Here is an 85,574-nt window from a genome sequence, read left to right as displayed (position 1 = left end):
TCCCCCCCCCCCCCCCCCCCTCCCCCCCCCTCCCCCCCCCCCCCCCCCCCCCCCCCCCCCCCCCCCCCCCCGGCGCAACACCCCGGGCCCGGCGGCCGGATCGCCCTGCTGGCCGAGCGGGCGGCGGACGGCGACCGCCGGGTGCGGCGCGCGCTGCGCGGTGCGGGCGCGGCGCTCGGCATCGCGCTGGCCGGTGCCGTGAACCTGCTCGACCCGCGCACGGTAGTGCTCGGGGGCGCGCTCACCCCGCTGGCGCCCTGGCTGCTGCCCGCCCTGGAGCGGGAGTTGGCACTGCGGGTCGCGGACCCGGCGCGCTCCGGTCAGGGCGTGGTGACGGTCTCGCGGCTGGGCTCGGACGGCCCGCTGCTGGGCGCGGCGCACTCCGTGGTGCAGGCGGTCCTCGACGATCCGGCGGGGCTCAGGGAAGCGGCCGCGGTCACAGGAAGCGGTGCATGATGTGCAGCCCGACGTGGCCCTCCGCCGGATGGTGGAACGCCTCGGGTACGGTGCCCATTACCTCGAAGCCGAGTGAACGCCACAGCGCGACCGCCCGGACGTTGGTCTCCACCACGGCGTTGAACCGCATGGCCCGGTAGCCCTCGGCGCGCGCCCACTCCAGGACGTGTTCGCCGAGCGCGCGGCCGACGCCCCGTCCGCCACTCTCGGGCGCCACCATGAAGCTGGCGCCCGCCACATGCGCGCCGGGCCCCATCTGATTGGGGTTCATCTTGGCCGAGCCGAGCACCCGGCCGTCGGCGTCGGTGGCGACGACGGTCCGGCCCGGGGGCGTCAGCATCCAGATGTCGCGGGCCCGGGCCTCGTCCAGGTCGCGCGGATAGGTGTACGTTTCGCCCGCGGCGACGATGCCGTACAGGAAGGGCCAGATCGCGGGCCAGTCCTCGGGGGTGGCGGTCCTGATGAGCATGACGGCCAGCATGGCGGAACGGACCGGCGTACCGCGAACCGGTTTCCGCGGGTACGCCGGGCCCGCCCGCCGAGAACCCCGTGCCGCGTCAGTGAGCGCCGCGCAGGAAGTCCTCCAGACCCGCCAGGTCATCGGTGTTGAGGTAGTCGACACGCGCGGCCAGCAGCTCGCGCCACACGGCGTCACGCTCCGGGCCCGCCAGGTCGGGCGTGGCCCAGAAGCGCACCTTCTGCCGGGCCGCGCGGGCGGCGACGGTGATCTGGTACAGCTTCTCGCGCTCCTCCCGCGGCATCGTTCCGACGCCCTGCCAGGTGAAGGTCTTGGTCCAGTCGGCGCTGATGAGCGGGATGAAGGAGGCGGGCACGCCGGTTCCCATGTCCTCGAGCCGCCCGTCGTAGAAGGCGTGGCGCACCTTCTCGGCCTCCATGGGGGCGCGCGCTCCCCGGTCGCCCGAGATGACGGCGGTCACCGCGCCGCGCCGCACCCGGCCGCCGACGCCGCCGTAGGCGGTGCTGAACATCCGGCTGTAGCGCCGCAGCCGCTTGGCGAGTTCGAGGTAGGTGGCCCCGCCGGGGGTCTTGATGTCGATCAGCAGTTGCAGCGACAGGTCGTAGCCGCGGTAGACCCGGCCGCGGTTCGCCGTGACGCGCTGGAACAGCGGGTCGAGGTAGAGGGATTCCAGGGTGCGGGTGGGGTCGAGGTCGGTCGCGTCGTGGGCGACCAGCAACTGGTCGCCCACCAGCCAGATGTCGGCCTCGACGCTGCCGAAGCCGTGGGACAGGGCGTCGGTGAGCGGGTGCGGGTGCTCGTAGTCGTTGTGCGCGTGGGCTCTGGCCAGCGGCGGCTTGGGCCTGTTGCCCGTCGAGTCCGCGAACGCCGGGGCGGCGGTGCCGCCCGCGAGTGCGGCTCCGAGGGTGACGACAAAGGCGCGGCGTGTACGGCGGACCATGGGGCCTCCCGGCTCTCGTTCCGGCGTGGTGCCGGATGTGCGCGTTCGGACGCCAGTGAGTATCGGGGGCCGCGGTCCCCATGGGCAGGGGCGTGCGAAGAGTTCCGCAGGTGGTCCCCGGCCATTTCCACGCCGTTTTCGCGGTCCCGGCGGCGGGCGGCGAAGTCCGGTGGCGACGGGATCGGTTGAGGGAACGGCTGGGAGAAGGGGCACGCGCCATGACGGGACACAGCGCCATGACGGGACGTGGACAGGGAATCCGGGTCCGGACGGCGGCGGTGGCGCTGGCGTGGGCCGCACTGGTCGGCACGGACGCGGCCGGGGCGACACCGGCGCACGCCGAAGCCCGTGCGCCGCACTTCGGCACAAGCGCCGCAATCGCGCCGGGTGTCGCATACCGGACGTTCACCGTGGCCGCCTCGCACGGCACGGCATACGGCCATCTGCTCTCCATCGATCTACGCGAACCGGGCATCTCGCTCGATCTGTTGACCGCGGGCGCGGTCGCCGCCCGGAAGCCCGTCTCCGGCATGGCCGACGAGCGCGGCGCGGTCGCCGCCGTGAACGGCGACTTCTTCCACATGTCCGAAACCCAGCACCCGGGCGTGCGGGCCACGGGCGCCCCGGTCGGCCCGGCGGTGGCGGACGGGGCGGCGCTCAAGTCGGCAGTGCCGGACGGCCAGCGCTCCGGACCGGCGCTGCCTCCCGGCACCTCCACGGAGGACGTACTCGGCCTGGGCGCGGACCACGTGGCCCGGCTCGGCAGGCTGACGCCGCGGGGCACGGTGGAAGCCCGGAAGGCCACGCTGCCGCTGCGCGGGTTCAACCAGTACGCGGTGGCGGAGGACGGCGTCGGCGCGTACACCTCCGGCTGGGGGACCGTCTCCCGGGCCCGCGCGGCCTGCGGGACGGACACCGACCGGGCGGCGCCCTGCACCAAGGAGACCTACGAAGTGACCGTGCGCCGGGGCGTGGTCGCCCGGGTCGCGGCCGCCCCGGGCGAGGGCGCGATCGCACCGGACACGGTCGTCCTGGTGGGGCGCGAGGCAGGCGCGCGGGGCTTGCGCGCGCTGCGGGTCGGCGACCGGGTGCGCGTCGAACACCGACTGGAGGGCACGGAGCGGACACCGTTCACGTTCGCGGTCGGCGGCTTTCCGATCGTCCGGGACGGCCGCCCGCTCGCCGGGCTGGACCCGGCCACCGCGGCGGTCCGCACCTCGGCGGGCATCGCCGACGGCGGTCACCGGCTGTATCTGCTGGCGCTGGACGGCGGCCCCGCCTACCGCAGGGGACTGACCCTCGGTGAACTCGCGGACGTCATGCGCGACACCGGAGCCGAGGAGGCGGTCGATCTGGACGGTGGTGGCTCGTCCACGCTCGTGACGCGTGAGCCGGACGGCGCACGGACGACGGCGCGCAACCATCCCTCCGGCGGCGCCGAGAGGCCGGTCCCGAATGGGATCGGAGTATTCACCCGGCAGTAATTCCGCAAACCCCTGGTGGGACACTCTTTTGAGTGAATGCACAGCCCAAAATCCGCTGATAGCTTGGCAGTTGCTTCGAGCGGAATATCTCTTCAAGTCCGTACAGGGATGGGTGAGCATTCACGATGACGACGTCCGTTGAATCAGGTTCCGGTATCGGCAATCCGCAGCCGCCCACAAGTCTGGGCACGGAGGCGGCACGGAATCTGGCGACGACGACAAAGTCCGTTCCGCAGATGCAGGGCGTCACCTCGCGGTGGCTGCTGCGCATGCTGCCGTGGGTGCAGGTGCCCGGCGGTTCGTACCGGGTGAACCGCCGGGCGTCGCACACGCTGGGTGACGGGCGGGTGGAGTTCACCACCACCGGGTCGTCGGTGCGGGTCATCCCCGTCGAGCTGCGCGAGCTGCCGCTGTTGCGCGCCTTCGAGGACACCGCGGTGCTCGAAGCGCTGGCGGACCGCTTCACCCAGCGCGAGTTCGCCCCCGGGGAGCTGCTGGTGGAGGCCGGGCGCCCGGCCGACGAGCTGGTCCTGCTCGCCCACGGCAAGGTCGACAAGCTGGCCGAGGGGGCGTTCGACGAGCCCTCGGTGGTCGGCTCGGCAGCCGGGGGCGACCACTTCGGCGAGCGGGAGCTGGCCGCCGTCGAGCCCGGCAGCTGGGGCATCACAGTCAAGGCGGTCACCTCCTGCACGGCGCTGACCCTGTCCCGGCAGGAGTTCGAGGAGCAGTTGGACCGCTCCCGGGAGCTGCGGGCGCATGTGGAGGCGGTGCGCGCGGCGCCGGTTGCCGCGCAGAACGAGCACGGTGAGGCGTCTATCGAGCTGACCTCGGGGCACGCGGGCGAACCGGCGCTGCCGGGGACGTTCGCGGAGTACGAGCTGAAGCCGCGTGAGTACGAGCTGAGCGTGGCCCAGACCATCCTGCGCGTCCACACCCGCGTCGCCGACCTCTACAACGAGCCGATGAACCAGGTCGAGCAGCAGCTCCGGCTGACCATCGAGGCACTGCGCGAGCGCCAGGAACACGAGCTCGTCAACAACCCCGACATCGGCCTGCTGCACAACGCCGACCTCTCCCAGCGCATCCACACCCGCGGCGGCCCGCCCACCCCCGACGACCTCGACGCGCTGCTGGCCACCGTCTGGAAGGACCCGGGGCTGATCCTGGCCCACCCGCGGGCCATCGCGGCGATCGGCCGCGAGCTGAACAGCCGGGGCATCGTCCCGCAGCACGCCGAGGTGAACGGGCACGCGGTACCGGCCTGGCGCGGGGTGCCCATCTTCCCGTGCAACAAGATTCCGGTGAGTCGCAGCGGGGTCAGCTCGATCCTCGCGCTGCGCACCGGGGAGGAGAACCAGGGCGTCATCGGGCTCCACCGGACCGGAATTCCGGACGAATACCAACCGAGCCTTTCCGTCCGGTTCATGGGAATCAACGACCAGGCCATCATCTCGTACCTCGTCAGCGCCTACTATTCCGCGGCCGTCCTCGTCCCGGACGCGCTCGGAATCCTGGAGAACGTGGAAATCGGACTCTGATGGTCCGGCGGCCCCACCACGGGCCGCCCGTATCGCCTCCCGCAACGCCCCCTCCCTCTACCGAAATGGGTGATGAACACAGATGACCACCTCCGTGGAGTCCGGTGAGCAGCCGCTGAGCCTGGGAACGGCCGCCGCCCGGAATCTGGCGACCACGACCAAGTCCGTGCCGCAGATGCAGGCCAAATCCTCCCGGTGGCTGCTGCGCGTGCTGCCCTGGGTCCAGGTGTCGGCCGGTACGTACCGGGTGAACCGGCGGCTCAGCTACACGGTCGGGGACGGACGGATCGAGTTCATCAGCACCGGATCCGAGGTGCGGGTGATTCCGCCGGAGCTGGGTGAGCTGCCGACGCTGCGCGGCTTCGGCGACACCTCGGTGCTGGAGGCGCTGGCGGACGGCTGCGTGCAGCGGGAGTACGCGCCCGGCGATGTGCTGGTCGAGGCGGGGCGCCCGGCCGATCAGGTGTACCTCATCGCCCATGGCAAGGTCCGGCAGATCGCGCCCGGGGCGTACGACGAGGGCACGGCGCTGGGGCTGCTGGCCGACGGGGAGTTCTTCGGCGACTCGGTGCTGACCGGGCCGGAGGGCACCTGGGAGTTCACCGCGCGGGCCGTCACCCGGACCACGGTGCTCACCCTCCCCCGACGGGTCTTCCAGGAGACCGCCGACCGCTCCGAGGCGCTGCGCGGCCATCTCCAGGAGGCGTCCGAGCGGACCGCGCCCCCGCAGAACCGGCGGGGCGAGGCCGATATCGCGGTCACCTCCGGCCATACGGGGGAGCCGACGCTGCCGGGGACGTTCGCCGAGTACGAGCTGAAGCCGCGTGAGTACGAGCTGAGCGTCGCCCAGACCATCCTGCGCGTCCACACCCGCGTCGCCGACCTCTACAACGAGCCGATGAACCAGGTCGAGCAGCAGCTCCGACTGACCATCGAGGCACTGCGCGAGCGCCAGGAACACGAGCTCGTGAACAACAAGGAGTTCGGCCTGCTCCACAACGCCGCCCTCCCCCAGCGCATCCACACCCGCAGCGGCCCGCCCACCCCGGACGATCTGGACGAGCTGCTGGCCCGCCGCCGTAAGACGCAGTATCTGCTGGCGCATCCGCGCACCATCGCCGCCTTCGGGCGAGAGTGCAGCAGCCGGGGGCTGTACCCGCAGGGCGCCGAGGTGGCGGGGGTCGCGGTGCGCGCCTGGCGCGGGGTGCCGCTGCTGCCCTGCAACAAGATTCCGGTGAGCGAGTCCGGCACCAGCTCGATCCTCGCGCTGCGCACCGGGGAGGAGAGCCAGGGCGTCATCGGGCTGCACCAGACGGGCATTCCGGATGAGTACGAGCCCAGTCTGAACGTGCGGTTCATGGGCATCAACGAGCAGGCCGTGACGTCGTATCTGGTGAGCGCCTACTACTCGGCGGCCGTTCTGGTGCCCGACGCCCTGGGCGTTCTGGAGGACGTCGAGATCGGCCGCTGAGCGGTAGCACTAGCGCGACCGCGGGCGCCGGTCAGGGGCGGACGCTGCTGACCACGTCCGCGGTCGCGGACAGGCCCTCGGAGATGGTGGGCGCGATGCTGCTGCTCGCCAGGTAGAAGCCCAGCGTGACGCATACCAGTGCGTGCGAGACGCGCAGCCCGCCGCTGCGCAGGAAGACCACCGCCAGGATCAGCAGGAGCAGGACCACGGAGATCGAAATGGCCATGGGGAGCCTCCTGGGCCGCTTCAGGGGATCGGGATCCGGCCGTCAGTGTGGCCCAGAATCGCCCTGAATCCACTCGAAGCGGGTGCTCCATACGAGTGCCGATCTCCCGTTCGACCTCCGGGTGCCCGCGGTGCTCGGTGAACCCGGCCCGCTGCGGGGCGGATCCACCGAGCACCGACCGGTCAGGGGGTGGGGGCCGGGAGGTCCACCAGGGCGGCGAGTGCCTGGCGGTGGCGGCCCGGGGTGCCGAGCAGCGTCTCGGCGCTCTTGGCCCGCTTGAGGTAGAGGTGCGCCGGGTGCTCCCAGGTCATGCCGATGCCGCCGTGCAGCTGCACGCACTCCTCGGCCGCGTGCACCGCCACCTGCCCGCAGTACGCCTGCGCCACGGCCACCGCTACGGGGATGTCCGGGCTGTCGGCGGCCAGCGCGTCGGCGGCGTGCCGGGCGGTGGCGCGGGCCGAGACCAGCTCCAGCCAGAGCGCCGCCATCCGGTGCTTGAGCGCCTGGAACGACCCGACGGGGCGGCCGAACTGATGGCGCTCCTTGGTGTGCCGGACGGTCTCGGTCAGACACCACTCGGCCACGCCGAGCTGCTCCGAGGCGAGCAGTCCGGCGCCGGTCAGCAGCGCCCGTACGACGGCGTCCTGCGCGCGCTCGGGCCCGGCCAGTCGGCGCGCGGGGGCGCCGGTGAGGGTCACCGCGGCGACGGGCCGGGTGAGGTCGAGCGAGGTCAGGGGCTCCACGGAGACGCTGGTTTCCGTGGTCTCCACGGCGTACAGGCCGTAGCCGTCCGGTCCGTCGGCGGGGACGAGCAGTACGTCGGCGCCCGCCGCGCCCGCGACATGGGTGATCCGGCCGCTGAGCGTCCCGTCGCCGTCCACCCGCACGGTCGCGGCCGGGGCGGTACCGCCGGGCGTGGTGGCCGCGGGGACCGCCAGCGCGCCGACCGTACGGCCTTCGGCGAGGGCGCCGAGCAGCCGCGCGACGGCGGCCTCGCCGGTGTCGCAGGCCAGCACGGCGCCGACCGCGAGGACGGCGCTGGTGAGGTACGGCACGGGCGCGACGGCCCGGCCCAGCTCCTCCATCACGACCGCCGCCTCGCGCGCGGTGGCGCCCTGTCCGCCGAGCTTGTCGGGCACGAGCAGACCGGCCGTGCCCATCTCGGTGCCCAGTGAGCGCCACAGCCCGGGGTCGTGCGCCCGGCCGCTCTCGGCCTCGGAGAGCACGGTGGCGGGCGGGCAGCGGTCGGTGAGCAGCGACCGCACGGCGGCGCGCAGATCGTCCTCGGCCTCGGTGTAGAGCAGGTCCGGGGTGCTCATCGGGGCAGATCCTTCCACGGGAGGTCCTTGTCGGTCCGCGGCTCGGGCGGCAGGCCCAGGACGCGTTCGGCGATGATGTTGAGCAGGACCTCGGAGGTGCCGCCCTCGATGGAGTTGCCCTTGGCGCGCAGGTAGCGGTAACCGGCCTCGCGTCCGGTGAAGTCGACCAGTTCGGGGCGGCGCAGCGTCCAGTCGTCGTAGAGCAGGCCCTCGTCCCCCAGCAGTTCGACGTCCAGGGCGCTGATCTCCTGGTTGAGCCGGGCGAAGGCGAGCTTCATGGCCGAGCCCTCGGGGCCGGGCTGCCCGACGGCGAGTTGCTGGCCCAGCCGCTCGCCCGCGAGCCGGGCGGCCTCGGCGTCCACCCATAGCCGCAGCAGCCGCTGGTGCAGATCGTGGGTGCGCAGGTCGGGGCAGTCGCGCCAGGTCTCGGAGACCAGGCCGATCATGCCGCCCTCGCGGGGGATCCGGCCGCCGCCGATGGCGACGCGCTCGTTCATCAGGGTGGTCTGGGCGACCCGCCAGCCCTCGCCGATCTCGCCGAGGCGGCGGCTGTCGGGGATGCGTACACCGGTCAGGAAGACCTCGTTGAACTCGGCCTCGCCGGTGATCTGGCGCAGGGGCCTGACCTCGACACCGGGGTCGGTCATGTCGCAGACGAAGTAGCTGATGCCGCGGTGTTTGGGCAGGTCGGGGTCGGTGCGGGCGATGAGGATGGCCCAGCGGGCGAGGTGTGCGCTGGACGTCCAGACCTTCTGTCCGTCGACCACCCAGTCGTCGCCGTCGCGCACCGCCCGGGTGGCGAGTGCGGCGAGGTCGGATCCGGCGCCGGGCTCGCTGAAGAGCTGGCACCACACCTCCTCGCCGGTCCACAGCGGGCGCAGCAGCCGCTGCCGCTGCTCCTCGGTGCCGAAGCCGAGGATGGTGGGGGCGGCCATGCCGAGGCCGATGCCGATGCGGCGGGGGTCGTTGTCGGGTGCGTCGGCGGCCTCGAGTTCGGCGTCCACGACGGCCTGGAGCGAGCGGGGGGCGTCGAGGCCGCCCAGCCCCACCGGGTAGTGCACCCAGGCGAGTCCGGCGTCGAAGCGGGCGCGCAGGAAGTCCAGACGGTCGGTGGTGGCCGGTGGGTGGGCGGCGAGGAGCGCGCGGGTGCGGCTCCGCAGTCCGTCGGCGTCCACGGCGGTGGTGTCCTGCGCGGTCTCAGGGGTGCTCATCGGGCGCCTCCCGCGGGCTGTCCGGGGACGACCACGACGCGGCCGGTGGTCACACCGTCGGCGACGCGCTGCACGGCGTCGGCGGCCCCTTCCATCGGCACCCGCTCGCTGACCAGCGGTTTGACGATGCCCTGGGCGGCGAGCTTGGTCAGCTCATCGTGGCAGGCGCGGATCGCGGCGGGGTCGTTGGTGTTGTACAGGCCCCAGTGGAGGCCGAGGATGGCGTAGTTCTTGACCAGGGCGTGGTTGAGGGCGGCCTGCGGGACGACGCCGCTGGCGAAGCCGACCACCACGATCCGGCCCTCGAAGGCGATGCATTTGACGGACTGGGCGAAGGCGTCGCCGCCGACCGGGTCGTAGACGACGTCGGCGCCGCGTCCGCCGGTGGCCTCCTTGACCGCGGCCACGATGTCGTCGCCGCGCCGGTCGAGCACCACGTCGCAGCCCAGTTCGCGGGCGACCCGGGCCTTGTCCTCGCCACCGACGACGCCGATCACCCGTGCCCCGGTCGCCTTGCCGAGCTGGACGGCGGCACTGCCGACGCCGCCCGCGGCGGCGTGCACCAGCAGCGTGTCCCCGGCCCGCAGCCCGGCCCGGCGGTGCAGTCCGAACCAGCCCGTCTGGTAGCCGATGTGCATGGCCGCGGCCTGGGCGTCGTCCAGTGCGTCGGGCGCCGGGAGCACGGTGGCCGCGTCGACGGTCACGTACTCGGCGAAGCCGCCCATGGGGAGCGTGGGGGTGGCCAGGACGCGCGCGCCCACCTGGCCCTGCGCCCCCTCGCCGAGGGCGACGATCTCACCGCACAGCTCGACGCCCGGGGTGAACGGCATGGGCGGCCGCACCTGGTAGTGACCGCGGCACAGCAGGGCGTCCGGGAAGTTGACGTTGACGGCCCGGACCCGCAGGAGCAGTTCCCCGGGCCCGGCCACCGGATCCGGCACGTCGTCGAGGCGCATCACCTCACGCGGCTCGCCATTGTCGTGCACTCGCCATGCCTGCATCCGGTGGCCTCCAAAGGCTTGCGGTAGGGGCGCGGTAACGCGTCGGGGCGCACATACTAACCAGTCGGTACGAGCAGGGGAACCGGCTCGCGCCGAGGCTTCAGCCATCCTGCCTTCCCGCCCGGCGCGCGGTGAACTCTTGTGCAACTCTGGAGGCACCCTTGAGCCCGGGACCTCGACGGACAAGAGTGGGCGCCGACATATCGGTTCGTATCACAGCGATCCGATGGCCGGAACGGGACGGGAGATGACGGCTGTGCCCGACAGCAAAGCGATCGACGAGGCCGAGATGGAGGCCAGACTCCACGGCATCTGTTTCAAGACCGGTCCCCCACGACGGATCGGCGTCGAGCTCGAATGGCTCCTGTACGACCCGCACGACCCCGCACGACCCGTCGAGGCGGCCCGGCTGAACGCCGCGGTCACCGCCCTGCGCGGACTGAGGCTCGCGTCCGCGCTCACCTTCGAACCCGGCGGCCAGGTGGAGCTCAGCTCCCTCCCGGCCGACTCCCTCACCGCGTGTGTGGAGTCCGCCGCCGCCGACCTGGTCCTCGTCCGCGCGCTCCTCGCCGAGCTGGGCCTCGGCATCGCCGGTCATGGACACGACCCCTGGCGCCCGCCGCGCAGGATTCTCACCACACCCCGCTACGACTCCATGGAGACCTATTTCAACCGCCGGGGACCGGCGGGGCGCTCCATGATGTGCAACACCGCGTCCGTGCAGGTCTGCGTGGACGCCGGACAGGAGGAGCCCGGCCCGCTGGGCCTCGGGCGGCGCTGGCGGCTGGCCCATCTGCTGGGCGCCGTGCTGACCGCCGCGTTCGCCAACTCCCCGCTGCGCGAGGGCCGCCCGACCGGCTTCCGCTCCACCCGGCAGGCGCTGTGGGCGGCGATGGACCCCGGGCGCACGCTGGCCCCGCCCGACGGCAAGGATCCGCGCTCCGCCTGGGCCGGATACGTGCTGGACGCGCCCGTGATGGCCATCCGGGACGACGGCACGCGCTGGGCGGTGCCGGACGGCCTCACCTTCCGGCAGTGGGCCCGTACCGGTCTGCCGCGGCCGCCCACTCAGGACGACCTCGACTTCCATGTCTCGACCCTCTTTCCGCCCGTCCGCCCGCGCGGCCACCTCGAACTGCGCATGATCGACGCGCAGAGCGGCGACGACGGGTGGATCGTGCCGCTCGCCGTGACGGTGGCGCTCTTCGACGACCCCGAGGCCGCGGAGACCGTCTACCGCGTGGTGAAGCCGCTCGCCGAGACGGCGGGCGCCCGGCCCGCGCCCTGCAATCCGCTGTGGATGACGGCGACCCGTGACGCCCTGACCGACCCCGAACTGCGCAGCGCCGCCGTGGCCTGCTTCGCCACGGCGCTGGAGGCGCTGCCCCGGATCGGGGCCACCCCCGCCGTCGTATCCGCCGTCGCCGGCTTCGCGGACCGCTATGTCGCCCGCGGCCGGTGTCCGGCCGACGATCTGCTCGCCCCCCTTCCCGGGAAGGAGGAACGGTCATGACCGTTTCCGGCCCCGCACTCGACCCCGAGGCGCTGCGACAGCGCGCCGAAACGGTTCTGCGCACCGCGCGCGACCGTACCCACACCCTCACCACCTGCGTGGACGAAGACGACCTCACCGCCCAGCACTCCCCCCTGATGTCGCCGCTGGTCTGGGACCTGGCGCACATCGGCAACCAGGAGGAGCAGTGGCTGCTGCGCGCCGTCGGCGGACAGGACGCCCTGCGCCCCGAGATCGACTCGGTGTACGACGCGTTCGAGCATCCGCGCGCTTCGCGCCCCTCGCTGCCGCTGCTGGCGCCCGCCGAGGCCCGCGGCTATGTCGCGGACGTACGCGACCGGGTGCTCGACATCCTTGAGCGGAGCGAGCTGCGCGGTGCCCCGCTGGTCGACGCGGCCTTCGCCTTCGGCATGATCGCGCAGCATGAGCAGCAGCACGACGAGACCATGCTCATCACCCATCAGCTGCGCCGCGGCCCGACGGCCCTCACCGCCCCGCCGCCGCCCGACACCTCCGGTGACGTCCTGCCGGAAGAGGTGCTGGTCCCGGGCGGCCCGTTCACCATGGGCACCTCGTCCGAGCCCTGGGCGCTGGACAACGAGCGCCCCGCCCACCACCGGCTGGTGCCGCCCTTCTTCATCGACACCACCCCGGTGACCAACGGCGCGTACGCGCACTTCATCGAAGACGGCGGCTACACCGAGCGGCGCTGGTGGACCGCCGAGGGCTGGGCCCACATCCAGGAGCACGCCCTGCGCGCCCCGCTGTTCTGGCGGCGCGAGGGCGGCCAGTGGCTGCGCCGCCGCTTCGGGGTGACCGAGCCGGTGCCGCCCGCTGAGCCGGTGGTCCATGTGAGCTGGTACGAGGCGGACGCCTACGCCCGCTGGGCCGGGCGACGGCTGCCCAGCGAGGAGGAGTGGGAGAAGGCCGCCCGCCACGACCCGGCAGCCGGCCGCTCCCGGCGCTACCCCTGGGGCGACGAGGATCCCACCCCCGACCACGCCAACCTCGGCCAGCGCCATCTGCGGCCCTCGCCGGCGGGCAGCTATCCGCGGGGCGCCTCGGCGATGGGCGTGCGGCAGCTGATCGGGGACGTGTGGGAGTGGACGTCGAGCGATTTCCTGCCCTACCCGGGGTTCTCCGTCTTCCCGTACCCCGAGTACTCCCAGGTCTTCTTCGGGCCGGGGCACAAGGTGCTGCGCGGCGGCTCCTTCGCGGTGGACGCGGTCGCCTGCCGCGGCACGTTCCGCAACTGGGACCTGCCGGTCCGCCGCCAGATCTTCTCGGGGTTCCGCACCGCCCGCGACGCGTCCCCGGCGGAGGTCTCATGAGCGCGCGCCGACGCGCCGGAACACGGGGGCTCACCGGGGGCGCCGGTGTGTAGGCATCTGGCGTATCTGGGGCCCGAGAAGCCCATCGGCGAGGTCGTCATCGCCCCCGAGCACAGCCTGTTCACGCAGTCCTGGGCGCCGCGGCGGCAGGCGCACGGCACCGTGAACGCCGACGGGTTCGGCGTCGGCTGGTACGCGCCGGGCGACCCGGTGCCCGCGCGCTACCGGCGCGCCGGGCCCATCTGGGGCGACCTGTCGTTCGCCGATCTCGCCCGGGTGGTACGGACCGGGGCGCTGATGGGCGCGGTGCGGGACGCGACCGTGGCGAGCGCCGACGGCGAGGCGGGCGCCTCGCCCTTCGCCTCCGGCGCCTGGCTGTTCAGCCACAACGGGGCCGTCCGCGGCTGGCCGCATTCGCTCGCGGGGCTCGCCGAGTCCCTGCCGTCCGCCGATCTGCTCGGGCTGGAGGCGCGCTGCGACTCGGCGCTCGTGTGGGCACTGACGCTGCACGCGCTGCGGGTGGGCTACGAGCCGGGCGAGGCGCTGGCCCGGACCACCGAGGCGGTGGCCGCCGCCGCACCCGGTTCGCGGCTCAATCTGCTGCTCGTCGACGGGGAGACGATCGCCGCCACGGCCTGGGGCGACACGCTCTGGTACCTGACCGGCCCGGACCGGGCGGTCGTGGTCGCCTCCGAGCCGTACGACGACGATCCGCGGTGGACCGAGGTCCCCGACCGCACGCTGCTCACCGCCACCCGCTCCGACGTACTCCTCACCGCACTCAAGGAGGGTTCCGCGTGAGCCCCTTCAGCGTCACCCGCACCCTGCCCGCCGACGCCACGGCCGCGGCCCTGCGCGCCGATGTCGCCGACGGGCTGACCCGCACCCCCAAACAGCTGCCGCCGAAGTGGTTCTACGACGCGCGGGGCAGCGAACTCTTCGAGGAGATCACCCGGCTGCCCGAGTACTACCCGACGCGCGCGGAGCGGGAGATCCTCATCGCACGCGCGGCGGAGATCGCGGACGCCACCGGTGCCCGGACCCTGATCGAGCTGGGCTCCGGGTCCTCCGAAAAGACCCGCCATCTGATCGAGGCGCTGCCGGATCTGCACGCCTACGTTCCGGTGGATGTGAGCGAAAGCGCTCTGGAGCTGGCCGGGCACGCCCTGCTCGCCGACCATCCGGAGCTGACGGTGCACGCGCTGGTCGCCGACTTCCTCGGCGGGCTCGCGCTGCCCGACGGCCTTCCGGGGCCGCGCCTGCTGGCGTTCCTCGGCGGCACGGTCGGCAATCTGCTGCCGCCCGAGCGGGCGGCGTTCCTGGCCTCGGTGGGCGCCCTGCTGTCGCCGGGAGACGCGCTGCTGCTCGGGACCGACCTGGTCAAGGACGAGGCCACGCTCGTCGCCGCGTACGACGACGCGCAGGGCGTCACCGCGGAGTTCAACAAGAACGTGCTCAGGGTCCTCGACCGCGAACTGGGCGCCGAGGTCGACCCCGCGGACTTCGACCATGTGGCGGTGTGGGATGCCGAGCGGGAATGGATCGAGATGCGGCTGCGCGCCCGCAAGGACCTCACCGTGAAGATCCCCGCGCTGGATCTCGCGGTGTCCTTCGCGGCCGGGGAGGAGGTCCGTACCGAGGTGTCCGCGAAGTTCCGGGAGGAGAAGGTGCGGACCGAACTGGCCACCGCGGGGCTGGAGTCGCGGCGCTGGTGGACCGACGCCGAGGGCCGCTTCGCGCTGTCGCTGGCGGTACGGATGTGACACGTGGGGGTGGTGGGACGCGGAGGCGCGGGGCAGTCACCCTGTGTCCCACTTGAACCACCGACCGAATTCATGTGATGCACATCACACCACCGAGGGAGGGCCGCAGCACAGCGCGCTGTGGCCCTTTTTCGGTGTGAACTCCCTCTTGTTGTGGCCAAATCGGGCCCCTTATGTTTGGCCCGCTTTGGTAGCCCGCCTCACGGGCAGCACCGCACAGGCAGCAGGAGAAGGAGCCGTCCATGCCCTTACGGGGACGCCACCGCCGTTACAAGCCCAACCGCATCTCCCGTGCCTCGCTGAGCGTCACGGCGGGCGGCGCCGGTATCGCACTCCCCCTCGTCGCCGCCGCGGGCGCGAACGCCGCCTCCAGCGAGACCTGGGACAAGGTCGCCCAGTGCGAGTCCACGAACAACTGGGACATCAACAGCGGGAACGGCTTCTACGGCGGGCTGCAGTTCACCCAGAGCACCTGGGAGGCGTACGGGGGCACCGCCTACGCGGCGCGGGCCGATCAGGCCACCAGGGCCCAGCAGATCGCCGTCGCCGAGAAGGTGCTCGACGCCCAGGGGCCGGGGGCGTGGCCGGTGTGCTCGGGGAAGGCCGGTCTGGCGCAGGGCGGCCCCGCGCCGCAGAGCGCACCCCAGAGCGCGCCGAAGGTCGTCAAGGCGGTGGCCAAGGAGCGCGCGAACACCGCCGAGCGGGTGCGGCACAGCAAGCCGACGCCCACCAGCCTGCCGGGCAACGCGACCACGAAATCCGGCCCCTATGTGGTGGTCAACGGCGACACCCTGTCCCGGATCGCCGACGCGCAGGATGTGAACGGCGGCTGGCACGCGCTCTACGAGAGCAACCGCGCGACGGTGGGCGGCGACCCCGATCTGATCTACCCCGGCCAGAAGCTCTCCCTGAGCGGGACCAAGGCCACGCCGGACGCCAAGGCCGAGCCCGCGGCGAAGGCCAAGCCGGAGGCGAAGCCCCAGGCCAAAAACAGAGCCCAGCCCGAGGCGAAGGCCAAGCCCAAGGCCGCACCGCGCCACACCGAGCGGCGTGCGAGCAAGCCCGCCGCGAAGCCCGCCGCCGCCAGCGGCTTCACCGCTCCGGTGAGCGGCGTCAGCCCCACCACCTCCTACCGCGCGTCCGGGTCCAGCTGGTCGAGCGGCCATCACACCGGCATCGACTTCCCGGTGGGCGTCGGCACCTCGGTGAAGGCCGTCGCCACCGGCCAGGTGGTCTCGGCGGGCTGGGCGGACGCGTACGGGTACGAGGTGGTCATCCGGCACCCGGACGGCAAGTACAGCCAGTACGCGCACCTGTCCCAGCTGTCGGTGCGCGCCGGGCAGGGCGTCAACGTCGGTCAGCAGATCGGCCGTTCGGGCTCGACCGGGAACACCACCGGTCCGCATCTGCACTTCGAGGTGCGCACCGGGCCCGCCTATGGTTCGGACATCAATCCGCTGAGCTATCTGCGCGCCCGCGGCATCAGCATCTGAGCCCCATGCGCTGTCGGTGGGGCGTGCCAGACTCCCTGTCATGCACGATCGGCCCGCCCCGCTCGACATCGGTGACGACGATCCGCGCCTGACCTACCGGGGCGCGGTGTCCCTTCAGCGCGGCCCCGGCTGGACGGCTCCCTGGCGGCTGCCGTACGAGGACGCCGCGCTGTACCTCCCCGAGGGCGGGCTCGGGCGGGCCGCGATGCCGTCCGGGGTGCGGGTGGCCCTGCGCACCGACAGCGCCTCGCTCGTCTGCCGCTACCAGGCCGATCCGCCGCCCGAGCTGAACGGCCCCGAGGAGCGGGCCCGGCTCGACGTGGTGTGCGACGGGCGGCGGACGGCCACCGTCGGCCTGGAGACCCACGGCCAGGACGCGGAGGTCCGGATCGACGGGCTGCCGGGGCGCATGACCTCGGTCGAGCTGTGGCTGCCGTACTACCACCGGTTCCGCCTGCGGGGGCTGACCCTGGACGCGGGCCGCGCCGTAGAGCGCGACAGCGCCGGACAGCGGCCGCGCTGGGTCCACTTCGGCAGTTCCATCTCGCAGGGCCGCGGGGCCGCGTCGCCGAGCCGGACGTGGGCCGCCCTGGTGGCGCGCCGCGCCGGATGGGATCTGACCTCGCTGGCCCTCGGGGCGGCCTGCTGTCTCCAGCCGATGACGGCGCGGCTGATGCGGGACCTCCCGGCCGAGCTGCTCACCATCTGCGTCGGCATCAACATCCAGGCGCTCGGCAGCCACAACCGCGATGCGCTCGCCTCGGCGCTCGTCGGTTTCGTGCGCACCGTACGGGAGGGTCATCCGGACACCCCGTTCGGCGTGATGTCCACGATCGTCGCGCCCGAGCGGGAGGAGGCGGCCGGGCCCTCGGGGATGACGATGCGCGAGTGCCGGGCACACATACGGCGGGCCGTGGCGCTGCTGCGCGACCACGGCGACAAGAACCTGCACTACATCCACGGTCCGGAGGTGTTCGGGCCCAGCTGTACGCGGCTGCTGCTGGAGCCGGAGGGGCTGGACCGGCTGCACCCCTCGGCCGACGGTCACCCGGTCTTCGCCTCCCGGTTCATGACGGTGCTGCGGCGCGCCGGATGCGTGCCGTGAGGAACCCGTACCCGGGTGCGTCGGAACGGTGCGTCAGGACGCCCCGTACACCGGCCCCGGCGGCCGGGCATCGGCAAGCAGCTTCGCCGCGGCCTCGCCAGCTTCGGCCGGGGTCCAGCGGGCACCCTTGTCGGCGGTCGGTCCGGGCCGCCAGCCCTCCATGACGGTGATGCGCCCGGCCTCGGCCTCGAAGACCCGCCCGGTGACCCCGGCGCAAGCGGCGGAGCCGAGCCAGACGACGAGCGGCGAGACATTGCCGGGCGCCATCGCGTCGAACGCGCCAGGCTCGTCGGGTGCCGCCATGGTGTCGGCGAACGTCGACTCCGTCATGCGGGTGCGGGCCGCCGGGGCGATGGCGTTGACCTGGATCCCGTAACGGCCCAGCTCGGCCGCGGCCACCAGGGTGAGGCCGACGATCCCGGCCTTGGCGGCCGCGTAGTTGCCCTGGCCGACGCTGCCCAGCAGTCCGGCCCCCGAGCCGGTGTTGACCACCCGCGCCGTGGGCGTCCGGCCCGCCTTCGCCTCGGCGCGCCAGTGTGCGGCGGCGTGCCGGAGGGGCAGGAAGTGTCCCTTGAGGTGGACGCGGATCACGGCGTCCCAGTCGTCCTCGCCGAGGTTGACGAGCATGCGGTCGCGCAGGAATCCGGCGTTGTTGACGAGGGTGTCGAGGCGGCCGTAGGCGTCGAGGGCGGCGGCGACGAGGGAGGCCGCGCCGTCGGCGGTGGCGATGTCACCGGCGTGCGCGACGGCCCGGCCGCCGTGCGCGCGTATCTCCTCGACCACCTCCTGGGCGGGGTCCGGGGACTCCCCGGCGCCGTCAGGTCCCACGCCGAGGTCGTTCACGACGACCCGCGCGCCCTCGGCGGCGAAGGCGAGGGCGTGCGCCCGGCCGAGGCCGCGGCCGGCGCCGGTGACGACGGCGACGCGTCCGGTGCAGATGCCTGTCATCCTGCTCCTCCTCCTGGGGGTGGTACGTCCGCTGGGGCCCGCGCCGCCGCCAGGAACGCCGGGCGCTCTCCGCCGCCGTGGACGGCCAGGCTCGCGCCGGTGATGTACGCCGCGAGGTCCGAGGCGAGGAAGACGCATGCGTCGCCCGCCTCCGCCGGGGCGGCGAGGCGGCCCAGCGGCACCGTGCGGGACACGGCGGCCACGCCGGTCGCGTCGCCGTAGTGCAGATGCGCGAGTTCGGTGCGGACCATGCCGAGCACCAGGGTGTTGACCCGGATCGCGGGGGCCCATTCCACGGCGAGGGTGCGGGCGAGGTTGTCCAGGCCCGCCTTGGCGGCTCCGTAGGCGGCCGTACCGGGCGAGGGGCGGGTGCCGCTGACGCTGCCGATCATCACCATCGATCCGCCGCCCTCTTGCTCGCGCATCACCTCGTAGGCGCCGAGAGCGACCGTCATGGGCGCGATCAGGTTCAGTTCGACGACCCGCGCGGCCCGGCGCGGGCCGGACTCGGCGATCAGCCCGTACGGGCTGCCTCCGGCGTTGTTGACCAGGATGTCCAGGCGGCCGTACGCATGGCGCACCCAGGCGAAGAAGTCGGCGACGCCGGACTCGTCCCGGACGTCCAGCGCCCGGAAGCGGGCCGTGCGCCCGGCGGCCGTGACCGGGCGGTCCGGCGGGCGGCGGGCGCAGACCGCGACCTCGGCACCGGCCGTGAGCAGGGCCCGGGCGATGCCCGTGCCGACGCCGCGGGTGCCGCCGGTGACGACGGCGACGCGGCCGGACAGGTCGATGGAGACAGCCATGGCCCCTTCTCACCCTCCCGCTGTGCGCCGGGCGCTGCTACCTTCACGCCTAACAAACGTTTGGTGGAAAGGTAGCGGATCTGCTCATGAGTGTCTCCACCTCCGTCCCCGAAGCGGGCGTCGCCGTCGTCACCGTGGACTTCCCACCGGTCAATGCCCTTCCCGTGCACGGCTGGTACGAGCTGGCCGACGCGCTGCGCACCGCGGGCGCCGATCCCGGGGTGCGCTGCGTGGTCCTGGCCGCCGAGGGCCGGGGGTTCAACGCGGGGGTGGACATCAAGGAGATGCAGCGCGCCGAGGGACACCAGGCGCTCATCGGCGCCAACCACGGCTGCCACGCGGCGTTCGCGGCCGTCTACGACTGCCCGGTCCCGGTCGTCGCCGCGGTGCACGGCTTCTGTCTCGGTGGCGGCATCGGCCTGGCAGGTAACGCGGACGCGATCGTGGCGGCCGAGGACGCGACGTTCGGGCTGCCGGAGCTGGACCGGGGAGCGCTGGGCGCGGCCACCCATCTGGCCCGCCTCGTCCCGCAGCATCTGATGCGCGCGCTGTACTACACCTCGCGCACCGCGACCGCCGAGGAGCTGCACCGGCACGGCTCGGTGTGGCGGGTGGTGCCGCGCGCCGCGCTGCGGGACGCGGCGCTGGAGCTGGCCCGGGAGATCGCCGCCAAGGACGGTGCGCTGCTGCGGCTCGCCAAGGCGGCCATCAACGGCATCGACCCGGTCGACGTCCACCGCAGCTACCGCTTCGAGCAGGGCTTCACCTTCGAGGCGAATCTCGCGGGGCTCTCCGACAAGCACCGGGACGCGTTCGTATCGGGCGGGTCCGGGGCCGCGTCCGGAGGGGGTGAGCGGCGATGAGCGACAAGCGGATGAGCGTGGCGGAGGCCGTCGGCCGGATCGAGAGCGGCATGACCGTCGGCATCGGCGGCTGGGGCTCGCGGCGCAAGCCAATGGCGCTGGTGCGCGCGCTGCTGCGCTCGGACGTCCGCGACCTGACCGTGGTCTCGTACGGCGGGCCGGACGTCGGGCTGCTGGCCGCCGCCGGGAAGATCCGCAAGCTGGTCACAGCCTTCGCGACGCTCGATTCGATCCCGCTGGAGCCGCACTTCCGGGCGGCGCGCGAGCGCGCGGACTTCGAGCTGGTGGAGCTGGACGAGGCGATGTTCCTGTGGGGGCTGACGGCGGCCGTGCACCGGCTTCCCTTCCTGCCGATCCGGGCGGGCCTCGGGTCGGACGTGATGACGGTCAACCCCGGCCTGCGGACGGTGGTCTCGCCCTACGAGGACGGCGAGGAGCTGGTGGCGGTGCCCGCGCTGCGGCTGGACGTGGCGCTCGTCCACCTCAACCGGGCCGACGCGCAGGGCAACGGCCAGTACCTGGGCCCCGATCCGTACTTCGACGACCTGTTCTGTGAGGCGGCGGAGCAGGCGTACCTCTCCTGCGAACGCGTCGTCGCCGCCCCGGAGTTCCTGGCGGCGGCCGGCCCGCAGTCCCTGCTGGTGGGGCGCCATGCCGTGACCGGCGTGATCGAGACCCCGCACGGCGCGCACTTCACCTCCTGCGCCCCCGACTACGGACGGGACGAGGCGTTCCAGAGCACGTACGCGAAGGCCGCCGCCGACCCAGCGGCCTGGCAGGCGTTCACCCGGCGGTTCCTGGCGGGCGACGAGGACACGTACCAGGCCGCGGTCGCGGCGTACACGAAGGAGGTCGCGGAGCGATGACCGTCACCCGGGCCGAGTACTGCGTACTGGCCTGCGCCGAGGCATGGAGGGGCGACGGGGAGGTGCTGGCCGCCCCGATGGGCCTCATACCGCGGCTCGGCGCCCGGCTGGCGCGGCTCACCTTCGCGCCCGACCTGCTGCTCACCGACGGCGAGGCGCTGCTGATCGGCGCCGACGACGAGACCGTGGAGGGCTGGCTGCCGTACCGCCGCCACCTGGCGATGGTCATGGGCGGCAAGCGCCATGTGATGATGGGCGCGAGCCAGCTCGACGCCCATGGCAACCAGAACATCTCCTGCGTCGGCGACTGGAAGCGGCCCCGGCGGCAGCTGCTGGGCGTGCGCGGAGCGCCCGTCAACACCCTCAACAATCCGACGAGTTACTGGGTGCCCCGGCATTCCCCGCGCGTCTTCGTCGAGCGTGTCGACATGGTGTGCGGCGTCGGCTACGACCGGGCCGCCGCCGCCGGGCCCGCCGCGACCCGCTTCCATCGCATCCCCCGCGTGGTGACCGATCTCGCGGTGCTCGACTTCGACACGCCGGACCGCACCATGCGGGTGCGCTCCCTGCACCCGGGCGTGTCGGCCGAGCGCGTGCGGGAGGCGACCGGCTTCCCGCTCGCCCCCGCCGACGGCGTTCCCGTCACCCGGGAGCCGACCGCCGAGGAGCTGCGGCTGATCCGGGAGGTCATCGATCCGGCGGGGCTGCGCGAGCGGGAGGTACGGCCCTGATGGACGCGGCGCCGATGGACACCGCGCTGACCCGGCTCGTCGGCGTCCGGTATCCGATCGTCCAGACGGGCATGGGGTGGGTGGCGGGCCCCCGGCTGGTCTCGGCTGCCGCCGACGCCGGGGCGCTGGGCATCCTCGCCTCGGCCACGATGTCCCCGGAGCAGCTGCGGTCGGCGGTGCGGGAGGTGGCGTCCCGCACCGGGGCGCCGTTCGGCGTCAATCTGCGGGCCGACGCGGGAGACGCCGCGGAGCGGGTGGGGATCATCATCGAGGAGGGCGTACGGGTGGCGTCCTTCGCGCTGGCGCCGAAGCGGGAGCTGATCTCCCGGCTGAAGGACGCGGGCGTGGTGGTCATCCCGTCCGTGGGCGCCCGGCGGCACGCCGAGAAGGTGGCGGGCTGGGGCGCGGACGCGGTGGTGGTGCAGGGCGGCGAGGGCGGCGGCCACACCGGCGAGGTGGCGACCACGGTGCTGCTCCCCCAGGTCGTGGACGCGGTGGACATCCCGGTGGTGGCCGCGGGCGGCTTCCACGACGGGCGCGGCCTGGTGGCGGCGCTCGCGTACGGGGCGGCCGGGATCGCCATGGGCACCCGCTTCCTGCTGACCTCCGACAGCACCGTCCCGGCCGCAGTGAAGGCCCGCTACCTGGCGGCGGCTGCCCCGGACATCACGGTCACCACGGCGGTGGACGGACTCCCCCACCGGATGCTCCGCAGCGAGCTGGTCGCCTCCCTCGAACGCTCCGGGCGCGCCGCCGCCCTCGTGCGCGCGGTGCGCCACGCCGCGGCCTTCCGGCGGCTGTCCGGGCTGAGCTGGACGCGCATGGTGCGCGACGGCCGGGCGATGCGGGGCGCCAAGGGGCTCTCCTGGAGCCAGGTGCTGCTGGCCGCCAACACCCCGATGCTGCTGAAGGCGTCGATGGTGGACGGCCGCACCGACACCGGCGTGATGGCCTCCGGGCAGGTGGCAGGGGTGATCGACGATCTGCCGTCGTGCGCCGAGCTGGTGGAACGGATCATGGCCGAGGCAGCCGGGGCCCTGGACCGGATGCCCGGCGGCCGTACAGTGGGGTGAAAGCGGCCAGACCAGGACATGGCACTGGAGGAGGTCATGGCCGACCCGAAGGGCTTTCTCACCACCCCACGCCGCCTTCCGCCAAGCCGCCCGGTGGAGGAGCGGGTGCGCGACTGGGACGAGGTGTACGTCCCCGGCGGACTGCTGCCGATCATCACCGCGCAGGCCGACCGCTGTATGGACTGCGGGATCCCGTTCTGCCACGACGGCTGCCCGCTGGGGAATCTCATCCCGGACTGGAACGACCTGGTGTCCCGCGACGACTGGCGGCGGGCGAGCGAGCGGCTGCACGCGACCAACAACTTTCCGGAGTTCACCGGGCGGCTGTGCCCGGCGCCCTGCGAGAGCGCCTGCGTACTGGCGATCAACCAGCCCGCGGTGACCATCAAGAACGTCGAGGTCGCCATCGCCGACCGGGCCTGGGAGAGCGGCTACGCGGTCCCGAAGCCGCCGGAGCGGCTGTCGGGGCGGACCGTGGCCGTGATCGGCTCGGGCCCCGCGGGGCTGGCCGCCGCCCAGCAGCTCACCCGCGCGGGGCACACGGTGGCGGTGTACGAGCGGGACGACCGGGTGGGCGGGCTGCTGCGGTACGGCATCCCCTCGTTCAAGATGGAGAAGCACCATCTGGACCGGCGGCTGTGGCAGATGCGCGCGGAGGGCACCAAGTTCCGTACCGGCGTAGGTGTGGGCACCGATATGGACGCCGCCGAGCTGAGGGCGCGCTACGACGCGCTGGTGATAGCGGTGGGCGCGCGGGCCTGGCGCGAACTGCCGGTGCCGGGCCGGGAGCTGGCCGGAATACATCAGGCGATGGAGTACCTGCCGCTGGCCAACCGGGTCCAGGAGGGCGACTACGAGCGGCCGCCGATCACCGCCGAGGGCAAGCACGTGGTCATCGTCGGCGGCGGGGACACCGGCGCGGACTGTCTGGGCACGGTCCTGCGGCAGGGTGCCGCCTCGGTGACCCAGCTGGACATCCACCCCCGGCCCGGTGACGAGCGGACCGACGGCGAGCCCTGGCCGACGTACCCCAAGATCTACCGGATGTCCGGCGCGCACGAGGAGGCACGGGAGCTGGCGGCCTCCCCGGAGGCGGACGTGGACGCCCGGGTGTTCTCGGCCGCCACCGTCCGCTTCGAGGGGGACGCGCCGGGCCCGGGACGGCCGCACGGCAGGGTCCGGGCGCTGCGCCTCGTCGGGGCCACGCCCGACGGGTCGGAGGGGCGGGCGGAGGTGCCCGGGGACGGACCTGGCGAGCGGGTGCTGCGGGCCGATCTGGTGCTGCTCGCTCTCGGCTTCCGCGGTCCGGAGCGGGACGGCGGGCTGTTGGACCAGCTCGGTCTGGAGCTGGACGCGCGCGGCAACATCGCCCGCGATGCCTCATTCGGAACCGGCCGGGAGGGGATCTTCGTGGCGGGCGACGCGGGCCGCGGGCAGTCGCTGATCGTGTGGGCGATCGCCGAGGGCCGCTCGGCGGCGGCCGCGGTGGACCGCTATCTGGCCGGTGACACCGCCCTCCCGGCCCCAGTCGGCCCGGCGGACCGGCCCATGACGGCCTGAGCCGGGGCGTGCCGGGCCAGGTCGGGCCGGGCCAGGTCGGGCCGGGCCAGGTCGGGCCGGGCCAGGTCGGGCCGGGTCGAGTGAACGTCCGGCCGCCGCTGAGTACTGTGCGACCATGAACTCACCGCTCCTCCCCCTCGCCGACGGGGTACACCTGTGGACCCCCACGCCCAGCGCCGGCTGGGGTCTCGCCAACTGTGGGCTGATCGTGTCCCCCGATGGTGCCGCCGCCTGGATCGACACCCCCTACGACCGGCACATGGCCCAGGACTTCCTGGAGCGCAGCCGGTCGCTGCTGCCCGAGGGAGGCCGGATCGGGCGAGTGATCGTCACCCATGCGAACGGTGACCATCTGTGGGGCGCGGAGGTCGTGCGCGGTGCCGACATCGTGGCCACCCGCGAGGCGCTCGGCCACATCGAGTACGAACCGGCCCCGCAGCAGCTGCACGCCATGGTGCGCGGCAGCGACCCGGAGACGCCGCTCGGGTGGTATCTCCAGGGCCACTTCGGACGGTTCGACTGGGCGGACACCGAGGTCGTGGAGCCCACGACGACCTTCACGGGCGAGCTGGACCTGCGGATCGGGCAGGTGCCGGTGCAGCTGACCGCGCTGCCCGCCGCGCACACCACCGGCGATCTCATCGCGTATCTGCCGCAGCAGAAGGTGGCGTTCACCGGCGATGTCATCTTCGCCTCCAGCCCGCAGGACCCCGGTGACCACGCGGTGCACTGGGCCGGTCCGCTGGACAGTGTGATCGCCGCCTGTGAACGGGTGCTGGACACCGGGGCGCAGACCATCGTCCCCGGCCATGGACCGGTGCTGGACCGGGAGGGCGTCCGCGGCCACATCGGCTATCTGGAGCACATCCGGGACCGGGCACAGCAGTTGCACACGGCCGGGGTCCCCGCCCTGGAGGCGGCCCGCAAGATCATCGCCGAGAACGCCTTCCCGTTGCCGGGGCTGCCCGAGCGCATGGTGATCACGGTGGGCACCGAGTACCGGCATCTGAACGGCGGGGAGGACCGGCCGGACATCGTCGCCATGATCGCCGATGTCGCCCAGGTGGCCTGGGACCTGCGGCAGAGCTGACCGCGCGCGCTCACCCGCCGCGTTGTCGTACCCGGCGGATAACGTTTTCGGTGTGGGCGGCAACAGGCGGCTCGCGGCGAGGGGTTACGCTCCCGTGCAGGTCGGAGCGGAGGGAAGGCAGTGGCACAGGTAGCGGGGGAAAGTCGGCATGCGCCGGGCCGGGGGGTGATCGACCTGGCCGACCGCCGCGCGCTGCTGGCCTGTCGGCCCGACGATCCGGTGGTGGCCGAGGAGGGCCGCAGGCTCAAGGAGGCGGCCCTGCTGGACTTCGGGGTCAAGGACAGCGTGGTGTCCTCGTGGCTGTACGCCAAGTGCCACTACCAGATCCCCACCACGGCGGTGGACACGGCGGCGGTGGTCGCCACGGGGGACGGCACCTGTCTGCTGCTGTACAACCCGGAGTTCTTCGTCGCCATCGGGCCGAGCGGGGTGCGGTTCGTCCTGTTCCACGAGGCGCGGCATCTGATCCACCGCCATCTGTACGTGGACGAGGAGCTGCGCGCCGACCCGGTCTTCGACCTGGCGGCCGAAGTCGCGATCAACCATGTGGCGCTGATCCGGCTGGCGCAGGGCGGGCTGCCGGCCCGTGAGGTGCCGGACGGCGCGGGCGGCACCCGCCGGGAGCCGGTGGGCGTCGATCCGCACGAGGTGCACCGGCAGTACGTGGCCGACCTGCGCGAGCAGGGCTTCGAGCCGCTGTCCTACCGGGACTTCACCGAGACCGACCTGAGGATCTACGGGGAGCTGAAGCGGATGCGCACCCCTCCCGTGCCGCCGGTCCTGTGCGTCCACATGAGCCCCGGCGGGGACGGCGATGGGGGCGGTGCGAAGCACCGGCTGCCGATGGACGCCGAGGCGGTGACCTCGGCCGTGGAGGAGACGCTTGCCGAAGTGATGCGCGGCGCGCTGCGCGGCGAAGGGCTCGCCCGGGACGAGCTGCTGGCCCTCGCGGACCGCACCACCGGCGGCGGCAAGCGGCTGGAGAAGATGTGGGGGCGGATGGGGCTGGGCGCGCTGCGCGGGGAAACGCAGCGGACCCGGCGGGTGGAGTGGTGGCGGCGCTGGCTGTCCGACACCCTCGCCTCCAAGCTGCGCGAGGGCGAGCGGCTGATCTACCCGAAGAAGCAGGGAGCGGTGCTGCTGGCGCTCGGGCACGACCCGATGCTGGCGCGGCGGGGCGCGGAGCGCACCAAGGTCGTGGTCATCGCGCTGGACACCTCGGGGTCGATGCCCCAGCCGGTGATCGACTGGATCACCTCGCTGGTGGGCCGCTCCGAGGGAGTCGAGAGCCACTGGCTGAGCTTCGACGGCGCGCTGATGCCGTTCGTCCCCGGCGAGCGGGTGCGCGGCGGCGGGGGCACCGACTTCCAGCAGGTCGTGGACTATGTGGAGGGGCGGCGGGCGGTGGACGGGCGGCGGTTCGAGGAGCGCGCCGACGCGGTGATCATGGTCACCGACGGCCACGCCCCCAAGGTGACCCCGGCCCGGCCCGACCAGTGGATCTGGCTGATCACGGACAGCGGTGACGACTGGCCGGAGCGGCACGACCCGCCGATGGCCTGCCACCGGGTGGTCACCGGCGACAGCTGAGCCGAGGAACCGGCTCCGCCGAGGGGCGGAGTGCGGACACGCAAGGACGAACGACATGGAACAACGGGGGATTCAGTCACCGTGAGCAGTGTGGACACGACGGCGCCGACCGCGGAGGAACGGCAGGCCACCGCCACCGGGCCCGAGCCGCCCCGCCGGACCGGGGCCCGGCTGGAGCAGTTCATCAGCGCCATGATCGCGATGGGGCAGACCGGCCAGGTCTTCGGCGAGCACGGGATCGGCAAGACATCGACATTTCTGTCCTACATCCCGCGGGCCCATCCGGGCACCCAGGTGATCCTGGTCCCGGCGGCCAACCTCACCCCCGACGACCTGCTGGTGAACGCGCCGGTGCGGGACGACCGCACCGGGGAGCTCGTGCTCACCCAGCTGATCATGCGTCAGCTCACCCCGGGTGTGCCCTTCGTGCTGCTCATCGACGACTCGCTGCAGGCCGGGGAGACCATCCAGTCCCAGCTGATGCAGATCGCCTGCAACTGGACGCTGGGCGAACACGATCTGCGCGCGCTCGGCTGTATCGGGGTCTTCCTCGCGGACAACGAGTCGCTGGCCGAGACCAGCGCCCGGCGCAGCGATCTGGCCGTCCTGGACCGCATGGTCACCCTGCGGATCACGGCCAATGACACCGCCTGGCGGTCCACGCTGGCCGAGCGGTACGAGGGCTGGGACCTGACCGGGGTGTTCCAGATCTGGGCCGGGCTCACCCCGTATCTGCGTTCGCTGCTCTCCCCGCGCACCCTCCAGCACGTCATGGACTGCGCCCGCGCCGGGTTTCCGCTGTCCTGGGGGCTGCCGCTGGTGGGCGGGGTGCGGCTGCGGCTGCGCGACCGCAAGGCCGACGGCACGCCCGGACCGGACCGCACCACCGAGCTTCTCGACGCCGTCGCCGGGGCCCTGGGTGTCGCCAACCCCGCCACCGTCCCCGACCCGGTGCGCAGCATTCTGCGCACCGCGGTCCGGGAGAACTGGGCGGTGCTGCTCCAGGGTCCGCCCGGCTGCGGCAAGACGGAGATCACCAAGGCGGTGGTCCGCGAGGAGAGCGGAACCGATCCGGTGTACTTCTCGCTGCCGGTGACCAACGTGGAGGATCTGTGCGTGCCGATCCCCACTCCGGACGGCACGCTGGACACCCTGTTCAGCCGCGCGCTCGTGGGACCGGACCCCAAGGTGATCGTCTGGGACGAGTACAACCGCCCCAAGGACAAGGCCACTTTCGCCAAGCTGATGGAGATCACCCAGGAGTGGTCGCTGGCGGGGCGGCCGATCCCGGGGCTTCGTGCCCAGGTCGCGCTTCAGAACCCGCCGTACCATCTCGGCCGCAAGCTGCTGGTCAGCAGCAACAACGTGGCCCAGGCCAGCCGTTTCACGGTGAGCTACGAGGTGAGCCCGCAGGACATCCCGGCCAACGAGTGGCTGATCGCCACCTATGGCGAGGTGGCCGAGACGGTTCTGGAGTGGTGGAAGAACGACATCGACGACGAGGGCCGGGACTGGATCACCAAGCGCACCCTGGAGCGGCTGATCAAGCTGCACCACGCCGGGCAGCCGCTGGAGACGGGGCTGATCTATCTGGGTGAGGGCGAGTACGCCCCGGTTCCGCTGTCCAGACTGGAGGCGCGGCTCGCCGAGGCCGCCGAGCACCGGGTGATCGGCCTGCGGGAGATAGCACGCGACGTCGACCGCTGGGAGGCGCGGCTGGTGGCCGCGTCCGAAACGTCGGGCGAGGGGACCAATGACACCGATCTGGTGCACCAGGTGCTCGCCAACGCCGAGGTGTCCCAGCTCAAGCGGAACGCCGAGGTGGTCGCCCGGCTGCTGCGCCATATGCCGCCCAAGCTGCGCGCCGCCCACATGGTGGGCCAGTCGCCGGAGCGGCAGCGGTTCTGGATCGGCGCGCTGGCCCGGATGACGCAGCTGTCCGGATGACGGAGCTGTCCGGCGCCGGATGAGCCCCGGCGCCACCACCGCATCCTCCCCTCCCTCTCCCCTCCCCCTCCCCGCTTCCGCGGCGGGACCGAACGACGAACGGAGCGCACCCCGCGTGGTGACCTACGAACGGGACGCCCTGGTGTCCGCCGCCTTCCATCTGGCCGGGCCCGCCCTCACCTCGGCGCTGATGCCCCGGCTCCGGCAGGAGACCCTGGCCGTGCTCCGGTCCCGGGAGCGGCTGCCCGCGCATCTGCTGGACGAGGTGTTCGCCTCCGGCGACCGGGAGCTGCTGGAGGCCCTGGCCGGGGCGCGGGTCGGTGCCGAGCGGCAGGCCGTCATGTTCCGGCTCGCCGGGCTGGCCGACCCCGGCCTGGCCCGGGCGCTCTACAACGAGCCGCTGGCCGGCCCCTGGCGGCAGGACCTGCGGCGCGCGGTGCTCGGCGCCGCGGCCGCGCATCCGGCCGACCCCGGCTGGCGCGCCCCGGGCGGCCTGGTGGACTTCCTGCTCTCCGCCAACAGGTCGTACGACCTGCTCCCGGCGCTGGAAGCACCCTTCCCCGAGGTGGTGCGGCATGTGGTCGAGCAGATCGGCAACTCGCTGGACATACCGCAGCAGCTGACCGCCTGCCGCGCGACGCTCACCCACGGCGGGGTGGCCGAGCTGGCCGCCCTGGCCGAACTGCCCGCTCTGCACCCGGCGGTGGCGGACATGGTGCGCCTGGCGGAGACGGTGCAGGACCCGGCCGCCATCGTGGAGATGGCCGTGGAAAGGGCCGCCCAAGCGGCTGCCGAGGTCAAGGCCGAGGCCCGGGAGGCCGAGGAGACCGCAGCGGCACCGACCGGCGATGAGCTGGTGCGGCGGCTCCGGAGGGTCGTCTACGCGAGGGACATCTTCTCGCTGGGCGCCGTGGACTGGGAGCTGCTCCTAGCCGCGCACAAGCAGGAGCCCTTCCATGGGACCGCGCTCACCATGCTGGCATCCCGCCCGGACTGCCATGAGGAGCTGGTGCTGGCCGCGTTCCAGAGGACCTCGCATCGTCTGCCGGACACCTCCCCACTGCCCTGGCGCCTGCTCACCGACGTCGACTGGAAGGACGGCTACCACCACGACCGGCTGGCGCACCTGCTGCGGCGCGGCATCCGGGAAGGCGCGTACCCGGTGGACCGCGTCCTGGCCGAGGTGCGGCCCGCCTCCCGGGTCCTGGCCTCGCTGCCGTACGGCAAGGAGCCGCTCGGCCCGGTGCTGGCCGGGCTGCTGGAGACGCTGGGCGACGACTTCGCGGCGTGGCGCGCGCTGTATTCGCTGCTCCCCCGGTTCACCGGGTCGAGCGCGGAGCTGTTCGCCGCCGCGGTAGAGCAGAAGGCCAAGCACCGCGGCAAGAGCTGGCCGAGGCCGCTGGCGGCCGAGTATCCGGTGAAGCGTCCGGAGGGTCTCCGCGCGGTATTCCCCCGGCTGCTCATGGAGGCCACCGAGGAGGTGCGGAGGGCGCTGGCACCGCATCTGGACCGGCGGTGCATCCAGCATCTGCTGGTCTTCCACCAGCCGTCGCCCGCCCTGCGCGACCTGTTCGTCAGCCTCCACGGACCGTCGGTGCTGGCCTGTATCGCCTCCGACTGGGAGCTGCCCGCGGACAAGATCGAGGAACTGCTGGCCCTCGACGAGCCGGAGATCAACACCAAGCTGTATGTGTACACGCCGCTCACCGACGAGCAGCGCCGGGGCATCCTCGCGGGCCGCCGGTCCGGCTCCGTACCGGGGGCGGACGGGGTGCCGGACGCGGAGCCGCTGCCGATCACCGATGAGCTGATCGAGAGCATCCGGCTCAGCGGGCGTCGGCACTGGGTGCTGCCGATCCGCGACGCGGGGGATCCGCGGCTGGCCCGCGTCCTGCTCGGCAAGATCAAGCTGCACACGCTCGCCGGGCAGCTGCATCTGCTGGTCCGCGTGTGGGAGCGGCACGGGCCCGAGGAAGTGCGCGGGCTGCTGGAGGAGACCGAGTTCCCCGAGCGCGTCAGCCTCAAGCATCCACTGCCGAAGGCGACCCATGAGATCGTCCGGGGCGCGCTGGAGGCGGCGGACGGTCTGGCCGTGCTGCGCGCGGAGCTGGGCCGCTCCCGGGGGCCCGCGGGCCAGGTGGCGTTCCTGCGCGCCCAGGGCGGCAGCCGCGACCTCGTCCCACCGGCCCTGGAGCGGCTGGCCGAGGAGACCGGCCCGGGGCTGCCCTGGGCGGAGCTGGCCCGGGAGCACGAGCGCGATCCGCTCCCCGACGCCCTGCTGGTGGTGCTCGCCGAGGCGGACGACTGCCCGGAGGAGTTGCGCGCCGAGAGCGGTGTGGCGGAGCTGCGGCTCGATCACGACGCGTATCCGCACAAGTCCGCCGGGCCGCGGCCGAGCCCCCTGGACCTGGTGCGCCGCCACCCCCTGCCGCCACCGCACCACATCCGGAACGCCTGGCTGGACAAGGCGGCCGACCTCGGCACGCTGACCCCGCTGGACGTGCTGCACGAGGCGAGGCCCGCCGGGGGCGCGGCCGCGTATCTGACGTACCGCCACTACCGCTCGCGGGAGGGCGGGCCGGACACGGCGGCGCTCGCGGCGGTCCGCGAGGCCCTGGAGCTGGCCACCGCCCATCTCGGCGAGGATCCGGAGGCGTGGGCGCTGGCGCTGCGGCTGCTGCCCGACTTCACCGGCACCCTCCCCGAGCTGCTGACCACGGCGGCCGCCATCGTCAGTTGAGGGCCGACGGCAGATCCTGTTCGGCCCAGATGATCTTCCCTTCGCTGGTGTAGCGGGTGCCCCAGCGCTGGACCATCTGGGCGACCAGGAACAGGCCCCGGCCGCCCTCGTCGGTGATGGCGGCGCGGCGCAGATGCGGCGAGGTGCTGCTGCCGTCGGCGACCTCGCAGATCAGCGTGCGGTTGCGCAGCAGCCGCAGGCGGATCGGGCCGTCGGCGTGCCGGATGGCGTTGCCGAGGAGTTCGCTGACCACCAGTTCGGTGGTGAAGACCGCCTCGTCCAGGTTCCAGTCGGCCAGCGTGCGGGCCACGGCGGCGCGCATTCCGGCGACCACGGCGGGGTCCGGGGGCAGGTCCCAGTAGGCGACGTGCCGCTCGTCCAGGGCGGTGGTACGGGCGACGAGCAGAACCACGTCGTCGGTGGGGCGCGGGGGCAGCAGGGCGCGCATCACGGCGTCGCAGGTGCGCCCCGGGTCGGGGTCGGAGGAGGCGAGGGCCTCGCGCAGCAGGTCGAGCCCGGTGTCGATGTCCCGTTCGCGGTCCTGGACGAGTCCGTTGGTGTAGAGGACCAGCCGACTACCCGCGGACAGCGGAATGGCGGAGACCTCGAAGAGCCGCCCGCCGAGGCCCAGCGGCGGCCCGGCGGGCAGGTCCGGGATGGTCACGGTGCCGCCCGGGTCGACCACGGCGGGCGGCGGGTGTCCGGCCCGCGCCAGAGTGCAGCGCTGCGCGACGGGATCGTAGACGGCGTACAGACAGCTGGCCCCGACCGCGCCGATGCCGCCGTTCCTGGCGGACTCCTCCTGGTCGAGCTGGGCCACCACGTCGTCCAGCTGGGTGAGCAGTTCATCGGGCGGCAGGTCGACCACGGAGAAGTTGTGGACCGCGGTGCGCAACCGGCCCATGGTGGCGGCGGCGTGTAGTCCGTGGCCGACGACGTCGCCGACGACGAGGGCGACCCGGGCGCCCGACAGCGGGATGATGTCGAACCAGTCGCCGCCCACTCCGGCGTGGGCGGGCAGATAGCGGTAGGCGGCTTCGACGGCCTGCTGTTCGGGCCGCCCGCGGGGCAGCAGGCTCTGCTGCAGGGCCAGTGCGGTGGCGTGTTCGCGTGCGTACCTCCGGGCGTTGTCGATGGCGACGGCCGCCTGGCCGACGAGTTCGTCGGCGAAGGACCGGTCCTCGTCGTCGAAGGGGGCGGCACCCTCCAGGCGCCGGAACTCGGCCTGCCCCAGCAGCACCCCGCGGGCGCTGAGCGGGACGGCCAGCAGGGTGTGGCCGGAGGGCGGGCGGAACCGCTCCTCCCGTACGGCGCTGACCGCGACCCGGCGCATCCGGGACCGCGCGTCGACCGGTTCCTCGCCGCGCAGCACGGACTCCAGCAGGTCGACGGTGGCGATGTCGGCGAAACGCGGGACCGCGACGTCGGCCAGTTCCTCGGCGGTGCGCGTCATGTCGAGCGAGGTGCCCACGCCGACGCTCGCGCCGTACAGCAGTTCCAGGCGCGCCCAGGCCGCGTCGGCCTTGTCGGTCAGCGCCTGGAGTTCGGTGGTGTCGCGCAGGGTGGCGACGCTGCCCCAGTGCTGCCCGCGGCCCGAGGTGGGGCGCTGGTTGACGGCCAGCCGCCGGTCCCCGACCTGGATGACCTCGTCGGTGACGGCCCGGCCGGAGGCGAGCAGTCCGGCGGTCTCCGGGGCCAGCCCGACCTCGGTGATCCGCCCGCCGCGCACCTCCGGCTCCAGTCCGAGCAGCCGCCGGGCCTCGTCGTTCACGAGCACCAGCCGCCCCTGGCCGTCGAGGATGAGCACGCCTTCCGGGACGGCGCGCAGCACGGCGTCGTGGTGTTCGTACATTCTGGTGATCTCGGCGGGGTCCAGCCGGTGGGTCTGGCGCCGCAGCCGCCTGCCGACCAGCGCCGCGCCACCCGCGCCGAGGACGAGGGCCAGCGCCGTGGAGCCGAAGAGCATCGGCAGCTGACGGCCCACCGAGGCGGCCACGTCGGGGAGAGCGACCCCGGCGTTGACGATGCCGATGACCCGGCCCCCGGCACCGGTGACCGGGACCGCCGCGCGGATCGACGGCGCGGTCAGGGCGGCGGCGGAAACCTTGTCCGTGAAGGGTCTGCCGACCGTGGCCGGATAGAGGGGGAGGTCGGCGTGGGTGCCGATGAGCTTCGGGTCGGGGTGGGTGTAGCGGATGCCCCGGGGGCTGGTCACCACGATGTAGTCGACGCCGGACTCGCGCCGGATCCTGGTCGCATAGGGCTGGAGGAGCGCGGAGGGCTTGCGGGTCTCCAGCGCCCGCCGGACGCCGGGGGCGGCCGCGAAGGTCTCCGCGACGGCGAGGGCGCGCCCCCGGGCCTGGGCCTCATGGCCGCTGCGGGCCTGAAGGGCCAGCGCGGCCCCGGTGGCGAGCACCAGCAGCGTCACGATCACCAGCATCAGGGCGCACACCTGCCCGGCGACGCTGCGCAAGCCCAGGGCAGAACGCACCTTCACAGGCTTTTTCTAACATACGAACATACGTCACACCTGGTGGCGGTTCGGGGGTCTCGGATGTCGTGGAGGCCGTCTTCCCGCCATTGGAGGGACGTTGGGCCGTGACCCCCCAACCAACGGGAACTGTGCACGTTAGGCCGGGTACAACCGGCTACTCGCCCCCTAAGGAGTTCCCATGCGTATCCGGACGGCCCTCTCCACGCTCGCCCTCGCCGCCGCCTCCCTCGCAGTCGGCGCCGCCGGTGCCGCCGCGGATGACGTCCCCGACGTCAACGTCACGAACACCAGCAACATGGCCTTCCCCGGCGTGTGCGCCAACAACCAGTTCTCCTTCGTGGCCGTCCCCGTCAATCTCCTGGGCGGTGCGGACTCCAGCTCGTGCCGGACCCCCTGATCGCTCACAGGTCGGCCATCTGACCGCGGCGGGGCCGTGTCCGTGGTGCGCCTTGCCGGTCAGGCGGTCTGGCTTCGCAGGGCTTCGACCTCGGCGTCCAGCGCCGCTTCGCGGGCGACGATCTCGCCGACCGACGTGAGCGCCTCGTCGGCGCGGTGCGGCGGAATGACGATGACGCCGTCCCCGTCGGCAGCGATGATGTCGCCGGGGTTCACCACGACGCCGCCGATGGCGACCGGTTCGCCGATCGTGCCCGGTCCGTTCTTGAACGGACCGGCGGGAGTGAGTCCGCGGGCGAAGACCGGGATGCCGAGCTCTTCGATGATCGCGGCGTCGCGGACGTATCCGTCGATGATCGCGCCCGCGGCGCCGTACGCGGCGAACCGCTGGGCGAGGTTGTCGCCGACGATGGCGCGTCCGTCGTAGCCGAAGGCGTTGATGACGAGGATGTCACCGGGACGGATGTGCTCGAGCGCCGCGATCACGGCCTTGTTGTCGCCCGCGACGGTGAGGACCGGAAGTGCCGTGCCGACGGCCTTGGCCCCGTTCCAGATGGGGGCGATACCTCCGTCGACGATGTTCAGCCGGTCGAGGCCGTCGCCGAGGTTGGCCACGGAGTGCGTGCGGAACTGATCGAGCACATGCCCGTCGACGCGTTCCCACGCGGTGTTGACGCGCACGTTGTCCTGAGTCATCGCAGGCTCCTTCGGGTGGTGGGGGCCATGGGTTCCATCCCGCCCCTGCAGAAAATGCGAAAGATTTCGCGTTTCGCGTGAGCCAGTCTGCATCGATCCATGCCGCGAGACAAGAGGCGACGTGCCGGGCAGGGCACCGCCCCGCATGTCACAGCCCCGACGCATGATCACTTCGGGGTGACACGGAGGCTCGGGAACGCGATCGGAGCGGAAGGTTAACGTCGGGGCAACGCGAACCCTTGACCGTCTTCAGAATGCGAATCTATTCTCATTCGAGATTCACGTCGCAACTTTGCTGCCGGCGCTGCTCTGCGGCCCCCGTACCGCGGCGCCTCCTCCCGGCCCCCACTCGGGCGCGCAACGACGCCGAGCCCCCAGCCCCCCAGCCCCTGGACGGGCGGATTCCTGAACAGCACCGAAGCCACCCAGCCACCCCGGCTCAGGACGCCGTTCCGGAGTCCGCGACACCGAAAGTGAACGCGAATGACAACGTCAGACCGGCTTGACAGAACATCGGATCGTCACGGAGCAGCGTCGGAACAGTCCGGCGGGACCGCGGTCGACGTCGCCTCCACCAACGACAAGGTCGTCCGCAAGGCCACCGTCGCCGGTGCGATCGGCTCCTTCGTCGAGTGGTACGACTACGGCATCTATGGCCTGCTCGTCACCTATCTCGCGATCAACATCATGGGCGAGGCCGACGCCGGAAATCTCTTCCTCACCAACGTCGGGTTCCTGGTCAGCTTCATCGCCCGCCCGTTCGGCAGCGTCATCTGCGGATACCTCGGGGACAAGATCGGGCGGAAGAGCCTCCTGGCCACCCTCCTGGTGCTGATCTCCGCCGCGACCGCGGGCATCGGCCTCATACCGTCCTCCACCGTCATAGGTGTCGCCGCACCCGTCCTGCTGGTCCTCCTCCGGGTGCTCCAGGGCTTCTCGGCGGGCGGGGAGGTGGCCGGTGCCATGTCCTTCGTCGGCGAGTACGCCCCGGACTCACGCCGCAACTACATGATGAGCTTCATCGCCGTCGGCTCGTTCATCGCCCTGATGTTCGGCAGCGCCTTCTCCGCCATCCTCATCACGACGCTCGGCGAGGACACCATGACCTCCTGGGCCTGGCGGGTGCCGTTCCTCCTCGCCGTCCCGCTCGGCTACGTCGGCTTCTACATCCGCCGCCGGCTGGAGGAGACCCCGCACTTCAAGGCGCTGCGCGAGCAGAACACCGTAGCGCGCAACCCGCTGAGGGAGGCCCTGACCTCCCCGCGGCATCTCAAGGCGATCGCGCTCACGATCTTCCTCCCCGCGCTCAACGGCCCCGGCTACTACCTGCTGTTCGTCTACATGCCCACCTACTTGAAGACCTCGCTCGGCGAGCACAACTTCTCGATGCTGCAGGCACTCACGGTCACGGCGTTCAGCCTGGTCGCCATCGCGATCTGCATCCCGCTCATGGCCCGTCTCTCGGACCGGATCGGCCGCAAGCCCGTCCTCGCCTTCTCCGCCGTCGCGATGGCCCTGGTCTCGTACCCGATGTTCCGGCTCATCACCACGGGAGAGTTCGGGCTGGCCTGCATCGGCACCATCGTTCTCGCGATCGCCTTCTCGGGCCACGCCGCCGTCGTCCACACCGTCCTCGCCGAGATGTTCCCGACCACCGTGCGCTACTCCGCTTACAGCATCGGATTCAGCATCTCCACGATCATCTTCGGAGGCAGTGCCCCGCTCCTGATGACCGAGCTGATCGAGTCGACCGGCTCCAACCTGATCCCGGCTTTCGCCTCCATCATCACCGCCCTGATCACCCTGGTCACCATCGCTTTCGTGCGGGAGACCAAGGGTCAGCCCCTCGCATCCAGCTGAAACACCCCGGGAGACACCATGGGAATCAACTCCGTAGCCGTCGTGGCCGACCTCGGTGAGAGCTTCGGCAACTACACGATCGGCGACGACAACGCTCTGCTCGGCCTCGTCACCTCGTCGAACATCGCGTGCGGCTTCCACGCCGGTGACCCGCGCATCATGGACCGGACCGTCGCCGACTGCGTCGAGCGCGGCATCGAGCTCGGTGCCCACCCCGGATACCCCGACCTCGTCGGCTTCGGCCGCCGGCTCATCGAGGCGACCGAGGAAGAGATCCGCACCGACGTCCTCTACCAGCTCGGCGCACTCGACGCCTTCGCGCGGGTGCACGGTGGCACGATCAGCCATGTGGCCCCGCACGGCCGGATGGGCTCGATCGCGCAGACCGATGCCAAGCACGCGCGGGCCATCACCGACGCGATCGCCGCGTACAACACCGACTACGTCGTCATCTGTCAGCGCGGTCTGCTCGCCGAGGAATCGCGCAAGCGCGGACTCGAGGTCGGGTACGTGTTCCTGGCCGACCGGGGGTACGGCGACGACGGCATGCCCGTCCCCCGCTCCCACGAAGGCGGCCTGATCCACGACCCCGAGCTCATCGGCCGGCGCTCGGTCCAGGTCGTGCAGGAGGGCACCGTACGCTCGGTCGACGGCAACGTGGTTCCGCTCGGACACGACGCCGACGTCCTGCTCCTGCACGGTGACCACCCCACCGTCCTCCAGAACGGCACCGCGCTGCGGACCGCGCTCGGCGCGGCGGACATCCGCGTCGCCGGACTGCGGGACGTCCTGGCGGAGAAGGCGGAGGTCGCGCTCGCCCGCTGAGGGCCGAGCCCATCAGGCGATGACCACAGCACAGTACGGTGCCCTCACCGTCGAGCCCTTCGGGGACTCGGCGGTGATGGTGACCATCCCCCATGCCGACCAGGCCATCCGCACGTCCGGAATCGTCGCCTTCCGCGAACGGTTCCTGGCCCACCGACCCCACGGCGTGCTGGACGTCGTCTCCGGTCTGGAGTCCCTGCTCATCGAGTTCGACCCGCTGACGACCGCGCTCGAGCACGTGGAGTACGCGGCCCGGCTGCTGGCGGGGTGGGCCCCGGCGCCGTCGGACGGTCCGGAGGGCCTGCGGGCGGTCCGGCAGTTCGCCATTCCCGTGGTCTTCGACGACGAGACCGGCCCCGATCTGGCCTCCGTCGCCGACGACATGGGCCTGGCCCCCGCCGAGGTCGTCGAGGCGATCGCGGAGTCCAGCTTCACGATCTCCCTCCTCGGCGCGGCGATGGCCCCGATGATGGACGGGCTCAAGGTGCCCAGGCCGGTGCGCAGGCTCGCCGAGCCCCGGACCGATGTCGCCCCCGGAGCGATCATGATCGCCGGTACCCACGCGATCATCCAGCCGTTCCCCGGCCCGACCGGCTGGCGCGTGGTCGGGCGCACCCCGCGCACCATCGTCGACATCTCCCGACCGGACCCCGTCTCGTTCGGCACCGGCGACCTCGTACGGTTCGTCCCCGTCACCCGGGACGAGGCCGCGGTCCTGGGGGCCGGTTTCCTGTTGCCGGTGGGGGAATCCGTATGAAGACCGTGGCGCTCGAGATCACCGGCACCGGATGGATCACGACGTTCCAGGACCTCGGCCGTCGCGACACGGAGCGGCGCGGCGTCCCCACCGGCGGCGCGGCCGACCAGCACTCGGCGGCCGTCGCCAACCTCCTCGTGGGCAACCCCCGCGGGGCGACCCTGATCGAGAACCTCGGCGGCGAACTCGCGCTCGTGCCCGACGCCGACGTCCTGCTCGCCGTGACCGGTGCCGCCGCCCGGGTCACCGTGGGCGGCGGGCCCGTCGAGAGCTGGTCCCCGCTGGTGGTACCGGCGGGCCACGAGGTACGGGTACACGGGGACGTGAGCCGAGGGACCCGTACCTATCTGGCCGTGAACGGCGCGCTGACCGCGGAGACCCTGTTGGGCAGCGCCGCCCCGGACGCCCGCATGGGGTTCGGGCAGGCCGTCGTCCGCGGCTCGTGCGTCCTCCTGGACACGGAATTCCGGGGGTTCGGCCGTCGGCTGTTCGGAGCACCGCTGTTCCGGCTTCCCGTTCCGGTCCCGCGCTTCGACGCCGGGCCCTGGGACATCGATGTCGTCCCGACTCGGGGGATCGACACGATCGCCGGTATTCGTGAGGTGATCGAGGAGGCGACGTACGTCGTCACCAACCGCTCCAACCACGTCGGGCTGCGGCTCGACGGGCCGGTGCGCCACCCGGACACCGACACCGAGATCGTGTCGCACGGGGTGCCCGTCGGCGCACTGCAGATCCCGCACGCGGACGAGCTGATCGTGCTCGGTCGCTACCGGAGCCTGACCGCCGGCTACCCGATCGTCGGTGTCGCCTCGCGGGTGTCCCTGCCCTTGCTCGGGCAGGCCGGTCCGGGGCGGGAGCTGCGGTTCCGCTGGACCGACCGCGAGAGCTCGCTGCGCCGCTTCGCGCGGCGCGAGGCGGAGGTGCGCGCACTGGAACACGCGGCCACGGAGGCATTCGGTGCTCTCGGCTTTACGGCATCCTTGCCCCGTTCTAACTGAGAATGTATTCTCACTTGAAAAATCAATCTCATGTCAGTCATGGAGGAGGAACGGTGGCGACGTCGGCCGGAAGGACCGCGCTCATCACGGGAGCGGGCAGCGGGATGGGACTCGAGACCGCACGGCTGCTGGCCCGGGACGGCGCTTCCGTCGTGCTCATCGGCCGCAGGCAGGCGGCACTCGACGACGTCGCGGCCACGATCCGCGCCGAGGGCGGGACCGCCCTCGCCATCGCCGCGGACATCACCCGAGCGGACGACGTCACCCGAGTTCTCGACCGGGTCCGCTCCGAACTCGGACCGGTCGACGTCCTCGTCAACAACGCGGGCAGCGCATCATCGGTGCTCAACCCGCAATGGCTCCCGCACGACGAGTGGCGCCAGGTCCTCGACGTGAACCTCACGGCGGTCTTCCAGCTCACCCAGGCCGTGCTGCCCGACATGCTCGGCCGCGGCACCGGGACCATCGTCACCGTCTCCTCGCTCGCGGCCGTCAACCCCAACCTGCTCGGCGGCGCCGCCTACGGCGCGGCCAAGGCCGGGGTCCGCAACTTCATGACGTTCCTGCACAACACCTTCCGCAACCAGGGGCTGCGGGCGATCACCGTGCTGCCCGGCGAGGCGGACACCCCCATCCTCGACAACCGCGCCCGGCCCCCGGCGCCGGAGGAACGCGCCGGCATGGTGCAGCCCGAGGACGTGGCCGAGGCCATCCGCCTCGCCGTCGCCCTCCCCCAGCGCGTCGTCCTCCAGGAGATCGTCGTCGCCCCCACCCGCCAGCGCGACACCTCCGCCGACCTAGAGATCAGCCGTTGGGCGGGCGCACCCGCCGACGCCGCACCGCAGGACTGACCAACCCGCCCCCAGGAGGAGCGCATGCCGCCCACCATCACCACGCAGCCGACCCTGTTCGCCACCGCGGAGGCCGTCGCCCGGATCGCCGCCGCCTCCCGCCGCACACAGCAACCGCAGTCGAAGGGCGACCTGGTCTCCCTGGCCATGGGCGAACCCGACTTCGACACACCCCAGTCGGTGACCGAGGCGGCCCACGCCTCGCTGCGCGCCGGACGCACCCACTACGCACCGCTGCTCGGCGAACCCGCCTTGCGTGAAGCGCTCGCCGAAAAGCTCACCGGCATCGCCGGGGCACCGGTCTCCGCCTCCGACATCCTGATCACCCAGGGCGGCACCGCCGGGCTCGCCGCCTCGATCCTCGGCATCGTCGACCCCGGCGACAAGGTGGTCATCCCCGACCCCACCTACTCCCTCTACGCGGACCTGGTCAGCATGGCCGGAGGCACGGTCGTACCCGTCCCGCTCGCGCCGGATCTGCACTGGGACCTCGACCGGCTCGCCGACGCCCTCACCGACGCCAAGCTCTTCGTCTTCTGCAACCCCGGCAACCCGACCGGAATCGTGCACAGCCGCGACGAACTCGACGCGCTCGCCGAGTTGCTCGACGGCACCTCCACGATCGTCATCTCCGACGAGGCATACTCCGACCTCGACTACACCGGCAGGCCCTTCACCTCGACGATCTCGATCGACGGCCTGCGCGACCGCACCGTCTACTGCCAGACCTTCTCCAAGAGTTACGCGATGACCGGCTGGCGCGTCGGCTACCTCTGGGGACCGGCGCAGCTCATCCAGGCGTCCGCCCGCATTCACCACACCTTCAACGGCTCCGCGAACACCGTCGTCCAGGACGCCGCCCTCGCCGCGGTCCAGAGCTGCGACGAAGACATCGCCCGCATGCGCGCCGCGTACGAGCGGCGCGGCGAGATCATGCGCACAGAACTGGCCGCGATCCCCGGCCTCACCCTCAGCGCTCCGGAGGGAGCCTTCTACCAGTTCCCGCGCTACGACCTCGACTTGCCCTCCGTGGAGGTCGTAGCGGCGCTGCGCACGCACGGCGTCGCCGTCCGGCCCGGAAGCGAGTTCGGAGCCCGGGGCGAGGGGCACCTCCGGCTGTCGTACGCCGCCGGCCCGCAGGCCATCACCGAGGGCGTCCGCCGACTCGCCCACGGCCTCGCGGCTCTTCGATGAACGCCGTCTCGCAGGCAACGGGGCATCGGCCCATGCGCAGTGACACCGAACGCAACCGCAGGTACCTCATCAGGGCTGCCGCGCGGCTGTTCGAGAACTCGCCGACGCCGGTCAGCCTGGCCGAGATCGCCAAGCACGCCGAGGTGTCCACCGCGACGGCCTACCGGCACTTCTCCTCCGTCGAGGAGATCCTGCACGCCTTCCGCGCCGAAGTGGGCTCCGAGCTTAGTGACTTCAGCGCACAGCAGCCCACGTGGGGCATGGCGAGACTCGAGGCGGTATCGCGCTGCTGGGTGTCCCTCGTCCTGGAGCACGGCGGCGCGATGGCGCAGATGCGTTCGCACCGCGGCTACCTCGAGCGGCTGCGGGAAGGGACCGGCTACCTCGCCCCGCAGGCCGAGGCGCTCGCCGAGCCACTGCGGCAGACCACCGAGGAACTCGGCCTCGGCGACCTCGGGGACGAAGCCCTGTACCTGTGGAACGCGTTGTTCGACCCACGCGACATCCTCGACCTCATCAAGAGCGGACGCACCGAGCAGGAGGCCGCCACCCGTCTGGTGGCCGCCCTGCGCGGCGCCCTGACCGGCTGGTCCACAACGCAGCCGCGATCGGCTGAGTGAGCGACGCCCCTCAGTCCGCGTCGGTCGCGGGCGGCGCCGTGGTGCCCCGTACTTCGAGGGTCGGCGGTGAGAGGACGGTCTCCGCCGGACGCGCCGGATCCTCGATCCGGTCCAGGAGGTGTTGCGCGGCACGGCGGCCGACGTCATGGCTGGCGTTGTCCACCGTGGTCAGCCACAGGTGCCGCAGGCGTGAGAGGTAGGTGTTGTCGTATCCGATGAGGGAGAGGTCGCGCGGGACCCGCAGACCCGACTCCTCGGCTGCCGAGAGGGCGCCGACGCAGGCGATGTCGTTGAAGGCGAAAACCGCGCTCGGCCGCGGTGTGGAGCCGAGCAGTCGGACCATGGCCCGGTAGCCGCCTTCTTCGGTCAGGTCGCCCTGCTCGACGAGCGCCGTGCCGGCGAGGCCGTGCTCGCGCATGACCGTCTCGAAGCTGCGGCGGCGCAGCTCGCCGACGACGCCCTGACCGGCGATGTGGGCGATGCGGCGGTGGCCGAGTCCGATGAGGTGCTCGGTGGCCAGGCGCGCCCCGTGCTCGTCGTCGTTGGCCACGACGTCGACGCGGGGCAGCACCGGTTCGCGGGCGCCCGCCACCACGGTGGGGATATGGGTGGCCGCGGCGCGCAGCACGTTCGAGGGGGGCAGGGTGCCCACGGCTATCAGCCCGTCGACCCGCAGTTCGGTGAAGGTGCGGGTGAGGTCCTCGCCGAGCCGACGGTTGAGGTGGCCGTCGGCGAGCAGCATGTGCAGGCCGCTGTCGTGGAGGCGGGAGTTCATGCCGTCCAGCAGCTCCACGAACCAGGGGTTGCGCATGTCGTTCAGCAGCACGCCGACCGAGCGGGTGCGGCGCTCGCTCAGACTGCGCGCGGCGGCGTTGGGCCGGTAGCCGAGATCCTCGACGGCGGCCAGCACGGCCTGCCGCTTCTCGGGGCTCACCTGCTCGGAGCCGCGCAGCACCAGGGAGACCAGCGATTTCGACACGCCGACCCGTTCGGCCACGTCACGGATCGTCGGAGGTCTCATGGATGGACCGTTCCACAGGCCGGTGGCGGGTGTCAAAGGCATTGACACGAGGGAGGACGGGACTCAGGGTGTGGTGGAGCAAGAATGGAACGGTCCAATGAAGGGCAGTCATGGCAAGCACGCTCGGCGTCGCCGTCGTGGGATTCGGCTGGATGGGCCGGGTGCACACCCAGGCATACACCCGTGTCCCGCACCACTTCCCGCACGTGGGCGCGCGCCCACAGCTGATCTCCGTGGCGGAGGCGGTGCCCGGCCGGGCCGAGGAGGCCGCGGCGCAGTTCGGGTTCGCCTCGGCCACCCGCGACTGGCGCGAGGTCGCGAAGGACCCGCGGGTGCAGGCCGTCAGCATCACCGCGCCGAACTTCCTGCACCGCGAGATCGGCGTCGCGATGGCCGAGGCCGGTAAGCACATCTGGATCGAGAAGCCGGTCGGCCTGACCACGGACGACGCCCGCGCGGTGGCCGACGCCGTCGCCGCGGCCGGTGTACAGGGGGCGGTGGGCTTCAACTACCGCAACGCACCCGCCGTCGAAGCGGCCCGCGAACTCATCGCCTCCGGTGAACTGGGCACGGTCACCCACGCCCGCGTCCGTCTCTTCAGCGACTACGCGGCCCACCCGGACGGCGCGCTCACCTGGCGGTACGAGCGGGCGCGCGGGGGCAGCGGAGTGCTGGGCGACCTGGCCTCGCACGGCGTGGACCTGGCCCGGTTCCTGGTGGGCGACATCGCCGCCCTGACCGCCGACACCGCGGTCTTCGTTCCCGAGCGGGCCCGCCCGACCGGTGCCACCGCCGGTCACACCCTGGCCACCGGCGGCGAACTCGGCCCGGTCGAGAACGAGGACTACGTCAACTGTCTGCTGCGCTTCGCCTCCGGTGCGCGCGGTGTGCTGGAAGCCAGCCGGGTCTCGGTCGGCGAGCAGAACAACTACGGCTTCGAGGTGCACGGCACCAAGGGCGCGGTGTTCTGGGACTTCCGCCGGATGAACGAGCTGGGCGTGAGCCGCGGCACTACCTACCAGGACCAGCCGGTCAGCACGGTGCACGTCGGCCCCGGCGCCGGTGAATACGCCGCCTTCCAGCCGGGCGCGGCGACCAGCATGGGCTACGACGACCTCAAGGTGATCGAGGCGTACCGCTTTCTGCGCTCGATCGCCGAGGGCAGGCCGTACGGGGCCACCCTGGACGACGCCGTGCACAGCGCGGCCGTACTGGACGCCATGACGCTGTCCGTCGACAGCGGAGCGTGGGTGAACCTGGCATGAGCGGCGTACGCATCGGCGTGATCGGCGCGGGCAACATGGGCGCCGACCACGCCGCCACGCTCCACCACCATGTCTCCGGCGCCGAGGTCACGCTGGTCGCGGACATCGACAAGGAACGCGCGGCCTCCGTCGCGGGCACCATGCCCGGCGCCCGGGCCACCGACGATGCCTACGCGGTGATCGACGACCCGGAGGTCGACGCGGTCGTCATCGCCTCGCACGACACCACCCACGCCGACCTGTCCCTCGCCGCGGTACGGACCGGGAAGCCGGTGCTGTGCGAGAAGCCGCTCGCCCCCACGCTCGAGGAGTGCGTGCGGGTCGTCCGGGAGGAGCGGCGGGCCGGAGGGGGACTGATCTCGCTCGGGTTCATGCGCCGCTTCGACCCCGCCTACACGGAACTCAAGTCCGCCGTCTCCGCCGGGGACTGCGGCAGCCCGCTGCTCGTGCGCTGCGTCAGCCGGGGCGTGTCCTCCGCCCCCGGCTGCACCGATGAGCTGAGCATCACCGGGTCCGCCATCCACGAATTCGACACCGTGCCGTGGCTGCTCGACTCGCCCGTCACCGAGGTCAACTGGCATGCGCCACGCTCCACGGCGGCGGTGTCCGGCTTGCGGGACCCTCAGCTGATCCTGCTGCGCACGGCCGACGGCGCCCTCACCACCGTCGAGGTCTTCCTCAACGCCCGCTACGGCTACGACATCCGCTGCGAGGTGGTGGGCGAACACGGCACCGTCGCCCTCACCCATCCGGCCCGGATCGTGGCGGACTCGGCCCGGGCCCGGTCCAGCGGCTACCCCGCCGACTGGCGGCCCCGGTTCGCGGACGCCTACCGGCTCGAACTCCAGGCCTGGACCGATGCCGTGCGTTCGGGAGCCTCGTCGCCGATGGCCACGGCCCATGACGGGCTGGTGGCATCCGCGGTGGCCGAGGCCGTCATCGCGTCCATGGAGGACGGTGGCAGGACCGTACCCGTGCAGGTCCCGGAGGTCTGACCGATGCCTGCCACTCCCACCGCCCTGCCTCTCGCCCTGCCCGTCGCCCGCACTCCGGACCCGATGGAGGCCCCCGCCCTGCGCTGGGGCGTCATGGGCACCGGCTGGATCGCGGAGCGTTTCGTCCAGTCCGTCCGGAGCCACACCCGCCAGCGGTTCACAGCCGTGGCCTCCCGCGATGCCGCCCGCGCCGGGGACTTCGCGGGCCGCCACGGCATTCCCGGGTCGTACGGCTCGTACGAGGACCTCGCCGCCGCGCCCGACGTCGACGTCGTGTACATCGCCACCGAGCACACCGCCCATCTCGCCTGTGCCCGGATCGCGCTGGAGGGCGGCAAGCACATCCTCGTGGAGAAGCCGCTCGGGCTGGACGCCGCCCAGGCGGCCGAGATCGCCGAACTCGCCGCCGGGCGGAACCTGTTCTGCGCCGAGGCACTGTGGACGTTCTTCCTGCCCAAGTTCGACATCATCCGCCAGATCCTCGGCTCCGGTGCCCTCGGCGAGATCCACACCGTGCTGGCGGACATCGGCGAGCACTTCACCTCCGAACACCGCATCCTGCGCCCCGAACTGGCGGGCGGCCCGTTGCTGGACCTCGGCACCTACCCCGTCTCCCTGGCCACCTGGGCCCTGGGCGCACCGGCCGAGACACTGGCCTCGGGCCAGCCCCACCCCACGGGCGTGAACGGCCAGACGGCGGCGATCCTCCGGGGCCCGAACGGCAGTCAGGCCGTCCTGCACACCACGTTGTTCAGCGACACCCCCACCACCGCCACCCTCGCCGGCACCCGGGCCACCCTCAGCCTGCCCGGCCCCTTCTACCAGCCCGGCGACCTCGTCCTCACCCCCTCGGGCAGCGGCACACCGCTGACGTACACCGAACCGCGAAGCGCCCACGACGCCCTGTACTTCGAGGCCGCCGAGGTGGCCCGGTGCATCTCCGCGGGCCTGCGGGAGACCCCGTTGCGGTCTCTGGAGGATTCCGTCGTCACGCTCCGGGCGATGGATGAGATCCGCAGGCTGTGTGGCATCACCTTTCCCGCACCGCCCCCGTAGCGGGTCTGTCTGCGCAGGTCAGCGCCGCGCGCGGGGTGCCTCGGCCACGGTCGTACCGTCGACAAGCACGCACGGGAGCAGGACCCGCGTCTTCGGGCCGGGCGGCACGTCGCCGCGCAGCATCGAGACCAGGGTGCGCACCGCACGGGCGCCCATCTCACGACGGGGGATCCGGAAGGTGGCCCAGTCCACCTCGGGATTCGTCCGCAGCGGCCAGGTCGACGTCTGCGTGGGATCTGTGTCGCCCAGCACGCCGATCGACAGAGCGTCCGGCACGCGGAGCCCGGAGTCCGCGCACAGCGCGCGCAAGGCGGCCGCCATCTCCGTGGTCTCCACCAGGGCCGCGGTCACCTCGTCGGAACGCAACCGGTCGAAGACCGAGGACGGGTCGGCGTCGGTGAGAGCAAGCGGCGTCTTGCGGTGCCGTCGGCACGCGCGCAGGTATCCGGCACGCCGGTCGGCCGTCGACTCGCTCTCCTCTCGATAACCGACGAGCGCCACTCGGCGATGGCCGAGCGACCACAGACGCTCGTACAGAGCCGCCGTGGCCGCGGCGTAGTCGGCACCGACATAGCTCACCGGCCCGGCGGACGACTCGCGCCGGCCGATGAACACGAACGGGAACCGTTCGGCGACCAGGCGGTCCAGCTCGTCGCGATCGGTGTGCCGGCCGAGCAGGATGCAACCGTCCGCAATGCCGAGCCGGTTCGAACCCTGCTCGTAGACCTTGCGCCGGCCCTGTCGGCGGCCCGGACTGGTGAACAGCAGCAGATCGAACCCCTGCGCCTCGGACTCCTCTTCGATACCGCCGAGGAACGGACCGTAGAAGTCGGCCGTGCCGGAGGGGAAGACGGCCTCGTAGGTGAACACGCCGAGGATCCGGTTCGACTTGCCGCGCAGGCGCCGCCCCATGATGTCCACGGTGTAACCGGTCTGACGCAGCGCTTCCTCGACGCGCTTTCGGGTTTCCGGCGCGACCCGCGCCCCGTCGGAGTCGTTGAGAACGAGGGAGACCATCGCCTGCGAGACACCGGCGAGCCTGGCCACCTCGGCCTGGGTAACCCGCTTCCCGCGCTGCGTCACATGCCGCATCGTAGCGGGCCGAGCGCCACGGGGCACCGTGCGTGCTAATACGTATTACCGCTTGACTTCCGCGCGGCGCGGAGCCACGATCCCTCACGCCGCCGGGTCCCGCCCTCCTGGGCCCTGCGCCCGGCTGCCGTCCTCCGCCTACTGTGAGGGTCCTCCCATGTCCGCTGACCGCACATCGGGTGGCATCACCCACCGCTCCACTCTGCCGGCCAGCGCCGCGACGGCCCTCGGCTGCGGGGCGGGCGCAATACACCATCCCAGGCGGCGCGCTCCCGTGAAGAGGGCGTCAGGAATGAGAGGGGAAGGGAGTCTCCATGCGTAAAAGGGTAGTGGCAGCAGTGATCGGATTACTCGCCGCAAGTTACTCGGTGACCTTTGGCTCCGCCCATGCGGCATCATCCGCGCATGAAGCGGAGAACGCGACCATCTTCCACGGCACAGTGGACTCAAACCACTTAGGATTCACCGGAACAGGCTTCGTCAACACCGCCAACGAGGTCGGCGCCTACATCGAATTCACCGTCAACTCACCGGCCGCGGGTGACGCCGCGCTGTCCCTGCGCTACGCGAACGGGACGACGGCAGGACGCGAAGCCGACGTCAGCGTCAACAGTGCGGTGGTGTCCAGACCGGACTTCGGTCCGACCGCGGACTGGAACACCTGGGCCGTCGCCAGAATACCCGTGACCCTGCGGGCGGGAACCAACCTGATCCGCGTGGCCAGTACGACGACAGACGGTCTGCCCAATCTCGATTCGCTCACCGCCTCCGACAAACAGAGCACGGACTGGTCGAACGCGGTGGTCGACTCCACCATGCGCAGGTACACCTCCTCGAGCATCGGCGGCTGGAGTTACCCGGTAGCTCTCTACATGATGGGTCAGTACCAACTCGCACAGCGCACGACGGACCCCGCGCGCCGGGCTGCCCTGATCGCGTACATCAAGGCATGGGCCGACCGGTTCGTCGATGCCTCGGGACACGTCAACAACAGCTTCAACAGCCTGGACAGCATGATGCCCGGCCAGGTGATGATCGCGCTGTACCGCGAGACCGGCCAAGTGAAGTACGGCCTGGCCGCCAAACAGATCCACGACCGTCTTCTTCCCGGCGCCGGATATCCGACCACGAGCGACGGCGGGTTCTGGCACGCCAATAACGCCGACCGGGCCGACCAGCTGTGGTCCGACGGCACGTTCATGGCCGGCCCCTTCATGGCGCAGTACGGCAAGTACATCGGAGACAGCACCCGGTCGTTCGACATCGCGACCAAACAGCTGGTGGTCTACGCGAACCATCTGCAGCAGCCGAACGGCCTGATGAAACACGCCTACGACGCGTCCAAAGCGGCGTCATGGGCGGACCCGGACACCGGACTCGCACCGGAGTACTGGTGCCGCGCAATCGGCTGGTACGGCATCGCCGCCACGGAGATCCTCGACCTGATTCCGTCCGATCACCCGCGCCGGACTCAGTTGACAAAGATCGTACGCAACCTGGTCCGCGGCATGGCCACCTACCAGGATCCGGCAAGCGGACGGTGGTTCCAAATCGTGGACAAAGGCAGCAGCGCCGGGAACTGGACCGAAACGTCATGCTCGGCGATGTTCACGCAGACAATCGATACCGCGATCAAACGTGGATACGTCTCACGCGACGCCTACCAGCCAGCAGTGAACGCGGGAAAACGTGGCGAACTGGACCGGATCTCGCTGCACGGCGACGGCCTGACCTATCTGACGTCCATTTCCGTCGGGACCAACGTCGGAGATTACGCGTACTACATCAACCGGCCTCAGGCCACGAACGACCTCCACGGACTGGGGGCATTCCTCTACTTCTACGAGGAAACGCAGCACTGACGTGCCCATTTGACCAACCGGCAGGCGGGTGAGCATCGGAGGCCACAGCGGTCTCGTCCTCGAGCAACGGACGGGCCGCTGTGGCCGACTTCGGTTCGAGCAGGGGAGGCACCGAGCGTCCCCGCATGGCCCGGCGGGCGCGGAGCGCTCAGCGCACCGTCAGGCGCCGCAGGCGGGACACCGCCGCGGGCGCCGACGCGTCGACTTCTAGGCTGACGTAGCGGGCCGTCTCGGAAGCGGTCAGCCTTCGCACGCGCCCCGGGCCGGTGAGGGTCCTGGCATCCCGGTAGGTGATGCCGTCCATGCTGAAACCGGCCTTCGCGTCCGGCACCGTGTCCGCCGTCCACTCGGTCTCCACCAGGCGGACCGGGCGGGCCGCGCCGAGGTCCACGACCATGCGGCCGCGCGTGCCCGGCTGCCACGCCGTGTGGGCGTCGCCGTCCACCGCCGCCGCGGGGTCGGACATGCCCTCCGGCAGCGGGCTCGTGGGGAAGACGGTCCTGCCGAGGGCCAAGTCGTCGTGCGGGTGGGCGGCCGCGCCGTCCAGGACGACGGTGATCGTCCGGTCCGCTCTGACGACGGCGACCTGGCTGCGCCCCTGGGCCCGGACGCGCAGGGTGCAGGAGGCCCCGGACAGGCGCACGGTCGCCCCGTCGACGACCTGGACCTGTAAGCCCGACGGCAGGCTTCGGCTCGTGAGGGGGCTGAGCATGAAGCGCGGGGGCAGTACGACCGCCGTGGCGGCGGGCAGCGCGGCCTCGAAGAGCGTGCCGTCGGCGGTCAGCCGCTGCGTGCCCTCGAAGACCGCCGTGTCCGTACCGGTCCGCGGGATCGTGATCCGCGTCCTGACGGACTCGCCGGAGAGGTTGAACAGAGTCAGGTGCCCGTCCGTCAGCGTCGTGCGCACCTCGGTGGCCTCCGCCGTGGGTGCGGTCCCCCGGGCGATCGCGCGCAGCTTCCCGGCCGACGTGCCGGGGAAGCCCTCGACGAGGAGCGGTGCCGCCGGGCCGTCGCCGAGGACGATCTTGTCGTCGTAGACGCCGATCGGGTTCCGGCCGTCACGCACCACGAGCCCGGCGCGTCCCTCGACATCGAGCCAGCCGCCGCGGCTGCTCACCGCCGGGCTCGGCCCGGTCGCCAGGTTCCTCCAGTTCCGGCCGTCCGTCGAACCCTGGATGCGGTAGGCGCGGCCGGCCGCCGATTCCCAGCGCAGGGTGGCCCGGTCGATCCGGCGTTCGGCGCCGAGGTCGACGGCCAGCCAGCTGTCGGCGCGCGGACGGTCGGCCCTCGACACCGCCCAGCGGGTAGCCGCGTCGCCGTCGACCGCGAGCGGCGCGCCCTTCCCGGCGTCGGCCGAGGAGGCGGTGGCGGCCCCGCCGCGCGCGAGGTCCGCGCCCTGGGCGCCGTCGCGCACCTCGAAGGCGTACAGGGAGTACCCGTAGGCCGGGTCGGGCCGCACGCCGAGCACGCGGACGTGGCGCACCGTCGTGGGTGTGAAACCGAGGTCGTCGACCCGTCCGGCGGGGGTGCCGGTGGAGGTGTCGCGGGCGCGGACGGTCGCCTCGCCCTCCTCGAAGCGGTAGGTGCGCGTACCGTCGAGCCCCGGCATGCCGGGCATCGTCAGGTTGTACACGTCGAGGTGGCCCTCCGCGTCGGCGGTGCCGCCGCTCGCGTAGACGATCGAGCCCGTCGGGAGCGTCACGAACCCGGCCCAGCCCCCGTCGAGGCGCAGGAGCGTCGCGCTGCCGTCGAAGCCGTCGCGCAGGGACTCGTATACGCGCACGGTACGGGCCTGGACCTTCGCGGCGGTGGCGGGCAGGAACATCGGGGTCGCGCCGCTGAGCCGGAACAGCCAGTCGTCGTGCCCCGGCTGCCAGGCGAACTTCACGAACCCCGGCTTCGTCACGGCACCGGCCCACGCGGTTGGCGACTGGTGCGACACCAGTCCGGGGCCGGTCCCGAAGTCCGTGACACCGGAGGCCCGCGCGAACAGTTCCTCGCGCGACAGCGCCTCGACGGGCCGCCCGGACTCCGCCGCCCACACGTGCAGCAGGTAGCTGATCGCGATCTCGGCGCGTGCCTCCGGCTCGTACTTCGGTTCCCCCGAGAACTTCGCCATCCGGTGCTCGGGCGGGTACTGCTGGTACGCCTCCAGCCGCGACGCCAGCTCCTGCTCCGCGCGCGCCGCGGACCGGTCGCGCATCACCTGGGAGAGGAAGGCAAGCGGGATGACGTCCCTGCCATAGAGGTGCTCGCGGTCGTTGACCATCGGCATCAGTGGTTCACCCGCGTCGCTCATGACGCCCAGCAGTGTGCGCCACAGCGGCTGGGCGTTCGGCTGCCGTGCGAGGACCTGCGGGAGGGGGCGTCCGGCGGCCAGGAAGTGCGCGGCGTTGCGGCCGGAGGTGCGCCACAGCTCCTCTTGGTAGTGCGGGCCGAAGGAGCCGTGGTTCTCGACGATGAAGGTGTCGTACAGGTTGCGGGCGGTGTTCTCGGAGACGGCGGCGCCATCCACGCGGGCGGGGTTGGCGAGGTCGGCGGGCGGCAGCCCCGCCTCGTTGCGCGACCAGATGCCGTACCACGTGGCCCAGTCGGCGGCGCGGGGGTCGTCGTGGGCCCACGCGAGTGCCGGTGCGAGTGTCTGCGCGTACAGGCCCATCTCTTCCAGCTTGGTGTCGCCGATGTAGCCGCCGCTCAGGCCATTCGGCGTCCAGTCGCCCGAGGCGGGGTCGTCGCCACTGCCCAACGCCACGGTGTAGGCGGCCTGTTCACGGACGATGGTCTCGACGTTCTTCCGCGTCGCGGTGTCGAGGTCCTTCCACAGCAGCCGGGCGGCGAGGACGAAGTACGACTGGAAGGTGGTGTCGAAGAAGAGCGTGCGGCCCCACTCGTCGCCGCCGGTGAGCCGGTTCGACGCGGCGAAGTGACGGATGGTGGCGAGCGTGCGCAGCTCGAGGGTCTCCCGGTCGATGCCCGCGCGCGCCGCGTCGTAGGTGCCGTGGGTGAGCAGGACCGCGTTGCCGAGGACCACGGCGAACCCGAAGTCCTTGGCCCGGTAGTGGCCCTGGGCCTCGTCCCACTGCGTCTCGGACCACCGGGTGTGGTCCAGGAGCACCCGCAGGTAGGTGGCCGCGACGGCGTCGGGCGGCGTGTCCGCGCGGCCGTGCGCCGCGTGGGCGCTCGCGGCTCCGGTGAGCGGAGACGGAGCGGCCAACGCGCCCGTGAGACCGGCGAGGTGCAGGAAGCGGCGGCGGCCGAGGGGCAGGAATCGGTGCGACACTGAGCGACACCTCGAAGACTGGACAACGTTGTCAGAGGAAGGGCGCCGCACATTCTTCGGTGATCCCGGTCCGCGCGTCAACGGGTGTGGCGTCAGCCGTTCACCGGGCATCTCCCAGTCGGTCCCGCGAGTCGTCCAGAACAGTCGCCCAGCGCCCCCACGGTGCGGGCGTGGTCTGCTCGGTGCGGGCCGCCGGTGAATCCACTCTGTGCCGATCGTTGGATCGGAACCGATCCAGCCCTGGCGGCGCTGCCACCAGCCGATCGCATGGCGCGCGATGGACAGTTCGCGGCTGATGGTGTCGGCGTCCGTCTCGTCCGCCCGGGCAGTCGCCAATCCGGCCTGCACCTCCGGCAGCGCGCCGCGTCGGGGGACGTCCTCAGGCGCCGGAGCCGGGCGCTCCCTCGCGGATCGCCCGCGGCGAGGCGCCGAGTTCGCGGCGGCAGGCCTTGTTGAACGCCTGGAGATCCGCGATCCCCACCGACGCCGCGATCGTCGCGATCGTCAGCGTCGTCTCGCGCAGCAGGTGCCTGGCCCGCTCCATGCGGCGGTGCCGGATGTAGGCCACCACCGTGTCCCCGGTCTCGGCCCGGAAGAGCCGGGTGAGGTGGTTGTGCGAGACGCCCACCCCGCGCGCCACGTCCGGCACGGTGAGCGGCTCGGCGAGACGCGACTCGACGTACGCGATCGCGGCGGCGACGGCGGGGTGCCCGCCGCCCGTGCCGGTGGGGACGGACAGCTGCGCCACACGCCACAGCACTGACCACACCTCGGCGACCGCGTGCGCCGGGGCCCTGGGGACGGCCACGATGGCCTGGAGCAGGAGGCTGGAGAGCAGGGCCGTCTGGGCCCCCGCGTTCTGCACCACCGGCACCGAACGGGCCGCCCCGCGGTCGGGTAGCCGCAGGTGGGCGTACAGATGCTCGGAGCGCCCGCGATAGCGGTAGCGCACCAGGACACCGGGCGGGACGAGGCTGACGTAACCGGGCCGCACGGTGTACGCGACGCCGTCGACCGTGAGCTCGGCGGTGTAGCGGTAGAGGTGCAGCTGCCACAGGTCGGGCAGGCGGAAGACGTCACGGGGGCGCCGCGTGCCGTGGACACCGACGCCGAGCCCCTCGATGTGCGGGGGCGAGTCGAGCCGGACCGGGACCCGCTGCGGCTGGGACGTGGGAGCTGCTCCCGTCATGCCGGTCATGGTGAAAAATTACCAGTAGTGGTGAACAAGGCCCACGCGTCCGGGGGTGGCCGCGTTCTAGCGTCGTGGAGACGCACCACGAGTAACCACCCGCTCCCGCTCTCCCGACCGGAGGAGAACATGGCTGCCCGACCCGCTCGCGAACAGCTCCTGACCTCGGCGCGCATGGCCCGCTTCGTGGCCCACGGCTTTCTGCGCCTCGACTCCGTCGTCCCCGACTCCCTCAACGACCAAGCCCTCGGTGTGCTCGCCGCAGGCGTGCCGACCGTCCCCTACGGCACTCCGGTCGCCGAGGCGTTCCCCAAGGGCTCCTTCGCGCGCAGCCTGCTCGACATCCCGGCCGTGGCCGGTGCGCTCTCCAGCCTGGTGGGCCCGGACCCCACCATCGACCACCACGCCGTGCACATCCGGCAGCCCCAGGAGGGCCGGGCCCAGCCGCTGCACGGCGACGCCATCATCGATGTCCGACCGGACGCCTTCGACGTCCAGCTGATGTACTACCCGCGCGAGGTGACGCTGGAGGCCGGCGGGACCCTGATCGTGCCGGGCAGCCATCTGCGGCGCATCAACGAGAGCGACACCGGCCGGTACCAGAACCTGCTCGGCCAGCAGCGGATGGTGTGTCCGGCGGGCACGGTGCTGATCCTGCACCACGGCATCTGGCACGGCGGCCGGCGCAACGACAGCGGTGTCCCGCGCTACATGTTCAAGATCCGCTTCAATCCGACCGTCCCGCAGGTCCGCCTGTGGAACACCGACGACCTCGGCGCCCCGGCGGTGGCCGAGGAGCTGCGGACCCGGTTCCCGTGGTACGAGCAGGCGACCGGGCGGCTGGAGCTGCACAACCGCATCAGGCTGTGGCGGGCGCTGACCGGGGACCCGTCCTTCGATCTGGACCACTGGGTGACCCGGGTGACCAACCGGCCCGGCAGGGCCACCGCCGACGCCTGAGCGCCGCCCCGCCCGCCGCCCTCGGCTCCGCCCCCTCCCCCGCCGTCGCCTCACCCCCAGGAGCTGTCCACCGTGACCACACAGCCCACGACCGCCGAGCCCGCCCTCACCAGCACCGTCCGGCAGCAGGTGCTCGTCCTCTACCTGAACAACTCCTCCCTCGACAGCGGCGTCATCGGCTGGGCGCGCTACGACGGCACGGGCGCCACGTCCCCCACCGCCGGGGACGGGGACGAGCCGCCGTACGCCACCGGCGTGACGGCACTGCTCGACGGCTGGCGGCTGTTCCAGGCGTCGCAGCTCATCCCGCCCTACCCTGGCCACGAGTACGACGTGTCCTTCCTCAAGCACGAGTTCCTGTTCGAGAAGCTCGTCAACACAGCCACGGCCACCGGCCCCGCGTGACGGCCCGGCGAGGGCCCCGGGCGCACCGCCGTGCTCCCGGGGTCGCCGAGCTCCCTGAGCCGGAGCCACTGCCCCTCGCCTAGTAGTTCCCGCAGACCTGAGCGGCGGGCCCGCAGCTGCGGAATCAACTGGTGCCCCACACAACGCCGGTGTCGGCGTTGACGGTGACTTTCGGGTGCCAGGCCATCGTCAGCGACCTGTTGGACGGGAACCGAAGCGGCAGCCAGACGTACGTGGAGTCGTTGTGCTTGCCACCCCAGTGCTGCGCCCATCGGTCGCCGAGGTAAAGGTACGAGGTCGTGCGGCTGCCCTGTACGGGGAGAATGTGCGTGACCTGCGAGTTGTAGGCAGTGCTGTCCCCGAGGTTCGCCATGCTGCTCCAGGGGCCTGCCATGCTGGTCGCGGTCGCGTACTTCTGCTGGTTCGGATTCCAGCCGGTGGTTCCCGAGGTCACGAGGAAGTAGACCCCGTTGCGCTCGAAGATCGACTGCGCTTCCGGCCTGACGTTGTGCACAAGGCTACGGCCCCTCCGGGACAAGCGCGCGGCCGACGGCCCGTGAGTCCCTTGGCTCAGAGGGCGGTATGCGGGGCGAGGAGGCTGGTGCCGCACCAGTTCTGCCGCTGGAGGTGGTCGAGCACGGCTGCCTCCGCCGAACCTGGGTGGCGGCGTATACCGACGATGACGGGTTCGGTCAGGGAAGGCAGGAACGGGCGGGCTAGCTGTTCGAAGCTTTCGGGCACGGCCGATGCCGGAACCACGGTGACGCCCAGGCCCTGGGCTGCCAGTCGCACGGCGGTGGAGATCTGTGACGCTCGGGCCACCGTGGGCGGGCTGATGCCCGCGTCGGCGAGCAGGCTGGCGAGGTATTCGTCGAGCAGGCTGGCGCGGCGGAAGCGCACCCATCCCTGCGTCGCGAGGTCTGCCATGCGCAGGGCCCTGTCGCTGGCGAGGAGCGGGTGCCCCTCGGGCAGGACGGCGACGTAGGTCTCCTCGCCCAGGGGGTGGATGTCGAATGTGCAGCCGGTGGGGATGCGGTGGACGAGGACCATGTCGAGCGTTCCCTGGCGGGCCAGCCGTTCCATATCCGCTGGGTCGGGCTCCTCGTGGAGAATGACCTGGAGTTTCGGGTGGCGGTGGCGGAGCCGGCCCAGTGCCAGAGGGAGCTGTCGTGCTCCCAGGCCCATGTGGACGGCGATGATGAGTTCACCGGCCAGTTCCCCGGAGGCGGCACGGGCAGCCAGGACGGCTCTGCGGGACGCGGTGGTCGCGATCTGTGCCTCGGCGAGGAAGGCGCGTCCGGCCATAGTCACTGTGACTCCACCCGGTGTCCGGGTGAACAGCTGCACACCGAGGTGTGTCCGGTGGATCGCCGCCGCCGAAAGCGGTGGCCATCAGGGCGGGAGCGCCGGAGCGTCGGTCGTGGTCAACTACGCCTCCAGTGCCGCCGGCGCCGAGCGGGTGGTGCAGGACATCCAGGCACGAGGGGGGACCGCGATCGCCGTGCAGGGCGACGTGTCGGTGCCCGCGGATGTTGAGCGCCTCTTCGCCAGGACCGTAGACACGTACGGCCGGTGCGACATCCTCGTCAACAATGCCGGCGTCTATCACGCACAGCCGCTGGAGACCGTCACGCAGCAGGAGATCGACCGTCAGCTTTCCGTCAACGTGACCGGACCGATCCGTACGATCCAGGAAGCCCTTAAGTACTTCGGGTCCGACGGCGGGTCGGTCATCAACATCGGATCGCTGGACAGCGCCCGCGCGGTGCCGGGGATGTCGGTGTACGCCGCGACGAAGGGCGCCGTCGATGCCTTGACGCGAGTCCTGGCCGCCGAGCTCGGCCCTCGCGGAATCCGAGTGAACACCCTGGCCCCTGGCGGTGTGGAGACGGAAGGTATCCACGCGGCCGGCTTCATCGGCAGTGACGCCGCGACGGACATGATCGGGCACACCCCCCTGGGCCGTATCGGTCAGCCCAAGGATCTGGCACGGGCGGCGGTCTTCTTCGCCTCCGACGACGCCGCATGGGTCACCGGAGAGCGCCTCACCGCCTCTGGCGGCCTGCGAACCTGACACACCCCGACAACGCCGGAGTCTGCAGACCCGCTCCGCGGGAGGGGCAGTTTCCAGGTGCAGCCCGAGGTGGCCACGAAGATGAAGGCGGCCAGCACCTCGCGGTGTCCCCCGCCGACGACGCCCTCCACCCTGCGGACGAACCGGCGCCGGCGGCACCACCCGCTGGAACAACGTCCACAGGTCTTCCGGCGCCATCCGCTCGACAAGCTATGCAGCGGAGACAGCGGAGGCGGTACGTCGCCAGGCCCATGCGGCCCGGGCCCGGCTCAACTGAAGCCCCTAGCCCCTCGGAGAACCGAGGGGAGATCTTTTCGGTATGTCCCGACAACTGGGCCGGCCGCCCCTCCGTGGGCAGCGCGGCGGTCCACGCCACCGCGTGCCAGAGGCCCCCGCTCGACGGCGCCGCCGCGTGGCCGCGAAGCAGGCCGGGGTCCGGAACCGCTGAGGCCGCAGCCGCCGGGGCGGCTGCGGCCCGGGGTGGGACTACGCGGGGCTGGTTACGAGGGACCGGCCGTCACCGGGTTGAGGTAGAAGTAGTACTTGCGGGCGTCCTCCGGGTGCTTGTCTCCCCGGCCGATCCAGTGTCCGAGGGCCGGCGCCCGGTCCACGACGGAGGCGTCGAAGCCGGTGGCCTCGTTGGTGAGCACGTGCATGTTGGGAAGGCGCGGGTCAGGGGAGGACAGGCTGAAGTTCTGGCTGGCGCCGAGGTCCGGGAGGCCCGGAGGGTGCTGGAAGGGGGCGGCAGTCCTAGAGGACGTAGCGATCGCCGGGCCGTCCCAACGGGCCGTGTTCGACGTCGAGGCACTTGGGCTTGCCGGCAGGTGACGTCATGGTGACGATCCGGTACGTCTTCTTCTTGCCGTCCTGGGAGATACCGGACGGCTCGAACACCCAGTCCTCGTCCTGGTTCGAGGACACCGGTTCGGTGCTCGCAGGGGTGCCGTCGCGTGACTCGGCGCCCCAGACGCCCAGATCTTCGCCGTTGCCGACATTGTGGACCGCTACTCCGCGTTCCCCGGCGGCCCGCAGCGTGCCGAACTCGACAGGCCAGTGGTCGCTGGCCACGTTCGGCCCGACGCCCGCCTGCCACCGGTCGGTGGACACGTTGGACACGCCGTAGTCCAGCTCGCGGCCGTTTCGATGGGTCGCCCGACCGCTGTTGTAGATGCGGCTTCCGTTCGGTATGTCCGGCAACAGCCGCCGGGGCTCACGGTTGAAGTCGCCCAGCACCATCCAGTCGATGCGGGCGATCCGTGCAGTGTCCTCGCCTCGGCGACGGAGCGCGGGCGCGTCCGCACCGCCGGGGACGTACGGGTCGCGGCGCCCGCCGGAGGCGTGAGCCGAGGCGAACATCATGTCGCGGCTGGTGTCGACCACCGCCAGCATCGACCGGTAGTGGGAGGTGATCTCGAAATACATGTCCGACTGAAAAGACGTGATCATACCGAGGGTCCGTGAAGGCTGCCGAAGGACGTAGCGGTAGCGCTGGCGGTCTCCCCTCTGCCAGGTGTAACGCTCGACGTTCCCCTGCACCCGTGGTTGCTGTCCCTGCACCTCCGCGGGCAGAGCCTGCGGCAGCTCCTGAAGCGCGACCACGTGGTGCGGCCCACCCAGATCCCACGCTCTGTTCCAGTTGTCCCGGCTGTAATGCATGTTCCACGTGGCGGGCGACAACTCGTCCGCGGGCGGCGATGCCGCGTGAGCCTTTCCGGGCCAGGCGACGAGAGCCCCGGACAGCAGCCTGCCATGCCGAAGCTGGTGCAGTACTCGCCGACATGAGGGTCTGCTACGGCCACACCGGCGACGTCGAGGAGTTCGGCCACGCGCCGGTAAACGACGTACAGCTCCTCGTACTTCACCGAGCCGAGGCCGTTGAGGAGGGCGACAACGCGGGCGCCGCGCGGTCCGTCCGGCAGCGGCACTTCTTCGTCGGCCAGCAGCCGCTCCACCAGGAGTTGGGCAAGGCCGTCTGCAGTGGGCATGTCCACTTCAGCGATACCGGGCTCGCCGCAGGCCCGGAACGTGGCCGCCGACTTGGACATACGCATGACCTCCTGCGATTCGTGCTCCGTGACCACGACAACACCTACCGGCAATCCTTCGACGCCGTCTTGTAAGCCAATGGCATAGACGAGCTCAATAGCCGCCGCGAGCACTAGGATGAGCCCGACAGACAGCGACCGTCCGGCCGCCTCTGTCGCCCAGCCGCGGCCTCGTCGCGGACGGGACAGGCCCTGGAAACCACCCCAGCGTCGTGGTCAATTCGACAGCACCGTCAGGGGCGATTCGCCCGCCCTCAGCCGAGCGAGAAGCGCGGGCTCCGCGCGGTCCGAGGCGAGTGCGCAGGCGAGCACATCGGCGGCGATCTGCGGGCTGACCACCAGTACACCGTTGTCATCGGCCAGGACGAAGTCACCGGGGCGGACGGCGGCGCCGCCGCAGGACACTGTCCGGCCCACTCCCCCGTCCCTCCGTCCGAGCCTCTTGGTAGTGAGCAGGCTGGTGCCCCGGGCGAACACCGGCAGCCGCATCTCACGCAGCTCCCGCAGATCGGTGACGACTCCGTCGACCACGATGCCCGCCGCACCCGCGGTCCGCGCGGCACAGCCGGTGACGGCGCCGATCGGAGCGTGGGTGGCGTTCTGCCCGGTGTCGACCACCAGCACGTCCCCGGGGCCCAGCAGGTCCAGTGCCTCGGCCATCGGGGTGGCGTCCGGTGGCACGATCCTTACGGTCACCGCCCGGCCGACGATCTTCACGTCCGGCACGAGGGCACGGATCCGCGGATCGACGAACCCCTCTTCGAGAAAGTGGCCGAGGGTCGGGAAGCCGACCTCCTGGAGGTTCCGTGTCAATGGGTCGTCGGGGGCCGAGGTCCGTGTGCGCCCGCTCGTTGTCATCACGCTCTCCTGCCTACGGGGTTGATTCCGAGGGACACATCGCGACGCAGTCCACTTCGAGTCGCACTCCCCACAGTCCTACGGCGACGGTGGTCCGGGCCGGCACCTGTTCGGGTCCGAAGATCTCGCGGTAGATCTCGTTGAACTCCTCCATGCGGTCTTCCTCGGCCAGGTAGGCGTTGACCTTCACCACCTTGGACAGATCCGATCCGGCCTCCGCGAGCACCGTCGCCAGATTGGTGAACGTCTGCCTCACCTGACCGGCGAAATCCTTCGGCATGTCTCCCCCGGGGACGGCGGGAATCTGTCCCGCGGTGAAGACCAGTCCGTTCGCCACGACGGCCTGCGCATAGGGGCCCACCGGCTTGGGCCCGCCCTGTGCGGCCCGAATGTGCTTCATTCCTGCTCTCTTCCTCCGCGCGGCCATCCGGTCGCGCCGTATCAGATCGTGGTCGGCGCGCTGGGCGCGTCCTGGACCGGTGCGGCCGCGGGGGCGCCGGACGGCTCGTGGATGTCGCTGCGCAGGGTCTCGGCGAGCAGCAGCAGGCAGACCAGCGACACCGCGGCGGAGCCGATCATGAACCATGCGACCGACGACCCCTTCCCGGTCGCGTCCAGCAGCGCGGTGGTCACGGCAGGCGTAGCGGCACTGCCCAGGAGACCCGACAGCATGTAACTCACCGACAGGCCCGAGTAGCGGACCTTGGTCCCGAACAGTTCGGCCAGGAACGTGGCGATGGGCCCGTAGTTGGCGGCGAACGCCGTCATGAGCAGCAGATAGCCCAGCAGCACCAGGCCGAAGTGCTTGGTGTCCATCAGCCAGAACATGGGGAAGGCGACAACCGCTTCGCCGACGATGCCGCCGATGATCACCGGCTTGCGTCCGAAACGGTCGGACAGCGCACCGAACGCGGGGATGAGCCCAATCGCGGCCACGCAGGAAAGCAGGGCGACCGTGAGCATCGTGCTGCGGGGCTGTCCCAGGGTGTCCGTACCGTAGGTCAGGCCGAACGCGACGAGGATGTTGAACGCCACCCCCGTGGACATCGTGGCGACTCCGCCGAGGACGACCTGCCGCCCGTACCTGCGGAACACCTCGGCCAGTGGCAGCCGCACCTGCGTGTCCTTCTGTTTGACCTCCTGGAACGCGGGAGTCTCCGTGGTCCGCGACCGGATGACCAGCCCGACCAGGACCAGCAGACAGCTGGCCAGGAAGGGAATCCGCCAGCCCCAGGACAGCAGGTCCTTCTCCGGGAGCAGGGCGACGAGCAGGAACGCCGAGTTGGCCATCAGCGTGCCGATCGGCACACCGGTCTGCACCCAGGAACCGAAGAATCCGCGCTTGCCCTTCGGCGCGTGCTCGACGGTCATCAGCACCGCTCCGCCCCACTCGCCGCCCAGGGCGAGTCCCTGGATGACCCGCAAGGTCAGCAGCAGGATCGGGGCCCAGATTCCGACACTCCCGTAGGTGGGCAGCAGCCCGATGGCGAAGGTGGCCGCGCCCATCATCGAGAGCGAGATCAGCAGCATCGACTTCCGCCCGAGCCGGTCTCCGAAGTGGCCGAAGACGGCCGCTCCGATCAGCCGGGCGAGGTAGGCGGAGGCGAACGTGCCGAAGGCCAGCAGCGTTCCGACGAGAGGGGCGAACGTCGGGAAGAAGAGCTTGTTGAACGCGATCGCCGATGCCGTGGCGAAGACGAACAGGTCGTACCACTCGACCGCGGTCCCGATGACACTCGCGACGGCTACTTTTCGGACCGACAGCTCCTGGTCTCGTGTCTGCGTCATGACGTCTCCCTGTGCTATTGAGTCTCGGTGCCGGCCGGGGGACCCAGCGGGCTCTGGTGCGCGGCCATGACGTGTTTGACGCGGGTGTAGTCGTCGAATCCGTAGCGGCCCAGATCGCGGCCGATACCGGACTGCTTGTAACCGCCGTGCGGCATTTCGGCGAGGATGACCTGGTGGCAGTTGAGCCAGACGCAGCCGAAGTCCAGTTCGGCGCTGAGCCGCGTCGCGCGCCCCAGATCGGCGGTCCAGACACTGGAGGCGAGGCCGAAGTCGACGCCATTGGCGAGCTCCACGGCTTCCGTCTCGGTGTCGAACGGCTGCACCGTGACCACCGGCCCGAAAGTCTCCTGCTGGACCACCGCGTCTTCCTGGCGCACACCGGAGATGACGGTGGGCTCGAAGAAGCAGCCCGGGCGGTCGAGCCGCTTGCCGCCGGTCTCGACCACGGCGTGGTCCGGAAGCCCGGCCACGACGGAGCCCACCCTGTCGGCCTGGGCGGCGCTGTTGAGGGGGCCGAAGAAGGCTTCCTCGGACGGGGGCCCGGTACGGGTGGCCCGGGCCGCTTCGACGAGCGCCGCGAGTACCGCGTCGTAGGCGGTGCGTTCGACCAGCACCCGGGTGACGGCGGTGCAGTCCTGGCCCGCGTTGAAGAAGGCCGCGTCGGTGAGGGCGCGGGCTGTGCGCTGCGGGTCGACGTCGGCGAAGACGACAGCCGGGGCCTTGCCGCCCAGCTCCAGATGGACGTTCTTCACCTCCGCGGAGGCCGCGGCCATGACCTCGGAACCGGCGCGGGTCGAGCCGGTGATGGCGACCATGTCGACGCCCGGGTGCCCGGCCAGGGCGCGCCCGGTGTCCCGGTCGCCGCACACGACGTTGACGACGCCGGGAGGGAAGACCCGGGCCGCGAGCTCGCCGAGCAGCACCGTGGACCACGGGGTGGTGTCGGAGGGCTTCAGCACGACCGTGTTGCCCGCCGCGAGGGCCGGTCCGAGCTTCCACACGGCCATCATGAAGGGGTAGTTCCAGGGGGTGACCTGGGCGACCACTCCCACCGGCTCGCGGCGCACGTACGAGGTGTGACCCTCCTCGTACTCGCCCGCCGCCACGCCCTCCAGGACACGGGCGGCCCCGGCGAAGAAGCGCAGCTGGTCGGCGCCCCGGAGGATTTCGAGGGCGCGGGTGGTCTCGCGCGGCTTGCCGGTGGCGCGTACCTCGGCGTCCAGCAGCTGGTCCGCGTGCTCGGCCACGAGATCGGCGAGGCGCAGCAGTGCCTCCTGACGCCGGCTCGGGGTGGAGCGGCGCCACGAGGCGAAGGCCCGCCGGGCGGCCGCGACGGCGGTATCCACGTCGGCGGCGGAAGAGCGCGGTGCGGTGCCGTAGATCTCACCGGTGGCGGGGTCGGTCAGTTCCATGCGCGCGGCCACCATGGCCGGTTCGCCGTCGATGATGTTGTGCAGGGCGAGATCAGACACGCTGGTGCTCCTCACGGAGGGAGTCGACGGTGACACCGGGAGCCAGGAGTCCCTCGGTGACCTTGAGTTCGATCAGTGCCGCGGTGCCGGAGGCCAGCGCCCGCTCCAGGGCCGCCGGGAATTCGTCGTGGGTGGTGACCGTCTCGCCGTGGGCGCCGAAGGCCCGGGCGAGGGCGGCGAAGTCCGGGTTGACCAGGCCGGTACCGCTGACCCGCCCCGGGTAGGTCTGCTCCTGGTGCTGGCGGATCGTGCCGTAGGTCGAGTTGTTGAGGACGAGGACGAGGGGGGCCGCGCCCTCCGCGACGGCGGTGGCCAGCTCCTGGCCGTTCATCAGGAAGCAGCCGTCGCCGGCTATCGAGACCACCTGCCGGCCGGGTTCGGCGATCGCGGCGGCGACAGCGGCGGGGATGCCGTAGCCCATCGAACCGTTGCGCGGGGCGAGTTGGCGCCACCCGTCGCGGTACGTGAGGAAGCGCTGCGCCCAGACGGCGTGGTTGCCGGCGCCGAAGGTGACCACGGTGTCGTGGGGCAGCAGCGCGTCCAGGTGGGCGAATACGGCGCCGAGGTCCAGCGGGTCGTTGTCCGGCACCGGGGTACGGAACTCCAGGTGCGCGGCGCGGTCCTGCTTGGTCAGCGGGCCCCAGGGCACCGCGGTGTCGGGGAGCAGACCGCGTACCGCCTCGCCGAAGGCTTCGGGACCGGCGAGCAGGGCGAGGTCGGCCGGGTAGAGCGGGGCGGGCGGCTGCGGGGCGGGCAGCGCCTGGACCAGGCGCGGGCCGGTCCCGTCGGTGGGGAGCAGGGTGAAGCCGTCGGTGCACACGTCGCCGGGCGCGGTGCCGACGCAGATCAGCAGGTCGGCCCCGCGTACCCGCTCGGCGACGGTGTCGGCCCGTCCGTAGCCCAGCGCTCCGATGTAGCTCTCGCTGTCGTTGTCGACCAGGTCCTGGCAGCGGAAGTCGACGGTGACGGGCAGCGACCATGCCTCGGCCCACTCCCGTACGTCGGCGCGGGCCCGGTCGGTCCAGCGGCTGCCGCCGAGCAGCAGCAGCGGGCGCTCGGCGGCGCCCAGCAGGGCGGCCAGCCGGTCGCGTTCGGCGGCGGAGACCGCGCCGGCGGGCACGGGCAGCGGGGCGGCGTCGGGCACCTGGACGGTGTCGGTGAGCATGTCCTCCGGCAGGCCGAGGACGACCGGCCCGGGGCGCCCGCTGCCCGCCACGGCGAAGGCGCGGGCCACGTGTTCGGGGATGCGGGCGGCGTCCTCGATGGTCTCCACCAGCTTGGCGTTGGTGCCGAAGGTGGCGCGCAGGTCCAGCTCCTGGAATGAGTCGCGGTGGGTGTGGCCTCGCGGTACGAGCCCGATGAAGAGCACGAGCGGGGTGGCGTCCTGGTGTGCGGTGTGCAGGGCGACCAGGGCGTTGGTGGCGCCGGGGCCACGGGTGGTGAAGCACACGCCCGCGCGGCCGGTGAGCTTGCCGTGGGCCTCGGCCATGTAGGCCGCGCCGCCCTCGTGGCGGCAGACGACCATCCGGACGGGGGCGTCGTGCAGGGCGTCGAGCGCGGCGAGGTAGCTCTCGCCGGGGACGCCGTACACGGTGTCGACGCCGTGCCGGACGAGCTGGTCGATCAGGACCTGCCCACCGGTACGGGCGGGGTGCTGCGGTGTCATGCGGTGGCCTTCACAGTTGCGGGATGTTCATCGTGTCCGGGATGGTCCGGTCCGAGGCGGCGGCGCAGCGGCGGTCCGGCGAGGTAGGAGCCGGTGGCCGTGCAGGCCGCGATGAGGATCATGAGCAGCGCCACGCCCCAGGAGGCGCCGTCGGCGAGGCCGGTCAGCCAGGCCGCGGCCAGGGGCACGAGGCCGCCCAGGACACCGGCGAGGTTGTAGGACATGGCGACCGCGCTGTAGCGGACGGTGTCGGGGAACATCCCCGTCACGACGGCGCCGATCGCCGCGTAAGGGATGGAGATGACGGCGACGCCGAGGGAGACGCCGAGCATCACGAGTCCGGTGTGGCGGGTGTCGATGAGCCAGAAGGTGGGGAAGGCCACCAGCACGGAGGCGACTCCCCCGACGGCGCACACCTTCCAGGGGCCGACGCGGTCGGCGAGCCGTCCGGCGATGACGATGACGGCGATCTCGGCGACGGCGGCCAGCAGCGTGGCGTTGATCATCACGGACTTGTCGATGCCGAGCTGTTCGGTGCCGTAGGAGATCACGTAGGTCGTCAGCAGGAAGAAGCCGCCGATGCCGAGGAAGGCGGTGGCCACGCCGATGAGCATGCGCCCCCAGGTTGTGCGGAACGCCTCGATCAGCGGCGCGGGCCGGGGTCCTTCCCGCTCGGCCTCGGCGTGCATGGCGCGGAAGACCGGGGATTCCTCGATGCGCAGCCGCAGATAGAGCGCGAAGGCGAGCAACCCGAAGGCGGCCAGGAACGGGATGCGCCAGCCCCATGAGTAGAACGCGTCGTCGGGCAACATCCCCACCAGGGCGAAGGCGCCGCTGGAGAGCAACGTCCCGACGGGCGAGCCGAGTTGGGGGATGGAGGAGTAGCTGCCGTGCTTCTCCTTCGGGGTGTGCTCCAGCGTGAGCAGCATCGCGCCGCTCCACTCGCCGCCGACCGAGATGCCCTGCAGGAAGCGGAGGGCGGCCAGCAGGGCCGGTGCCCAGACGCCGATCGCGTCGTAGTCGGGGAGCAGCCCGATACAGCCGGTGGACGCACCCATCAGGACGACGGTGATGATGAGCGCCGCCTTGCGTCCGTAGCGGTCACCGATGTGGCCGAAGACGGCGGCGCCGATGGGCCGGGCCAGGAACCCGACCGCGAAGGTGACGAAGGAGGCGATGGTGGCGGTGGTCGGGTCCAGGGAGGGGAAGAAGAGCTTGTTGAAGACGAGGGCGGCGGCGGTGCCGTAGAGGAAGTAGTCGTACCACTCCAGGGCGGTGCCGATGAACGCGGCGGAGAGCAGGCGTTTGATGTCTCCCGCGCTGGGCCGGGGTGGCGCGGTCGGTGTGGTGCTCACGGGTTCTCCATGGGGACGGCGGTAGCCGGTGGCGGCTGGGGGACGGAGGAACCGGCCGTGCGGGCGGGCGGCGGGCGGCCGGTGGCCCTGGTGCGAGGGCGGTGCGGCACGTGCGGGGTTTCCGGGTCAGGCCAGGTGGTGGAGCTGGGCGAGCGGTAGTTCGGTGGCGGCGTCGGTGGTGGTGGGCAGGCCGTCGACGAGGACGGGTGCGGGTTCGCGGGGCACCTCGACGCGCGGGGTCGCGGTGTTGTGGAGCATGTCGGCGCGGGTCAGCCCGCGGGCGCCGCGCACCGCCGCGTAGCGCAAGCCCCCGGGGAGGGCGGCGCGGGCCTTGGTGTCGTCGAGGGCTGCCTGGGCGACGAAGATCCGCGACAGCTGGGACGGTGCGTCACCGAGAGCGCCGAAGTAGGGGCCGTAGGTGCGGGGCTGGGTGAGCCGGGTCGAGCCGGAGCCCGAGCCGCGGTTGCCCCAGGCCACGAAGCCGCCCTTGATGACGAGTTCGGGCTTGGTGCCGAACCAGGCCGGGTGCCACAGCACGAGGTCGGCGAGGCGTCCGGGCTGGGCGGTGCCCACCTCGTGGGCGAGGCCGTGGGCGATCGCCGGATTGAGGGTGATCTTGGCGAGGTAGCGCAGCACCCGCTCGTTCGCGGGGCGCTCCACTCCGCCCTCCCCCGCGCGCAGCGCCTGGACGTGGGCGAGCTGCCAGGTGCGCCGTACGGTCTCGGCGATCCGGCCCATGCCCATCGAGTCCGAGTTGACGATGCTGATGGCGCCGAGGTCGTGCAGCGCGTTCTCGGCGGCGATGGCGTGGCCGCGGATACGGCCGCGGGAGATCTCGACATCGCTGTGGACGTGGTGGTTCTGCCGGTGCACGGTCATCGTCATCGGGAACAGCTCGCCGACGGTGTTCGCCGTGTACGGGATGGTGGGGGTGGTCGAGGACGGCAGGATGTTCGGCTCGGAGAGGATCTCCAGCAGATCGGGGTGTCCGCCGCCGCCCTCCACGTGATAGGCGTGCACGGTGCGGCCGCGGGTGGCGCCGATGGTGTCGCGCAGATAGCCCGATTCGTTCATCGAGTCGGTGTGCAGCGCGACGGGCAGATCGGCGTGTTCGGCGGTGGCCAGGCAGGTGTCGATGATGCGCGGGGTGGCGCCGAAGTCCTCATGGATCTTGAATCCACCGGCTCCGGCGAGCACCGACTCGTCCAGCAGGACGCGGGAGCTGGAGGAGCCACGGCCGAGGAAGGCCACGTTGAGCGGGGTGCCGCGCCAGGAACTCATCAGGGTGTGCAGATTGTGGGCCGGGTTGCAGCCGATGTCCCAGACCCCGCCGAGCCCCATGCCCACCACCGTGGTCACACCGGAGGCGAGCGCGGCGGGCGCGACCTCGGGCGAGGACAGGTGCACATGGCTGTCGACGATTCCGGGGGTGGCGATCAGCCCCTCCCCCGTGACCATCGCGGTGTGCGAGTCGATGGCGAAGTCCACCGGCATCAGATCCGGATTGCCCACTCCGCCGACCGCGACGATCCGGCCGTCCTTGACGCCGATGTCGGTCTTGCGGACGCCCAGGACCGGGTCCATCAGCAGCACACTGGAAACCACCAGGTCCAGGGCCGAGGCCCGGTCGGAACGCGGGGAGGCCAGCAGCCCGTCGCGGACCGTCTTGCCGCAGCCGCCCAGCAGCTCGTCGCCGGGAGTGCCGTCGTCGGCCTCCACCTCGACCCACAGACAGGTGTCGCCCAGCCGGACGCGGTCACCGGTGGTGGGGCCGTAGAGGGCGTTGTACGTACGTCGGTCGATCCGCGTCATGCCGACTCCTCCTGTTCATCTCCGTCGTGGCGGGCGGCCACCAGGTCCACCTCACGTTCGGTCCCCGGCTCGAAGGCCAGGGCAGTTCCCGCCGCGATGTCCAGCCGCATCCCGGCGGCGGCCTCCCGGTCCAGTTCGAGGGCGGAGTTGGCCTCCGCGAGCGGGTAGTGCGAGGAGAGGTAGACGTTGCGGTCGCCGTTGTTGCGGATCGTCAGCCGCAGCCGGGGTCGCCCGGCGTTGATCGCCACCGGCTCGGCGGCCGGACGCACCGCGCCGGGCGCCGGGCCCTCACCGCCACCCGTGATCGGGTTCTCGACCGCGACCAGGGACGTTCCGCTCGGGAACAGCGCTTCGACCTGGACGGTGCCGACGAGAGCAGGCACTCCCTCCAGCACATCGTCCACGGTCAGCAGTGACCGCCCGGCCTCGATCACCTCGTCCAGGCTCGCCCCGTCCCAGGCCGCCTCCAGCACCTCATCGCAGATGAGGGCGATGGCCTCCGGGGCGTTCAGCCGTCGGCCACGCGCACGGCGGCGGCGCGCCATTTCGGCGACGGTGAAGAGCTGGACCCGTTCCAGCTCGCGAGGGGTCAGATGCACTGCCGTGACCTCCTGGACGGTAGACCCCGGCGCGTGTCGCCCGGCGGTTACATCAGAATCCCGGGGCGATGGAATCCAGCCAAGGTTGAAATGCATCCGATACGCTGACCAGAATCGTGCACATGCACAATGCGGCAGTTGCCTTCCCTCCGCCCGACCCACGCATCGCCGAGCTCGCCCGGGAGTGCCTGGACGACCTCGACGGGCTGATCGAGCTGTGGATCGACGTGGTGGGCCCCGTCCGCCGGACCTACGCCGACCGCGTGCCGGACGCGGACTTCCGGGACTCCGCGCGCGACGCGCTGGAGATGCTGCTGCGTACCGCGGCCGAGCTTCCCGTGCCCGAGCACATCGCCGAGGTGTCCGAACGGGTCGGCACCCGGCGTGCCCGGCAGGGGGTACCGCTGGAGTCCCTGCTGAACGCGGCCCGGCTGGACTTCCGGGTGGTGTGGACGGCCCTGGTGCGGCGCGCCGAGGACCGGAACATGACACATCTGGTGGCCTCCGCGTACTACGTCTGGGAGGCGGTCGAGCGCCATGTCACCGGCATCATGACCGCTTACCAGCGCACCGTGCTGGAGATGGGGCGGCGGGCCGAGGACGAGCGCCAGATGTGGTTCGCCCGCCTGATGGACTGCGACGGCCGCAATCCCACCGTGGTGGGCGACACCGCGCTGGCACTCGGCTTCCAGGTCAGCGGGGAATATGTGTGCGCCGCTGCCGCCCCGCAGTATGGCGCCCCCCTGCGCCAGGCCGCGGCGGACCTGCGCACCGCGGGAGTCCCGGTCCAGCAGCAGGCCCTCGATTCGGCGGTGGTCCTCACCGCCCAGCTCGGGCCGCGTACCACCGCCCGCACCATCCTGGGACACCTGGGGGAAACGCCCTGCGGGGTGTCATCCGCCGCCGACCGCCTGGCCGACGTACCGCGCGCGGTCCGGCTGGCCATCACCACGGCGCGCAGCCTTCCCGTGGACGCCCGCGGGCCCAGGTGGCTGCGGGACAGCTGGCTGGACGTCCTGGTCCACCACACCTCGGATCTCGCGCACGACCTCGCCGACGACGTGCTCGGCGGACTCGACCGACCGGACGTCACCGACGCCGAGAAGGAACGGCTGCTGCGCACCGTGCGCGTCCATCTCACCGGGAACGGCGCGATAGCCGACACGGCCGCGGCCGTCTACTGCCACCGCAACACCGTGCAGCACCGCTTCACCCGCTTCTGCGAGCTTACCGGTCACGACGTACGTCGCCCCGAGGACGCGGCCCTCATCGCCCTGGCTCTGCGGGCCAGGGAGCGACGCGACCGGACAGAGGTGACCGGCTGAGCCGAGCGCGCGGCGAAGGCCCCTCCGAGCCACCTGTTCGCCGCCCGGAGAGGTCTTCGTCATGACACGGCCCAGACGGTCCACCGCCGGGGTCAGGGGTTCAGGAGGTCAGGGGAGCCGTATCGGCTTGAGCTCCTCGAAACGGTCCCCCGGCCCGGGGTTGTCGGCGCGGGTCTTGCCGCCGAGCTGGCTCATCACTCCCCATACGGCGTTAAGGCCGGTGGTGACGGCACCCTCGGCCCAGCCGCCCGTCCACGAGACGTCGTCGCCGCACAGGTAGATCCCGCGGTGCGCCGGGTCGAACCCGTCCTGCATGAAGTGGGTGTACAGGCGTTCCTGATACCGGTAGTGGCCGGGCAGGTTGTCACTGAAGGCGCCCATGAAATGAGGGTCGTCCTCCCAGGACACGGTGATGGGGTCACCGACGATGTGTGAGGCGATGTCGACGTCCGGGTAGATCTGCTTCAGCGAGTGCAGCATCAGACGGACGCGTTCGTCCCCGTCGAGGGTCAGCCACTTGAGGGCGTCGTCGTTCCACGTGTAGGACAGGCAGATAAGGGCCGGCTGGTCGGGGCCGTTGTCCAGCAGGTAGGTCCCGCGGGTCAGCCGGTCCGTGAGCGTGGTGCTCAGCACGTGCCGACCGGTCTCGGGGTCGACGTCCTTCCAGAACGGACGGTCCACCACCACGAAGGTCTTCGATGCCTGCATATAGTGGCTGCGCTCGATCGCGGTCCACAGCTGCTGGCTGAACAGCGATTCGTCGGTGTCGATCCGAGCGGACAGCAGCCAGGACTGGCAGCTGGTGATGACCGCCGGGTAGGTCGTTGCGCTTCCCCACCGGTCCGTCACATCGATGCCCCACGCCGGCTCCGGTGCCCGCCAGATCCGCTTGACCGCGCCGCGCGGGCCCCCCTGGTGCAGTGATGCCAGACTCGTACCGGCGGGCCAGTAGGCGATCTGCTCCGGGGCGTGGTGCCAGAGGAGCTGAGGCAGTCGCTGCGCGCCACCGACGATGCGGTGCTGATCGTCCTCGGCGTTGACGTACACCACGCGCAGGATCTCGAGCATCGAATCGGGGAAGTTGGTATCGAAACCCCCTGTTCCGAACCCGACCAGACCGAAGGCTTCGCGGTACTCGAACGGCAGCGAGGAGAACGCCTTCGACGTGGCGAGGTAATGCGAGAAAGACACGTCGTCGAGGAGCGGGACCAGTTCGTTCCACAGCTTCTTGATCGTGGCGTAGTCGCGGTCCTTGATCGCCTGCTGCATGCCGGAGAAGTGCGCGCGCTCTTCGAGACAGGCATGCCAGGCGTCGGCAACGTCGTGGAAGAACCGCGGGAGGTCGCCCGGAGACTCCGCGTAGTGCTTCTGCCCGGCTATCTCGATCACCGTGCTGTCCGAGGCGGCCGTGAGCGGGTTGGGGAAGGGCCGCGTGTCCAGGCCCAGCAGGTCGACATAATGGTAGAAGGCCCTCCCCGAGCGGGGAAACCTCATCCCGCCGAGGTCCGCCACCGGATGGTCGGTGCCCGCCTTCCGCGCTCCGCGCAGCCGGCCCCCGAGCTCGGCGGCTTCGTAGACCACGGGCTTCAACCCCAGCTTCATCAGCTCGTACGCGGCAACGAGACCGGACAGGCCGGCGCCGATGACGGCGATCTCGGCGCCATGGAATTCAGGCGGAATCACGCCCAGGCCGTCGGTGTGGGCCAGGTACTCGTCGTAGGGAAAGGGGAAGTCGGGGACCAGCATGGTGACCCGGTCGGATGACGTGTTCACGATCTCTTCCTGTAGTGCGTTTCCTGTAGCGAGTCCGCGTCGGCCGGGCGGCCAGGACACGATGTCAGTCGAGCGAGGCGAGGTAATCGGTGGCGCGACGCGCTTCCAGCAGGGTCCGCGGGCTGACGTCGCCGAGCACCAGCTCGGGATCGAATTCCCCGGCCGCGATGCGTCTGCCGTAGGGATCGCTGAGGCAGCTCAACCCCGCGAACCGGGGTCCGGTGTGGTTGGCGTAGGCGATGTAGATCTGGCTTTCCAGCGCCCTCGTGGGGACGACCATGCCCGGGATGAGACGGGTGTCGAAGGGGTCCGCCGCAGCGCCCCGCCGCTGCCTCAGCGGTACCGCGGTCGGGACGCAGAGCAGCTCGGCTCCGGAGCGTGCCACCGCGCGGGTGAACTCGGGGAACTCCACGTCGAAGCACACGCCGAGAGCGATCTTCACTCCGCACACCGGAACCACCCGCGGCCGCAGACGGCCAGGTGTGAAGACGGCTTTCTCCGAGGGGCCGAAGAGGTGCCACTTGTGATACCTCGTCAGCTCCTGTCCGGTGTTATCGAAGAGCGACGCGCTGATGAAGCGTTCCCCCTTGTGGTGGTCCACCGTTGAGGCGACGACGGCCAGACCGGCTGAGCGGGCGATCTCGGCGACCGCGTGCCGGTGTGCCTCGCCGTCGTCGCCGGCGGCGCTCGCGGGGTGATAGCCGCTGATGAAGAGTTCGGGCGTGACCAGCAGCTCCGCCCCCTGTGACCGGGCTCGCTGGGCGGCGTCCTCAAGTGTCACGAGGTTCTGTTGCCGGTTTCCGACGAGGCCGGTGGCCTGCAGGACCGCGACTCGCAGGTGCGGGGCCTGCGGGGTGCCCTCAGCGACCGCCATCGAGTTCTCCCCGGCACAGGCGCCGGACCACGTCGGTGAGCACATCGACCCCAGCACACAGGTCCGCGTCCTCGGTGTACTCGCCCTCGTGGTGGCTGATGCCCTCGCGGCTCGGCACGAACAGCATCACCGTCGGAACGATGTCGTTCATGTTGATCGAGTCATGACCGGCCAGGGTCTGGACGGGCCTGCTCGAGAGCCCGAGGGTATCGGCGCATTCACGAGCGAGGTCCACGCCCGCGGACGTGTAGGGGCGGACGCCCCAGGCATGCGACTCGCTGACCTCGATCGTGACCGCGGCCTCCTGTTCGATCTGCTTGACGCCCTGTTCCAGGAGCTGCTTGGCCTCCGCGAGAACACCCTCGTCGGCAGAGCGCAGATCCATGGTCAGGTCGACCCTTCGGGGCACCACGACCGGGGAGTTCGGCACCACCGTCAGCTGCCCGACGGAGGTGTGCAGCGCACCGCCCGGGAAGCGGTCGGCCAGCTCACGGAGCAGCACCACCAGCCGCGAGGCTCCGAGCAGCGCGTCATGCCGGTCGGCGATGACCGTGGACCCGGTGTGCGCCTGCTCCCCGCGCACGGCAACCGTGAACTTCTCGGCGGCCCAGCACGATTCGACCAGCCCGATCGTCGTGCCGGAGTTCTCCAGCGACCTGCCCTGCTCAATGTGGATCTCGGCGGCCGCGGCGGGCGTCGGCCCGGTCCAGGACCCGGTGTGGCCGATGGCGGAGAGGGCTTCGGCGACCGTCACGCCGTCGGCGTCCTCCGTGGCCAGAGCGGTCGGCGCCGGCAGCTTGTCCGTATAGACCGAGCTGCCCATCATGGACGGGGTGAATCGCGACCCCTCCTCGTTGAACCAGTCCACCACGGCGAGGTTGTACTTCGGCCGGTCGTCTGCGTCGCCTTGCTCCGCCAGCCGCCGTCCGGCGTGCAGCGCGGCGGCCACGCCGTACGCCCCGTCGAACTTGCCCGCGAGGGGCTGGCTGTCGAGGTGGGAGCCGACCACGACGAACGGCGCGCCGGGGTTCCACTCCAGCAGCCCCCAGATGTTGCCGATCACATCGGTGCGCACCGTGAACCCGTACTGGGTGAGGAGCGCGGTGAACCAGGCCCGGGACTGGGCGTCGGCGACGGTCGCGGCCTGCCGGTCCACTCCCCCACCGGAGGTCTGACCGATACGGCTCAGCGACCGCCAGTCGCGCAGGAACTGTTCGGCGCGTTCGGCGCGGGTGTCGTCGGCGGTGCCGGGCTGAATGCGTTGGGGGGTCATCTGGCTTTCTCCTTGGGAGCGGAATGGTGGGGGAAGGTGGTCACTGGTTCGCGGGGGAATCGCCGCGATGACGGTCGGCCGCGAGTGCCAGGACCCGGCCTCGCACGCAGTACCAGCCGACGGCCAGCGCCGGGGCGATGAGGGCGAGCGTTCCGACGGTGAACGTTCCGACGGGGTAGTCGAAGACCATCAGGAGCAGGACTCCGCACAGGAAGAGCAGCGTGAGATAGGAGGTCCACGGGGATGCGGGCATGCGGAACGCCGGCCGGCTCGCGCGGCCCTGACGCGCCAGCCGGTGCAGCTTCAGCTGGCACAGGACGATGGTTCCCCAGGTGCACAGGATGGCGAGCGCCGTCGCGTTGAGCGTGATTTCGAACGCCATCTTCGGGACGACGGCGTTGAGCCCCACCCCGAGGAGCGCCAGCGCGGAGGTGAACAGGACGCCGCCGTAGGGCACTCCGTTGCGGCTCATACGGGTCATGAATCCGGGCGCCGTCCCGTTGTGCGCCATGGACCGGTAGATGCGTCCGGTGGAGTAGAGCCCGGCGTTGAGGCTGGACAGCGCCGCGGTGAGAACCACGAGATTCATCACGCCCCCTACGCCCGGCACTCCCAGGCTCCGGAAGAACGTGACGAACGGGGACTCACCGGCCTTGTACGAGGTGTATGGCAGCAGCAGCGCCAGAAGCGCCGTCGATCCGACGTAGAAGACAGCGATGCGCAGGACGACGGCGTTCACCGCGCGGGGCATCACCTTTTCGGGACGGGCGGTCTCACCGGCGGCGACACCGATCAGTTCGATGCCTGAGTAGGCGAACACAATTCCCTGCATGACGATCACCATGGGCAATATGCCGTGCGGTATGAGGCCCCCGTTGTCAGCGATCAGCGAAAACCCTGCCTCGTGGCCCTGCACCGGGAAACCGGCGCCGAGTACGAAGCCGCCGACGAGAAGGAAGAGAACCAGCGCGACCACTTTGACGAGAGCGAACCAGAACTCCATCTCGCCGAAAAAGCGGACCGACACGAGGTTGGCCCCGGTGACGATCAGCAGGGCGCCCAGCGCGAGCACCCACTGCGGGACACTGCTCAACGCCGACCAGTAGTGGACGTACACGGCCACCGCCGTAATGTCGACGATCGCCGTGAGCGCCCACGAGATCGAATACACCCAGCCGGAGACGAACGCGGCCTTCTCGCCGTAGAATTCGCGGGCATAGGAGACGAAAGATCCCGAAGTCGGACGATGGAGAACCAGCTCACCCAATGCCCTTAGTATCAGGAACGCGAAGAACCCGCAGAACACATAGGCGAGCGCCAACCCCGGGCCGGCGGAGGCCATTCGGCCGCCGGTACCCAAAAACAGTCCGGTACCGATAGCACCTCCGATTCCGATCATCTGAATCTGGCGGTTGGAGAGCAGTTTCTGGTAACCGGATTCTTCTGGGCGGGAGTCAGGTAGATCTGAGGTCGCGAGGCTCGTTTGACTGGTCACGATGTTCCCCTTGGCGACGTGGCTTGAATCTGGCGTTACGGGCCCTCGCCGAGCAGGTTGGCAGTGGCCCGGCCGGCGAGCAATGAGAGATCGCACTGCTGACGGCAGCAAAAATTGGGCGGATGCACATCGGGAAACCGGCGCAGGTGAACGGCCGGGTGCGTTCCGGCGCCGCGCGGGTAAGCTGCGAACCCGCAGGTGACGGCGTTCAGCGGCAGTCAGGTCGCCAGGGTCGACACCTGCCGAAGATCGTGCGGACAGAAGGGAAAGGCGAGTGTGCGCGACAGGCGGTGGGACCTGGGACCATCTGGTCGACCGAGCGAGTGGTCGACTGGACTCGATGGTGGAACGGTTTCTGGCGAAGGTCATGGCGGAGCCCGTCTATACCTCCTCTTCGCTGACCGCCGAGGATTTGAGGTGTCGGAGCGTGCAAACGTTCACGGCCATGCTCGAAAGTCTGCGAACAAGTGGCGATACAACCATTTTGAGGGGACTCTCTGAATCCCTCGGGACTCTACGCGCCCGCCAGGGCATACCGTTGGACAGCCTGCTCCGCGTCATCAGGCTGGATTTCACGATCCTCTGGGAGACCTTGTCCGATCCGACCCTGGAAGCGGATCCGGAGCTGCTGGTGCGAAATGCCGGGCGGGTGTGGGACACCGTGGACACTTTCGTGGCGAACGTCCAAGAGCACTACCTGACCGAGCAAGCCGCTATTCAGCTGGCCAACGCTGACCTTCAGCGCAACTATCTGTCGCAGCTTTTCGCGTCGACCCGGCCGTCCGAAGCCTCTCTGGAACGGATCGCCGGGGCATTGCAGGTCCGCACCTCTGACAACTTCTGCGTGGCGGCCACCTCCAAGGATGACGGGCTTACCGCCCACAGACGCCTGCGGAGCACCCCCTGGCGCGGTGATGCGCTTTTCACCTGCGACATGGGGCATCACACTTTGTTCATCTGGCCGACGGCAACGACCGCCCTGGGTGAGGTACCGCCAGCAGTCAAGGGGTTGTTCGAGGGGATGGCGGTCGCCATCGCTCCTGTATCCAGGGGGCTGGGGAATGTTCGTGAGGCTGCCGCCGCCGCTCGTGAGATCATGACCGATCTCCCGATGGACAGTTCCGGGTTCGCAACTCTGCTGGATCGTTGGAAATCGGTGACGAAACACCAGCTGAGTCAGTCAGGATGCGATCTGGGGCAGCTGGTTTTCCCCTACCTGCAGGCATGCACGGAACTGGAACGAGAAAAGATCCTTAAAACAGTTACGACATACTTGGATACCGGAAGCCTGAGCGACACAGGCCGGTCTCTTCACTGTCACCGAAATACCGTGGTGAACCGGCTCAACGCGTTCGAGAAGTACACGGGACTCAACGTCCAGCGTCCCTACGACGCGGCAGCCGTCATTCTCGCCTTGCCCTGAAGCGAACTGCACGACTCACTGCATATCCATGAGCAATTGTCAAGATCTGTGGACGGGAGCCGCACCGATCCAGCGGTGGTAGTGCCCTTGCCGGAAACCTCATCCGCGCTAGACGCTGTCCCGTGAATGATCTACGGCGCGCGCGTTGACCTGCTTTTTTCTTCGTCACCCGGTGAGGGTGAAGTTGTGCAGGCGGGCGATGCCGAGCATGGCACGGTGGATTCCATCGGCCTTGAGCCGGCAGTCGCGGAGGATCTTCCAGGTCTTCATACGGGCGAAAGCATGCTCGACGCGGGCACGGACTGCGCGGTGTGAGGTGTTGTGTTCCTCTTTCCAAGCCGGGAGTTCAGCCTGGCCGCGCTCACGGCGGTGGGGGATGACAGGGCCGGTGCCCCGGTAGCCGCCGTCCGCGATCACGGTCGTGTGACCGACGGCCTCCTTGGCCCCGGACAGCTCCCACGCCTTGCAGTCGTTGCGGTTGCCCGGCAGCGGGCGGCCGACTGCGACGACGAGCCGGTCGTCAGCGTCGATGACGACCTGGTGGTTGGTGGAGTACCGGTAGTTCTTCGGCTGCTCGGCAACGCTGTGATCACGCGTGGGGACCAGGGTTCCGTCCACGATCAGCACGGTGTCCTCCCCGACGTTTTCCGGCCGACGGAGGCGCTCTATGGCCGGTGACCTGGGATTGAACGTAGCGGACAGGTACGGGACGGCGCTCCCGGCCGGGCCCCGCTCCACTCAATCGAGTGCCATGCACGACCAGTTCATGCCGGCCGCCTCGCGAACCGTCGCGGCCCTGGAAGATAGATCCCGCGTGCAAGCCGCACCCGATGTCGATGTTGCCGTCGTCACCCCTACGCGGCTGCGCCCGGACCGGATCGCGTACCTGCTGGAGCTCTATGCGAGCCTGCGCGAGCAGGAGGTGAGCTGGGAATAGGTGCTGGCCCTCGACGGCGTGTCCGACCAGGGCGTGCCCGAAGTCCTGGGTACGGACGCCCGTGTGAAGGTCGTCGTGCTTCCGCGGCCGGTGGGAGCCGGCGCCGCGCGCAACTTTGCCGTGAACGAGGTGACCGCCGACTGGCTGACCACCTCGGACGACGACGTACTCCCCGCACAGTCGTTGTCCGTGCGCCTCCGCTATGCGCGGAAGCACGAGCTGGGCTGGTGCGCAGGCTGGTCTGCAGACCTTCACCCCGACCACTCGGTCACCACCTGGCGCTGCTCAACTCCGCCCGGATTCCACGCACCTGGTGACGTCTGGCGCCACTGGGCGTCGCCTGACTCGACCATTCCCATCGGGCCGACAACGCTCCGGGCGCGCACCGAGATTGTCCGCGCGAGCGATGGCTATGCCGCCCTACCCCAAGGGGAGGACTACGCCTATCTCGTCGGCGTCACCGGTGCTGCCCGCGGCGCTCTGCTGCCGACTGTGGTCTACCACTACCGCAAGCACGCGGAGCAGATGACGGCCCAGCCGGAGTACCCGGCTATGGAGCGACAGGCCCGCCGGTTCGCCTGGAACCACGGCAAGCACCTGGAGGCGCTGCGAAAGGAGGCGTGCATGTGCAGGTTCCCATCCGCGAGCACTTCCGCGTGATCATGAGCCCCGATCGAGCATTTCCGCCTGATCATGGGCAGCGGTAACGTTCAGTAGCGGCTGGTGCCGCCCTACTAGGGCGTCTGCTTGCTGTCGGCGCCAGCACGGGAGGCAAGCTGGTCAGGACAGAGCGCAAGCTGCTCAGCGCTGCTGCCTGTTGGGTTTCGTGGAAGAGACGGGATGTTCAGCGGGGTGTCGCGCGGTCATGTCGAGCAGCAGCAGGGCGTCGTGGTCGGGGCTGTCGGGTTCGGCGGTGTAGACGCCGATGCGCTGACCCGGGGTGCCTTCGACGTGCAGGGACTGCGAGGTCAAGGTAAGGGTTCCGACCTGCGGGTGCTGGAACGTCTTGTGGGCCGGCTTGCGTCCGGTCACCTCGTAACGCTCCCACAGTCCCGCGAAGTCGGGGCTCTTGAGGAGCAGTTCTCCGACGAGGTTGGTGAGGTCGGGGGCGTCCGGCGCGGTGCCGGCGATGGCGCGCAGGCGGGCGACGCATGCGGTGATCTGCCGGTCCCAGTCGGTGAAGAGGTCGCGGGCGGCGGGGTGGAGGAAGAGGTAGCGGGCGAGGTTGCGGTGCTTGGCCGGCCAGTCCTCCAGTCCCGCGTACAGGGCGAGGCCGCCGGGGTTCCAGGCAAGCATGTCCATGCTGCGGCTGATGACGTACGCGGGGTTCGGGCGCAGGGACTCCAGCAGCAGCTTGAGGTGGGGGCGCACGGTGCGGCTGGGCGCGGGCGGCGGTTCGGTGACGTAGCGGGCGGCGCGGGCGGCGAGCTCGCGCAGGTGCTGGTGCTCCTGGTCGTCCATGTGCAGGGCGCGGGCGAGGGAGTCGAGGACGGCGGGGCTGGGACGGGTCTCCTTGCCGCGCTCCAGGCGCACGTAGTAGTCGATGCTGATCCCGGCCAGGGTGGCCAGCTCCTCGCGGCGTAGCCCTGGGGTGCGGCGGGTGCCGGCGCCAGGAGTCAAGCCGACGTGTTCGGGGCTGGTCTGGGTTCGGCGGGCGCGCAGGTAGCGGCCCAGCTCGGCGCCCTCGCTGTGTGCGCTCGTCGATGCCATGGCTCCAGTCTCACCCTCCGTACGCCTTCCGCGCAGCGGCGAGAGGGGCCCTGTCATTACCCCCGAAGAGCCCGCCCTGCCACACGCGCGCAATCCGGGCGAAGGTGAAGGAGCAAAAGCACCCCGGCCCCGCCCTTGGTCGGGCAGGCGCGACCTGCCCGACCGGGCGAGAGGGAAGAGGGCTGGACACCTGCGACGCGGAAGAAGGGCGAGATGCGGTACATCAAGCTGCGTGACCTGGAGGTTTCCCGGATCGGTCTGGGCGCGATGGGCATGTCCCACGGCTACACAGGCTCCGGCACCGATGACGCGGAGTCGATCCGGACCGTGCACCGGGCGCTGGAGCTGGGCGTCACCCTGATCGACACCGCGGAGATCTACGGCCCCTACACCAACGAGGAGCTGCTCGGGCGGGCGCTGAAGGGCCGCCGGGACAAGGTGGTCCTCGCCACGAAGTTCGGCCTGGTCTCGCACGGCGGCGACGGCGCGTGGAGCCTGGATTCCTCCCCGGCGAATATCCGCACGGCTGTCGAAGGCTCGCTGAAGCGACTCGGCACCGATCACATCGACCTGTACTACCAGCACCGCGTCGACCCGAACACGCCGATCGAGGAGACCGCGGGCGCTGTCGGTGAGCTGATCGCCGAGGGCAAGGTGGGTGGTTTTGGTCTCTCGGAGGCGGGCCCGGACACGATCCGCCACGCGCACGCCGTCCAGCCGGTCACCGCGGTCCAGTCGGAGTATTCGCTGTTCACGCGCGGGATCGAGGAGCGGGTGCTGCCCGTGCTGCGGGAGCTGAACATCGGCCTGGTGCCGTTCTCCCCGCTCGGACGCGGGATGCTGACCGGGACGGTGCGCTCCCCCGACCAGTTCGACGAGGGCGACTTCCGCCGCGACAACCCGCGCTTCACCGGTGAGAACTTCCAGCGCAACCTGGCGCTGGCCGACCAGGTCAAGGCCCTGGCCGACGAGGTCGGTGCGACGCCGGGGCAGGTGGCGCTGGCCTGGCTGCTCGCCCAGGGCGACGACATCGCTCCGATCCCCGGCACCAAGCGCGTGTCCCGGGTGGAGGAGAACGCCGCCGCCGACGCCGTGACCCTCACCGCGCAGCAGATCGAGACGCTGACCGCCCTCCCGCCGGCCTCCGGGGCCACCCACACCGAGGCCCAGGCCCGGATGCTGGAGCGCTGACCCCCACACCCATCGGAGCGCCGCACACCGCACCCCACCCCCCGTTTGGAGTAACACCGTCATGCGTGCAGCTGTGATGTACGGCGCCGGCGACGTCCGCGTCGAAGACCGGCCCGACCCGAAGATCGACCAGTCCACCGACGCCGTCGTGCGCGTCGTCGCCTCCTGCGTGTGCGGCAGCGACCTGTGGCCCTACGCCTCCATGCCCGCCACCGAGACCGGCCGCCCCATGGGGCACGAGTTCCTCGGCGTCATCGAGGACACCGGCGCGGACGTGCGCGGTCTGCAGGCAGGCGACCTAGTCGTCGCCCCGTTCACCTACAGCGACAACACCTGCGACTACTGCGCCAAGGGCCTGCACATCTCCTGCCGCCTCGGCGGCCGGTACGGCTTCGACGGCGTGGACGGAGGCCAGGGCGAAGCCGTCCGCGTCCCGCAGGCGGCCGGCACCCTGGTCAAGCTCCCGGTGGACGCGGACTCCGCGCTGCTGCCGTCCCTGCTGGCCCTGTCCGACGTCATGACCACCGGCCACCACGGCGCCGTCACCGCCGGCGTCGGCCGCGGCGACACGGTCCTCATCGTCGGGGACGGTGCGGTCGGCCTGTGCGCGGTGATCGCCGCCAAGCGGCTCGGCGCCGAGCGGATCGTCCTCGCGGGACGCCATGCGGCCCGTACGGACCTCGGCCGTGAGTTCGGCGCCACGGACGTGGTCGCCGAGCGCGGCGAGGAGGGAATCGCCCGCATCAGGGAGCTGACCGGGGGCGTGGACAAGGTGATCGAGGCCGTCGGCACCCGCCAGACCCTCGACACCGCGCTCGGCGCGGTCCTGGACGGCGGCACCATCAGCCGCCTCGGCGTCCCCCAGTACGAACAGGGTCCGGTCGGGCCAGCCGTCTTCATGCGCAACATCACCCTCACGGGCGGCGCCAGCCCCGCCCGCGCCTACATCGAAGAGCTGCTGCCCGACGTGCAGGAGGGCACCATCGTCCCCGGCCGCGTCTTCGACCAAACCTTCTCCCTCGGCCAGACCCCGGATGCCTACCGGGCCATGGCCGACCGCCAGGTCCTCAAGGCCCTCATCCGCCCCTGACCACAGCCGGCACCCACACAGCGAAGGACATCGCCTGATGAAGACCGTCACCCTGAACAACGGCGTCGAGATGCCGCTGCTCGGCTTCGGCGTCTACCAGATCCCCGCCGAGGACACCGAACGCACCGTGTCCGACGCGCTCGCCGCCGGCTACCGGCTGCTGGACACCGCCGCCGCCTACGGCAACGAGGAAGCCGTCGGTCGCGCCATCAAGGCCAGCGGCATCCCGCGCGAGGAACTGTTCGTCACCACCAAGCTGTGGGTCCAGGACGCCCCCGCCCAGGACAACACCCGCCGCGCCTTCGAGACCTCCCTGACCAAGCTGGACCTGGACCACCTCGACCTGTACCTGATGCACCAGCCCTTCGGCGACGTCTACGGCCAGTGGCGCGCCATGGAAGCCCTGAACCGCGACGGCCTGACCCGCGCGATCGGCGTCGCCAACTTCTACCCCGACCGCCTGATCGACCTGATCGTCAACAACGAGATCACCCCACAGGTCAACCAGATCGAGACCCACCCCTTCTTCCAGCGTGCCGACTACCACGCCCTCATGCGCGAGCACGGCGTGCAGCACCAGTCCTGGGGAGGCTTCGCCGAAGGCAAGAACGACCTGTTCACCAACCCGCTCCTCGCTGGCATCGGCAAGGAGCACGGCAAGTCCGTCGCCCAGATCGTGCTGCGCTGGCTCACCCAGCGCAACGTCATCACCATCCCCAAGTCCGTACGCGCCGAGCGCATGGCCGAGAACTTCGACGTCTTCGACTTCGACCTCACCGACGAGCAGATGGCCCAGATCGCCACCCTCGACACCGGCAGCTCCCTCTTCTTCGACCACCACGACCCCGAGATCGTCACCTGGCTCGCCAAGCGCCGCCTCGACGGCTGATCCGCAGCGCCACGGCCTCAAGGGGTGGGCGGCAGGCCGATCGCCTGCCGCCGCCCCCTGTTCTGGCCGGTCCTACGTCCCCGGGGAGTCGACCTGTGACCCGAACCGACCGTCTGCCCGCGCGGCGTACATTCCTGCGTGCCGCGCTGCTGACCGGAGCCGCCGCTCCCGCAATGACCGCCTGCACATCCAGCCCCGACCGGCAGACGTCCGGCCAGGCCGCAACGTCTTCGGCATCCGAATCCGCCGGCCCACGTCGCGGCAAGATCCTGCTCGCCTACTTCTCCCGGCCGGGCGAGAACTACTACTACGGCGACCGCACCGACCTGAAGACCGGCAACACCGAAGTCCTGGCCCGGAAGATCCACGACCTCGTCGACTGCGACCTCTACCGCATCGAGTCCGCCGACCCCTACCCCCACGACTACGACGCCACCGTCAAGCGCAACGTCCGAGAACAGGACAGCGATGCCCGACCCGCCATTAAGGGCAGCCTGCCCGACCTGACCGGCTACGGCACCATCCTCCTCGCCAGCCCGATCTGGAACGTCCGCGCACCCATGATCATGACCACGTTCACCGACAGACTCGACTTCCGAGGCAAGACCCTCCACCCCGTCACCACCTACGCCATGAGCGGCCTGGGCACCACCGAACGCGACTACACCGCCTCGTGCCCCGATGCCACCATCGCCGCTGGCCTGGCTGTCCAGGGCGAGAAGGTCAAGGACGCCGAGTCCGAAGTACGGGCGTGGCTACAACGCAACGGCCTGCCCCAGAGGTGATCTCAACCAGCCCCTATCCGGCACTCCCGCTCGCCCCGCCGGAAGACCTGCCCTCTCCTCGTCATTGGTCGGACACACGAGAGGCGCAGACCACGGTCGACCTCTACGACCTACGAAGGGATCTCCCCTCGTGTCCCCTCGCCGTGCCCCGACCGGGACTGCTGACGTCAGCCGCCGCAACATAGACGACGATCGCCGGTTATCCAAACCGGCGATCGTCGGGACACTTGAAGCTCCCCTTCAGCCGCGACTCGCAGCGGCCCGACGCTCGCGGCCTTCTGCCGCCCCGCCACAGGAGCCATTCAATTCCACCCCACAGACCCGCGCGTCTTCATGCGCAAGACAGAGCACGTTACGCAGCGCTACCGCCAAGCAAAAGTCGCGGAGGGTTCTGCTCATGATCGGGCGACGAACCCCGCAGCTACGAGTGCTCACCAAAGCGAACGCCCCACCCCAGCGGGCCGCGGATGCTCTCGAAGTTGCGGAATCTACAGTGCACATGCGCGTCAGCCTCGTGAGCGTGCCGGGCGGGCCCGTGCGGACTGCCACGGTGTCAGTCGTGCCGCGCGAGCAAGGAGGGTGGGGCGGTGAGCTGTTCGGCGATCTGCGCTTCGAGTGCGGCGATCCGCTTGCCGGCAAACCGAGCGTTGTCCCGGGCGACGGCGAGCCGCTTGGTGAGGCGATCACGTTCGGTCGTCAGTGCCCTGACCTCGCGTTGCAGGGCGACGTTGGCGGTGGTGATGCGCACGACGTCGGCGTCGGTCCACTCGCCCTGCAGTGCGGCGATCTGGCCAAGGAGTTCGGCGATGCGTTCTCGCTGGTTGATGACCTCCGTGTTGGTGCTCTTGAGGGCCTCCTCGGTGTTAAGTGCGCGCTCTCGCCAGGACGCCTCGACCGCGTCACGCTGGGCTTGATCCGTCTGCGCCCGCGGTCCGCGGGCCTGTAGGGCGGCCTCGGCGACGATGGTGCGGGCCTCGGTGTGTTCGTAGAGAAAGGTGCGCGAGACGTCCGCCTGCCGGGCGACCGCGGCCACGGTGATCGGGCTACCGCTCTTGGCGAGCTGGTCGACGACGTTCTTGATGCGGACGAGGCTGGCTTCGGTCTTCTGGCTGCGTGCCCGCAGGGCGTGGTCGGTGCGGCCTTGCGGCGCCAGTCCAGGGGGTCGGCGCCGGACATCACGAATCCCACCGGGTCGGCGGTGCGGGCGGGCGTGAGCCGGGTGGCCGACGCGCTTGTCGACGGCGGCGCCCACGTCGAACGGCGCAGTCCGCTGCTACCCGATCTGACCGAGGCCGGGACGCTCTACAGCCAGTTGCTGGTCTCGGGCTCCGCCGCACGTTTCCCCGTCGAACCGTACGATCGGCTGCGGACCCGCGCCGCCGGACTGAACGCGGACGACCAGAGCCTCGACGCGGCACGGCTGCGCGCCATGGTGTTCAGCCACCACGACTGGCTCCAGGCGAACAACCTCCGCGAACTGCACCGTCACGGCTGGCGGCAACTGTTCGCCGAGTTCGATGCCGTGGTGTGCCCGATCACGCCCACTCCCGCGTTCCCGCACGACCACAACCCCAATCCGCTGGAACGCCGGATCGACATCGACGGCGTCGAGTACCCGTACTTCGACCAGCTCGTCTGGGCCGGTCTGGCCACCATGCCCGGCCTGCCCGCCACCGCCATACCAGCGGGCCGGGCCTCCGATGGTCTGCCGGTGGGAGTGCAGCTCATCGGTCCGATGTTCGAGGACCGCACCCCGCTGCGGCTGGCCGAACTGCTCGAGC

General features: G+C 71.2%; 75 protein-coding genes and 3 pseudogenes (1 of these 78 cut by a window edge). 43 read left to right on the top strand and 35 right to left on the bottom strand.

The window, feature by feature from the left end:
* The coding region (locus tag ACZ59A_RS30200) for an ROK family protein (protein WP_470964945.1) at positions 1-456 on the top strand (456 nt) is incomplete at its 5' end.
* On the opposite strand, the gene ACZ59A_RS30195 is transcribed toward ACZ59A_RS30200, so the two are convergent.
* Complete coding sequence (locus ACZ59A_RS30195) at positions 437-925, bottom strand: GNAT family N-acetyltransferase (RefSeq protein WP_470964942.1); 489 nt, start codon at positions 923-925, stop codon at positions 437-439. The genes ACZ59A_RS30200 and ACZ59A_RS30195 overlap by 20 nt on opposite strands.
* Positions 926-1,013: 88 nt before the next feature.
* A complete protein-coding gene (locus tag ACZ59A_RS30190) occupies positions 1,014-1,874 on the bottom strand; it encodes a phosphatidylinositol-specific phospholipase C/glycerophosphodiester phosphodiesterase family protein (RefSeq protein ID WP_470964939.1) in 861 nt (286 codons plus the stop codon).
* A gap of 236 nt (positions 1,875-2,110) precedes the next feature.
* On the opposite strand from ACZ59A_RS30190, the gene ACZ59A_RS30185 reads away from it, so the two are divergent.
* From ACZ59A_RS30185 to ACZ59A_RS30175, 3 genes are all read left to right on the top strand, one after another.
* Positions 2,111-3,358, top strand: coding sequence for a phosphodiester glycosidase family protein (locus ACZ59A_RS30185; protein ID WP_470965576.1), 1,248 nt, complete (start codon positions 2,111-2,113; stop codon positions 3,356-3,358).
* A gap of 125 nt (positions 3,359-3,483) precedes the next feature.
* Positions 3,484-4,896, top strand: a complete 1,413-nt coding sequence (locus tag ACZ59A_RS30180; RefSeq protein ID WP_470964936.1) for a family 2B encapsulin nanocompartment shell protein — start codon at positions 3,484-3,486, stop codon at positions 4,894-4,896.
* Between the two features lie 82 nt (positions 4,897-4,978).
* A complete protein-coding gene (locus tag ACZ59A_RS30175) occupies positions 4,979-6,367 on the top strand; it encodes a family 2B encapsulin nanocompartment shell protein (protein WP_470964933.1) in 1,389 nt (462 codons plus the stop codon).
* A gap of 31 nt (positions 6,368-6,398) precedes the next feature.
* Here the strand turns inward: ACZ59A_RS30175 and ACZ59A_RS30170 are convergent, their stop codons facing one another.
* From ACZ59A_RS30170 to ACZ59A_RS30155, 4 genes are all read right to left on the bottom strand, one after another.
* Complete coding sequence (locus ACZ59A_RS30170) at positions 6,399-6,593, bottom strand: hypothetical protein (RefSeq protein ID WP_009720740.1); 195 nt, start codon at positions 6,591-6,593, stop codon at positions 6,399-6,401.
* A 182-nt stretch (positions 6,594-6,775) separates the two neighbouring features.
* Positions 6,776-7,912, bottom strand: coding sequence for an acyl-CoA dehydrogenase family protein (locus ACZ59A_RS30165; RefSeq protein WP_470964930.1), 1,137 nt, complete (start codon positions 7,910-7,912; stop codon positions 6,776-6,778).
* Positions 7,909-9,123: an acyl-CoA dehydrogenase family protein gene (locus ACZ59A_RS30160; RefSeq protein ID WP_470964927.1), complete on the bottom strand. Its 1,215-nt coding sequence runs from the start codon at positions 9,121-9,123 to the stop codon at positions 7,909-7,911. Before ACZ59A_RS30160 ends, ACZ59A_RS30165 begins: the two co-directional genes overlap by 4 nt.
* Positions 9,120-10,124 carry an NADPH:quinone oxidoreductase family protein gene (locus ACZ59A_RS30155; RefSeq protein ID WP_468050206.1) on the bottom strand — a complete coding sequence of 335 codons (1,005 nt, stop codon included), beginning with the start codon at positions 10,122-10,124 and terminating at the stop codon, positions 9,120-9,122. The genes ACZ59A_RS30160 and ACZ59A_RS30155 overlap by 4 nt, the downstream gene beginning before the upstream one ends.
* Positions 10,125-10,350: 226 nt before the next feature.
* On the opposite strand from ACZ59A_RS30155, the gene egtA reads away from it, so the two are divergent.
* From egtA to ACZ59A_RS30125, 6 genes are all read left to right on the top strand, one after another.
* Positions 10,351-11,637: an ergothioneine biosynthesis glutamate--cysteine ligase EgtA gene (gene egtA, locus ACZ59A_RS30150; protein WP_470964923.1), complete on the top strand. Its 1,287-nt coding sequence runs from the start codon at positions 10,351-10,353 to the stop codon at positions 11,635-11,637.
* Positions 11,634-12,968, top strand: a complete 1,335-nt coding sequence (gene egtB, locus ACZ59A_RS30145) for an ergothioneine biosynthesis protein EgtB (RefSeq protein WP_470964920.1) — start codon at positions 11,634-11,636, stop codon at positions 12,966-12,968. Before egtA ends, egtB begins: the two co-directional genes overlap by 4 nt.
* A gap of 45 nt (positions 12,969-13,013) precedes the next feature.
* Positions 13,014-13,769, top strand: coding sequence for an ergothioneine biosynthesis protein EgtC (egtC, locus tag ACZ59A_RS30140; RefSeq protein ID WP_470964917.1), 756 nt, complete (start codon positions 13,014-13,016; stop codon positions 13,767-13,769).
* Complete coding sequence (gene egtD / locus ACZ59A_RS30135; protein WP_470964914.1) at positions 13,766-14,731, top strand: L-histidine N(alpha)-methyltransferase; 966 nt, start codon at positions 13,766-13,768, stop codon at positions 14,729-14,731. The genes egtC and egtD overlap by 4 nt, the downstream gene beginning before the upstream one ends.
* Positions 14,732-14,973: 242 nt before the next feature.
* Complete coding sequence (locus ACZ59A_RS30130; protein ID WP_470964911.1) at positions 14,974-16,224, top strand: transglycosylase family protein; 1,251 nt, start codon at positions 14,974-14,976, stop codon at positions 16,222-16,224.
* Positions 16,225-16,264: 40 nt separating this feature from the next.
* Positions 16,265-17,329: a GDSL-type esterase/lipase family protein gene (locus ACZ59A_RS30125; protein WP_470964908.1), complete on the top strand. Its 1,065-nt coding sequence runs from the start codon at positions 16,265-16,267 to the stop codon at positions 17,327-17,329.
* Positions 17,330-17,362: 33 nt separating this feature from the next.
* On the opposite strand, the gene ACZ59A_RS30120 is transcribed toward ACZ59A_RS30125, so the two are convergent.
* Both ACZ59A_RS30120 and ACZ59A_RS30115 read right to left on the bottom strand, forming a co-directional pair.
* Positions 17,363-18,277 (bottom strand): SDR family oxidoreductase, encoded by a 915-nt coding sequence (locus ACZ59A_RS30120; protein WP_470964905.1) that lies wholly within the window; start codon positions 18,275-18,277, stop codon positions 17,363-17,365.
* Positions 18,274-19,080: an SDR family oxidoreductase gene (locus ACZ59A_RS30115; protein ID WP_470964902.1), complete on the bottom strand. Its 807-nt coding sequence runs from the start codon at positions 19,078-19,080 to the stop codon at positions 18,274-18,276. Before ACZ59A_RS30115 ends, ACZ59A_RS30120 begins: the two co-directional genes overlap by 4 nt.
* A gap of 86 nt (positions 19,081-19,166) precedes the next feature.
* Between ACZ59A_RS30115 and ACZ59A_RS30110 the strand changes: the two genes are divergently transcribed.
* From ACZ59A_RS30110 to ACZ59A_RS30070, 9 genes are all read left to right on the top strand, one after another.
* A complete protein-coding gene (locus ACZ59A_RS30110) occupies positions 19,167-19,943 on the top strand; it encodes an enoyl-CoA hydratase family protein (protein WP_470964900.1) in 777 nt (258 codons plus the stop codon).
* Entirely contained in the window at positions 19,940-20,809 is an 870-nt protein-coding gene (locus ACZ59A_RS30105) for a CoA transferase subunit A (RefSeq protein ID WP_470964897.1), read from the top strand. Before ACZ59A_RS30110 ends, ACZ59A_RS30105 begins: the two co-directional genes overlap by 4 nt.
* The gene (locus tag ACZ59A_RS30100; protein WP_470964895.1) at positions 20,806-21,540 is read left to right on the top strand and encodes a CoA-transferase subunit beta; all 735 of its coding nucleotides are present in this window, start codon (positions 20,806-20,808) and stop codon (positions 21,538-21,540) included. The genes ACZ59A_RS30105 and ACZ59A_RS30100 overlap by 4 nt, the downstream gene beginning before the upstream one ends.
* A gap of 14 nt (positions 21,541-21,554) precedes the next feature.
* Complete coding sequence (locus ACZ59A_RS30095) at positions 21,555-22,613, top strand: NAD(P)H-dependent flavin oxidoreductase (protein WP_470965573.1); 1,059 nt, start codon at positions 21,555-21,557, stop codon at positions 22,611-22,613.
* 36 nt (positions 22,614-22,649) lie between these two features.
* A complete protein-coding gene (locus ACZ59A_RS30090; protein WP_470965570.1) occupies positions 22,650-24,173 on the top strand; it encodes a glutamate synthase subunit beta in 1,524 nt (507 codons plus the stop codon).
* A gap of 115 nt (positions 24,174-24,288) precedes the next feature.
* Positions 24,289-25,263, top strand: coding sequence for an MBL fold metallo-hydrolase (locus ACZ59A_RS30085; protein WP_470964893.1), 975 nt, complete (start codon positions 24,289-24,291; stop codon positions 25,261-25,263).
* A 165-nt stretch (positions 25,264-25,428) separates the two neighbouring features.
* Complete coding sequence (locus ACZ59A_RS30080; protein ID WP_470964890.1) at positions 25,429-26,853, top strand: DUF2201 family putative metallopeptidase; 1,425 nt, start codon at positions 25,429-25,431, stop codon at positions 26,851-26,853.
* 192 nt (positions 26,854-27,045) lie between these two features.
* Positions 27,046-28,800 carry an ATP-binding protein gene (locus ACZ59A_RS30075; protein WP_470965567.1) on the top strand — a complete coding sequence of 585 codons (1,755 nt, stop codon included), beginning with the start codon at positions 27,046-27,048 and terminating at the stop codon, positions 28,798-28,800.
* Between the two features lie 115 nt (positions 28,801-28,915).
* Positions 28,916-31,540, top strand: coding sequence for a hypothetical protein (locus tag ACZ59A_RS30070; protein WP_470964888.1), 2,625 nt, complete (start codon positions 28,916-28,918; stop codon positions 31,538-31,540).
* Here the strand turns inward: ACZ59A_RS30070 and ACZ59A_RS30065 are convergent.
* A complete protein-coding gene (locus tag ACZ59A_RS30065) occupies positions 31,533-34,031 on the bottom strand; it encodes a SpoIIE family protein phosphatase (protein WP_470965564.1) in 2,499 nt (832 codons plus the stop codon). The two genes, ACZ59A_RS30070 and ACZ59A_RS30065, sit on opposite strands and share 8 nt — an antisense overlap.
* Before the next feature lie 181 nt (positions 34,032-34,212).
* Here ACZ59A_RS30065 and ACZ59A_RS30060 point away from each other — a divergent pair, with 181 nt between their 5' ends.
* Positions 34,213-34,431 (top strand): hypothetical protein, encoded by a 219-nt coding sequence (locus ACZ59A_RS30060; RefSeq protein ID WP_470964886.1) that lies wholly within the window; start codon positions 34,213-34,215, stop codon positions 34,429-34,431.
* Positions 34,432-34,490: 59 nt separating this feature from the next.
* Here ACZ59A_RS30060 and ACZ59A_RS30055 read toward each other — a convergent pair whose 3' ends face one another.
* Complete coding sequence (locus ACZ59A_RS30055; protein WP_470964883.1) at positions 34,491-35,126, bottom strand: RraA family protein; 636 nt, start codon at positions 35,124-35,126, stop codon at positions 34,491-34,493.
* A gap of 483 nt (positions 35,127-35,609) precedes the next feature.
* On the opposite strand from ACZ59A_RS30055, the gene ACZ59A_RS30050 reads away from it, so the two are divergent.
* Genes ACZ59A_RS30050 through ACZ59A_RS30020 form a run of 7 tightly spaced genes read left to right on the top strand, consistent with a single transcriptional unit; the run spans position 35,610 to position 42,234 of the window.
* Positions 35,610-36,986, top strand: coding sequence for an MFS transporter (locus ACZ59A_RS30050; RefSeq protein ID WP_470964880.1), 1,377 nt, complete (start codon positions 35,610-35,612; stop codon positions 36,984-36,986).
* An 18-nt stretch (positions 36,987-37,004) separates the two neighbouring features.
* Complete coding sequence (locus ACZ59A_RS30045; RefSeq protein WP_470964877.1) at positions 37,005-37,811, top strand: LamB/YcsF family protein; 807 nt, start codon at positions 37,005-37,007, stop codon at positions 37,809-37,811.
* Between the two features lie 19 nt (positions 37,812-37,830).
* Positions 37,831-38,568, top strand: a complete 738-nt coding sequence (locus tag ACZ59A_RS30040) for a 5-oxoprolinase subunit B family protein (RefSeq protein ID WP_470964874.1) — start codon at positions 37,831-37,833, stop codon at positions 38,566-38,568.
* Positions 38,565-39,569: a 5-oxoprolinase subunit C family protein gene (locus ACZ59A_RS30035; protein ID WP_470964871.1), complete on the top strand. Its 1,005-nt coding sequence runs from the start codon at positions 38,565-38,567 to the stop codon at positions 39,567-39,569. The genes ACZ59A_RS30040 and ACZ59A_RS30035 overlap by 4 nt, the downstream gene beginning before the upstream one ends.
* A 53-nt stretch (positions 39,570-39,622) precedes the next feature.
* Positions 39,623-40,420, top strand: a complete 798-nt coding sequence (locus ACZ59A_RS30030) for an SDR family oxidoreductase (RefSeq protein ID WP_470964868.1) — start codon at positions 39,623-39,625, stop codon at positions 40,418-40,420.
* A 24-nt stretch (positions 40,421-40,444) separates the two neighbouring features.
* Entirely contained in the window at positions 40,445-41,614 is a 1,170-nt protein-coding gene (locus tag ACZ59A_RS30025; RefSeq protein ID WP_470964865.1) for a pyridoxal phosphate-dependent aminotransferase, read from the top strand.
* Positions 41,615-41,646: 32 nt separating this feature from the next.
* Complete coding sequence (locus tag ACZ59A_RS30020) at positions 41,647-42,234, top strand: TetR/AcrR family transcriptional regulator (protein ID WP_470964862.1); 588 nt, start codon at positions 41,647-41,649, stop codon at positions 42,232-42,234.
* Between the two features lie 10 nt (positions 42,235-42,244).
* Here the strand turns inward: ACZ59A_RS30020 and ACZ59A_RS30015 are convergent, their stop codons facing one another.
* On the bottom strand, positions 42,245-43,255 hold the full coding sequence (locus ACZ59A_RS30015; RefSeq protein WP_470964858.1) for a LacI family DNA-binding transcriptional regulator: 1,011 nt from the start codon (positions 43,253-43,255) through the stop codon (positions 42,245-42,247).
* 110 nt (positions 43,256-43,365) lie between these two features.
* Here ACZ59A_RS30015 and ACZ59A_RS30010 point away from each other — a divergent pair, with 110 nt between their 5' ends.
* Genes ACZ59A_RS30010 through ACZ59A_RS30000 form a run of 3 tightly spaced genes read left to right on the top strand, consistent with a single transcriptional unit; the run spans position 43,366 to position 46,571 of the window.
* On the top strand, positions 43,366-44,520 hold the full coding sequence (locus tag ACZ59A_RS30010) for a Gfo/Idh/MocA family protein (protein WP_470964855.1): 1,155 nt from the start codon (positions 43,366-43,368) through the stop codon (positions 44,518-44,520).
* Positions 44,517-45,515, top strand: coding sequence for a Gfo/Idh/MocA family oxidoreductase (locus ACZ59A_RS30005; protein WP_470964852.1), 999 nt, complete (start codon positions 44,517-44,519; stop codon positions 45,513-45,515). Before ACZ59A_RS30010 ends, ACZ59A_RS30005 begins: the two co-directional genes overlap by 4 nt.
* A 3-nt stretch (positions 45,516-45,518) precedes the next feature.
* Positions 45,519-46,571, top strand: a complete 1,053-nt coding sequence (locus ACZ59A_RS30000; RefSeq protein ID WP_470964849.1) for a Gfo/Idh/MocA family protein — start codon at positions 45,519-45,521, stop codon at positions 46,569-46,571.
* A gap of 18 nt (positions 46,572-46,589) precedes the next feature.
* Here ACZ59A_RS30000 and ACZ59A_RS29995 read toward each other — a convergent pair whose 3' ends face one another.
* Positions 46,590-47,654: a LacI family DNA-binding transcriptional regulator gene (locus ACZ59A_RS29995; RefSeq protein ID WP_470964846.1), complete on the bottom strand. Its 1,065-nt coding sequence runs from the start codon at positions 47,652-47,654 to the stop codon at positions 46,590-46,592.
* Between the two features lie 323 nt (positions 47,655-47,977).
* Between ACZ59A_RS29995 and ACZ59A_RS29990 the strand changes: the two genes are divergently transcribed.
* Entirely contained in the window at positions 47,978-49,525 is a 1,548-nt protein-coding gene (locus ACZ59A_RS29990; protein ID WP_470964843.1) for a glycoside hydrolase family 88 protein, read from the top strand.
* Positions 49,526-49,673: 148 nt separating this feature from the next.
* Here the strand turns inward: ACZ59A_RS29990 and ACZ59A_RS29985 are convergent, their stop codons facing one another.
* A complete protein-coding gene (locus ACZ59A_RS29985) occupies positions 49,674-52,805 on the bottom strand; it encodes a discoidin domain-containing protein (protein WP_470964839.1) in 3,132 nt (1,043 codons plus the stop codon).
* 379 nt (positions 52,806-53,184) lie between these two features.
* Positions 53,185-53,994, bottom strand: a complete 810-nt coding sequence (locus ACZ59A_RS29980) for a helix-turn-helix domain-containing protein (RefSeq protein ID WP_470964836.1) — start codon at positions 53,992-53,994, stop codon at positions 53,185-53,187.
* A 129-nt stretch (positions 53,995-54,123) separates the two neighbouring features.
* Between ACZ59A_RS29980 and ACZ59A_RS29975 the strand changes: the two genes are divergently transcribed.
* A complete protein-coding gene (locus ACZ59A_RS29975) occupies positions 54,124-54,954 on the top strand; it encodes a phytanoyl-CoA dioxygenase family protein (RefSeq protein WP_470964833.1) in 831 nt (276 codons plus the stop codon).
* Positions 54,955-55,026: 72 nt separating this feature from the next.
* Entirely contained in the window at positions 55,027-55,359 is a 333-nt protein-coding gene (locus tag ACZ59A_RS29970; RefSeq protein WP_470964830.1) for a hypothetical protein, read from the top strand.
* Positions 55,360-55,483: 124 nt separating this feature from the next.
* Here the strand turns inward: ACZ59A_RS29970 and ACZ59A_RS29965 are convergent, their stop codons facing one another.
* Together ACZ59A_RS29965 and ACZ59A_RS29960 are read right to left on the bottom strand one after the other, a co-directional pair.
* Positions 55,484-55,873 (bottom strand): glycoside hydrolase family protein, encoded by a 390-nt coding sequence (locus ACZ59A_RS29965; protein ID WP_470964827.1) that lies wholly within the window; start codon positions 55,871-55,873, stop codon positions 55,484-55,486.
* Between the two features lie 56 nt (positions 55,874-55,929).
* Positions 55,930-56,664: a LysR family transcriptional regulator substrate-binding protein gene (locus ACZ59A_RS29960; RefSeq protein WP_470964824.1), complete on the bottom strand. Its 735-nt coding sequence runs from the start codon at positions 56,662-56,664 to the stop codon at positions 55,930-55,932.
* On the opposite strand from ACZ59A_RS29960, the gene ACZ59A_RS29955 reads away from it, so the two are divergent.
* Positions 56,555-57,433, top strand: a complete 879-nt coding sequence (locus tag ACZ59A_RS29955) for an SDR family NAD(P)-dependent oxidoreductase (RefSeq protein ID WP_470964821.1) — start codon at positions 56,555-56,557, stop codon at positions 57,431-57,433. The genes ACZ59A_RS29960 and ACZ59A_RS29955 overlap by 110 nt on opposite strands.
* Here ACZ59A_RS29955 and ACZ59A_RS29950 read toward each other — a convergent pair.
* The 12 genes and pseudogenes from ACZ59A_RS29950 to ureA form a co-directional block, all read right to left on the bottom strand.
* Positions 57,421-57,631, bottom strand: a pseudogene (locus tag ACZ59A_RS29950) (transposase); the annotation flags it as partial. The gene ACZ59A_RS29955 and the pseudogene ACZ59A_RS29950 sit on opposite strands and share 13 nt — an antisense overlap.
* 302 nt (positions 57,632-57,933) lie before the next feature.
* On the bottom strand, positions 57,934-58,089 hold the full coding sequence (locus ACZ59A_RS29945) for a hypothetical protein (RefSeq protein ID WP_470964818.1): 156 nt from the start codon (positions 58,087-58,089) through the stop codon (positions 57,934-57,936).
* 94 nt (positions 58,090-58,183) lie between these two features.
* Entirely contained in the window at positions 58,184-58,879 is a 696-nt protein-coding gene (locus ACZ59A_RS29940) for a hypothetical protein (protein ID WP_470964815.1), read from the bottom strand.
* Complete coding sequence (locus ACZ59A_RS29935) at positions 58,876-59,418, bottom strand: dihydroxyacetone kinase subunit DhaK (protein ID WP_470965561.1); 543 nt, start codon at positions 59,416-59,418, stop codon at positions 58,876-58,878. The genes ACZ59A_RS29940 and ACZ59A_RS29935 overlap by 4 nt, the downstream gene beginning before the upstream one ends.
* Before the next feature lie 276 nt (positions 59,419-59,694).
* Positions 59,695-60,336 (bottom strand): RraA family protein, encoded by a 642-nt coding sequence (locus tag ACZ59A_RS29930; protein WP_470964813.1) that lies wholly within the window; start codon positions 60,334-60,336, stop codon positions 59,695-59,697.
* 13 nt (positions 60,337-60,349) lie between these two features.
* Complete coding sequence (locus ACZ59A_RS29925) at positions 60,350-60,736, bottom strand: RidA family protein (RefSeq protein WP_470964810.1); 387 nt, start codon at positions 60,734-60,736, stop codon at positions 60,350-60,352.
* Positions 60,737-60,777: 41 nt separating this feature from the next.
* The gene (locus ACZ59A_RS29920) at positions 60,778-62,124 is read right to left on the bottom strand and encodes an MFS transporter (protein ID WP_470964807.1); all 1,347 of its coding nucleotides are present in this window, start codon (positions 62,122-62,124) and stop codon (positions 60,778-60,780) included.
* 14 nt (positions 62,125-62,138) lie between these two features.
* Positions 62,139-63,596 (bottom strand): aminobutyraldehyde dehydrogenase, encoded by a 1,458-nt coding sequence (locus ACZ59A_RS29915; RefSeq protein WP_470964804.1) that lies wholly within the window; start codon positions 63,594-63,596, stop codon positions 62,139-62,141.
* Positions 63,589-65,262 (bottom strand): thiamine pyrophosphate-dependent enzyme, encoded by a 1,674-nt coding sequence (locus ACZ59A_RS29910; protein ID WP_470964801.1) that lies wholly within the window; start codon positions 65,260-65,262, stop codon positions 63,589-63,591. The genes ACZ59A_RS29915 and ACZ59A_RS29910 overlap by 8 nt, the downstream gene beginning before the upstream one ends.
* Positions 65,259-66,617: an MFS transporter gene (locus ACZ59A_RS29905; RefSeq protein WP_470964798.1), complete on the bottom strand. Its 1,359-nt coding sequence runs from the start codon at positions 66,615-66,617 to the stop codon at positions 65,259-65,261. The genes ACZ59A_RS29910 and ACZ59A_RS29905 overlap by 4 nt, the downstream gene beginning before the upstream one ends.
* Positions 66,618-66,743: 126 nt before the next feature.
* On the bottom strand, positions 66,744-68,429 hold the full coding sequence (locus tag ACZ59A_RS29900) for an urease subunit alpha (RefSeq protein WP_470964796.1): 1,686 nt from the start codon (positions 68,427-68,429) through the stop codon (positions 66,744-66,746).
* Entirely contained in the window at positions 68,426-69,028 is a 603-nt protein-coding gene (gene ureA / locus ACZ59A_RS29895) for an urease subunit gamma (RefSeq protein ID WP_470964793.1), read from the bottom strand. Before ureA ends, ACZ59A_RS29900 begins: the two co-directional genes overlap by 4 nt.
* Positions 69,029-69,150: 122 nt before the next feature.
* Between ureA and ACZ59A_RS29890 the strand changes: the two genes are divergently transcribed.
* A complete protein-coding gene (locus ACZ59A_RS29890) occupies positions 69,151-70,353 on the top strand; it encodes a PucR family transcriptional regulator (protein WP_470964790.1) in 1,203 nt (400 codons plus the stop codon).
* Between the two features lie 108 nt (positions 70,354-70,461).
* Here ACZ59A_RS29890 and ACZ59A_RS29885 read toward each other — a convergent pair whose 3' ends face one another.
* From ACZ59A_RS29885 to ACZ59A_RS29870, 4 genes are all read right to left on the bottom strand, one after another.
* A complete protein-coding gene (locus tag ACZ59A_RS29885; RefSeq protein ID WP_470965558.1) occupies positions 70,462-72,099 on the bottom strand; it encodes a flavin monoamine oxidase family protein in 1,638 nt (545 codons plus the stop codon).
* A gap of 91 nt (positions 72,100-72,190) precedes the next feature.
* Positions 72,191-73,000 carry a nitrilase-related carbon-nitrogen hydrolase gene (locus ACZ59A_RS29880; protein WP_470964787.1) on the bottom strand — a complete coding sequence of 270 codons (810 nt, stop codon included), beginning with the start codon at positions 72,998-73,000 and terminating at the stop codon, positions 72,191-72,193.
* Entirely contained in the window at positions 72,987-74,273 is a 1,287-nt protein-coding gene (locus ACZ59A_RS29875) for a M20 family metallo-hydrolase (RefSeq protein ID WP_470964784.1), read from the bottom strand. Before ACZ59A_RS29875 ends, ACZ59A_RS29880 begins: the two co-directional genes overlap by 14 nt.
* A gap of 40 nt (positions 74,274-74,313) precedes the next feature.
* The gene (locus ACZ59A_RS29870; RefSeq protein WP_470965556.1) at positions 74,314-75,672 is read right to left on the bottom strand and encodes an amino acid permease; all 1,359 of its coding nucleotides are present in this window, start codon (positions 75,670-75,672) and stop codon (positions 74,314-74,316) included.
* 436 nt (positions 75,673-76,108) lie between these two features.
* Between ACZ59A_RS29870 and ACZ59A_RS29865 the strand changes: the two genes are divergently transcribed.
* Positions 76,109-77,191 carry an RsbRD N-terminal domain-containing protein gene (locus tag ACZ59A_RS29865; RefSeq protein ID WP_470964782.1) on the top strand — a complete coding sequence of 361 codons (1,083 nt, stop codon included), beginning with the start codon at positions 76,109-76,111 and terminating at the stop codon, positions 77,189-77,191.
* A gap of 165 nt (positions 77,192-77,356) precedes the next feature.
* Here the strand turns inward: ACZ59A_RS29865 and ACZ59A_RS29860 are convergent.
* Positions 77,357-77,827 (bottom strand): annotated as a pseudogene (locus ACZ59A_RS29860) (transposase); the annotation flags it as partial.
* A 115-nt stretch (positions 77,828-77,942) separates the two neighbouring features.
* Here ACZ59A_RS29860 and ACZ59A_RS29855 point away from each other — a divergent pair.
* On the top strand, positions 77,943-78,128 hold the full coding sequence (locus ACZ59A_RS29855) for a hypothetical protein (RefSeq protein ID WP_470964779.1): 186 nt from the start codon (positions 77,943-77,945) through the stop codon (positions 78,126-78,128).
* Complete coding sequence (locus ACZ59A_RS29850; RefSeq protein ID WP_470964775.1) at positions 78,129-78,788, top strand: glycosyltransferase; 660 nt, start codon at positions 78,129-78,131, stop codon at positions 78,786-78,788.
* Positions 78,789-78,929: 141 nt separating this feature from the next.
* Here ACZ59A_RS29850 and ACZ59A_RS29845 read toward each other — a convergent pair whose 3' ends face one another.
* Positions 78,930-79,838 carry a helix-turn-helix transcriptional regulator gene (locus ACZ59A_RS29845; RefSeq protein ID WP_470964772.1) on the bottom strand — a complete coding sequence of 303 codons (909 nt, stop codon included), beginning with the start codon at positions 79,836-79,838 and terminating at the stop codon, positions 78,930-78,932.
* Positions 79,839-80,051: 213 nt separating this feature from the next.
* On the opposite strand from ACZ59A_RS29845, the gene ACZ59A_RS29840 reads away from it, so the two are divergent.
* The 4 genes from ACZ59A_RS29840 (at position 80,052) to ACZ59A_RS29825 (ending at position 83,793) form a co-directional block, all read left to right on the top strand.
* The gene (locus tag ACZ59A_RS29840) at positions 80,052-81,029 is read left to right on the top strand and encodes an aldo/keto reductase (RefSeq protein ID WP_470964769.1); all 978 of its coding nucleotides are present in this window, start codon (positions 80,052-80,054) and stop codon (positions 81,027-81,029) included.
* 61 nt (positions 81,030-81,090) lie between these two features.
* Positions 81,091-82,119, top strand: a complete 1,029-nt coding sequence (locus tag ACZ59A_RS29835; RefSeq protein WP_470964766.1) for a zinc-binding dehydrogenase — start codon at positions 81,091-81,093, stop codon at positions 82,117-82,119.
* Between the two features lie 37 nt (positions 82,120-82,156).
* Positions 82,157-83,008 (top strand): aldo/keto reductase, encoded by an 852-nt coding sequence (locus ACZ59A_RS29830; protein WP_470964763.1) that lies wholly within the window; start codon positions 82,157-82,159, stop codon positions 83,006-83,008.
* 95 nt (positions 83,009-83,103) lie between these two features.
* Positions 83,104-83,793, top strand: a complete 690-nt coding sequence (locus ACZ59A_RS29825) for a flavodoxin (protein ID WP_470964760.1) — start codon at positions 83,104-83,106, stop codon at positions 83,791-83,793.
* 553 nt (positions 83,794-84,346) lie between these two features.
* Here the strand turns inward: ACZ59A_RS29825 and ACZ59A_RS29820 are convergent.
* Entirely contained in the window at positions 84,347-85,045 is a 699-nt protein-coding gene (locus tag ACZ59A_RS29820) for a DUF6262 family protein (RefSeq protein ID WP_470964757.1), read from the bottom strand.
* Between ACZ59A_RS29820 and ACZ59A_RS29815 the strand changes: the two are divergent.
* Positions 84,977-85,574: pseudogene (locus ACZ59A_RS29815) on the top strand (amidase family protein); its annotated part runs 32 nt beyond the window's last position; the annotation flags it as partial. The gene ACZ59A_RS29820 and the pseudogene ACZ59A_RS29815 sit on opposite strands and share 69 nt — an antisense overlap.

The sequence above is a fragment of the Streptomyces sp. NPDC040405 genome (assembly GCF_055595765.1).
The sequence above is the reverse complement of the archived record's forward strand: the minus strand, read 5'-3'. Positions and strand labels throughout refer to the sequence as shown.

Coding starts and splice junctions, on each gene's coding strand:
- ACZ59A_RS30195 (WP_470964942.1), bottom strand. CDS start 925: ATGCTCATCAGGACCGCCACCCCCGAGGACTGGCCCGCGATCTGGCCC.
- ACZ59A_RS30190 (WP_470964939.1), bottom strand. CDS start 1,874: ATGGTCCGCCGTACACGCCGCGCCTTTGTCGTCACCCTCGGAGCCGCA.
- ACZ59A_RS30185 (WP_470965576.1), top strand. CDS start 2,111: ATGACGGGACGTGGACAGGGAATCCGGGTCCGGACGGCGGCGGTGGCG.
- ACZ59A_RS30180 (WP_470964936.1), top strand. CDS start 3,484: ATGACGACGTCCGTTGAATCAGGTTCCGGTATCGGCAATCCGCAGCCG.
- ACZ59A_RS30175 (WP_470964933.1), top strand. CDS start 4,979: ATGACCACCTCCGTGGAGTCCGGTGAGCAGCCGCTGAGCCTGGGAACG.
- ACZ59A_RS30170 (WP_009720740.1), bottom strand. CDS start 6,593: ATGGCCATTTCGATCTCCGTGGTCCTGCTCCTGCTGATCCTGGCGGTG.
- ACZ59A_RS30165 (WP_470964930.1), bottom strand. CDS start 7,912: ATGAGCACCCCGGACCTGCTCTACACCGAGGCCGAGGACGATCTGCGC.
- ACZ59A_RS30160 (WP_470964927.1), bottom strand. CDS start 9,123: ATGAGCACCCCTGAGACCGCGCAGGACACCACCGCCGTGGACGCCGAC.
- ACZ59A_RS30155 (WP_468050206.1), bottom strand. CDS start 10,124: ATGCAGGCATGGCGAGTGCACGACAATGGCGAGCCGCGTGAGGTGATG.
- egtA (WP_470964923.1), top strand. CDS start 10,351: ATGGCCGGAACGGGACGGGAGATGACGGCTGTGCCCGACAGCAAAGCG.
- egtB (WP_470964920.1), top strand. CDS start 11,634: ATGACCGTTTCCGGCCCCGCACTCGACCCCGAGGCGCTGCGACAGCGC.
- ACZ59A_RS30130 (WP_470964911.1), top strand. CDS start 14,974: ATGCCCTTACGGGGACGCCACCGCCGTTACAAGCCCAACCGCATCTCC.
- ACZ59A_RS30125 (WP_470964908.1), top strand. CDS start 16,265: ATGCACGATCGGCCCGCCCCGCTCGACATCGGTGACGACGATCCGCGC.
- ACZ59A_RS30120 (WP_470964905.1), bottom strand. CDS start 18,277: ATGACAGGCATCTGCACCGGACGCGTCGCCGTCGTCACCGGCGCCGGC.
- ACZ59A_RS30115 (WP_470964902.1), bottom strand. CDS start 19,080: ATGGCTGTCTCCATCGACCTGTCCGGCCGCGTCGCCGTCGTCACCGGC.
- ACZ59A_RS30110 (WP_470964900.1), top strand. CDS start 19,167: ATGAGTGTCTCCACCTCCGTCCCCGAAGCGGGCGTCGCCGTCGTCACC.
- ACZ59A_RS30105 (WP_470964897.1), top strand. CDS start 19,940: ATGAGCGACAAGCGGATGAGCGTGGCGGAGGCCGTCGGCCGGATCGAG.
- ACZ59A_RS30100 (WP_470964895.1), top strand. CDS start 20,806: ATGACCGTCACCCGGGCCGAGTACTGCGTACTGGCCTGCGCCGAGGCA.
- ACZ59A_RS30095 (WP_470965573.1), top strand. CDS start 21,555: ATGGACACCGCGCTGACCCGGCTCGTCGGCGTCCGGTATCCGATCGTC.
- ACZ59A_RS30090 (WP_470965570.1), top strand. CDS start 22,650: ATGGCCGACCCGAAGGGCTTTCTCACCACCCCACGCCGCCTTCCGCCA.
- ACZ59A_RS30085 (WP_470964893.1), top strand. CDS start 24,289: ATGAACTCACCGCTCCTCCCCCTCGCCGACGGGGTACACCTGTGGACC.
- ACZ59A_RS30075 (WP_470965567.1), top strand. CDS start 27,046: ATGATCGCGATGGGGCAGACCGGCCAGGTCTTCGGCGAGCACGGGATC.
- ACZ59A_RS30060 (WP_470964886.1), top strand. CDS start 34,213: ATGCGTATCCGGACGGCCCTCTCCACGCTCGCCCTCGCCGCCGCCTCC.
- ACZ59A_RS30055 (WP_470964883.1), bottom strand. CDS start 35,126: ATGACTCAGGACAACGTGCGCGTCAACACCGCGTGGGAACGCGTCGAC.
- ACZ59A_RS30050 (WP_470964880.1), top strand. CDS start 35,610: ATGACAACGTCAGACCGGCTTGACAGAACATCGGATCGTCACGGAGCA.
- ACZ59A_RS30045 (WP_470964877.1), top strand. CDS start 37,005: ATGGGAATCAACTCCGTAGCCGTCGTGGCCGACCTCGGTGAGAGCTTC.
- ACZ59A_RS30040 (WP_470964874.1), top strand. CDS start 37,831: ATGACCACAGCACAGTACGGTGCCCTCACCGTCGAGCCCTTCGGGGAC.
- ACZ59A_RS30035 (WP_470964871.1), top strand. CDS start 38,565: ATGAAGACCGTGGCGCTCGAGATCACCGGCACCGGATGGATCACGACG.
- ACZ59A_RS30025 (WP_470964865.1), top strand. CDS start 40,445: ATGCCGCCCACCATCACCACGCAGCCGACCCTGTTCGCCACCGCGGAG.
- ACZ59A_RS30020 (WP_470964862.1), top strand. CDS start 41,647: ATGCGCAGTGACACCGAACGCAACCGCAGGTACCTCATCAGGGCTGCC.
- ACZ59A_RS30015 (WP_470964858.1), bottom strand. CDS start 43,255: ATGAGACCTCCGACGATCCGTGACGTGGCCGAACGGGTCGGCGTGTCG.
- ACZ59A_RS30010 (WP_470964855.1), top strand. CDS start 43,366: ATGGCAAGCACGCTCGGCGTCGCCGTCGTGGGATTCGGCTGGATGGGC.
- ACZ59A_RS30005 (WP_470964852.1), top strand. CDS start 44,517: ATGAGCGGCGTACGCATCGGCGTGATCGGCGCGGGCAACATGGGCGCC.
- ACZ59A_RS30000 (WP_470964849.1), top strand. CDS start 45,519: ATGCCTGCCACTCCCACCGCCCTGCCTCTCGCCCTGCCCGTCGCCCGC.
- ACZ59A_RS29990 (WP_470964843.1), top strand. CDS start 47,978: ATGCGTAAAAGGGTAGTGGCAGCAGTGATCGGATTACTCGCCGCAAGT.
- ACZ59A_RS29980 (WP_470964836.1), bottom strand. CDS start 53,994: ATGACGGGAGCAGCTCCCACGTCCCAGCCGCAGCGGGTCCCGGTCCGG.
- ACZ59A_RS29975 (WP_470964833.1), top strand. CDS start 54,124: ATGGCTGCCCGACCCGCTCGCGAACAGCTCCTGACCTCGGCGCGCATG.
- ACZ59A_RS29955 (WP_470964821.1), top strand. CDS start 56,555: ATGATGAGTTCACCGGCCAGTTCCCCGGAGGCGGCACGGGCAGCCAGG.
- ACZ59A_RS29960 (WP_470964824.1), bottom strand. CDS start 56,664: ATGGCCGGACGCGCCTTCCTCGCCGAGGCACAGATCGCGACCACCGCG.
- ACZ59A_RS29945 (WP_470964818.1), bottom strand. CDS start 58,089: ATGCACGTGCTCACCAACGAGGCCACCGGCTTCGACGCCTCCGTCGTG.
- ACZ59A_RS29940 (WP_470964815.1), bottom strand. CDS start 58,879: ATGATCACGTCTTTTCAGTCGGACATGTATTTCGAGATCACCTCCCAC.
- ACZ59A_RS29935 (WP_470965561.1), bottom strand. CDS start 59,418: ATGCCCACTGCAGACGGCCTTGCCCAACTCCTGGTGGAGCGGCTGCTG.
- ACZ59A_RS29930 (WP_470964813.1), bottom strand. CDS start 60,336: ATGACAACGAGCGGGCGCACACGGACCTCGGCCCCCGACGACCCATTG.
- ACZ59A_RS29925 (WP_470964810.1), bottom strand. CDS start 60,736: ATGAAGCACATTCGGGCCGCACAGGGCGGGCCCAAGCCGGTGGGCCCC.
- ACZ59A_RS29920 (WP_470964807.1), bottom strand. CDS start 62,124: ATGACGCAGACACGAGACCAGGAGCTGTCGGTCCGAAAAGTAGCCGTC.
- ACZ59A_RS29910 (WP_470964801.1), bottom strand. CDS start 65,262: ATGACACCGCAGCACCCCGCCCGTACCGGTGGGCAGGTCCTGATCGAC.
- ACZ59A_RS29900 (WP_470964796.1), bottom strand. CDS start 68,429: ATGACGCGGATCGACCGACGTACGTACAACGCCCTCTACGGCCCCACC.
- ACZ59A_RS29890 (WP_470964790.1), top strand. CDS start 69,151: ATGCACAATGCGGCAGTTGCCTTCCCTCCGCCCGACCCACGCATCGCC.
- ACZ59A_RS29885 (WP_470965558.1), bottom strand. CDS start 72,099: ATGCTGGTCCCCGACTTCCCCTTTCCCTACGACGAGTACCTGGCCCAC.
- ACZ59A_RS29880 (WP_470964787.1), bottom strand. CDS start 73,000: ATGGCGGTCGCTGAGGGCACCCCGCAGGCCCCGCACCTGCGAGTCGCG.
- ACZ59A_RS29875 (WP_470964784.1), bottom strand. CDS start 74,273: ATGACCCCCCAACGCATTCAGCCCGGCACCGCCGACGACACCCGCGCC.
- ACZ59A_RS29870 (WP_470965556.1), bottom strand. CDS start 75,672: ATGATCGGAATCGGAGGTGCTATCGGTACCGGACTGTTTTTGGGTACC.
- ACZ59A_RS29865 (WP_470964782.1), top strand. CDS start 76,109: ATGGTGGAACGGTTTCTGGCGAAGGTCATGGCGGAGCCCGTCTATACC.
- ACZ59A_RS29855 (WP_470964779.1), top strand. CDS start 77,943: ATGCACGACCAGTTCATGCCGGCCGCCTCGCGAACCGTCGCGGCCCTG.
- ACZ59A_RS29845 (WP_470964772.1), bottom strand. CDS start 79,838: ATGGCATCGACGAGCGCACACAGCGAGGGCGCCGAGCTGGGCCGCTAC.
- ACZ59A_RS29840 (WP_470964769.1), top strand. CDS start 80,052: ATGCGGTACATCAAGCTGCGTGACCTGGAGGTTTCCCGGATCGGTCTG.
- ACZ59A_RS29835 (WP_470964766.1), top strand. CDS start 81,091: ATGCGTGCAGCTGTGATGTACGGCGCCGGCGACGTCCGCGTCGAAGAC.
- ACZ59A_RS29830 (WP_470964763.1), top strand. CDS start 82,157: ATGAAGACCGTCACCCTGAACAACGGCGTCGAGATGCCGCTGCTCGGC.